Raw genomic sequence first — 81,765 nt, forward strand, 5'->3', positions numbered from 1 at the left:
CGGGGAGCACTGCGGGCTGGTGCCGAGCGTCGACGGCTCGTACGGACCATCCCCGCGTGCGCGGGGAGCACGGTGCAGCTCGAGTCGAAGGCCGAGTGGGACGTCGGACCATCCCCGCGTGCGCGGGGAGCACCACGGGTTGGAACTCGTCACGGTCGGCGCCGCGGGACCATCCCCGCGTGCGCGGGGAGCACGTCGTTGATCTCTGCCGTCCGGTAGGGGTGCGGGGACCATCCCCGCGTGCGCGGGGAGCACGGGGCTTCTCTGTGTCTGGGTCACGCGGTCGGCGGACCATCCCCGCGTGCGCGGGGAGCACGGCGGGCTTCATCGGGCACTCTCCTTCGTCGTGGGACCATCCCCGCGTGCGCGGGGAGCACTGTGTCAGGCCTTCCTACGTGGTGTCGTGGACGGGACCATCCCCGCGTGCGCGGGGAGCACACCCCGACCAGCAGCACGAGCGTGCGCCTGGGCGGACCATCCCCGCGTGCGCGGGGAGCACACTTTCTGATCAGGGGCGATGGAGATCCACTTGGCCGATTTCAATCACTTTCCTTCGGCTGGGGATTGGAGGGCTGAGTGCGGCGGCCGAATCGGCGGCGGCGGGCGGCTTTGCTCCAGCCTGTTGGCAGGGCCGCGTTGAACACCGGGGCGCTGGGGCGGCGCATCAGTGTGATGCCGTCCAGGTCCACCGGTTTCCAGTGGTGGTCGTGGACTTCGAAGGAGAGGTGCTGTTCTCCGGAGGTCTGGAACACCAGCAGCGCGCGGCCTGGGCCTGCCATGTCGATCACGCGGGACCAGAGGCGCCGGCGGATGCGGGTGCTGACGTGGCCGACGTACACGCCGGCGGAGATTTCCAGGAGCCATTGGGTGAGGTGGCCGCGCAGGCCTGGTGGGCAGGCGGTGAGGATGATGACCGTCATCAGAAGTCGACGTCCTCATAGTCCCCGTAGTTTCGGCCGGCGGCCACTTCGAGGCCGTTGTCGTCCCACAGGCCGAGCGAGTCCTCGACGTCGTCGATCGGGGTGGTGGGTTGTGGTTGGAGCAGCAGTGTCCGGATGTCCCGGACGCATCGGGTGAGGATGGCGCCGTCGTGGACGTGGTTGCGGACTGCGCGGCGGGTGTCGGCGGCGATGTCGGTGGAGTCGCTGGCTGCCACGTCGAAGGCGACCGGAATGGTGATTTCGGCCTTGTACAGGTCGGCGACGTCGTAGACGAAGGCGCGTTCGTGTCCGGTGTGGACGAAGCCGAGGCCGGGTGCGGCGCCCAGCGCGACGATGACGGCGTGCACGACGCCGTACAGGCAGGCGTGGGCGGCGGACAGCGCCTGGTTGACGGGGTCGCCGGACGCGAAGTCTTCCCGGTCGTACTGGCGTTGATTCCAGGCGATGCCGGTACGCGCAGCGTGCTCGCGGTACGTGCGGCGGACGCGCGCGCCTTCCTTGCCGCGCAGCTGCTGCATGGTGAGGTTGGTGGTGTCCTCGCCAGGGAGTCGCATCGCGTACATGGTGCGGGCCACGGCGAGCCGGCGGTCGCGGTGGCTGACGGCCGCCGCCTGGGCGGTCAGGAGCCGGCTGGAGGCAGCCAGTGAACGCCCGTGGGCGTAGTAGCGCACGCCCCGCTCGCCGACCCAGACGGCGGTGGCGCCGTGGTCGGCGAGCAGGGCGACGGCTTGGTGGGTGATGCTGGTGCCGGGTCCGAGCAGGAGCACTCCGATGGACGCGGCGGGGATGTGCACGATGCCTTTGTCGTCGGTGGCGGTGATGGCGTTGCTGTCGCGGTGGATGACGCTGCGTTCGAGGTACAGGAAGCTGATCCGGTCCTCGGCCCGGGTGAGGTCAGGCAGTTCGGACGGTGGTACTCCGGGAATCGTCATCTCAGCGGGTCGGGGCGATGGTCAGCAACCCGCACCCGTACGCCTTGCCGTGCCCGATGCCGAGGGACAGCGTGTGGCGGAAGGCGTCGGCGTCGGTGATGTCCAGGAGTCCGTCATAGGTGACCGTGGTGAGGGTGACCGTGCCGGCGCCGCGTCTGAACGTCTGTGTCTGGCGGTGGTGGAGGCCGACGTTGGGTTCGTTGTTCTGCTGGGTGGCGACGGTGAAGCCGCAGCGGGCCGATCGGTCGATCAGCCACTGTGTCTGTTGTTCCGGGCGGAGGTGGCCGAAGCGTTGGGTCTCCTTCGAGTCGGCGGTCTTCCGTCCGCTGTGGGTGGGGTTGGCGGTGAGCCGGAACGCCCACTGCTGGCCCGGTTGCAGCGACGCGAGCAGCCCGCCGTACGCCCGGGTCTGCCACGCCTCGGCGGTGCCACGGCCGGCCTGGGCGACCATGTGCGTGAGGTCCGGCTGCCCTGGGCTGACGATGTACAGGTGCAGAATGCCGACCGCGGCGGTGTCCAGGCGCCACAGGGTGCGGGCATCGGCTCGCTCATAGTCGGCGGGGTCTGCGAATGCGCCGCGGATGGCGGCGTGCATGGCCTGCGGGGAGGCGAGGAGCTTCCGGGCTCCGCGGCGCGCCGGGTCGACGATGAAGCGGGAGAGGTACATGCTCAGCCTCCCAGCAAACTGAACGGGTCGTGGTCGGCGGCGTGGTCGGCGAGGTCGTTGTCGACGTCGACGTGGCCGCGGTGGACGGCCCGCCAGGTGTGCCGGCGGTGTGCCGGGTCGAAGGTCAGCGGTTCGTCCGCGATCGTCTCCAACGACGGTTCGCCCGGCCGGGCGTCGCGGATGATTTCGAGCCGGACGGTGCGCGCTGCCTTGCGGCGGTGCCAGTCGGCGGCGATCCAGGGCCACGAGTGCAGTGCGCCGTCGACGGTGTCGTCGTGGACGCCGAGGCACACCAGGCCGACCGGTGGGCAGGAGCGGCGTCCCAGGTACAGCGGGAAGTGTGGCCGTTTCAACGCCTCGGCGAGCCCGAGCAGCAGCTGGTGCTCGCCGCTGACGGCGGCGAGGAAGGCGGCGTCGGCGAGGTAGAACCGGTAGGTCAGCGGGAAGCTGGCGCGCCCGTCGAGGCTCCGCGCGGTCTGGAAGTCACGCAGGATCTGCCCGGGCTGGTCCAGTCGTACCCCGAACTCAAGGCCAAGCAGGTCGGTGAGTGGTTCGGTGCGGCGGATGCCCTTCGCCGCGGCGAGCAGGCCGATGACGCCGCTCTTGGTCGGGGCGACTTCGGTGCCGCGGTGCGCGAACCGGCTCGAGGCGCCCCACGCCTGGAGCGGTCCGGCCAGTCGCAGCAGCAGCACGCTCATGCCGGCTGGCCGAGCGCCGCGGTGACCTGCTCCCCCACGCCGCTGACGAGTTCGCGGAACGACACGGCCTTGCCGAGGTCGGCCAGCACCGCGGTGCGTTCGCCGACCTGGGTGACCCACGTCGCGATCGGCTGTTCACCGTAGGCGCGTTCCACGTCCAGGGTGTGCCTGGCGAGTGCCTCGGCGGCGAGCCGCACGCGGCCGTCGGCGTTGGTCTCCCGGATCGGGGTTTCGAAGGCGCCGATCATGTTGATGGGCTGGGTGTCGCGGATCTGGACCAGGACCGCGTCGGGCAGGGTGCGGTGCGCGAAGGTGTTCTGCTTGCCGGTCGGGACGCTGCGGGCGAAGGCGGTCAGGAACGCTTCCACGGCGGCCCGGGTGGCGGCGGCGTCGCCGAGGTTGCGCTGCAGGGCGTCGACGTTGAGGGTGGCGTACCGGTAGAGCGTCGAGGAATTGAACTCGACGGTGCCGATCATGCCGGCGCCGGTCTCCGCGACGTCCTGCTTGCGGTCGTCGACGGCGGTGAAGTAGTCGTATTCGTTGTCGACGGCGTGGACGCTGATGGCGTGCGCGACCTGGCAGGCGGCGTCGACGTTGATGTCGGTCATGTCGGCGACCATCCGGCCGAACATGGCGATGTCCACCGAGTGCTCGGTGTTCGCCAGCGCCTTGAACTTCGCCTTGTCCAACGTGGTGCCGGCTCGCGACGCCTCCAGCGCGGCGCCGGCGAGGTTGTCCAGTTGCCGGCGGCTGAGGAACAGCAGGTAGCCGGACTCGACGTCCTTCGCCTCGGTCTTCTTCTTGTCGGCCTTGGCCAGTCCCGACGCGGTGAACGCGCCGGCGGCCAGGGCGGACGCCTCATCGTCGGTCAACGCCGGGTCGAGCGCCTTGATCCGCGCGGCGAGGGACTCCCCGACCCGCTTGGTGCGTTCGCCGAGCTGGGAGCTGTCCAGCAGGTCGGCGAACGCGAGCCGGACCGCACGCTTCCACGCCTGGCTGGACACCCGGGCGCGGCGCACACCACCGTACGTGGCGGTCTTCGGCGACCCGGTGTCGTCCCGGTTGAGGTTGCTCGGCGGCACGGTCTGCAGCACGTGCACGTCGATGAAGATGCGGTTCATTCGGTGCTCTCCTCGGTGGTGTCGATGGTCGCGCCCGGGCTGTTGCGGAAGTACTCCCGTCCCCACGCGCCCTGGATCCGGGCCCGCGACGTCGGGTGCCGCAGCGCGCGGAGGTCGTCGCTGAGCAGGCCGTAGTCCAACGGGATCTGGTGCTCGCGGAGCATGGTGACGAGGCTGCGCAGGTGGTAGATCGCTTCGGCGTACGTGCTGGCGGTGCCGAGCGCGGCGAATCGCCGTCGCACGCCGTCCGGTCCGGTGCTCGCACGGGTCAGGCGTGCCATGGCATGGCCGAGGCCCTGCCCGTTGACGTGCATACGTTCGCGGCGGGACTGCTGGTGCAGCGCGTAGAGGGTGACCGCGTCGTGCACTGCCTGTTCCGTGTCGGCGGCCTCAGCGTCGTCGGCCGGCCGGGCACCGAGCAGGTGATCGGGCACCAGCAGGTACGTCTCGAGGCTGTAGTCGAAGCCGGGGGTGCGGCCGATGCCGCGTCGCAGCCGGGCCAAGGCACTCACCGCCTCTGGTCTCGGCGGGTCCCGCAGCACCTGTGCCTGCAGGCTCGCGACCGTCTGGGCGACGTGGTCGCCGAGCTCGCGACGGCGGCGGGACCCCCACGTCTTGCGGGCCGGCGCGTCCGGCTGTTCGGTTGCGGCGGTCGTCACTGGAGTACCTCCTGGGGTCGGTTCGCGTCGTCGGCCGCCATCGGCAGGGCCCTGGCGAGGCTGCCGCGGAACCATGCCTCGGCCTGGGAGCTGCAGTAGTGCGACTGCTTGCCGTTGCGGTCCTCGAGGATGCGGCCGGCCCAGGCGGCCGGGCTCGCGGCCTCGACGAGCTCGCGGCCGAGCCTGGCGATCTCGGACCGCACCCGCCGCTGCCACGCGGCTCGCGCCGCACCCGGGTCCGTGGCCGGTCCGAGCCGGGCCAGCCAGACCCGGAAGTGCCGGTCCAGCAACGCGTACCCGCGTTCGGCGGCGCGGTCGGCCGCGTCGGTGTCGCTGCCTGAGCCGCCCGCGGCGCGGATCAGGTTCACGGCGAGCGAGCGGAGCGCCTTGACCGCGGCATCCGCGTCGGCGGCGGCGTCGACGGCCGCGGTCCGCAGCGGTGAACCGTCGACCAGCAGGAGCACGTTCATGGTCAGGGCATCGCCGAAGACCGCGTCGACCACCGACTGGTTGCTGCCGTACGTGATGCTCGTGGCTCGCGAACGCACCCGGAAGTCGGGTCCGACGACTCCGGAGACCCGCAACCGGGCCAGCCACTGCAGCACCATCGGCGACAGCCGCTGCGAAGGTTCTCCGCCCGACGGGGCCGGCGGCAGCAGCGTCTGCAGTCCGCGCCAGAGCACCCGATCGTGTGGATGCGGCCGAGGCAGGTAGACCGGGACCCGTTTGAGTTTCTGTTCGCGTGGTCCGCTCCGGCCCCAGACGCTCATCGGCTCCAGCAGGTGCCGGTCCTGCCAGTCCAGGATGTCGCCGTACGCGATGACGGCGCCGGTGATGGCGTCCCGGTCGCCGAACAGCCGGATGCGACGCGACTGCCACGTGTACAGGCCGAGGACGCCGTACGGGCCCCGGGTGGCCGATGGTTCCTCGACGGAGGTGTGCGGCTCCCGCTCCCATACCGGCAGGTCCTGGTCGTTCGCGGATCGCCAGCCGGGCGCGATCGGGACCAGGTTGAGCAGGAGCGTCTCCCGCAGCGTGGCGCCTTCGAGGTACACCCCTCCGAGCGCGCCGACGGAGGCGACACCCAAGGGATACCCCTTGCCGCCCTTCACCCGCGGGTCGCCGAGCGCGCCGGTCTTGATGCCTGAGGGGTCGAACGCCTGACAGTGCACGAGCCACCGGGCGGCGTCGGCCGGCGTCATCGACTGCATGGCCGGCCCGGTCCGCGCGGTCAGGTACGGTTCGCCGTTGGGGACGTCGGCGATCAGCCGCTCCAGCCCGAACGCCTTGTCGCTCCCGGCGCGCAGGTCCGCGACCTGGTAGAACGGGTGCGTCGGGTGGAGCAGGTCGAACCGGTCGCGGAACGCCTCGAGATAGTCGGTGATGTCGGCCAGCGGCAACTGCGGCTCCTGCCACAGCACCCGCCAGGCCGTCTCTCCCGGTGGACCGTTCGTCGCGCGGTGCAGGACCGCCAGCGCCAGCCGCAGCAGCGCGAAGTTCTGCGTCGGCAGTTCACAGGCGATCATCTGGATGTCGGCGGCCTGCTCGAACAGGCCGAGCAGCGACACGTCGCGCCGCCGTCCGGCGGTGTCGAGGACCGGAATCCACGCCTCGTCCAGCAACGAGAACCCCGCCGTCGGGGTTGGGGTGGTCACGGGTCTACCTCCTTGGTGCTCGTTGGCCTTCATGCGGTGCGGGTGACCTGCAGTCCCTCGTGCTGGTCGTAGTGCACGTCGAAGCCGGCCACCGTCGCGTTGCCGTCGCGGTCGATGTCCAGGACGAGTTCTCCTGCCAGCCAGTGGTTCGTCTGCCAGGCGCTCACGTCGATCCGGCGCTCCAGGTCGGCGATGACCTCGTCGATGACGTCGGGATCGGTCATCGTTCGGGGCAGCGGCAGCGTGCATCGGGCGATCTGCCGGGGCAGCGGCCAACGTGGTTCACTCGCGGTCGGCACCGCCGTTCCGCCGCCGTCGATCCAGGGCGGGATCACGAGCCCTTCCGGTGTCCGGACCAGGAGCAGGACCTCCAGGGACTCGCCGTCGGTGTCGCGCACGTAGCCCTGCGCGGTGCGGTCGTCGGCGTTGCCGACGCCGCCGGACAACCAGTTGATGAGTGACGTCCCTGGCTCGCCCATGGCGGCGAGCCGGAATCCGTTCGCCTTCTGTTCCTTGTCGGCGGTCTCGTCCTTGTGCCGGGCCTCGGCTTCCGCCATCGCTGGTTGCCACTGCGGCGGGCCGAGGGGCGTGTCGCCGTAGGCGGTCTGGGTGAGCGGTGCGATGTCTGCCGGCAGTCGCAGCGGCTGGCCGTCCAGGTGCGGCAGGAGCACCGCGGCGGCCCGCAGCAGGGTGGACGTCTGGTACACCCTGCGTGACCCCGGCACCGGCTGTGGCGGTTCCTCGTCCCAGTCGGCGCCGCTGATCCAGCAGGCGGGTGATGCGACCCTGGCCGGCCGGTCCTGGCGCGGGTGCCGGTGCAGCCGGCCGATGCGCTGCAGCACGAGGTCGACCGGAGCCAGGTCCGTGACGAGCAGGTCGAAGTCGATGTCGAGGGACTGCTCGGCGACCTGGCTGGCCACGACGACGTGCCTGGCGGGGCGGTTAGCGCCGGACGGTCCGAACGTGTCCCGCAGCCAGCGGTCCTTCGCCGCCCGGTCGACCGCCATGAACCGGGAGTGCGCCACCGACACCGGCGTGTCCGGGCCGAGCGACGCCCGGAGCGCGACGGCCGTTTCCTGGACGCGTCGCACGGTGTTGCGGACGACGAGCGCGCAGCCGCCCTCGGCGAGCCGGTCGCGGAGCAGTTCGGCGAGCGCCGGCAGGTCGTCATCGAGGCGGTGCAGGGTGACCGTGACGCCGCGGCCCGAGTCGACGCAACTGGTCGCGGTGGCGCCGCGCGTCTCGCCGGAAACGGTGACGAGCGGGTAGCGCAGATCGGTGCGGATGTCCGCGTACGGGTCGACCTTCGGTTTGCCGCGGTCACGCCAGGTGGGTTTCGGTGGTGGGCCGAGACGGCCGTTGTCGTAGGCGGCCATCAGCTCGGCCCGGCGCCGCGCCGGCAGCGTCGCGGACAGCACGACGACGGGGACGCCGTAGCCACCGAGCCACTCCAGCGCACGGTCCAGGAATTGGCCCATGAAGACGTCGTAGGCGTGCGCCTCGTCGACGACCACGACCTTCCCGGCCAGCCCGAGGTGGCGCAGCACGAGATGTTTGCTGCGCAGCGCGGCGAAGAGCAGCTGGTCGACGGTACCGACGACGAAGCTGGACAACAGAGTGCGCTTCGGACCGGCGAGCCAGGCATGGACGCCGATGTCGGCGCCGCCGGCGTCCATGGCGATGCCGCTGGGAAGCGGCGTGGATCGCAGCCGGTCGTATTCGGGGTTGAGCGCTGCCTTGCCGTGCGCGAGCCGCACGTCGCGGGCGCCACGGCCGGGTTCGGCGTCGGGAAGCCTGCGCAGCCACGACAGCATCCGGCCGAACATGGCGTCGCTGGTGGCGCGGGTGGGCAGCGCCAGGTAGCACCCGGATGCGCCGGTCCGGCCGGCGAGGATCTCGACGGCGGCGAGCGCCGCCTCGGTCTTGCCTTCGCCCATCGCCGCCTCGACGATGATCATTCCGGGTGCCGGCATGGTGGTGGCGAGGTCCGCGACGGTGCGCTGGACGGGCCGGGGCGTGGCGCCTGCGGGCAGTTCGAACCGGGTGGTGAACAGCGCGTCGACATCGGCCGGTGCCGGGGCCGGCGTCCAGGGTTCCGGGAGGTCGAGGCGTTCCCAGCCGGTGTGCAACCGGACGCTGTCCGAGCTGTCGAGGATGTACGGAAAGTACGTCTCGTTGCTGGCAACCCAGTCCGCGACGATGACGAGGCCGGTGAGCGCGGCCTGAGCCGGCTGGGACAGCGGCGTGCCGCACCATGCGGTGAGCCGGTCACCGGCGCCGGACCGCTCCGTCATCCAGGTCAGCAGCTCCTGCTGGATCTCCTGCCATGCCTGGTCGCCGAGCAGGTGCCGGCGCGCGTCCACACCGGCGATGAGCTCGTCGGTGGGCGGGACGCCGTGGTGGCCGCCGACGACGACTGCGTACGGGTGCGGGTCGTCCCAGCCCTGTCCGTTCAGCCAGTCGGCGAGGATGACGTGACCGGCGACGGCGTGCGGTGCGAGGTGCCGGTCCGCCTTGATCTGCGCGGGCTGGAAGCCGAGACCCCGGTCGCGCATCCGCTCGGCGAGTGCCGGCGCCTGGATCGCGAACGCGGGCGTTGCCTTACCGATGTCGTGTGTTCCGGCAAGCCAGACCGCGAGCGTTCGTCCGTCGGCGGGGCCGGCGGGCAGCTGGTCGGCGATCAGGTCGCGGACGGTGGGGCTGAGCCAGTGGTCCCAGAGCCGTCCGGCGACGTCGGCGGAGTCGGCGAGGTGCCGCCACAACGGCAGCCAGCCGACCGGTGACGTGCCGGTGCGGTCGGTCTTGCCCCAGGCGGCGCGGGCGCCTTCGCCCAGTCGCGGCCCGCCGGCCGCCGTCACGGTGCTCATCCGGTGACCGCCGCCCGCGCAGCGACCACGGCACCTGCGGCCGGCAGCAGTGTTGTCGGGGTTCCGGTGTGCGACAGGTAGAGCACGTCGCGGGCCCGGGTCAGCGCGACGAACAGCAGGCATCGTTCGCGCTGCAGGTCCTGGCGGTGAGCGTGCGGATCGTCGGCCTCGGGCGTCACCGCGTTCCTCGCCGGCAGCAGACCCGCGTCGAGTCCGACGACGGCGAGGCACCGGAACTCGAGCCCTTTCAGGCCGTGCATCGTGGCGACCCGGACACCGTCGACACCGCGACGGTCGTCGGCGACGTCGATGTGGGCGTCGGTCAAGGTGCGGGTGATGGCTTTGACGAGGCTGCCGGTACGGGCGGCGACACCGATCGCGTGTGGTTCGACGCCCTGCTCGAGCCAGGTGCCGACCCGCTCGATCAGCGTGTCCAGTTCGCCGTCGCGGTCGGTGTGGGCGGTCAGGACCGGCTCCGCGCCGTGCGTGACGGATCGGTATCCGCGCAGAGTGTCGCCGTCGCCGTCGAGCCCGACGACGGGATCGCCGCTGAGCACCCGCACCGACAGGTTCAGGATCTCGTGAGTGGTGCGGTAGTTGACGGTCAGCCGCCGGGTGCGCCCGCGGACCTGGATGCCGAGCTTTGCCAGGGACGCCTGGTTGTCGTAGATGCGCTGGTACGGGTCGGCCAGCAGAAACAGGTCGTTGGGGCCGGGCGCGACGAGTGCCCGCAGGAGCCGCCACTGCGCCGGGTGCAGGTCCTGCCCCTCATCCACCACCACGTGGCGGTACGGTGCCGGTCGTTGTTGGATGAGCGCGGTGGCCTCGTCAGCGAGCTGGGTGTGGGTGTGCGACCGCCGCTTCGCCAGCTGCTGCACGACGTGCTGCATCGCGGCCCAGACCTCGTCGCGCTGCCCGGCACGCAGTCCCTCTCCGCGGCCCGCGCGGACGGCGTCGCGGTACGCCTCGACGCTGGTCAGCTGCTGGGCCAGGACGACCTGCTCCCACTCGCGCCGCAGGAACGCGGCGGAGAACCTCGTCATCCGGCCGGCCCGGTTGTGGTACGTCGGCCCGGCCGCGGCTGCCTCGTCCCACAATGGGCCAAGGACGGTTTCGTCGGCGACGGTGACCTTCCGGTGGCGGGAGACGATCTCGTGGGCGAGCTTGTCGATGCTGACCACGTCGATGCGGGCGCGGACCGCCGGGTCGCCGGCGAGCCGGTGCAGCTGCCGGGCGAGCGCTTCGGCGAGCGCGCGGGTGAACGTCGTGAGCAGCACCTTCGAACCGTCGTCGGGGAGCCGACCGGCGAGGAACACGGCACGGTGCAGGCCGGTGACCGTCTTGCCGGTGCCGGCGCTGCCGGCGACCAGCGCCGGGCCGCTGTACTCCTCGCGGTAGGCGACATCTCGCTGGGTCGGATGCAGGAACGTCCGCCACAGGTCGAACGGGTGCTCCAGGATCGCCGCGAGCTCCACCGGCCCGGACACGAACGTGATCCGGTCGGGCATGCGACGGGCGGCCGCCTCCAGGTTCCGGGTGTCCACCTCGCCGGGCTCGTGTCCGGCGAGGATCTGTTCGGACAGCTCGTCCCAGACGTCGGCGACGGACATTCCCGATGCCAGTCCACTCAGGACGGTGCCTTGGACCTGCGGCAGCAGGCCGCAGAGGCTGTCCAGCTGGCGGTCGGAATTGATCCGGCGTAGCAGCGGGATGAGGTCCGGGCTCAATCCGAACCGCTCCAGGTCGGCGTTGGACGCCTGCTCGAACAGTCCAGCGGCGGCCGGCTCGGCCGGCAGGGTGCGTTCGAAGTCCTCGATGCCGCCCTGGTCCCGGACCTCGAGGATGCCGAGCACCTGGTTGACCGAGAAGATGTGCCGCACGGCGTAGGCGTTGGCGTCGTCGTGCGGCATGACGTCCTTCAACAGGAACCTGGCGCCGCCGAGCGCCACCACGATCCCTCGCCAGAAGTTGTCGATCCTGATCGTCCGCACGTTCGGGTCCCTGGCGCCGGTCAGCTTCTCCAGGTGCAGCCCGGCGTGGACGTGCTGGGCGAACTTCTGGATCGCGCTGTGAACGGCTCGCTGGGTCGGCCGCGGCAGGGTGCCGAAGCGCAGCAGGAACTCCCGATCGATCGCCAGCTCGGCCACGCCGCTCCTCCGCATCGTCGGTCTGGCGCACACGCTGCCGCGTGACGCCCATCGGTCGACATGACTCTATTGTGAACAGTAGCTACAAGCAAATTCATTATGGCTGCCATTCACGACCGAGCGACCGAAGGGTGGTCAGCCGATCGGCTCACCCGCCGGAACCACGGCACCCTTCGATAGGCTGACGGACGTGATGGCGGACGCGTGCCTGAAAGACCGCTACGAGGTGGACCGCCTGCCCGTGGCGCACAGCGGGCTCGGCGAGATCTGGGGAGCATGGGACCGGCTCCTGGACCGCAAGGTGATCATCAAGGTCATCAACCCGGCGAAGTTGAGCGTCGACCTGCTCCAACGGTTCCTCAAGGAAGCGCGGCTGACCGCACGGCTGGAGCACCCCGGCGTACCGGCCGTCTTCGATCTCGGTGACCACGAGGGCCGCCCGTACCTGGTGCTCCAGCGCGTCAACGGGATCACGCTGGCGGACCTGACCGTCGAGCAGGACACGGTGCCGATCCCCTGGATCTGCGCCATCGGGGCACAGATCAGCAGCGTGCTGATCGCTGCGCAGCAGATCAGCCTCATCCACCGCGACCTCAAACCGAGCAACGTCATGCTGGAGCCGAGCGGCGCGGTGAAGGTCCTCGACTTCGGGCTGGCCCTGATCCACGACGACGGCCGCTACTCCCGGATCACGCGGACCGGCGAGAGTGTCGGCACCGTCGGATACATGGCACCCGAGCAGATCCTCAACGAGCAGACCGATCACCGCACGGACCTGTACGGGCTGGGAGCGACGCTGTTCCACCTGATCACCGGGCAGCCGCCGTTCGACGACGACACGACCACGACCATCGCACGACGCCAGCTGCACGACCCGCCACCGCGCCCGGCTGGGCTCCGCCCCGACACGCCGGAGGTGCTCGACGAACTCGTGCACGCGCTGCTCGCCGAGCACCCTCACGACCGGCCGGACAGCGCGGTCGACGTCTACAACATGCTGGCGCCGCTCAGCTCGCCGCTGCCGCCCATGCCGGGGTTCATCAACGACGACATCGACGCCGTACGGTCCTACGCCGCCATCGTCGGGCAGCTGCCGGCGCAGCACACGACCACGCCGGCAGCCCGGACCAAGCGCCCCGGCCTCGACCCCGACCAGGCCGACGCCGAGGCCCAACGCCTGCACGCGGCAGGACAGTTCCGGGCCGCCGCACGGCTCTGGCGGCAACTCGCCGACCAGCTGGCGGATCAGCACGGCGAGCGCCACCCGATGGTGTTCGACTGTCGGGTCCGCGCGGCCCGCGCCCATGTCCCGCTCGGCGAACACGACCGTGCGCTGCGCCTGCTCGACACCCTGCTGCGGCAGCGGATCCGGCTGGACGGCGCCGAACACCCGGCGGTGACGGACCTGCGGCAGGAGATCGCCCGGCTCCGCGCCGACTACCCGACCACCGGGTAGGGGTCGTCAGGTCCCGGCGCCGGCCAACGCCGGACGAGGATCGCTGAACCGCCGCGCGAGCAGCACCGCCTTCTGCTCCGGGAACCGGCTGCCACCGAAGTGGAAGACCTGCGCGCAGGTCTGCCCGCGGATCTCCGTGGTCAGGGCACGACGCGCCAGCGGTGTGTACATCGCGCCGTGCTTCAACCAAGCAGCCTCCTCACCGTGCACGTCGAAGCCCCGGCCGCTCGCCGCATGACCGAACGCGTCGTGCACCGCACGGAACATGTCGTTCTCGCCGTCACTCAGGTACGGGTGCGGGTTGTTGCTCGCGGCGCTGGCGAACACGCGCAGCCGCCGCCGGCGCACGTCCTCGACCATCGCGAGCGCGTCCGGATACGGGTCGTCGTCGACGACACGAACCGTCACGCCGAGGCCGCCGAACTCCACCCGGCCGACCAGGAAGTGGTACTGGCGCACCGTCTGCTCGGCGAACGCCGCGTATGCGGCGAAGGCCCGTTCGTCGCGGATCGGCGCCGCCATGTAGGCGTCCGCGATCGCGCTGCCCAGGTCCGGGTCGATGCGGACCCTCGCGTAGTCGGGCGCGACCCGAGCCGGGCTATCGAGGCGCCGCGCTCCATGCATGAGGTACTCGACCGGCGCGAACGTCGGCGATGCGGCCGTTGACGGGGTGGGTGTGAACAATCGTGTTCATGGTCCTCCTTCAATCGTTGGGGTGGGCGGCGTCAACACGGTCGGCTCGCGCGTCGAGGCCCGAGGTCCGGCCGGTCGCCACCGACTGCTCGTGACGCAGCAGCTCGCCGAGCATCCGGATCTCCGAGACCCGTCGGTCCTGGTAGAGCTTCGCGAACTTGCCGATCGTCGTACTACGCCCTCGCCGCGCCATGACGCCTCCCGTGATTCGTGAACGATCCGACCGTAGCACGCACGTCTTGTGAACACCAGTAACAATAATCTGCGATATGCTACTGTTCACGGGTGACAGGCGAGCGGAACACGGCCATCGGCGATGCCACCCTCACCGCCAGCGGCATCGCCCAGCTGGCGAATGTCGGGCGGGCCGCGGTGAGCAACTGGCGACGCCGGCACGCGGACTTTCCCGCCCCCGTCGGCGGCACCCCCACCAGCCCGTCCTTCAACGCGCGAGAGGTCGAGGACTGGCTGCGCCGCCAGGGCAAATTGCACCAGGCCGGCACCGAACAGTGGGTCTGGCGCCACATCGAAAGCTTCCAGCCGGCGGCGCGCATCGGCGACGTGCTGGGCATCGCCGGGGCATACCTGCTCACCCGAGCCGCCCAACCCGACGACGCCACCGCCCCGCCGACCCCGAAGCAGCTACTCACCCAACTGCGCAGGATCGACCGCGAACTGGCCGACCTCGTCGCCACCGTGCTGCCCGACCGCTGGGACGCCCAACTCACCACGGTGCTGCGCACCGTGCACCAGCTGAGCCAGGAACAGGACCCGGAGACCGCCTTCGAATACCTGCACCACCGGTACACCACCTCGGCGCAGTCCATGTCGGGCCTGGCGAGCACCCCCGACCCGGTCGCAGCAGCCATGCTGACCATCGCCGGCCCCAGCGAACGACTGCTCGACTTCACCTGCGGCACCGGATCGATCGTCCGCATGGCCACCGACCGAGCGACACAGGCCGGCACGACAATCGAATGCTTCGCCCAGGAGATCAAGCCGCAGTACGTGCTCATCGCCCTGCTGCGGCTGTGGTTCGTCCAGCTGCGCGCCCAAGCCGCCGGCCGCCCCAACCCGCCGCCGAAGCTGCACATCGGCGACAGCATGCTCGCCGACGCGTTCCCCGACGTGCAGGCCGGCATCGTCGTGGCCAACTTCCCGTTCGGCATCCACGACTGGGGACACGACCGCCTCACGTACGACCCGCGGTGGGTGTACGGCATGCCCCCGCGCACAGAACCGGAACTCGCCTGGGTCCAGCACGCCCTCGCACACCTCTCCCCCGGCGGCATCAGCGTCGTCCTCATGCCACCGGCAGCGGCACTACGCCCAGCCGGCCGCCGCATCCGGGCCGAACTGGTCCGGCGAGGCGCGCTTCGCGCGGTCATCGCCCTGCCGGCCGGGCTCATGCCACCGATCGGCATCGGCCTGCACATCTGGGTCCTCGCCCAACCCGACGAGCACCAACCACCCAGAGACCGTCTCCTGTTCGTCGACGCCACCGCGGGCAACGGCCCACTCGCCGAACTCGCCGGCACCGCCTGGCACGACTTCCAACATGGCCGGCACACCGACGTTCCCGGCGTACGCCGCACAGTCCCCGCCATCGACGTCCTCGACGACCAGGTGGACCTGACGCCGCAACGCTACTTACCACCGGCGAACCAGCAGGCCACCGATCCAGCCGCAACCATCGCCACCATCGACGAACTCGACCGATTACTCGCCGACGTCCGAGACCGGCTCCCCAGGGTCCGGCCCGCAACGGCGACGGCGCTGCACTCTGCACCCCAAGCAAGCCTCGCCGACCTGATCCGCTCAGGCAGCATGTCGATCCTGCGCGCCACCCGCACCCGGCAAACCGACGTCACCGAACCGTCGTCCCCCAGCGTGGGCACTCGCGCTGCCGAGGACGACGAACCGCCCCGCGTACAGGCCGACGACCTCCTCATCCCCGTCATCGGCCGGCAGATCAGCGTCCACGTCGCCACCCCTGACCAGGCCGGCACCGACCTCGAACCAGGCACGCAACTCCTGCGCATCGACCCCGACCAGTTCGACGCCTGGTTCGTCGCCGGCGCCCTCTCCCGCACCGACAACCTCCGCGTCGCCGGCCGCGCAACCAGCGCCAGCAGCGGCACCTTGCGCATCGACCTGAAACGCCTCACCATCCCGGTCCTGACCCTGCGCGACCAGCAGGAGTACGGCCGAGCCTTCCGCAAACTGGCCAAGCTCCGCACCGACCTCGACCAGGCCGCCGCAACCGCCACCACCCTCACCCAAGACATCAGCGACGGCCTCACCTCAGGCACCCTCACCGTCCACTTCAACCACGGCGACCCAACCTGAGCACCGCGTCACCGCCCCTGACGCCACCCCACGAACCACCACCGCAACCCTGACCACACAGCCCCGACGCCGGCCTCGTCGAAGATGCGAACCCGCTGCCATCCACCCAGTCACAACCCTCAACCTGACCCAAGATGCAACAATGAGAGCGCACTGCCACCGAACACCATCCATTGCACGCGATCCGCATCTCGGCACACCGCGAACAAAGCGAACGAAATCCCAATAGTTGATCTTCAAACCCACAGGTCAAGAAGTGTGCTCCCCGCGCACGCGGGGGTGGTCCGAGAAACGTCAATGAAGGCAGAAGTCTCGATCCGTGCTCCCCGCGCACGCGGGGGTGGTCCCCGGGGAAGAGATCACGGTTCGGCGGTCAGTTCGTGCTCCCCGCGCACGCGGGGGTGGTCCGCGCGGAGATGATGCCGGTCTTCTTGAGCTGGAGTGCTCCCCGCGCACGCGGGGGTGGTCCGTCCGGCGGGGCTCCGTCTGCCTGGGCGAACTGGTGCTCCCCGCGCACGCGGGGGTGGTCCCGTGGGCGCGGCCCGCAGGCGTGCGGCCAACTCGTGCTCCCCGCGCACGCGGGGGTGGTCCGGTATCGGCGAAGTCGCCGTTGCGTTTCGGATAGTGCTCCCCGCGCACGCGGGGGTGGTCCGTGCTGCGGCTGCGACCAGGCGTGGCCCCTCGCGTGCTCCCCGCGCACGCGGGGGTGGTCCCAGCAACCAGAACACGCTCGTCCAGGTGACGAAGTGCTCCCCGCGCACGCGGGGGTGGTCCCGGGTCATCCAGGTCCGCGCCCACCGGCTCGGCGTGCTCCCCGCGCACGCGGGGGTGGTCCGAACCGCTGCCCGAGGTAGTAGGCGTAGCCGCCGTGCTCCCCGCGCACGCGGGGGTGGTCCCTGGTCTCCCTGGACTGTCTACACGCGAGGGACGTGCTCCCCGCGCACGCGGGGGTGGTCCGGTGAACGGGTCCGGGAAGTCGGTCTCACCGACGTGCTCCCCGCGCACGCGGGGGTGGTCCCTGCTGGCTGATGTTCTGAATGCCGGAGTTGATGTGCTCCCCGCGCACGCGGGGGTGGTCCCTCCTTCTGATCCACGTACATGTCGGGCCGCTGGTGCTCCCCGCGCACGCGGGGGTGGTCCTCCGCGCCACGGAAGCGCCGGCTCACCCGCCTTGTGCTCCCCGCGCACGCGGGGGTGGTCCCTCGACCTCGTGGTTGCCGGTCGTTGAGTCGAGGTGCTCCCCGCGCACGCGGGGGTGGTCCGTACCACTGGATGGCGACGCCGCTGGAGTTCGGGTGCTCCCCGCGCACGCGGGGGTGGTCCCGTGAAGCGGTCGCCGTTGGGGTACTCCGCCGTGTGCTCCCCGCGCACGCGGGGGTGGTCCGAGCCAGGGGCCGGACCTGGTGAACGCGTTCACGTGCTCCCCGCGCACGCGGGGGTGGTCCAGAAGCGTCAGTGGCCGGGGGCCGGCAAGTGGGGTACTCCCCGCGCACGCGGGGGTGGTCCGGAACGGAACAACATGCAGCGCTTCACCAGTGAGTGCTCCCCGCGCACGCGGGGGTGGTCCTTCCACGAGGAAATTCGCCAGGATTGCGGTTCCGTGCTCCCCGCGCACGCGGGGGTGGTCCGGCTCGCGCCTCGCTCAAGGCCGCTAGCACGCGGTGCTCCCCGCGCACGCGGGGGTGGTCCCCACGTCTCGGCATCCATGAGCGCGGCGAACTGGTGCTCCCCGCGCACGCGGGGGTGGTCCGGAGCTGCTCGACGTCGCGCTCACCGCGCTCAAGTGCTCCCCGCGCACGCGGGGGTGGTCCCAGCTTGCCGAGGAGATCCGGACGAAGATCCGGGTGCTCCCCGCGCACGCGGGGTGGTCCCGTCTCTGTCGGTGTCGTGGACGAGGGGTCGGTGTGCTCCCCGCGCACGCGGGGGTGGTCCGTCCAGCGGAGTTGCGTCGCGGTCATCTCCGCAGTGCTCCTCGCGCACGCGGGGGTGGTCCGTCGTCCATGGCCGCGCCGCAGATGTCGCATTCGTGCTCCCCGCGCACGCGGGGGTGGTCCCTGGTTGCGGGTCGCGTCAAGGCCGGAGATCGTGTGCTCCCCGCGCACGCGGGGGTGGTCCGGCGCCGGCGACCTGTGAGACGCCGCCGGCGAAGTGCTCCCCCGCACACGCGGGGGTGGTCCCCGCTTGCCGCCGACACCGTCGACGATCTCCGCGTGCTCCCCGCGCACGCGGGGGTGGTCCGCGCGGTGGAGAGCGGCCAGAGCAAAGCAAGTGGTGCTCCCCGCGCACGCGGGGGTGGTCCCACCGCGGCGATCCCCGACGACCCGAGACGTCCGTGCTCCCCGCGCACGCGGGGGTGGTCCCCCGGCGACGCACAGCCAGATCGTCGCGGACACGTGCTCCCCGCGCACGCGGGGGTCGTCCCCGGCGGGTGCTCATGCACCTTCCGCTGCCCGAGTGCTCCCCGCGCACGCGGGGGTGGTCCGGAGTACAACGCCGCCGTCAAGGAGCACGGCAAGTGCTCCCCGCGCACGCGGGGGTGGTCCCTGGCCCAGCACTTCGTCGACCGCAATGGCCCGGTGCTCCCCGCGCACGCGGGGTGGTCCGCGTTCCAGCGCCCGCACGGCGTTGTTCTCCCAGGTGCTCCCCGCGCACGCGGGGGTGGTCCGCCGCGGGCCCGTGCAGCGAAACGTAAGGATCCGTGGCTCCCCGCGCACGCGGGGGTGGTCCCGCGCCACCCATCACCGCGAGCGTGGTGGAGTAGTGCTCCCCGCGCACGCGGGGGTGGTCCGACCCGGCCGCCGACGCCAAGCTGGTTGAACGAGTGCTCCCCGCGCACGCGGGGGTGGTCCCGCGCGGATCAGCGCCCGGAACACGATCCGGGCGTGCTCCCCGCGCACGCGGGGCGTGGTCCTGCCCACGTCGGCGATGGATGCCGTGAGGAAGTGTGCTCCCCGCGCACGCGGGGTGGTCTGTTCGTCCTGACCGTTGACAGCCGAAGCTGCCCTCGACGATGCAGTGCTCGCCGCGCACGCGGCGGTAGTCCCATGAAGTACGGCGTCCACGAACTCAGCCGCGAGTGCTCCCTGCGCCTGCGGGGAGTGGTCCCGTCGGCGACGTCGGGAGAGAACTGACGCAGCCCGTGTTCCCCGCGCACGCGGGAGTTCCTGCCGCTCGATCTGCTGATCAGGCACATTGGGTGTTCCCCGCGCACGCAGGGGGCGGTCCTGACAATGGCCTGTACGTCGAGACGCACAACCAGCATCCCCGCGCATGCGGGGTCCCTCAGTTCGTAATGGACTCACGGATCGCGCCGCCACGCCCCTGCGCACGCGGAGTGGTCCCGAGACCGTCCAGGATCGGCACGTTCTTGCGCTCCCCGCGCACCCGGAAACGATTCCCGGCCCGGCTCGACACCGTGCTTTGCACCGGGGCGCAATGCGGAACGCTGCCTCCGCCGGCCAGTCGCAGAGACGCAGTCGAGGGCCTGGTCGACAACGGTCGACAGTGGCTCTGACGCCGACGTCGGAATGTGCGCCGGCCGCGGCGTCGCGCATCGGACCGGGCCGCGCTGCGCTGACGTTTCCGTCGGCTATGCCCGTACGGTGTTGGCAGCGCGGGGTGGCTTCGGCGATGGCCGAAACGGTGATCCGGAACTCGGCCGCCTGGTACTGGAGATTTATGTCCGACTATGGTATGATTAAGTGCCTTTGTGTCTACGGTGGGTGCACGCCTTCGAAAGGACACACATGGCGACTTCTGCCAATGTCGAACCGAACGTCCACGCGTTCCTGGCCGCGCTCGGCGGTGCGGGCAGTGTGGAGCTGTTCGCGGACCCGTTCCTGTTCGCCGACGCGGGTGGCGCCCGGCCGGTTTCCCGGGCGGACTTCCTCGCGATACTTCCTCGCAGGGCCCAGATGTTCGCCGCCGCCGGCTACGGGCCCGCTCAGCTCACCCGCACCGAACAGCAGCGCCTCGACGAGCACTACCTGCTAGTCCGCACCGACTGGTCCGCGCCTAGCATCACCGGGGGCGAGCCGGCTGAGTTGTCCTCGTCGTACCTGCTGCATGAGGACGGAACGTCGGTGTCCGTTGTTGCCTACGTCAACCACAAGACCGTGCCCGGCATGTAACCGAATCCCGGCGGGCGGGGCGTCGAGCACCGTGGCGGCCCGCCCGGCGCGATCACGATTGCGGGCGTAGCCCGTCGAGGATGATCTGGGCGATGTGTGCCGAGCGTTCGGGGCTGGTCTCGGCGCCGGCGTGACGGATCGCACTGAAGGCGCCGGCGACGAGCGCCATCACGTCGTCGACCGTGACGTCCGGGCGCACGGCACCGGCGGCGTGGGCGCGGTCGAGCAGGTCTGCGACATGGCGGGTGAGGTCTGCCGCGACCTTCGGGGCGGCGGTGCGCAGGTCGAGCTCGGCGGCTTCGAGTGCGCTCTTGACGGTGACGTTCTCGGCGCCCGTGGCGATCATCCGGGACAGCTGCGTGAACAGGGCCGCGGGGTCGTCGGTGGTTGCGAGTTCCTCCGCCTCCGCCACGAGTTGTTCGAACTCGTCGGTCGCGACGGCGAGGTACAACGCCTCTTTGCTGGGAAAGTGCCGGTGGACGGTGCCGGGGCCGACGCCCGCGCGGCGGGCGATCTCGTCGAGCGAGACGCCGAGGCCTTCCGTCGCGAACAGCCGCTGCGCCGTGCGCAGGACCTGCTCGCGATTGCGACGCGCGTCGGCTCGCAGCGTCCGGTCACCGCTGGGAGCGGCCGGCGACTCCGCTGAGGCCCGTTTGGGCGGTTGGCTGTTCATGGCACGCCTAGCTTAACCGGGGCGGCGCACCGTATGCTGGCGACAATAAACGGGGCGGCGCACCGCTTACAAGAAGCCAACCACGAGGGAGACCATGCGATGAACACGCGCGACGATGCCAGCGCACTGGTCCTGCGGATGCAGGAGTGCTTCAACACACGGCAGTTCGACGAGGCAGAGGGCCTGTTCACCCCGGACTATTACAGCCATGCGCTCGGCACCATCGGCTTCGAGGCGGGCAAGAACGTCTGGCGTCAGGTCGTGACACAGTTCCCTGACATGCGCGTCGTCGCCGAGGACGTGCTGGTGGACGGCGACAAGGTCGCCATCCGCTCGTCCGTCCAGGGGATCACGACCCCGGACGGCGCCGCGCAGCCGACGCTGATCGAGATCTTCCGTATCGAAGACGGCCGGCTCGCGGAGACCTGGGGGATCACCGAAGGCCCGGATCCTCGCGTGCGCTGACCGAGCGGGAGGGGCGCCGACACCCCTCCCGTGCGGGCCGGGAGATCAGGCGTACACCTCCATCTCGTACAGCGAGTAGCCCCACTGCCCGGACTTGGCGGTGCCCAGCATGCGGACGTATCTGGCCGGGCCGGTCACCGCCAGCCGCTCCGTGCCGCCGGGTGAGTTGGCCTGGACGTAGGCGTCGCGCCAGGTGGTGCCGTCGGTGGAGGCCTGCAGCCGGTAGGACCTGGCGTAGGAGGCCTCCCAGCGCAGGACGACCTCGCGCAGGTTGTACGTGGTGCCGAGGTCGACCCGCAGCCAGTTGTCCACGGCCTCGCTGGCGGCCCAGCGGGAGGACTGGTCGCCGTCGAAGGCCTTGGCGGCGGCCTGTTGCGCGTTGGACTCCGACGACGCCGTGGCGGGCTTGCCCTCGGCGAGGTTGGTGGCCGCAGCGCTGAGGGTCAGGTCGAGCGTGACGGTCCGGCCCTTCTGCAGCGGCACGACGCGGGCGATGCCGCCGAGCGGCGAGCTCTGGACCGTGCCGCCGGTGACGGCCGTGATGCCGGAGCGCTGGATCAGGGTCAGGTTCTGGTCGATGCTCGAGGTCAGGGTCACCTGGACCTTGCGGGCGTCGGTGTCCCAGACGAGGTTGTCGATTTCGAACTGTCCCTTGCCGAGCATGCCGGCAACGGCGCCCTTCTTCAGGCTCTTGGGCAGGGCCGGCAGCAGCTCCAGGGTGCCCGGCCGGGTCGCGGCGAGCATCTCCATCATGATGGTGGGCACGGAGTTGACGACGTCGGTGGCGAACACGCTGTGGTTGTTGTAGTGCGACGTGGCCATGCTGCTGTAGTAGTAGTCGTCCTTGGCGAACCGCAGCAGCTTGGCATTGACGGAGTCGGCGTTGTTGAGGTCGGCGGCGATCAGCGCGCCGTGCAGGAGGCCGTGGCCGGCGTTCTCGTAGCTGCCGGTGTCCTTCTTCTGCAGGAACACCTTGGCCGCGTTGTACTGTGCGAGGTTCGTCTCCGGGGTGATCTCGCGGTACGGCCAGACGGGCATCAGGCCGCTGGAGTGCCGGTGCTGGTACTGGTTCTGGTTGGCCAGGCCGGGCCACGCCCATTCGGCCAGCGCGCCGTCGTTGTTGATGAGGTACGGCGGCAGGTGGTCGAGCTTCTCCTGCCAGACCGGGATCTTGTCGGCGTCGCGGCCGAGGGTCCGGCTCGTCTGGATGAGCGTCGACAGGGCGAAGCGGGCGCCGGAGATGTCGTACACCGAGTTGTTCGCCAGGGGCACGCCACCGGCCGGCCGGTTCTCCGGTGAGATCGATCCGGCGAGGATGTACCGGCCGTTGGCGTCCTTCTTGACGAGGAAGTCCTCGTAGAAGTCGCCCATGTCGCGGATCAGCGGGTAGTACTTGTCGGCGAGGAACGTCGTGTCGCCGGTGACCTGGTAGTACTCCCAGAACGGTTGCAGGAGCCAGGATTCGCCGCCGGTGACGTACTGGTACGGGTAGTCGAAGTTGATGTTGGAGATGAGCCCTTCCTCGTTGGGGGTGTTGCCGCCGGTGAGCATGCCCCGGGTGCCCAGCAGTTTGCGGGCGTTGGTGCGGAAGTCGTTCTGCCACTGCTGGTTGAGGTAGAAGTACCCGGCCATGGCCTCGGGCATGTTGCCGACGTTGCCGCCGGAGATCTGCAGGTTGAGGTTCGCGTCGAGGTGGTAGTAGCCGTCCCAGCCGACGTTGCTGTCGCCGGTCCAGTTGCCCAGCAGGTCCGGTGCCGCCGTCTCGTTGCTGGAGGCCAGCAGGTGGTAGCGGCCGGCGTAGAACATCCGCTCGTACAGCGCCGGGACCGGGTTGCCGGATGCCTTCTGCTCGGCGAGCAGCTGCTCGGTGGGCTTGGCGCGGTCGGCCGCGCTCGCGCCGAGGTCGAGCGACACCCGGCCGAAGATCTCCCGGTGCTTGCTCGTGTGCCGGTTCAGCAGCGCCTGGTAGGAGTCGGTGATCGCTGACAGCCTCGACTGCAGCAGCTGCCGGTTCCATTCGGTCTCGGCGGTGACGCCGCCGTTGTAGGTGCCGTTGTACCGCTGGGTGAGCGACAGCAGCGTGACGTAGGTGGCGTTGGTGACGGCCACGTTGGTGCCGGACATGATCTTCGTGCCGTCGGTGACGATGCGGGTGACGCCCTCGTATCCGGCGTTGTAGGTGCCGTTGGGGTACTTCACGCGCAGGTTGAGGAAGTTCGTGTTGGAGGCGTTGGTGACGGTGACGCCCTTGTTGGTCAGGTTCATGCCCGGGTCGATCGACAGGCCGAGCGTCACGTTCAGCCGCTGCCCGCTCGGCGCCGGCAGCTGCTGCACGGTGACGCCGTCGGTCCTGGACACGAACGAGTCGCGTTGCCAGCTGCCCTTGTCGTCGGTCCACTTCACCGACACGACGCCTGAGGCGTAGTCGGTCGAGCGCACGTAGTTGCGCACGGTGCCGGCGTCGGGCATCTGCATGGTCATCTTGAAGCCGGGGTGTTTGCTGCCCTCGCCGCCGCCCTGGTACCCCTGGACGTCGGCGGCGAGCTGGTTCGCCTGCTGGTACTGCCCGGCGATGGAAAGGTCCCGGATCCGGTTGATGTTGTCGGCGCTGACGGTGTTGAAGGTACGGTGCGGCCGGGCCTCGGAGCGGGCCATGAAGAACCGCTTGTCGTTGAAGACGACGGTCTCGTTGCGCGGGTTGCCGAAGACGATGATGCCCTGCTTGCCGTTGCCGGCGAGCAGCCCGTTGGCCCAGTCGCCGTAGGTCTGCGGGTAGGTGTTCGACGGCGCGACGGTCGCCGTGCCGGTGCCGCCGCCGGTCGGGCCGGTGCCGTACACCTCGAACTCCCACAGCGAGTAGCCCCACTGCGTGTTCGGCGTGACGCCTTGCATCCGCACATACCTGGTGGTGCGGCCGATCGTCACGGTGTCCGAGCCGCCGTCGCCGGTGGTCGTGGAGTACACGTCCGTCCACTGTGCACCGTTGTCGGAGACCTGCACCTTGTACGCCTTGGCGTACGCCGCCTCCCACGACAGCACCGCCGTCGTCACCGGGTACGCCGCACCGAGATCCACGGTGATCCAGGCGTTGTTGTCGTTGCTGTGGTCACTGGACCACCGCGTCGCACCGTTGCCGTCGATCGCGTTCGCCGCCGTCAACGCACCGTCCTGATAGGACGCCGTGGCGCGGGCGGCGGGGTCGCGGGCGAGGTTGACGGGGGTGTCGGCCGCGGCCGACGGCAGCCGCACAGCGGCGGTGACGAGGATGAGTGCGGCGAGGGCGCCGCCGAGCAGTCTGCCGCGTTTCGAGATCGGTCTCACGGGGTTCCTTTCCGGGCGATGCGCAGCGAGGAGATGGCGTCGTTGCTGCCCGTGCGGGCGAGGTCGGGGGTGTCGGCGGTGAAGGTCCATGCGGCGCCGGTGAAGCCGGCCTCGGCGTAGGCGGTGACCGTGTAGCCGGCCGGCACCCGGATCGAGGAGACGGCGTCGTTGCCGATGCCGGCCGCGGGCAGCCGCGGCAGGTCGTAGCTGCCGGGACCGCGGGTGGCCGCGGTGCCGCCGTAGCCGGTGGCGGTGTAGAACGTCGGTCCGGCGGGATCGTGGTCCGGCCACAGCCACACCGCTGCCGCGACGACGACCGGGACGGCCAGGACGGCGCCGGCGAGCCGGTTCATCGGGTGGTGACGCGCAGCGAGGAGATGGCGTCGTTGTTGCCGGTCGGCACGAGGTTCGGGGTGTCGGCGGTGAACGTCCACGCGGTGCCGGCGAAGCCCGCGTCGGCGTAGGCGGTGACCGAGTAGCCGGCCGGCACCCGGATCGAGGAGATCGTGTCGTTGGCGATCCCGGCCGCCTGCAGCTGCGGCAGGTCGTAGCTGCCCACGCCGAGGGTCGCCGACGCGCCGCTGTAGTCGGCGGCGGCGTAGAACGTCGGGCCACCGGGAGGGGCGCTGGCTCCGCCGTACACCTCGAACTCCCACAGCGAGTAGCCCCACTGCGTGTTCGGCGTGACGCCTTGCATCCGCACATACCTGGTGGTCCGGCCGACCGTCACCGTGTCCGAGCCGCCGTCGCCGGTGGTCGTGGAGTACACGTCGGTCCACTGTGCACCGTTGTCGGACACCTGCACCTTGTACGCCTTCGCGTACGCCGCCTCCCACGACAGCACCGCCGTCGTCACCGGGTACGCCGCACCCAGATCCACCGTGATCCAGGCATTGTTGTCGTTGCTGTGGTCACTGGACCACCGCGTCGCACCGTTGCCGTCGATCGCGTTCGCCGCCGTCAACGCACCGTCCTGATAGGACGCCGTGGCACGGGCGCCGGAGTTGCGGGCGAGGTTCACGGGTCCCGCCGGGTACGCCGGCGGCTTCGGCACGCTCTGCCCGGCCGGCGGCCACAGCGTGAAGGTGTTCGCGCCGTTCTTCGCGGCGGCGAACGGGCCGGCCATGACGTTGCCGGTGTTGACCGCGGCGCCGAAGAAGTCGGTGGTCACGTCGGCGGCGATGCTCTCGTTGGCGCGCGGGATGGTGCCGACGCGGGCCTTCGTCACCGGGGTCAGGCCGCTGATGCCGGTGGCGTTGAGGGTGAAGCTCAGCTGCATCGCCGTGTTGGTGGCGGTGTACTGCACGTTGGACACGACGCCGGTGAAGTTGCCTTCCTTGACGTGTGTCTTGCCGGTCGCGTTGTCCGGCAGTGTCGAGCCCTGGACGAGGTTGTTGAACCAGAAGTCCTTCTGCGGCGAGGTGAGCGCCGTCGACTCGTTCATCGTGCCGGGCTGGAAGTAGTAGGCGTCGCGGCCGCCGCCGTCGATGGCGAAGCGCCCATTGTCGATGAACAGGTTGTTGGCGAAGACGATGCCGGTGGCGTCCAGCGTGCGGATGTCGCTGTTGCCGATGAAGACGTTGTTGTCGACCAGGATCGGGCCGTGCACGGCCTCGGCGTAGTAGCCCCACGGGCTGTTCATGACGATGTTGCCGGTGACGCGGACGTTCTGGTTGCCCCAGTCGGTCCAGATGCCGGCGGAGTTGCCGCCGCGGGAGTTCTTGATGTAGTTGCCCTTGATGAGGCCCTCGTTCATGTAGTGCACCTTGATCGGGGCCGTCTCCGCGCCGCTGAACTCGTTGCGGTAGTTGGTGTCCTCGATCATGTTGTAGAGGATGTCGGAGTTCCAGGAGAAGACGCCGGCGATGCCGGACTGCCCGGACCTGCCGATGTAGTTGTTGCGCACGACGTGCGAGCCGTACTTGCTCGTGTCGCGGAAGTTGGTGCGGGTCGTGCCGGGCCGGTTGCCCGCCCATTCGTCGTTGCCGAGGCCGATGTCGATGCCGATGGTGCGGGCGTTGAGCACGACGTTGTTCTGGATGATCCACCGCAGGCCGCCGTTGACGCTGATGGCGCCGGCCTGGCGCCGCGTCGGGCTGTCCGGGAAGTCGGAGTACGTGTTGGCCGCGTGTTTCACCGTGAACCCGTCGACGGTGATGTAGCCGAGGCCCCACGCGTCCGGCGCGAAGACCTGCCGGCGGACGTTGATCTCGCCCAGCCTGGCGTTGGGGTCGGCGCCGCCGAAGTTCGCCGAGATCGTCGTGCTCGACGCGCCCACCTGCGAGTACCAGGTGCCGGCCGCGGCCTGGACGTCGCTCAGCGCCGGCTTCTCCAGGTACGCCTGCTCGTCGAGGTAGACGTCGCCGGCGTTGTAGCCGGGGAACACGCCGCCTCCCCCGCCCTGCGGGTGTCCGGTCGCGTAGGGGTTGTAGGCGCCGAAGAACGTGTTGGGCAGCGTGACGCTCCAGACGTTGCCGGTGCCGCGGGTCCAGGTGTTGACCTCCTCGGAGCCCTTGATCACCACGTCGCCGTCGCCGGCCCTGGTGTAGGTGATGCGGTTCGTGTCGCCGGTGCCGCCGCGGGCCGGCTTGACCGTCTCGCGGTACAGCCCGGCGTGCACGTAGACGGTGTCGCCGGGCTGCGCGTCCTGTGCGGCGCGGTTGATGGTCAGGTAGGGCGCGGCGGCGGTGCCGGCGTTGGCGTCGTTGCCGTTCTTGGCGACGTGGATGGCGCGCACCGCTTGGACCGCGGTCTGCGCCGCGATCGAGGGCACCGCGATCCAGACGAGCGCGAGGGCGGTGCCGGCGGCGCCGAGCGCTTTGAGGTGATTGATGCGGGGGTACTTCATGTGGGGGTCCTTCACGAAGGCGGATTCGTGCGACGTGATCGCCGTTCGCAGGGCGCGTGGCGGTGCCGCCTGGCGAGGACTCAGGCGGTTGGCGGTTGCGAACGGGCGCCCGGCCGTGGCGGATGCGGCCGGGCAGCGAGGCGTCTCGGGCCGCCGATGACCCAGAGTGCCCTACTAAGTTAGATTAATAATCTATGCGTGCTGATGCGGGACGTCAACCTGGCGGTCGTTGATCCGTGCACGGTACCCGGGCCCGGCGGGCGGCGCTAGACCCGAGCTGCGAGCTCGGGGCCGTGGCCGGGCGCGACCGAACCCTGCAGGACCAGGGCCGCGCCGCCGATCGCGGCGGAGTCGCGCGGGTTGCTCGACAGGTCGACCCGCACGTCGTGCACGTCGCGGGCGAAGGCCCGCTCCGCCAGCCGGCGGCGGATCTCGGTGACGTAGATCGAACCGGCTACGGCGAAGCCGGGCCCGGCGAGCACGAGCGTGTCGATGTCCCACATGTTCGCCAGCAGCACGGCGCCCTCGGCGAGCATCGCCGCGGACTCGTCCAGCAGCGCGCGCGCCTGCTCGTCGCCGTAGATGGCGGCGCGGGCGAGCACGTCGAAGGCCCGCGCGTCGTCGTCCTCCGTGCGGATGCGCAGGCGGCGGGTCAGCCCCCGGACGGCGCGGGCCCGGGCGACGAGCACGCGCGGCGCGGCGTACTGCTCCAGGCATCCGCGGCTGCCGCAGTGGCACGGCTCGCCGTCGCGGACGATCGGGACGTGGCCGAGCTTGCCCGCGTTGGAGCTCGCGCCGCGGTGCAGGGCGCCGTCCAGCACCACGCCGGAGCCGATGCCGGAGTTCATGTACAGGCAGCCGAAGGTGCGCTCCCGCGAGACCTGCCGCCCCCAGAACTCCCCGACGGTGGCCGCCGCGGCGTCGCTGTCGACGAGGACCGGCACGCCGAGCCGGCCGGTGAGGGCGTGGGTGAGGTCGAGCCCGGCTCCTCGCGTCACCGAGCCCTCCCGGCCCGGCAGCGCGAGGAACCGGCCCCGCGTCACGTCGACCGGGCCCGGCCCGACGACGGCCATCCCGGCCACGCTCTGCGGCGGCAGGCCCAGACCGTGGGTGACCTCGTGGTACAGGGTGGCTAGCCGGGCCGCGACGCTCTCGGGCCGGCCGTCCGCGGGGGCGGCGACGAGCTGCCGGCCGACGGTGCCGCCGCGGGTGTCGGTCACCACGCACGTCAGCGTGTCCGCGCCGACGTGGATGCCCACCCCGTAGGCGGCGCGCGAGTTGATGACCAGCATGGCGCGCGGCTTGCCGCGGGTCGCGACGGTGTCGCCGGTCTCCCGCACGACGCCGTCGTCGATGAGTCGGCGCACGATGTTGGAGATGGTCGGCTGGGTCAGGCCGGTCGCGTTGACCAGCTCGACCCGGCTGATCGGCCCGGAGGAGCGGATCAGGTCCACGATGAGCGCACGGCTACCGGGGCCCGCGGCCGCAGACTCCCGTCGCGCCACGCTGAACCGCCTCTCGTCTCGCCGTACGCTGTCGCACGACTACATTACGGGGACGAGGCTAGACCACTGCGTCGGCGAGGAGGAGCGCATGCCCGCGGTACCCACCGCATCCGCGTCCGGGCCGCGGCTGGACACGCCGGTCGGCCTCGCCCTCGTGCGCGACGCGGAGGTGCTGGGCGCCGAGCCGTTCTTCCACGAGTTCATCGCCGGCATCGAGCGGGTGCTGGTCCTGCAGGGCGTGCCGGTGCTGCTGCAGGTCGTGGCCACGGTGCCGCAGGCGGTGGAGCGGATGCGGGCCTGGGCCCGGTACGGGCAGGTGCAGGGCGTCATCCTGATCGACCTGCTGCCCGGTGACGAGCGGGTGGCGCTGGTCAAGGGGCTGGGGCTGCCGTGCGTCGTCATCGGCGACCCGGTCACGGCCGACGGGCTGCCGACGGTGTGGACGCAGGACGAGGTGGCCATGCGCGACGTCGTCGGCGAGCTGGTCGCGGCCGGCCACACGCACCTCGGCCACGTCGGCGGCCCGGCGCAGATGGCGCACACGATCATCCGGCGCCGCACGTTCGAGACCGTCGCGGCGGAGCACGGCGTCCGCACGACGTCGTTCGACGGCGACTACTCCGAGGCGGCCGGCGTCCGCGCCGTCACCGCCCTCGCGGCGCTCGACGAGCGGCCGACCGCGCTGGTCTTCGACAACGACGTCATGGCGCTCGGCGCCCTGCACGAGGCGGCCCGCCTCGGCCTGGCGGTGCCGGCCGAGCTGTCCCTCGTCGCGTGGGACGACTCGGCGCTGTGCCAGCTGGCGGTGCCGTCGCTGAGTGCGGTCAGTCACGACGTGCAGGAGCTGGGTGAGCTCGTCGGATCAGTCCTGGCCGACGCCCTGTCGGGGGCGCCGCCGCGCACCGTCACCGTGGCACCGGCGCGCCTGACCGTCCGCCAGTCCAGCCGCTGACCTGCCACCGCACCGCCCGTACTGGCTCTCACCGCACCGCCCGTACCCACGCCGGCCCACTCGGGGCCATGGCCGGGCATGGGTGGATCATGCCCGGCTGTGGCCCGGAGTGGGCGACCTGAGATCAGGTTGTGTGGCGGATGATCGAGTCGGCGATCCGCTCGGTGAGGCCCGGCGAGAAGAACGGGTGGTGACCCATGCCCGGCACGATCTCCAGGCGCGCCGCCGGGATCTGTGCCGCGAGCGCCTCGCCGTGAGCCTGGGGCAACAGCGGGTCATCGCTGCCGTGCAGGACCAGGGCCGGTGCGGTGATGGCCGACAAGGAGGCCCGCTGGTCGTCGTCCCAGCGCCGTCCGGCGAGATCGTGATTCGAGGCGGCAGCGATGTTGCCGGCCCGGGCATGGCAGTGTTCGACGAACCGGCGCGCGGCAGGCTCGTCGAAGGGCAGGACATCGCCGTTGAGCACCCGCCAGGTCTGCACGTCGGCGTCCATGCGTTGCTGCGGTGTCGTTCGGGGCGCCTTCACCGAGGCCATCAGGTGGTCGAGGAACCGTGCGGTCGGGGGCGGCAGCTCGCCGGCCGTAGCCGGTCGGCCCGCCATCGCCCGGGCCCACGCAGGTCCGGGGTTGTTGCCCATCGGAGACGACGCCATCGTGGTCAGCGTGTGGACCAGGGCCGCCTGGTGCACGGCAAGCCATTGTCCGATCGCCGCGCCCAGCGAGGTTCCGACGATGTGCGCGGCCGGGACGCCGTAACCGTCCAGGACGGCGGCCGTGTCAGCTGCCATGTCGGCGAGCGCGTACGGATGCGTTGCGAAGTCGACGGAATCGGACCGGCCGGTGTCGCGGTGATCGAACCGGATCACCTGCCGGCCGCTGTTCACGAGCGCTTCCACCAGCTCTTCGGGCCAGCCGATGCCCTGCGTCGAGGTGCCCATGACCAGGAGAACGGTGGGATCGGCAGGGCGGCCGAAACGCTGAGTCCACAGCCGTAGCTGCCGGGAGCGAACGAACTTCTCGTCACCAGTAAGCATGCCGGGCACCGTAGCGGTCACCCAACTCACCAGAACCAACTACCGGTTGTAGTCGAAATTTACGTTCATGAGATAATGAACTTGCGGGCGAGGCCACTGAGACGCCTCCTGCGCCGTCGATCTCCTCGGCCGACTTCGCCGCATCATGACCATCGGTCACCACCCCTGCCGCCGGCTGCTCCGCCACGTTCGATCCCGCGTCGCAAGTTCATAGATTAAAAATCTTTGTTATTGACTTCGCCCGGGACGTCGGCGACGCTGTGTCGAGCACAGCCCGGGACACCCCTTCCCACGCGGCGAGCAGCGCCGGTCGTCACGTCGACGCGCTGCCGCCTTCCCCTGCCCAGAGACGCGTAAAGGAAGCCCTTATGGACCACCGCACCAGGCCGCGGGCCGTGCGCGCCGTGGCCGCACTCGTCGCCCTCGCCCTCACCCCTGCCCTCGCGGCCTGCGGCGACGACGCCGCCGCCCCGGACTCCATCGACGTCGTCACCCGCTGGTCGGCCGGCAACTCCGCCGCCGCCGCACAGAACCGCGTGTTCCAGGCGTTCACCGCCGAGACCGGCATCAAGGTGAACGTCACCGAAGGCCTCGAAACCATCGACGACCAGGTCGAGAACGCGGTGGCCGCGGGCAAGTCGCCCGACGTGGTCATCGTCAACCTGTTCGACAAGACGCTCGGCTGGCTCGACGCCGGCGTCACCGTGCCGGTCGACCAGTACGTCAAGGACTGGGGTCTCGCCGACAAGATCAAGCCCGCGGCGCTGGACGAGTGGCGCGCCGGCGGGAAGCTGCAGGGGCTGCCGTTCTCCGGGTTCAGCTGGCCGCTGTGGTACAACACCGAGTTGCTGAAGCAGGCCGGCGTCGACAAGATCCCGGCCACCACGGACGAGCTCATCGCCGCCGCCGCGAAGCTGCGCGCCAAGGGTGTCGCGCCGCTCGCCGTCGGCGGCAACGACTGGACCGGCCAGAAGTTCTTCTACCAGGTCGCGCAGTCCTACACCGACGCCGCGACGATGCAGAAGGTCATGCAGCAGGGCGGCTACTGCGCGACACCGTCGGTCCTGGACGGCATCAAGCTGTTCACGCAGCTGCGCGACGCCGGCGTGTTCGTCGACAACGCCGCCGGGCTCATCGCCGACGGCATGTACGCGGCGTACTACTCCGGCAAGGCCGCGATCATGCCGGCCGGCTCGTGGGCCTACACCGAGTCGACGGCCGCCGGCACCGGCATCGACAAGCGCACGACCCTCGGCGGGTTCCCGGTGCCCAGCGGCGCCACGTTCAAGAAGCCGACGGCGTACCGCGGCTTCACCGGTGTCGGGTTCATGATCACGAAGCGGGGCGCTGAGCCCGGCCGGATCGACAACCTGCGCAAGTTCATCACCAGGTTCTACGCCGACGCGTCCGTGGGCGACTTCGTCAAGGACTCCGGCATCCTGCCCCCGACCACCGGCGACTTCGCCGCCTACGCCACCAACCCGCTGCTGACGCAGTCACTGGGCCTGGACGCCACGGTGGACTACGCGGTGCTGCCCGACGTCTGGATCGGCTCCGCGTCCGACCGCATCATCCAGGTCCTGACCGGCGCCTACGGCAAGTCGACGCCGCAGCAGATCTGCGCCGGACTCGACACGGCCACCAAGGGCTGACCCCCGCAAGCCGGGCGGGGACGGCGCGCACCGCCGCCCCCACCCGCAGCGACGAAGGAACGCATGATGTCATCCACCAGCACCCTGGTCCGCACCCGCGCGCGGCCACCGGCCGCCCCGGCCGGCCGGCGACGCGGCGGCGGCCTGCACTCGCCCCGCATCCTCTGGCTGACGGTCCCGTCCCTGCTCTGGTTCGCCGTCTTCGCCGTGGGCCCGCTCGCCGCGATGTTCGTCATCGCGACGCTGCGGTGGAAGGGACTGCTGTACGAGCCCACCTACGCCGGCACGGAGAACATCGGCAAGGTCCTCGCCGACCCGGCGTTCTACGCCGCGGTGCGCAACAGCGCCGTCCAGGTCGCCGTCGTGATCCCGCTGATGATCCCGCTGTCGTTCATGCTCGGCTACCACCTCAACACCAAACCGCGCGGCTACCGGGTGCTCTCGGTGCTGTACTTCTCCCCCGGCCTCATCTCCATCTCCATCACCGGCATGGTCTTCTACGGCGTGCTGTCCCCCGACGGCGGCGTCAACGGCCTGCTGCGCGGCGTGGGTCTGGACACGTGGGCCACCGCGTGGCTCGCCGACCCCGACACCGCCCTGGCCAGCCTCATCGTCATCGACCTGTGGCGCGGCATCGGCTGGACGGCCGTGCTGTTCGCCGCCCGGCTGGCGAGCCTGCCGGCCGACGTCCTGGAGGCCGCGCGCATCGACGGCGCGGGACGGTTCCGCACGATGTGGCAGATCGCGTTCCCGATGGTCAAGGACTACGTCCGCACGCTCACGATGCTGCAGTACCTCTGGACGCTGTTCACCTCCGCCGCCCTGATCCTCCTGCTCACCAAGGGCGGGCCGGGCACCTCCTCCACCACCCTGTCGTACCTGGTCTACGCGAAGGCGTTCGCGCAGCGGGACCTCGGCTACAGCCAGGTGGTCGGGGTCGTGCTCCTGCTCCTCGGCATCGCCGGGATGGCCCTGATCCACGTCCTGCTGCGCAGCCCACGGGAGAACCCTCGATGAACCCCCGCACGACCCGACGCACGGCGGGCCGCACCGCGACCGTGCTGTCCTGGCTGTACGCGCTGCTGCTCGCCGCGCCGCTGTACTACCTCGCGGTGAGCGCACTGAAGACGAACGTCGAGATCTTCACGCAGCCGTTCGCGTTGCCGTCGCGGTGGCTGTGGGGGAACTTCGCCACCGCCTGGCGCACCGCCGGCCTGGGGCAGGCGCTGTTCAACTCGCTGCTCATCTCGGTCGTCGCGATCGCGCTGACCCTGACGCTGGCGGTGCCCGCGGCGTACGCCCTGGCCCGCCAGGACAACAGGCTCTCCCGGTGGATCACCGGCGCGTTCTCCGCGGGCTTCCTCATCCCACCGTTCGCCGCGCTGATCCCCACCGTCATCCTGGCGATCAAGCTGGGGCTGTTCTACACCCGAGAGTTCCAGATGCTGTTCCTGCCGGCCAGCGCCCTGCCGCTGTCGGTGCTGCTGCTGACCCAGTTCATGCGGACCGTGCCGCCGGCCCTCGTGGAGTCCGCCGCGCTCGACGGCGCCGGTCACCGGCGGCTGCTGACCAGCGTGTTCATCCCCATCGCCATGCCGGGCATCGTCAGCGTCACGATCCTGCAGCTGCTCACGTTCTGGAACGAATACCTGTTCTCGCTCACCGTCACCGGCACCGCCCCGAACGTACGGACGGTCCAGGTGGCACTGCCCACCCTCATCTCCGACGCCACCAACGTCGGAGTGCTCACCGCGGGCACCGTGCTCACCCTGCTGCCGGTCTACATCACCTACGCACTCGCCAGCCGTCGCATGCAGGAAGCACTCACCGCAGGGGCAGTAAAGGGATGACACTCACCACGCAAGCGACGACCGCCGCTGCCAGCCGTCTCGACCTCGGCGGCACCTGGGAGCTGACCTGGGAGGCGGGCCCCGACACCGTCCCGGAGTCCGTGCGGGCGGCGCGGATCGCCGCGCAGGTGCCCGGTGAGGTGCACACCGCGCTGCTCGCGGCCGGGCTCCTGGACGATCCCGACGTCGGCTGGGGCGAGCTCGCGCAGGAGTGGGTCGGGCGCTCCCGCTGGACGTACCGCCGCCGCGTCCAGTGGGCGCCCACCCCCGGCGCCCGCACCAACCTCGTCGCCGACGGCCTGGACACGATCGCCGAGGTCTACGTCAACGGCCGGCACGTCGGCGCGGCCCGCGACCAGCACCTGACCTACCGGTGGGCCGTCGACGACGCGCTGCGGCCCGGCGACAACCTCCTCGAGGTGCGCTTCGCCTCCGCGTGGGACGCCGCGCTCGCGCACGAACGCGCGCACGGGCCGCTGCCCAGCCCGTACGACGAGCCGTACGCGCATGTGCGCAAGGCCGCGGCGAACTTCGGCTGGGACTGGGGTCCGCACCACGTCACCGCCGGCATCTGGCGCGGCATCCGCCTGGAGTCGTACACCGGCCGGATCGAACACGTCAGGCCGCTCGTGACGCTGGAGCCGGCCCCTGACACCGCGCACGTCACCGCGCACGTCCGGTGTGACGCGCCGGAAGGTGCGCTGGTGCGGGTCGAGCTGACGGATCCTGCCGGACGCCCCGCCGGAGCCGCGACCGGCACCTTGACCGGGGACGAGGTGGCGCTCACCGTGCCCGTCGAGGACCCCGAGCTGTGGTGGCCGATCGGGCTCGGCGCGCAGCCGCTGTACGGCGTGCAGGTGCGGCTCGAACACGCCGGCTCCGTGCTGGACACCGCGGCCACCCGCGTCGGCCTGCGCACCGTGACCGTCGACGAGTCCCCGGACGCGCTCGGCACCCGCTGGGCGATCGTCGTCAACGGCCACCGGGTCCGCGTCCGCGGGTACAACTGGATCCCCGACGACACGTTCGCCGGACGTGCCACGCCGCAGCGCGTGACCGCCCGCATCGAGCAGGCCGTCGCCGGCAACGCCAACCTCCTGCGGGTCTGGGGCGGCGGCCACTTCGCGACCGACGAGTTCCTGGACGCCTGCGACGAACGTGGCCTGCTCGTCTGGCACGACTTCCTGTTCGCGTGCGCCGCCTACTGCGAGGACGACGACATGCTCGGCCTCGTCACCGCCGAAGCCGAGCAGGCCGTCGCCCGCATGTCGGCGCACCCCAGTCTCGTGCTGTGGTGCGGCGGCAACGAGAACGTCGTCGGCTGGCACCACTGGGGCTGGGCCGACCAGCTCGGCACCCGCGGCTGGGGCGCCGCCTACTACCTCGACGTGCTGCCCCGGGTGCTCGCCCGCCTCGACCCGACCCGGCCGTACCTGCCGAACTCCCCGTGGTCGGGCACGGTCGACCGCGACCCGGCCGCCGACACGCACGGCCCGAGCCACCTGTGGCACCCGTGGAACGAGGCCGACTACGCGCACTACCGCGACCACGACCCGGCGTTCGTCGCGGAGATGGGCTGGTGCGGACCGGCCGCCTGGAGCACCCTCGAACGCGTCGTGGACGGCCAGAAACCCGGGCCCGGCTCGACGCTGACCCGCCACCACCTGCGCGCGATCGACGGCATGCACAAGCTCACCCGCGGCCTCCAGCCGCACGTGCCGGCGCCCGCCGACGGCGCCGACTGGCACTTCGCGACCCAGGTCGTGCAGGCCCGCGCCGTCGCCACCGGGGTCGAGTGGCTGCGGTCCCGCGACCGCTGCGGCGGTGTCGTCGTGTGGCAGCTCAACGACTGCTGGCCGGCCATCAGCTGGTCCGCGGTCGACCACGCGGGCATCGAGAAGCCGCTGTGGCACGCGCTGCGCCGCTCGTTCGCGCCGCGGCTGGCCACCGTCCAGCCCGTGCGTCCGGGGCCGACGCACGACCCGACCGGCGACGCGGGGCTCCTGCTCGCGCTCGTCAACGACACCGGCACCGCCTGGCACGCCGACGTCCTCATCCGGCGGATCGGGCTGGACGGCACGGAACACGCCCGCGCCCGGCTGCGGGCCGGATGTCCCGCCGGTGGGCTCGTCTGCCTGCCCGTCGACGCCGGCGTCGGCCGCCCCGCGGACCCGCACGCCGAGCTGCTCGTCGTGGACGCCGCCGGCGTACGGACCACGTGGAGCTACCGGCCCGAGCGGGAGCTGACCGCGCCCCGCCCCGAGCACCGCGCCGACGTGCGCGTCGTGGACGGCGCGCTGCACGTCACGGTCACCGCCGTGACGCTGCTGCGGGACGTGTGCGTGTTCGCCGACCGGCTCGCCGGGCCGCTCGGCGTCGCGGCGCACGAGCTGGTCGTCGACGACGCCCTGGTCACCCTCCTGCCGGGCGAGCGCCACACGTTCCGTGTCGCCCGCCGCGACGGCGGCGCCGTCGCGTTCGGCGGGCGGCTGCCCGACCTCGTGGTGCGGTCGTTCGGTGAGGTCGCCCGCTGACACCACCGATGTCTGCACGGTTTACGTTTGCCTTTGGTGCGGTTCAAAACTGTCTTGGGCAGCCATTCATCCGATGTACACATTGACAGCTCGCCATGCTCTTGACACAGTCGTCAACGGCGGTGATCCCTCCCCTCCCTCACGGGAGGTCCCGTCCCAGCAGGTGCGTCGGCGCGCTCCTCCCCGCGTTCCCTCTGGAAGGAACCTCCCATGAGCCTGTCCCGCCGCCAGGTCCTGTCCACCGGGCTGGCCGTCGCCGGTCTCGGCGCGACCGCCTACGTCGCCGGCACCGCCGACGCGGCCAGCGTCCCCGGCGACGTCGTCGGCAAGATCTCCGTCGGCTACCAGGGCTGGTTCGCCTGCCGCGGCGACGGGTCACCGATCAACGCCTGGTGGCACTACAGCGCGAACAACAGCCAGCCGCCGTCGCCGAGCAACACCACCCTCGTGTCGTGGCCCGACATGCGCGAGTACACGAAGACGTACGCCACGGCGTACGCGAACCTCGGCAACGGGCAGCCCGCCACGCTGTTCTCGTCCTACGACCAGCAGACGGTCGACACCCACTTCAAGTGGATGCGCGACTACGGCTGCGACACGGCCGCGTTGCAGCGCTTCAACCCGTTCGGTGGCGAAGGACCCATCCGCGACGCCATGACCGTCAAGGTCCGCAGCGCCGCCGAGGCCTACGGCCGCAAGTTCTACATCATGTACGACGTCACCAGCTGGACCGACATGCAGTCGCAGATCAAGACCGACTGGACGACGAAGATGTCGGCGTACACGGCGTCACCGGCGTACGCGCGGCAGAACGGCAAGCCGGTCGTGTGCATCTGGGGCTTCGGCTTCAACGACTCGGGCCGCCCGTTCGCGCCGGGCCCGTGCCTGGACGTCGTCAACTGGTTCAAGGCCCAGGGCTGCTACGTCATCGGCGGCGTGCCGACCTGGTGGCGCACCGGCGTCAACGACTCCCGCCCCGGCTTCCTCGACGTGTACCACGCCTTCAACATGATCTCGCCGTGGATGGTCGGCCGCACCGGCGACATCGCCGGGCTCGACTCGTACTACAACAACGTCAACGTCGGCGACCAGGCCGACTGCAACGCCCGGGGCATCGACTACCAGCCCTGCGTCATGCCCGGCGACCTGTCCGCCGGCGCCCGCGCACACGGCGACTTCTACTGGCGGCACATCTACAACATGACCCGGCTCGGCGCGCAGGGCCTGTACGTGTCGATGTTCGACGAGTTCAACGAGGGCAACCAGATCGCGAAGACGGCGGAGAACGCCTCGATGCAGCCGACGAACTTCGGCCGTCCCGCGCTGGACGCCGACGGGGTGGCCTGCTCCTCCGACTACTACCTGCGCATCACCGCCGACGGCGGCCGGATGTTCAAGCGGCAGACGCCGCTGACCGCCACCCGCCCCACCCAGCCGATCGCCGGCGGCCCGTCGACGCCGCCGCCGTCGACCGCGGTCGCGCTGCGCTCCCGGGCGAACAACCGGTACGTCTCCGCGCAGAACAACGGCGCCGCGCCCCTGCTCGCCGCCGCCACCGCCGTCGGCGCCGCGGAGCGGTTCGAGCTCGTCGACCTCGGCGGCGGGAACGTCGCGCTGCGCGCCCAGGTCAACGGCAGGCTCGTCTGCGCCGAGAACGCGGGTGCCGCGGCGCTGATCGCGAACCGTACGGCGGCCGGCCCGTGGGAGACGTTCCGGCTGATCCGCAACGGCAACGGCACGGTGAGCCTGCTCGCGACGGTGAACAACCGCTATGTCTGCGCGGAGAACGCGGGCGCCGCGGCGCTGATCGCCAACCGCACCGCGATCGGCGCCTGGGAGCAGTTCGACCAGGTGCCCGCGTAACGGGCCCCGTCATGCGGCCGGTGCCCGGCTACAGGGCCCCGGCCGCGGGCGTCGGGGCGGGACGGCAGAGGTGCGGTGGCACGCCCGTCCTGGCCAGGGACGCGTCGAGCAGCGCGGTCCACTGTGGACGCCACCGCTCGGTGCGGGCGGCCGTCTCCTCGCGGAGCAGCGGCAGGCCGGCGGTGGGGTGCGGTGCCCGCCACCAGCCGGGGGCGTGGTCGTAGGCCCGTCGCACCGTCGCGTCGGGTCCGGTGACGTCGACGCGCAGGTAGAGCCAGCGCCCCGAGCCGGGGTCGGCGTCGGCCTCGTGGAGCGCCGTCACGAGGTCGGTGAGCGCGCCGGTGACCTGCTGGCCGGACTCGGCGCTGAACGCCGTGCGGTGCCGCGGGCCCCACTGCACGGTCAGGACGGCGGTGCCCTCGGCGCGCAGGTGTGCCGCGAGGTCCCGCAGCGCGCCGCCGTCGGCGGTCGCCGGCCGTGGCTGCTCCGGCGCGTCGCGCATGACCCGCTCGACGAGGGCGGCCTGCTGGTCGGGGCCGCTGAACGGCACCGTGCGCCCGGCCGGTTCACCGTCGCCGGCGGGGTGTTCGGGCCAGCTGCTGCCCGGTGTCAGCCCGGCCCGGGTCGCCGCCGCGAGGGCGGTGGCCGGGTCGATCGCCGGTTCGTACGCCGATGTACGGGCGTGCTCCACCGCGGCGAACAGGGCCAGGTCGGCGGTGCGGTCCCGGGCCGCGTCGCGCAGGCGGTCCAGCAGCCGCTGCCGGTCGGTGGCGTCGTCGGTGAGCTGCTCGACCGCCCCGGCGAGCGCCGTGGAGGCCTCCTCGAGCAGGATCCGGCAGCCGTCCTCGCGCAGGTCCGCCGGGTACCGGGCCCGGCTCCACGCGGTGCCGTCCCACCAGTACACGAAGCCGACCACCTCGCCCGCGAGCAACGCCTGGAGGAAGGACCACGGCAGCCACGCCGGACCGCCCGCGAGCAGGTCGACGGGCTCCCGGCACATCTCGATCTCACTGTTGTCCAGGTCGAGCCCGAAGAGCACCGCCCGGCCGCCGGCCACGGGCAGCAGCGCCCACCAGCCGTTGCCGACGTCGCGCATCCGCAGCCCGTCGGCGGTGACGGCGTAGCCCGGCATGATGCTGGGCGCCCGGCCGGCGGCCAGGGCGGACAGCAGGGCCGGCTCGGCCCACAGGTCGTGCGGCGGCGGCAGGTCCGGCACGCGCACTGTCATCGTCGATCCCCCGTCTGGTCCGGTGCGTGACCGCCGCGAGTGTACGGCGCCCGGCCAAACGCTCAGGACCGCGCGGCGGGGTCGTTCTGCCACAAACGACATCGTCGATCTTCGCACCCGTATGCGGGCAGTCCGGGCAGGTGGGAGCGGCCGATGTGGAAACGCTCTCACCTTTCACCATTCCCTTACCGATCGTGATCACGTAGCTTCGTGAGGTGGCATCGGTGGAAAATGATGGATGCCCGGGCACAAAGGGGCGAATGACTTGCAGGCGAGCACCCCTCAACAGCGACTGGCACCGCACCATGAGCTGCCGCGGGACGCGGCCACCGTCGCCGCCTACCGCACACCGGTCAGGTTCGCCCGCGACCCGCTCGCCGAGCTCGAGGCGATCTCCGGCCGGGCCGCAGGCGCGGTCGTGCGGCTCAACCTCGGCTTCCTGCGGCCCTACCTGATCACCCGGCCCGACGACGTGCAGCACGTCCTGAGCGGCCACGCCGACCGGTACGTGCGCGAAGGCATGATGTGGCAGCCGGTGCGCCGGTTGACCGGCAACGGCATCTCCGGCGACGGCCCGCAGTGGAAGGCCAGCCGCGAGGTGCTGCGCCCCATGTTCGCCGCCCGGCACGTCGCCGCGCTGACCGACCTGCTCGCCGTCACCGTCAACGAGGCCGTCGACGCCCTCGACGAGCACGCGAAGACCGGCCGGCCGTTCGACGTGGCCGAGGCGATGACCCGCGTCGCCGACCTCGCGCTGGGCCGGGCCTTCTTCGGCGGCGGCATCGCGGCGGCCGACGGCGACCGGCTCGGTCAGGCCGTCGCCACCGCGTTCACCTCCCTGACCGCCCGGATACTGCTGCCGTTCGCGCCGCGGTGGCTGCCGCTGCCCGGCGACCGCGCGTTCCGGCGGGCGGTGCGCACCGTCGACGAGGTCATGTACCCGCTGGTCGCACAGCGGCGTCGGCAACCCGACGCCGACGACGTCGTGGCGCTGCTCTGCCAGACCCGCGACGGCGACGGGCAGCCGCTGGACGACCGGCGCATCCGTGACGACGTCGTCGGCATGTACGTCGCCGGCACCGAGACGACCGCGATGGCCCTCACCTGGCTGTGGGTGGCGCTGGACGCCAACCCCGCCGTCGCGGAGCGGCTGCGGGCCGAGGTCGAGGACGTGGTCGGCGACGAGCGCCCGGGTGCCGCGCACCTGCCACGGCTGCGGTACACCCGCATGGTCGTGCAGGAGGTGCTGCGACTGTACCCGTCCGGCTGGTTCCTGCCGCGCACCGCACTGGCCTCCGACGTGGTCGGCGGGGTGCGGATCCCGGCCGGCAGCACCGTGGTGATGAGCCCGTACCTGACCCATCGCATGCCGTCGCTGTGGGAGCGGCCGGACGTGTTCGACCCCGAACGGTTCGGGCCCGAGCGGACCGGCCGGCACCGGTTCGCGTACCTGCCGTTCGCGGGCGGCCCGCACCAGTGCCTCGGCAGCCAGCTGTTCATGGTCGAGGCACAGCTGGTGGTGGCGGCGATGCTCAGCCGGTTCCGGCCGCGGCTGCGCGACGACGGACCGGTCCATCCGAGGGCCGCGGTGACCCTGCGGCCCAGCCGGCGGCTGGCGATGACGATCACCCGGCGGGAGCGGTGAGCGGCGTGGCCGGCGCCGCGCCGGACCCTGGCTCGGCGCCGGCCGGAGCCGCCCTCCAGGCCGCCGCGGCCGACCTCGTGGACGAGGTCGCCGCCACGCGGTGGGGGCGCATCTCCCCGTCGGTGTACGAGACCGGCCGGCTGGTGTCGATCGCGCCGTGGCTGGTCGACCACGCCGCCCGGGTCGCGTTCCTGCGCGCCACCCAGCGCCCCGACGGCGGCTGGGGCCAGCCGGGCGGGTACGCCCTCGCGCCGACCCTCAGCGCGACCGAGGCGCTGCTGGCCACCGCCCGCGACGGCGACCCGTCGGCCGCGGAGCCCGCCGGGCAGGGCCTCGACCGGCTCATCGGCTGGCTGGCCGGCCCGGCGCCGCTGCGCGTCGCGGACGTACCGGACACGCCGGCGGTCGAGCTGATCGTGCCGGCCCTGGTCGACCTCGTGAACGCGCATCTCGACGCCCTCGCCGACCGGCCGGTGCCGGGCCTGGACAGGTTCGCCGGCGTCCGGCTGGCGGCACCGGCCGGCGTGGACGACCGGCCGCTGCGGGGTATCCGCGCGATGCTGGACGCGGGCGCGCCGGTGCCGGACAAGCTCATGCACTCCCTCGAGGTCGTCGGCCCGCTCACCGCGAACCAGCCGGTGCGGCCCGCGCCGATCGGCGGGGTCGGCGCGTCGCCCGCCGCCACCGCCGCGTGGCTGGCCGGGCATCCGGCCGGCCCGACCTCGGCGACGTTGCGCTACCTGGAGGCGGTCACCCGCCGGCACGGCGGGCCGGTGCCCAGCGTCGTCCCGATCGCGCCGTTCGAGCGGGCCTGGGTGCTCAGCCTGCTGATCGGCGCCGGGTTCCCGGTCGGGCGTCCCGACCGGGTCGCCGCCGCCCTGGCCGCGCCGCTCGGCCCGGGCGGGCTCGCCGGCGGTGAGGGCCTGCCGCTGGACGCCGACACCACCTCGGTCACCTTGCTGACGCTGGCGCAGCTCGGCGCGGCGCAGCCCGTCGACTGCCTGTGGCCGTTCGAGGTCGACACCCACTTCAGCACCTGGCTCGGCGAGCGGACCCCGTCGACGACCACGAACGCGCACGTACTGGAGCTGTTCGGCCACCACGTCGCCGCGCACACCTGGGCGGGCGCGCGGGACCGCGCGGTCGTCGCCAAGCTCACCGCGTGGCTGTGCGCGCAGCAACTGCCCGACGGCAGCTGGATGGACAAGTGGCACGCGTCGCCGTACTACGCGACGTTCTGTGTCGTGACGGCGCTGCACCGCCACGGCCGCCTGGGCGGCGGCGAGCCGGCCGCCACGATCCGCAGGGCGGTGCGCTGGATCGTCGCGACCCAGGCGGCCGACCGGTCCTGGGGGCGCTGGCACGGCACCGCGGAGGAGACGGCGTACGCGGTGCAGACCCTGCTGCTCACCGCCGCGCTGGACGAGCCCGGGGCGCACGCCGCCGCGGCCGACGGGCTGGCCTACCTCGCCGCGACGTCCGGGCAGCAGCCGGACCCGCCGCTGTGGCACGACAAGGATCTCTACGTGCCGCCGCGCATTGTCCGGGCCGCGGTTCTCGCGGCATTCCGGCTGGCCGGATCGGACAATGCAATGCGTTACGGAATTTCGTCGCCGGCCGCCACGGATTAGTGCCGGCGCCGAAGTCCGCACACCGGTCACCAGGCAACTTGAGTGGCCGATCGCACGCTGCTACGGTGCCCGTTGTCGAATGACGGTGACCACACCACTGCATGTCCAACATCAACAGCGCATCGCGTGATCGGGGTTTATCCCAGGTCAATCCGTTGGGCGCGTGGGCTTTCGGGAGACAATGTCAATGAGATCCGGCAGCTCACACGTGCGGGTGAAGATCGTCGCCCTGCTGGCGTCGCTCGTCGCGCTCTGGGGGTTCGCCGCGTTCGTGACGCTGCGGGAAGGCCTCAACCTGCTCACGGTCACGACGCTCGACGAGACCGTCGGCCGACCCTCGGAGTCCCTTGTGGAGGCGCTGCAGCAGGAGCGGCGGCTCACGGTCGTCTACGTCGCCAACCCCACCGCCGAGCGCCGGCAGGCACTCGCCGACCAGCGGACCCGCACCGACTCGGCACGCCAGGACTTCGAGCGGCTCGCGCGCGGCGGGGATGCCAGGGACGCCGGCAGCGACACGCTCGACCGGCGTATTGAGAATGTCGCCGGAAAGCTCGGCAAGCTCGGTGAAACACGCGCCGGTGTTGACGCCCGCACGGCGGACCGGACCCAGACCGCCGCATTTTTCAGTGACATTGTTTCCGACACGTTACTGGTATTCGGTGCGCTGTCGTCACTCGACGACCCGGCAATCATCAACGACGGCCGGACACTCGTCGAGGCCAGCTATGCCCGTGAAATCCTGTCCCAGGAGGACGCGTTGCTCGCCGGTGTCCTGGCCGCGGGCAGGTTCACCGTCGCCGAGCACACCCAGTTCGTCAAACTGGTCGGGGCGCAGCGGGTCCGGTACGCGGAGGTCGCCGCCGCACTGCCCGAGGCGGACCGGGCCGCGTACGACGAGCTGGTCAACGGCGACGCGTTCAACAAGCTGCGCGCGACCGAGGACATGGTCGTCGAGCGGGGCCGGGTGAACGGGCCGCCGCCGACGGACCTGGCGACCTGGCAGGCCACCGTGGAGCCGGTCTTCGCCCAGCTGCGGGAGCTGGTGCTGCGCGCCGCCGACCACCTCATCGACCGCGCCGGCTCCGCCGCGATCGGCGTCATCGTGCGGATCTCGCTCGCCGGCGGCCTCGGCCTGCTCGCCGTCATCGCCTCGATCATCATCTCGATCACCACCGCACGGTCGCTGCTGCGCCAGCTGGAGCGGCTGCGTAACGCGGCGTTCACACTCGCCAACGAGCGGCTGCCCGGGGTGGTCGACCGGATCCGCCGCGGCGAGACGGTCGACGTCGCGACCGAGGCTCCGCCCCTGGCGTTCGGCCGCGACGAGGTCGGGCAGCTGGGCACCGCGTTCAACCTGGTGCAGGAGACCGCGATCCGCACCGCCGTCGAGCAGGCGGAGATGCGCCGCAGCGTCCGCGACGTGTACCTGAGCCTGGCCCGCCGCACCCAGGGGCTGGTGCACCGGCAGCTGACGCTGCTGGACGACATGGAGCGCCGGGAGAACGACCCGGACAACCTCGACGGCCTGTTCCGGCTCGACCACCTCGCGACCCGCATGCGCCGCAACGCCGAGAACCTGATCGTGCTGGCCGGCGCCACCGCCGGGCGGACCTGGCGCCGGCCGGTGCCGGTCATCGACGTCATCCGCGCCGCCGTCGCCGAGGTCGAGGACTACACCCGGGTCACCGTCGCGCCGCCGAACCCGGCCGGTGTCGCCGGTGTCGCCGCCGGTGATGCCGCCCACCTGCTCGCCGAGCTGATCGAGAACGCGACCGCCTTCTCCCCGCCGCACACCCAGGTGCAGGTGAGCGGCCAGCTGGTCACCAACGGCTACGTGGTGGAGGTGGAGGACCGCGGGCTCGGGATGAACGAGGAGGACCTCGCCGCCGCCAACGCCGAGCTGAAGGCACCGGCGGAGTTCGTGCTGTCCAGCACGGTCCGGTTGGGTCTGTTCGTCATCGGCCGGCTCGCGGTCCGGCACGGCATCCGGGTCGAGCTGCGCAGCTCGCCGTACGGTGGGACGACCGCCATCGTGCTGATCCCGGCATCGCTCATCGTGGCCACCGACCAGGTGGGGCCGTCCCAGGCGGCGCCCGCGGAGGCGGCGCAACCCGAGCTCACGGCGGGCGACGAGGGCGCTCAGGTCACGGCGATGCACGCGACCGCGCGCACCGGCGGCCTCCTGGTCGCCGCTCCCCCGGCGCGGTCCGCCCCGCCCGCCGCACGCCCCCCGGCGGCGGTCCCCGTGCGGGCCTCGTTGCCGGCCTCACCGCCGGCCGCCGTGGAGCAGGCCGCGCCGCCCGCGGCCGCCGTGCCCACCGTGCCTGCCGGGCCCTCCGTGTCTTCCGTGTCTTCCGTGCCCGCTGGGCCTTCCGTTCCATCGGCGCCGTCTGCACCGGCCGCGCTGCCGCCGACGCCGAACGGCCTGCCCCGCCGGGTCCGCCAGGCCGCCGCGAACGGCACGGCGCAGGACAACACCAACGGGGCGGCAGGCGAGCCCCTGAGCCCCGACGAGACCCGCCGCCGCTGGGCCAGCTACCAGCAGCAGACGGTCCGCGGCCGCGAACAGGCCGAGCAGGTTGGACAGGCGTCCGACGGCACCGGTGACCCGGGGCCGGGGGCCGACGACGAGAACCGGACCCGGTAAGTGCGGCGGGACCTGGTAGAAGGAGACAGTTCGGTGCAGCAGAAACATCCGGTCGCTGAGTTGCAGTGGTTGCTCAACGACCTCGTCAAACGCGTCGGGCACCTGCAGCAGGCCGTGGTGCTGTCGGCCGACGGGCTGCTGCTCGCGGCGTCCGACGGCCTCACCAAGGACGACGCGGACCACTTCGCCGCGATCGCGTCCGGCCTGCAGAGCATCGCCCGCGGCGCCGGGCGCCGCTTCGGCACCGGCGCGGTGCGGCAGACCATCGTCGAGATGGAGTCCGGGTTCATGCTGGTGACGGCCGCCGGACACGGCGCCTTCCTGGCGGTCCTGACCGGCTCCGACGCCGACATCGGCCTCATCACCTACGAGATGGCCATGCTGGTCGCCCGGGTCGGCAAGTACCTGGCCACCGCCGAGCGCACCCCCGCGGACCCGGTTGACGCGAAGTGAGCGGGCAGACCGACGGCCCCGGCTGGGCTGACGACGAGGCCGGACCGTTCGTCCGGCCGTACGCGATGACACAGGGTCGCACCCGGCCGTCGGAAGGCGAGTTCGACCTCATCGCGGTGGTCGTGTCCACGCAGCCGGCCGCCTCGATCCGCGGCGACCTGCCGCCGGAGCAGGCCGCGATCCTGAACCTGTGCCAGCGGCCGCTGTCCGTGGCCGAGGTGTCGGCGCACCTGCACCTGCCGCTCGGCACCGTGCGGGTGCTGCTCGGCGACCTGCTCGGCGCCGGGCTGATCCTGACCAGCGGCCCCAGGCCGGCCGCGCAGCCGCAACGTCACCACCTACTCAAGGCGGTCATCAATGGTCTCAACGCTCTCTGAACCGGCCGGCGGGGTGCTGCCCTCCACGGTGAAGATCCTGATCGCCGGCGGGTTCGGTGCCGGCAAGACCACGTACGTCGGCGCGGTCAGCGAGATCGAGCCGCTGACGACCGAGGAGCGGCTGACCGAGGTCGGGGTCGGCATCGACGACACGTCCGGCGTCGATGCGAAGACCACCACCACCGTGGCCATGGACTTCGGCCGGATCACCATCACGGCCGACCTGGTGCTGTACCTGTTCGGCACCCCGGGCCAGGACCGGTTCTCGTACCTGTGGGACGAGCTGGCGCTGGGCGCGATCGGCGCGGTCGTGCTCGCCGACACCCGGCGGCTGGCCGACTGCTTCCCCTCGGTCGACTACTTCGAACGCCACGGCACGCCGTTCATCGTGGCCGTCAACTGCTTCGACGGCGCTCCCGTGTACGACGCGGAGGAGGTGCGGATGGCGCTCGACCTGGACCCGCAGGTCCCGCTGGTCCTGTGCGACGCGCGGAACCGCAAGAGCGCCAAGCAGGGGCTGATCAGCCTGGTGCAGCACGTGATCGCCTCGGAGGAGCCGGCGCCGGTCGGCTGACCGTATGATCATGCGGTGACCGCGATCGCTGATCTCCTCGCGCCGAGGGAGGCCGGCGCGGTCTGCGCCGTCGCCAGCCACGTCCAGCGGGACCTGATCGCCTGCGCCGGGGCGTATCCGGAGCTGTTCCCCGCCAAGCCGTTCGACGGCCCGTTCTTCAGTACGATCGCCCTGGCGAACACGTTCTGCGCGCCGTGGCTCGACGCCGGCCAGCTCCGCCCCGCCAACCGGATCACGATGTGGATCTTCGCGGTCGACCGGTTGATGGACCTCCTCGCCACCTCCCGGGCCGAGATCGACGAGATCGTGGCCCGCTGCCTCGCCGTCGTCGACGGCGGCCCGGCCCCCGCGGGCGACGAGCTGGCCGGTCTCCTCGCCGACATCCGCGCCGAGCTCGCCACCTCACCGGCGTTCCCCGGCCTCGCCGAGATCTGGCAGGACGACGTCCGCAGGATGCTCGAGTCGATGACCCGCGACTGGCAGTGGAAGGCCGACCCCGCCGCGGCACTGCCCACATTGGACGAATACCTCGCCGGCGCCGAGTTCGGCTACTCCCTGGTGTTCCTGTCGCACTGGATCGCCACGACCGACACGCCCGTCACCGACACCGGCGCGCTGGTCTCCGCCGGCCGGCTGGTCCAGCAGATCATCCGGATCCTCAACGACTACGGCACCTACCAACGGGACGTGACGTGGGGCGACGTCAACGCGTTGCTGCTCGGCGTCGACAGGGAGGTGGTCGACGCCAGGCTGGCCGCGCTCATCGAGGAGGCCGACGAACGGCTCGCGCCGCTGATGGAGACGGACCGGCCGCTGGCGGTGTTCCTCGCCCGGCACATCACGTTCAACCAGGGCTTCTACGGCCTCGCCGACTACTGGGGCAGCCGCTGACCCACCGGCGCCCGTCGCCCGCGGTGCGGCAGCACCACCCCCGTGGCCGGTGCTGCCGCACCGGTCGTCAGCTCCGGGTGCTGTCGCGTTCGTTTCGTGCGGCGAGGCGGTGGACCTGCCCGTTGTGCACGTCGCTGACCCACTCCCAGCCCGGCTTGGCCGACGGGCCGATCCGCGGGTCGTCGGGGACCCGGCCCTCGCGCAGGGCGAGCACGTACGCCCGGTCCAGCTCGATCCGTGCGCGCACCTGACCGGCGCCGCCGACCGACCCGTGGCCGGGGACGACGACGTCGGCGTCGCCCGCCACGTCCTCCAGCAGCCGCAGCGCGGCCAGGTAGTCCTCAACCGGGTCGGCGGCGGCGCCGTGCAGGTCGAGCATCGGGATCAGGACGTCGGAGAGCATGTCACCGGCGACGAGCACCCCGCGCTCCTCGATGAGCAGCGCCGCGTGGCCCGGGGCGTGCGCCTGATGCTCGATGATCCGGACCTGCGGGCCGTCCCACGGAATCCTTGCCGTCTCTGCGGGCAGGGCGGTGACGAGGCCGTACAGGTCCAGCGGGACCTGGCCGGCGATTTCCGTCTCGGCCAGGTGGGCGGTGATGTTGACCTTCGCGTCCGGGTCGGACAGCTCCTCCCGGACGCTGTCCGCGCAGCTGGCCGTGCAGTACCGCGGGGGCGCGCCGAGCTGGGCGTGCCACAACAGGTGGTCCCAGTGCGGATGGGTCGAGAAGCCGGCCACGACGGTCTGGCCCGAGGTGGCCAGGTCGGCCGCGAGGCAGGCCATCTCGTGGTCCTGCACCCCGGGGTCGATGAGCAGCACTCCGGCGCGGCCCTGCACGGCGATGGCGTTGCTCTTCAGGAACTCGCTCTCGTGGACCAGCACACCGTCCGCGACCCGCGTCAGCACGAGCCCGCCTCCTTCGCGTCCCGCACCGAGTAGCGATGCATCGTGACGCCGTGCTCGAACGATCCCTGCTCCAGCAGGTCGAGATCGATGGGCAGGTCGTAGTCGTCGAACAGCGGCCGGCCGAAGCCGAGGATCGTGGGATGGGTGAAGAGCAGCAGCTCGTCGAGGAGCCCCGCCCGGAGCAGCTGCGTGGCGAGCGTCGCGCCGCCCACCCCGATGGCGCCGTCGGTCTCGGCCCGGAGTGCGGCGAGCTGCTCGATCGCGTCGTCGCCGCCGATGACCCGGGTGTTGTGACCGGCGGTGTGCCGGGTGCGGGAGACGAGCACCTTGGGCGCGGTGGTCCAGATCTCGCCGTACTCACGCATGACGTCCGGCAGCGACGCGTCCTCGCGGGCCCGTGGCCAGTACTCCTCCATCGTCTCGTAGACGACGCGCCCCTGGACCATGAGCGCGAGCGCTCGCGCCCGCGCGTTGAACTCGCGGTGCAGCTCCTCGTCGATGCGCAGCCACTCGCCGGCACCGTTGTCCCCGGGAACCTGCTCGATCCGCAGGTCGAGGGACACGTTCATCCAGTAGACGAAGCGGCCCATCCTCACCCTCACCCCGTAGTGGTTGCGTTCTGCAACCACTATATTGGTGGCGAATCACCTGTCAAGGAGGAGTCGTGGAACCACGGTCCGGGTGTCCGATCAACGCCGCCGTCGAGGTCCTCGGGGACCGCTGGTCGATGCTCGTGCTGCGTGACGTCATCTTCGGCGACCGCCGCTACTTCCGGGCGCTGCTCACCGGGTCGATCGAGGGCATCGCCTCGAACATCCTCGCCGACCGCCTCGTGCGGCTCGTCGAGGCTGGCATCCTCACCCGCGGCACCGCGTTCCGGGGGCAGCGCGCCCGCTACAGCCTCACCGAGGCCGGCATCCAGACACTGCCGATCATCTACGCCCTCGGCAACTGGGGCCTCGACTGGCGCCAGGGCAGCGACGAGCTGCGGATCCGGCAGCAGCTCATGCGCGACGAGGGTCCGGCGTTCATCGAGGAGCTCATGGACGAGCTCCGGGAGCGCCACCTGGACGCCCCGCCGAAGCCGCGCCACGGCCCGGGTCCCCTCGAGCGTCTGGACGCCGCCTATGCCGCCAATGCCGCTGAGCAGGAACGCCTCGGACGCGAGGGTGCCGCAGGCCGACAGCCCTGACAAGAAGGACCGTTCGAACACTTTACAAAGCCCACATCCGCCGGTGTTACTGAGTGAGGACTTTCGCCGTTAGGGTCGGACTCGGGTTCCTCACTGGTGAGGGAGAGCGCGGTGGCTCTGTCGTTCGAGGTGCAAAATGAGGCCGCTGGGCGGGTGCTCATCGTGCTGCACGGCATGCTCGACAGCCACGGGGTGGCGGTGTTCCACCGGGCCCTCGCCGCGGCGCTGGAGTGGTATCCGACGCTGGTGGGCGTCGACCTGACCGAGGTCACGTGGATCGACTCCGCCGGCGTGGGCGCGCTCGCGGCCGCGTTGCGCGTCGGCGGGCAGGTGGGATACCGGCTGGTCGTCGCCGCCGTCAGCGCGACCGCGGATGAACGCCTGCGGCGCAGCGGCCTGGCCGACTCCCTCAACGTCGCCGGGCGGGAGCGTCCCAGGCGCCCGGCGGGCTGACGTCGCTTCTTACTATCCGACGTGGACGTGCGGCCGGTGGATGCGGTCGGGCTCCTGCCGGCGCAGTACCTCGCGGGTGACCGGTGCGACCTCGCCCTGCCCGAAGATCAGGAAGCGGAGGAAGTTGACGGCCGGGTTGCCCTCCGTCCACTCGAAGTAGATGTGCGGGCGCCGGCCCGTGCGGTCCCGGATGCCGAGCAGCAGCGCCGCGATCGCACTCGCGACGGCCGGGTTCTGCAGGGCGAGCACGCGGTACCGGCCGTGCATGACCTCGCCACGCACGACGACGGCGGACGCGAAGTCGGAGGCGTCGGTGATGGACACCTCGACGAAGATCACGTCGGCGGCATCGGGGATGTCGTTGTCGGCCTGGATCTGCTGGAGCTTCTCCCGGTAGTCGAGGGCCGTGCGACGCGCGGGCTCCTTGGCGACGAGCCGGATCGTACGCCGGGCGCATTCGTGGATGAAGGTGCTGGCGGTCGCGTCGAACTGCAGGTCGGTCACCCGCAGCTCGAACGACCGGTCGATCCGGGACAGCACCGACACCAGCACGATGCCGACGATGAAACACCCGGCGATCTTCACCCCGTCCGGGCGTTCGACGACGTTGGCGATCGTGGTGTACGTGAGGACGGCGGCAATGACCACGAACGAGACGAACTTGCGGTGCTCGCGGTGCCGGTGGGCGGACAGCGCGGCAGCGACCGCCGCCGAGGTGATCAGCACGAGAACGCCGGTGGCGTAGGCGCCGCCCTGGGCGTTGACGTCGGCACGGAAGTAGACGGTGATCACGACCGCGATCACGAGGAACACCAGGACCAGCGGCCGCACCGCCCCGGCCCAGTCAGGTGCCATGCCGTAGCGGGGCAGGTACCGGGGCACCAGGTTCAGCAGGCCGGCCATCGCCGACGCGCCGGCGAACCAGAGGATGGCGATGGTGGACAGGTCGTACACCGTGCCGAAGACCGGACCGAGGTGCTCATGTGCCAGGTAGGCCAACGCCCGGCCGTCGGCCTTCCCGCCCGCCTTGAACTCCGCCGGCGGAATCAGGACCGTGGTGACGACGCTGGTGGTGAGCAGGAACCCGCTCATGATCAGCGCGGCCGTGGTGAGCAGCTTCCTGGTGTCACGGATCCGCCCGGCCGGGGCTTCCTCGCTGTCGGCCGGGTCACCGCGCACGTGCGGCATCACCGCCACACCGGTCTCGAACCCGGACAGGCCCAGCGCCAGCTTCGGGAACACGACCAACGCGATCGCCACGACCAGCAGCGGATTGCCGTGCTGGGCCGTCAACGCCGCCGACCAGTCGGTGACCGTCGACGGGCGGGTCACGATCAGCCACAGGCCCTCGACGACCACGACCAGGTTCAGCGTCAGGTACAGCCCGACGATCGCGACCGCGATGCCGACCGCTTCGGTGAACCCGACGAGGAACACCGCGCCGAGCAGCACCAGCAGGACCAGCGTCACCAGGACCTCGTGGTCGCGCAGCGCCGCCGGCCAGAACGGGTTCTCGTCCAGGTGCGCGGTCGCGTCCGCCGCGGACAGCGTCATCGTGATGACGAAGTCGGTGGCGGCGAACCCCAGCAGGACCAGCACGAACAGCTTCCCCTGCCAGAACGGCAGCAACCGCACCAGCATCGCGATGGACCCTTCACCGTGCGGGCTCTCCTGCGCCACCCGCCGGTACACCGGCAACGCCCCGAACAACGTGACCAGCACCAGCACCACCGTCGCCACCGGCGACAGCAGCCCCGCGGCGAGCGCGGCGATCCCCGGCTGGTAGCCCAGCGTGGAGAAGTAGTCCACCCCGGTCAGGCACATCACCTTCCACCACGAGTGCCGACGGTCCGCAGCCGGTTTGGCACCCGGACCCGCGTGCTGCAACGACCGGTCGTTGATCCCCGACAGCAGCCAAGCCCGGAACCCGGCCGTCACCGGGCCCGACATACCTGTCCACCGAGACCACCTCGCGAAGCGTCGGACATGTCCTGCACGGCGAGCCCCTACCCGACGGGCCCGGAAGTAGTAACCGACAACGGATGACTACTCAGCGGTGTCGTCGGGCGGCTCGGGCGGGGCTGACTCCGCCAGGGCGGCGGCGCGGTAGCCGGTCACGGCGTGGTAGACGAAGGCGCACGTCGGCACCGCGACGACGGCGCCCGCGATGCCGGCGAGGAGGGTGCCCACGCCGATGGCGAGCAGGGTCACCACCGGGTGCAGCCGGACGGCCCGGCGCATCACCAGGGGGTGCAGGAGGTGGCCTTCGGTCTGCTGGACGAGGAGCACCGCTGCCAGGACGAGCAGGGCGGTGGTCGGGCCGCGGGTCACGAAGGCCACCGCCACGGCGATCACACCGGCGACGGTCGCGCCGACGATCGGCACGAACGCGGCGATGAAGGTCAGCAGGATCAGCGCCAGGGCGAGCGGGACGCGCAGCACGATCAGGGCGATGCCGATACCGATCGCGTCCACCGAGGCGATCACGACGATGCCGCGCACGTACAAGGTGACGGAGCGCCAGCCTGCCGCCGCCGCGGCGGTCACCCTGGCCCGCCGGGACGGCGGCACGAGCGTGGTGGCCCGCTGCCACGCCGTCGGTCCGTCCCGCAGCATGAAGAACAGCAGCAGCAGGGTCAGTACGCTCGCGGTGAGGATCTCGGCGGCGCTCACCGCTGCCGCCGGGCCGGGGATCGCGCTACGGAGCGCCCGCTCCGCCGCGTTCGTCAGCTCCGTGATCTGCTGGGCGTCGAGGTGCAGCGGTCCTGACACCAGCAGCTCGTGCACCCGGCCTGCGCCGGCGGTCAGCTGCCGCCGCAGGTCGCCGAACTGGCTCACGACCCGCACGCCGATCAGCACCAGGCTACCGAGCAGGACGAGCAGGAGCAGGAGCACAGTGAGCAGCGAGGCCAGCCAGGCGGGCAGTCGCAGTGTTTGCAGCAGCCGGGTCAGCGGCCCGAGGAGCGCGCTGAGCAGCAGCGCCGCCACGACCGCCAGCACGACGGGAGCGATCACCACGAGGACGCGGATGAGCGCGTAGACGCCGGCGCCCAGGACGAGCAGGCATCCGGTCACCGCGGCGGCGGTCAGCAGCCATCCGGGCACGCGCGCGGCCAGCCGCACCGAGTCCGGTCGCATCCGGCCGCCGTACCCCGTCCAGGATCTCCAAACCCACCAGCGCGACCCGCCCGATCTCCGAACCACACCCGCGCGGGCCGCCGTTTCGAGGCCACGCCACCGGGTAGCCGCCCCGGCCACAGGGCGAGCGTGGAGGTGTCGCATGCGCAGACGGCTGCTGGCGGCGGGTGTGGCCGCGGCCGTCGTGGCGCTGCACGCCGGGCCCGCGGTGACGGCTCTGCCCCTGGTCCGCCGGCGCCTGCGGACGTTGAGCGGCGCCGGCCGCCCGGGCACCGTCGCGCTCACCCTGGACGACGGCCCCGACCCCGCGTCCACGCCGGCCTTCCTGGGATCGCTGGCGCGGCTGCGCGTCCCCGCGACCTTCTTCGTGCTCGGCGCCATGGCGGCGAAGGCACCCGGCCTGCTGCGCCGGATCCAGGAGGACGGGCACGAGATCGGGGTCCACGGCTGGACCCACCGCGATCACCTCCGGATGACGCCGGGCCAGGTCTACGACGAGCTCGCCCGGACCGCCGAGCTGATCGCCGGGACCTGCGGGGTCCGGCCCGCCTGGTTCCGGCCGCCGTACGGCATCCTCTCCGCGGGGAGCCTGCTCGCGGCGGCCCGGCTCGGCCTGCGTCCGGTGCTGTGGAGCGCCTGGGGCCGCGACTGGGAGGCCGGCGCCACCCCCGGCACGGTGCTCGCCCACCTCCGGTCCGGCGGCATCCGCGGCGGCGCCACCCTGCTGCTGCACGACAGCGACTGCGCGGCGGCTCCGGGCGCCTGGCGGTCGGCCCTCGGCGCGCTGGCCGCGGTCGCCGGCGAGTGCGAGCGGCAGGGCCTGCGACTCGCCCGGATGAGCCAGCACGTCCCGTGACGGACCAGCAGCCGTCGCGCCGGGCGGCGGTGCCGGTTACGGGCGCGTGATTGCGGGTAGCGCGCCGCCATGTGCGGCACGGATCTCTTCGCGGCGTCACGGGCCACCTCCTGCGCCGGGGCGGGCGCCTGACATGAGCAGTGCGACGAGAGCGCCGGCGGCACCCGTCCCGCTGGAGGCGCGGGCCCGGGCGGAGAACTTCCCGGTGGCGCTGCGGATCCTGCCCAGGGCCACCCGCGGGCACCTGTTCGCGCTGTACCGCTACGCCCGGTTCGTCGACGACCTGGGTGACGAGCCGGTCGTGGGGGTGACCGCGGCCGACCGGACGGCGATGCTCGACGTGTTCGAGGCGGAGGTCCGGCGGCTGTACGACGGGCGGCCGGTGCAGCACCCGGTGGTGTGCGCGCTCGCCCCCACGGTGGACGCGTGCCGGCTGCCCGCCGGGCCGCTGCTGCGGCTGATCGAGGCGAACCGCGTCGATCAGGTCGTCACCCGCTACGCCACCGTCGAGGAGCTCGTGCGGTACTGCTCGCTGTCCGCCGACCCCGTCGGCGAGCTGGTCCTGCACGTGTTCGACCAGGCCGGCACGGCACAAGTACAGCTGTCGAACCGCATCTGCACCGCGCTGCAGGTCGTCGAGCACCTGCAGGACATCGCGGAGGACCACCGGCGCGGCCGCGTCTACCTGCCCGCGGCCGACCTCGACCGGTTCGGCGTGCCCGAGACCGACCTGGCCGCGGCCACGGCGAGCGGCGCGCTGCGGGCGGCCGTCCGGTTCGAGGCCGACCGCGCGAAGGCGTGGCTGGACGCCGGCGCACCGCTGCTCGCGACCCTGCACGGCTGGGCCCGGGTGGCGGTCGGCGGCTATCTCGCCGGCGGGTACGCGACGCTGCGGGCGCTGGAGCGCTGCGGATACGACCCGCTGCCCGGACCGCCACGCCCGCGCCGGCGCGACATCGCGGCGTCCTGGCTGGCCGCGATGGCCAGGAGCATCGGGTGAGTGCGGCCGAGGACGTCGACGAGGCGTACCGGCGGTGTGAGGAGATCACCGGCCGGGAGGCCCGCAACTTCTCCTACGGCATCCGCCTGCTGCCGAGGCACAAGCGACGCGCGCTGTCCGCGGTGTACGCCACCGCCCGCCGCATCGACGACATCGGCGACGGCGACCTGCCCGCGGACGAGAAGCTGGCCCGGCTCGACCGGGTCCGCGAGTCGCTGCACCGCCTGCCGGAGGCGGCGGTGCAGCAACTCGTGGACGACCCGGTGCTGCTGGCCCTGCACGACGCCGCGCGCCGGCTGCCCATCCCGCTGGACGCCTTCGACGAGCTGATCGACGGCTGCGCGGCCGACGTCCGCGGCACCACGTACGCCACCATCGACGACCTCCTGTGGTACTGCCGGTGCGTGGCCGGCTCCGTCGGCCGCCTGTCCCTGGGCGTGTTCGACACGGGCGCATCCGGACGGGCCGCCGAGCTGGCCGACGCGCTCGGCATCGCCCTGCAGCTGACCAACATCCTGCGCGACCTGCGGGAGGACCGCCACAACGGCCGCGTGTACCTGCCCAAGGACGACCTCGACCGGTTCGGCTGCAACCTGGAGCCTGACGGTGACGGCTTCGCCGACCCGCCCGACCGGTTCAGCGCCCTTGTGCGCTTCGAGGCCGAGCGGGCCGAGCGCTGGTACGAGACCGGCCTGCGGCTGCTGCCGATGCTCGACGCGCGCAGCGCCGCCTGCACCGCCGCCATGGCCGGCATCTACCACCGGCTGCTGGCCCGCATCGTGAGCGACCCGATGGCCGTCACCCGGACGCGGCTGTCGCTGCCGTCCCGGGCTAAGGCCACGGTCGCCGTCCGCGCGCTCGTCAGGCGGACGGCATGACGCCGGGCCCGCCGGCGGCGGACGCGGGCCGCGAGGTGTGCGTCGTCGGCGGCGGGCTCGCCGGCATCACCGCCGCCGTCCGCCTCGCCGACGCCGGGCACCGGGTGACGCTGCTGGAACGGCGCGGCGAGCTGGGCGGGGCGACGTACTCGTTCGACCACGGCGGTCTCGTCGTGGACACCGGGCAGCACGTGTTCCTGCGCTGCTACGAGCGGTACCGGGATCTCCTGGACCGCCTCGGCAGCACCGGCCTGACCCGGCTGCAGCCGCGGTTCTCCGTCCCGGTCCTGGCGCCCGGGCGGGCGCCGCACGTGCTGGCCCGCGCCCGTGGCCTGCCCGCCCCGGCCCACCTGCTCCCGCCCCTGGCCGGGTACTCCCTGCTAAACGTCCGGGAGCGGTGGCGCGCGATCACGGCGGCCAACGCGTTGCGCGCCGTGGATCCCGACGATCCGGGCAACGACCGGATCAGCTTCGGCGGCTGGCTCGCGGACCACGGCCAGGGTTCCCGCGCGGTGCGCCGGCTGTGGGACCTGATCACCGTCGCGGCGCTCAACACCCCCGCGGAGCAGGCGTCGCTGGCCCTCGCCGCACGGGTGTTCCGGACCGGGCTGCTGGAGCGGGCCGACGCCGGTGACATCGGGCGCCCGATCGCACCGCTGTCCAGCCTGCACGGCCGTCCCGCGCTGCGGCTCCTGACCCGGCTCGGCGTGCGGGTGGACACCGGGCGGCGGGTGGAGCGGGTCGAGCCGGACACCACCGGGTTCCGGGTCGCGATCGGCGGCGCCGCCGGTCGCGCGGGCCGGGACGAGCTCGCCACCGACGCGGTCGTCCTGGCCGTGCCGCACACCGCGGCCGCGCGGCTGGTGCCGGCCGCGGCCTGCGACGACCGGGCCGGCTGGCAGGGTCTGGGCAGCGCCCCGATCGTGAACGTCCACCTGCGCTACGACTCGGTCGTCACCCGCCTGCCCTTCGCCGCGGCGGTGGAGTCCCCGGTCCAGTGGGTGTTCGACCGTACGCCGCCGTCGATGCCCGACGGTCAGTACCTCGTGGTCTCGATCTCCGCCGCGGACGACACCATCACGGTGCCCGCCGGGCCGCTCGCCGCCACCTACGCCGCCGCCGTCGCCGGGCTCTTCCCGGCGGCGCGGTCGGCGCGGGTGCTGGAAACGTTCGTCACCCGCGAGCCGCACGCCACGTTCCGGCAGGCTCCCGGCACCCGCGCGCTGCGTCCCGGCGCGGCGACCCGCCTGCCCGGCCTCGTCCTGGCCGGCGCGTGGACCGACACGGGGTGGCCGGACACGATGGAGGGCGCGGTCCGCAGCGGTCACCGCGCCGCCGACGTCGTGCTCGCCCACCTCATGTGTTCGAACCGAAACCTGGAGGGCACCCGTTGACCATCGCATCCGTTGCCTGCCTCGATCAGGTACCCGCCCTGGTCGAGCCCCGGATCAGGGACCTCCTCGGTCGCCTCGATCCCCGCAACCAGCGCGTCGGCGCCTACCAGCTGGGCTACTGCGACGCCGGCGGGGCACCCACCGCCGCCGGCGGCAAGGGCATCCGCCCGGCGCTGGCCCTGCTGTCGGCCCGCGCCGCCGGTCACCCGCCCGAGCAGGGCGCGGCCGCGGCCGCCGCCGTCGAGCTCGCCCACAACTTCTCGTTGCTGCACGACGACGTCATGGACCAGGACACGATGCGCCGCCACCGCCCCACCGCCTGGGCGGTCTTCGGCACCGCCGCGGCGATCCTCGCCGGCGACGCCCTGATGGTCCTCGCGCACGACGCGCTCGCCGGCGACGGCCGGCCGGGCAGCGCGCAGGCGGCCCGGCGGCTGGACGCTGACGTGCAGCGGCTGATCGCCGGGCAGGCCGCCGACCTGGAGTTCGAGCGCCGCGACGACGTCAGCCTCGACGAGGCCCTCGCGATGTCCGCCGACAAGACCGCGGCGCTGATGTCGTGCGCCTGCACGCTGGGGGCGCTGCTGTGCGGCGCGCCCGCGGCGCTGACCCAGGGCCTGTCCCGCTTCGGCACGCACCTCGGGATGAGCTTCCAGCTCGTCGACGACCAGCTCGGCATCTGGGGCGAGCCCGCGCGCACCGGCAAACCGGTGGGGTCCGATCTGCGGGCGCGCAAGAAGTCGGTGCCGATCGTGCACGCGCTCACCTCCGGTACCGCCGCCGGCGACGACTTCCGGTCGCTGTTCGCGTCCACGGAGGAGCTGCAGGAGGCCGACCTCATGACCGCCGGCCGGCTCCTGGAGGAGTCCGGGTCCCGGGACTGGGTCCAGGACGAGGCCGACCGGCACCTGGCCCGCGCGCTGGACCAGCTCGCCGCGCTCGAGCTGCCCGCGGACGTGCACGACGACCTGGTGGACCTCGCCCGCCTGGTGACGGGACGGGACCACTGATGACCCAGGTGCTGACGCAGGTCCCCGCCGTCGACGAGCTCTACGACCGGGCCCGGGCCGGCCTGGACCGGGCGGCGGCACACCTGCTCGGCCTGCAGGACGCGGCCGGCTGGTGGAAGGGCGAGCTGGAGACCAACGTGACGATGGAGGCCGAGGACCTGCTGCTGCGCCGGTTCCTCGGCATCTGCGACGAGCAGCTGACCGCGCAGACGGCCCGCTGGATCCGCTCCCGGCAGCTCGACGACGGCGCCTGGGCGACTTTTCACGGCGGGCCGGGCGACCTGTCCACCACCATCGAGGCGTACGCGGCGCTGCGGCTGGCCGGCGACGCGCCCGACGCGCCGCACATGGCGGCGGCGTCCGCGTTCGTCCGGGACCACGGCGGCGTCGAACGCAGCCGCGTGTTCACCCGCATCTGGCTGGCGCTGTTCGGCGAGTGGCCCTGGCACCAGGTGCCCGCCATCCCGCCGGAGCTCGTCCTGCTGCCCGCGTGGATGCCGTTCAACGTGTACGACTTCGCGTGCTGGGCCAGGCAGACCATCGTGCCGCTGGCGGTCGTGCGGGCCACCCGGCCCGTCCGGTCGCTGGGCTTCTCGCTGCCCGAGCTGCGCACCGGGCTGCGGCCGCCGCCACCGCCGCCGCTGTCCCGCCGGGCCGGCTGGCTGCACCGCCTCGACCTGGCCGTGCGCGGCTACGAGCGGGTCGCCGCCCGCTCGGTGCGCCGCCACGCGCTGCGCCGCGCCGCCGAATGGATCGTGGCCCGGCAGGAGGCCGACGGTTCCTGGGGCGGCATCCAGCCGCCGTGGGTGTACTCGCTCATCGCCCTGCACCTGCTCGGGTATCCGCTCACGCATCCGGTGCTGCGGGCCGGGATCGAGGGGCTTGAGCGCTTCACCGTCCGGGAGCGGACGCCCGACGGGACCATCCGCCGGCTGGAGGCGTGCCAGTCGCCGGTGTGGGACACGGCGCTCGCGGTCACGGCGCTCGCCGACGCGGGGGTCCCGGACGACCATCCCGCCCTCGCCCGTGCCGGGAGCTGGCTGGTCGGGGAGGAGATCACCACCCGTGGCGACTGGGCCGTGCGCCGCGCGGGCGTCCCGCCGAGCGGGTGGGCGTTCGAGTTCGACAACGACGGATACCCCGACACGGACGACACCGCCGAGGTGATCCTGGCGCTGCGACGCACCCCGCTGCGGGACCACGCCGTGCTGGACCGGGCCACCCGCTGGCTGGCCGGCATGCAGTCACGCGACGGCGGGTGGGGCGCCTTCGACGCCGACAACGACCGCGCGCTCGTCGCCGAGCTGCCGTTCTGCGACTTCGGCGAGGTCATCGACCCGCCCAGCGCCGACGTCACCGCCCACATCGTGGAGGCGCTGTGCGCCCAGGGCCTGGCCGGCTCGGCCGTCACCCGCGGCGGCGTGCGATGGCTGGTGCGGGCCCAGGAGCCCGACGGTTCCTGGTTCGGCCGGTGGGGCGCCAACCACGTGTACGGCGTCGGCTGCGTCGTCCCCGCCCTGGTCGCCGCCGGCATCCGGCCGCAGCACCCGACGATCCGGCGCGCCCTGGACTGGCTGCTGCTGCACCAGAACGGCGACGGCGGGTGGGGTGAGGACCTGCGCTCCTACGACACCGAGGCCATGCGCGGGCGCGGGGCGTCGACCGCGTCGCAGACCGCCTGGGCCCTGCTGGCGCTGCACGCCGCCGGCCAGCACCGCGCGCCCGCCGCGCGCCGGGCGGTCGCGTGGCTGCTGCGCACCCAACGCCCCGACGGCACCTGGGACGAGCCGCAGTACACCGGCACCGGCTTCCCGGGCGACTTCTACATCAACTACCACCTGTACCGGCTCGTGTTCCCGATCAGCGCCCTCGGCCGCGTGCTGCGCGACGCCCCGCAGGAGGACCGATGAACGCGCCGGCACGGCAGCGGGCGGACGGTGACTGGGTGCTCTGCGCACCGATGCGGATGGAGGCGGCGCAGCTGCGCCGCGCCCTGCCCGGCTCGGCCGGCACCGTCCTGCACACCGGTGTCGGGCGCCGCCGGTCCGAGCGGGCCACCCGCTCGGCCGCCATGACCGGCGCCGGGGCGCTCGCCGTGGCCGGTGTCGGCGGTGGGCTGGACCCGGCGCTGAAGCCCGGCGACGTCGTTGTGGCCACCGAGGTACGGACCGCCCCGTGGGTCACCTGCCCGCCGGCGACGACCGTGCTCCCAGCGGCCGGCCTGCTCGCGGGCGCGCTGCGCCGACGCGGGCTCACCGTCCGGACCGGCCCGGTGGTCAGCACGGAGTGGCCGGTCGGGGGGACGACGCGGGACCGGCTCGCCGGCACCGGTGCGCTGGCGGTGGACCTGGAGTCGACCTGGCTGCTCGCCGGGCCCACGGACCGGCCCACGGACTGGCCGGTGGACCGGCCCGCGGCCTGCGTGCGGGTCGTCGCCGACACCGGTGCGCTGGTCCGGCCGGGCACCCTGAGGCAGCTGCGCACGGCGCTGGCGGCCCTGCCGGCCGTGGCCGCCGGGCTGGACGAGTGGGCGGCGGCCACCACGCTCCGCCGGGTCGTGCTCGCCGCGCCCCGATCGTTCTGCGCCGGGGTCGAGCGCGCCATCCTCGTCGTGGAGCGCGCCCTCGAGCTGCACGGGCCGCCGGTGTACGTCCGCAAGCAGATCGTGCACAACACGTACGTGGTCGCCGACCTCGCCGCGCGGGGCGCCGTCTTCGTCGACGACGTCGACGACGTCCCGGAGGGAGCCGTGACCGTGTTCTCCGCGCACGGCATCTCGCCCGCGGTCCGGTCGGCCGCCGCCGATCGGCGGCTGGACGCCATCGACGCCACCTGCCCGCTCGTCACGAAGGTGCACAGCGAGGCCCGCCGGTTCGCCGACCACGGCGACACCGTCCTGCTCATCGGGCACGCCGGTCACGAGGAGACCGACGGCGTGCTCGGCGAGGCACCCGACCGGATCCGCCTCGTCCAGGACGTCCGGGACGCCGAGCAGGTGCGGGTCGACGACCCGCGACGGGTGTCGTACCTGGTGCAGACGACCCTCGCGGTCGACGACGTCGCCGACGTCGTCGCGGTGCTGCGGGACCGGTTCCCGGACCTGGCCGCACCGCCGTCCGACGACATCTGCTACGCCACGACCAACCGGCAGCTCGCGGTGTCCGAGGTCGCGGCGGCCTGCGGAGCGATGATCATCATCGGATCCGGCAACTCGTCCAACTCCCGCCGCCTGGTCGAGGTCGCCGAACGCGCCGGGACGCCCGCACACCTGGTGGACGGCGCGGCCGGCATCGACCTGCGGTGGCTCGCCGGGGTCCACACCGTCGGCGTGTCCGCCGGCGCCTCGGCACCACCTGTCCTCGTCGACGAGGTCGTCGGCGCCTTGTCCGGGCTCGGCGCCCGGGCCGCCCACGAGCACACCGCGGCGAGCGAGGACGTCGAGTTCATGTTGCCCAAGGAGGTACGGCGATGAGCATTCCACTGCGGCAGCGACTGCGGATCGGCCGGTACCTGGTCGCGCAGAAGCTGCGGCGCCGCGAGAAGTTTCCCCTGCTGGTCGAGCTGGAGCCGCTGTTCGCCTGCAATCTCAAATGCGCCGGCTGCGGCAAGATCGAGCACCCGGCCGACGTCCTCAAGCGCCGCATGCCGGTCGAGCAGGCGCTCGCCGCGATCGACGAGTGCGGCGCGCCGATGGTGTCCATCGCCGGCGGCGAGCCGCTCATGCACCCGCAGATCGACACCATCGCCGCCGAGCTCGTCAAGCGCAAGAAGTACGTGTTCCTGTGCACCAACGCGGTCCTATTGCCGAAGAAGATCGACAAGTTCCGGCCGTCGCGGTACTTCGCGTTCACCGTCCACATCGACGGCCTCCGGGACCGCCACGACGCCTCGGTGTGCAAGGACGGCGTGTTCGACGAGGCCGTGGCCGCCGTACGGGAGGCGCAGCGGCGCGGGTTCCGGGTCACGACCAACACGACGTTCTTCAACACCGACACCCCGCAGACCGTCGTCGACGTGCTCGACCATCTCAACGACGAGCTGCGGGTCGACGAGATGATGATCTCCCCGGCGTACGCCTACGAGAAGGCCCCGGACCAGGAGCACTTCCTCGGCGTGGAGCAGACGCGCGAGCTGTTCCGCGAGGCGTTCGCCAACGGCCGGCGGCGGCGCTGGCGCCTCAGCCACTCGCCGCTGTTCCTCGACTTCCTCGAGGGCCGGGTCGACTTCCCGTGTACCGCCTGGGCGGTGCCGTCGTATTCGCTGTTCGGCTGGCAGCGACCCTGCTACCTGATGGCCGACGGATACGCCGCCACCTACCGGGAGCTGGTGGAGACGACCGAATGGGAGCGCTACGGCCGGGGCCGCGACGCGCGCTGCGCCAACTGCATGGCCCACTGCGGCTACGAGCCGACGGCCGTGCTGGCGACGATGTCGTCGCTCAAGCAGTCGCTGCGGGCGTTGCGCACCGGATAGGACGGCGTCAGCCGAACCGGGCGGCCAGCCGCCGGTACAGGCCGGGGGCCGCCCCGCGGACCGCGACCGGCAGCCGCAACCAGCCGGGCGCGTAGCGTTCGGCGCTGCCGGTCGCGATCGCCCGGACCAGCAGGTCCGCGACCCGGTCCACGGGCAGCGGCCGGGGTCTGCTGCGCTCGTAGGGCCGGCCGCGGCGCCGGAAGAACTCGGTCTGCACGACGCCCGGCACGAGCACGCCGACCCCGACGCCCGAGCCCCGCGTCTCCAGCCGCAGGCTCTCGGCGAACGTGTCGAGGCCGGCCTTCGTCGCCGCGTAGACCGCCTCGCCGGCCACGCCCGTCCGGCCGGCGATCGACGTCACGAACATCACGCACCCGTCCCCGCGGGCGCACATCGCCGGCAGCAACGCCCGGGTGAGCCGCACCGGCGCGACCAGGTTGACCGTGACCAGCCGGTCGATGTCCGGCGGCGTCATCTCGCCGAACGGCCCGGCCCAGCCCACGCCGGCGTTGTTGACGAGGATGTCCACCCCGCCGGCGAGCCGCCGCGCCTCCGCGGCCAGCCGGTCCGCCTCCTGCGGGTCGGCGAGGTCGCCCTGCACCGGCAGCCCGCCCGTGCGCCCGGCCAGCGCCGACAACCGCCGCCGGTCCCGGCCGTGCAGGACGAGCCGCGCACCCGCGTCGGCGAGCCGGAGCGCCGCCGCCCAGCCGAGACCCGAGGAGGCGCCGGTGACGAGCGCGACCCGGCCCGCGATCCGCATCGGATCTCCCGTTCCGCGAGCTTCCGGCGACGCCCGGCGGTTAGAACCGCACGGTTTCGCGGTAGATCGCCTGTCGTGTCAATCACCGAGTCTGGTCCGGTCCACGCAGACCCGCACCGCCGCATCGTGGTGATCTCTGCCAGCGTCGGCGCCGGGCACGACGGCACCACCCGCGAGCTGGCGGCCCGGCTGCGCGATCACGGCTTCCAGGTCGACTGCCTGGATTTGACCGACGTGTTCCCGTGGCGGCTCGGGCGGCTGCTGCGTGGCACGTACCACGGCCTGCTGCTGCGGCTCCCGTGGATCTACGACGGCCTGTTCGCGATCGCCTGCCGGTTCCGGGGTGCCGGGCCGGTCATCCGCGCCCTGCTGCGCCCGGTGCGTTCCCGGATGCTGCGGGCGCTGCCCGCCGGCGCCGCCGCGGTCGTGTCGACCTACCCGATCGCCAGCCAGCTGCTCGGGCCGCTGCGCCGCGACGGGCGGCTCACCGTGCCGGTGATCACCTACCTGACCGACTTCGCCGCGCATCCGATCTGGTTCTCTCCCGGCGTCGACGCCCACTTCGTGGCGCACGAGACCGGCCGGCTCCTGGCGCTCGCCCACGGAGCGGGCGACGTCCGGGTGGCCGGCCGGGTGGTGTCCCAGCGGTGCCGCCCGGCGTCCGCCGCGGCGAAGCTGCGGGCCCGGCAGCGGTTCGGCCTGCCGCCGGACGGCCGGCTCGCGCTGCTCGTCGCCGGCGCCTGGGGGGTCGGCGAGGTCGCGCCGGCGGCCGCCGAGATCGCGGCCACGGGCGCGGCGATCCCGGTCACGGTCTGCGGGCACAACACGGCGCTGCGGCGCCGGATGACACGGGCCGGCACCGGACACGTCCTCGGCTGGGTGGACGACATGCCGGAGCTGCTGCGCGCCGCCGACGTGCTCGTGGAGAACGGCGGCGGGCTCACCGCGCTGGAGGCCATGGCCAGCGGGCTGCCCGTGCTCACGTACCGGCCGCTTCCCGGCCACGGCAAGGCGAGCGCGGCCACCATGGCCGAGGCCGGGGTGAGCACGCTCGTGCGCGGCCGGGACGAGCTCGGGCGGGCGCTGGCCGAGGCCGCCGGTGGCGAGCGGGGCCGGCGGTCCCGCGACGCCGGGATGGCGCTGTTCGCCACGGATCCGGCGATCGGCATCGCCGGCATCGCCGCACGCGGACGGCCGACGCTCGCGGGTGCCGATGCCCGCGGATGACACCCGCGGTCGGGCGTCATGAGCGCTGTCGCGGTTGTCGCGGCGCTGGGTTCGGCGGCGGCCTTCGCCGTCGGTGCCGCGCTCGAGCAGAGTGAGGCCAAGAAGGAGGAGCGAGCGCCGCCGCTCGATCCCCGGCTGCTCCTGCGGCTGGTGCAGCGGCCCAGATGGCTGCTGGCCTGGGTGCCGGAGGGCATCGGCACCGCACTGCAGGCCGTCGCGCTCACCTTCGGGCCGCTCATCCTCGTCGAGCCGCTGCTGATCACCGGCCTGTTCCTGGCCATTCCGCTGTCCGCGGCCCTCAACCGGCGACCCGTCCACACGCGCGACTACGCCGTGGTGGCGCTCGGCGGCGCCAGCCTGGCCGCGTTCCTCATCGCCGCCGATCCCCGCCCCGGCATCACCGAGCCGTCGGTGAAGGACTGGCTCGGGGTCGCACTGTGGGCCGGGCCGATGCTCGGGGTGTGCCTGGCCGGCACGTTGTTCGCCCACAACGGGCTGCGGGCCGTGCTGCTCGGCGTCGCCAGCGGCCTGCTCTACGGCATCGCCGCGTCGTTGCTCAAGGCGTTGACCGAGCAGCTGTCCGTGGAGCCGATCGCCGTCCTCACCCGCGGGCAGACCTATGCGCTCATCGTCGTCGGGCTCGCCGCGGTGATCCTCAACCAGAACGCCTTCCAGAGCTCGCGGATCGCCGTGCCGCTCATGGCGATCACCATCGTCGACCCCGCCGTCGGCGTCGCGATCGGGGTCACCGCGTTCCACGAGCAGATCGCCACCGACGGGCCGCGGCTCGCGATCCAGGTGGTCGCCGGGCTCGCCATGATCGGCGGCATCTGGCTGGCCAGCACCACCCGGTCGGACATCCACCAGCAACAGATGGCGAACGGGCACGCCGGCCCGGCGCCGCGGCGCGGACCGGAGACGAGCTGACGCTCACACAGAAAGGACGATGCCCAGTGATCGACTCCGGAGACGTGGTCGACCCGCGCTGGGTGCGCCCGGTCAACCCGGCGCTGGCCGACCTGGCCCGCGCGCACCGCCTGGTGGTCACCGTCGAGGACGGCATCCGTGCGGGTGGGGTGGGCGCGGCGCTCGCGCAGTACCTGTCCCGGCGCGGCGTGAGCACGCCGGCGCGCACACTCGGGCTGCCGACCAGGTTCGTGCCGCACGGCGGCCGCGATGAACTGCTCGGCCGCTACGGACTCGACCCGGAAGGGATCGCCGCCGCCGTCCTCGACGGCCTGGCGGACACGCACGGGGCGGACGCGGGCCCGCTCCGCGGGCACCCCGCTCAGCGGTGATGACCGATCCCGACGCGCAGATGGGGCGCGTGGAACCGGTGCTGGTGGTGCGCCTCGACCAGCCGCGAAGCGGCCACCGCGTAGACGCCGCCGATCATCACCGCGAGCGCGGCCACCTGCGCGACGATCAGCAGCGGCCCGACCTGCAACGCGCCGCCGAGCACGCTGACACCGATGGCGATCCCGGCGAGCGGCTCCGCGGCGGTCACGGCCGGATAGGACACCGACAGCGGCGCCAGCTTGTACGCGCTCTGGGCCAGCAGGATGCCGACGGCGGCGACCGCCACGACCGCGTACGGCGTCCAGGACGTCAGCACCGCAGGCAGCCCGGCGTCGAACAGCCGGTGCGCGGCGGTGCTGGTCAGCGCCGCCTGGAGCCCGAACAGCATGCCGGCGCCGACGCCGAGCACCGACGCCTCGTGCTGCGGCCGCATCCGCCGGGCCACGTGGACCAGCCCCCAGGTGACCGACCCGATCGCCCCGGCGGCGAGCCCCCACTGCCACAGCGGGGCGTCCGCCCGTTGACCCGGCTCCGGCTGGCCGGCCACCAGGAAGGCGGCCAGGCCGAGGACGACGGCGAGCGCGCCGATCCACTCGCGGGGGCCGAGCCTGTACCGGCTCCAGATCGCCGCGACCGGCAGCGCGAACAGCAGCGACGTGACCGTCAGCGGCTCCACCAGCGTGACGGTGCCGAGACCCAGCGACGCCCCGGTCATGATGTTGCCGGCCACGGCGATCGCGAGACCGGCCAGCCACAGCCGCTGCCGGAGCAGGTACGCCAGCAGCCGCCAGTGCAGTGCGCTGCCGGCCGGTGCGCGCACCGCCGCGCGCTGCTGGATGGCGTTGCCGACACCGCTCAGCGCCGCGGCGCACACCGCGAGGACGTAGATCATCGCCGCGAGCTATCCGACGGCGCGGTGCCGGGCATCCGGGGCCGCTGTCATACCCGTCGTTCCTCCTCGCGTCGTCGAACCGGGACGCCATGCGTCACGCGGGCCGCGGGATCGCGTCAGGGTGCCCGGGATGTGGAGGTGGCGCCCGAACCGCAACGAGCGCCACCGACTGTCACCACGCCTCACGCTACTCGCGGCACGGACCGGGCCGTCGCCACCGCTGGGTGATTGGCGGCCCGGGTTCCGCGCTCATCCGACGCTCACCGCGGGCCCTCGGACCCTGTCGTTCTGCCGCCCGTCCGGGTCCCGGTCCGGCCCGTCGTGAACAGGATCCCCACCGCCGCCAGGCCGAGCAGCAGCGTCAGCCCGCCGGTCACCGCATTGGTCCAGATGATGCCGGCGTTCCACTGCCGGGTCACGAACGGCGCGATGATGACCCAGCCGCCGATCGCCGCCATCGCCCAGCTCAGCCGGTACATCCGCGCCGGCGCCCAGGTCAGGCCGAGCGCGATCACACTCACCATGACCCCCAGGATCAGGTTGTTGATCGTCACGCTGGGCGCGGACATGTTGAAGTGCACGATCCACGGGGAGATCGCCAGCCACGCGCCCGCCAGCAGCACGAGGCCGTCGATGACGATCGCCTGGCCGCTGGCGGTGATTCGCTCATAGCGCTCACGCATCTCGGCGACGTCCGGATGCTCCGAGATCGTCCGGTAGCTCGATGCCTCGGACATGACGCACCTCCAAAAACTCATCTGCGTCGTCCTTACAAATTCAGCTACCCCTCCCGCCGCCGGAATGCACGTCGACCCGCCCGTCAGCCGGGCGATAAACCGGGTGATTCCTGCACCCTGCGCCCTGGTGCCGCCGCACGTCGGCCGGCCACCTCGCACCCGGACATGGGTCGTCGGCGGAGGCCGACGCGTGGGGCCGGCGCCTCAGAGTCGCGGGGTATGGTCCGCGGGACGCGGCACGGCTGTGCGAATCGTGCCGGGGTGGAGGGTCGGATGTTTCTGTGGGTGCATTACGCCGACATGGTGACCGCGTTGGTGCAGTTGCCGGTCGCGGTGGTGACGTGGTGGGCCGCGACGGGAAGGCGAGCCACGGCGGAGAGGCCCTCCCGGACGTCGGCGGTGGCGTTCGCGGTGCTGCTCGGCTCGGCCGTGCTGCGGCTCGCGGCAGGGCTGGTGCTGCTGCGCTGGGGGTGGGAGTTCGCCGGGCCGCGGCTGGTGTGGGTGGCGCCGGCGCTGCTGGTGGCGGCGACGGCGTACCTCGGGTGGCTGCGTCCAACCGGGCGACGGCCGGGTGGGGCGGGCGCGGTGGCAAGCGCCGCGGGCATCGTGTCAGTGGCGGCGCTGGCGCAGCTGGCCGGGGTGGGCGCCGCGGCGGTCACCGGCGTCGCGATCGTCGCGGCTTCGGCGATGGGCTACGCGTACCGGAGGCTGCCGCGCCGTCCTGTGCCGGAGCGGGCCGGGCGGTGGCGGGCAGCGGTGCGGGCGGCCGTCGGTGTCGTGGCGGTGGCCGCGGCGACGGTGGGCCTGTCCATGGCCAGCGCGCTGCCGGCACGTAGCAGCATGAGCGGTGGCGCCGTGGACGACGGCGGCGGCGCCGTGGCGGGGCACCAGCACTCCGGCGGGATCAGCGTGACCGAGCTGACCGGCGCGGACGGTGGCGAAGCGGCGGTGCGCCGGTTCACGCTGACGGCGCAGGAGGCCACGGTACGGCTGGACTCCGGCGCACAGGTGGCGGCGTGGACGTTCAACGGCGTCGCGCCGGGGCCGCAGCTGGTGGTGCGGCAGGGCGACCTGGTGGAGGTGACGCTGGTCAACCGGCTGCCAGGGGCCGGGGTGACCGTGCACTGGCACGGCGTCGACGTGCCGAACGCCATGGACGGGGTCGCCGGGGTGACACAGGACGCGGTCGCGCCGGGGGCCACCTTCGTCTACCGCTTCCGGGCATCGCGGACCGGCACGTACTGGTACCACTCCCACGAGATGGCTTCCGTGCAGGTGCGGCGCGGCCTGTTCGGCGCCCTGGTCGTGCTGCCCCGGGACGCGCCGGCACGGCAGGACGCGGTCGACGAGACGGTGCTGCGGCACACGTGGGGCGACGAGGACGGGGTGGCGACGCTCGGCCTGGCCGCCGGCGCGCAACGGCAGTCGGTGCCGGTCGGCCGGCCGGTGCGGCTGCGGCTGGTCAACTCCGACGGCAAGCCCGCCACGTTCACCGTGACCGGCGCACCGGTGCGTGTCGTGGCGATCGACGGCACCGACGTGCACGAGCCGGGCGTGCTGCCCGGGGTCCGGATCCTCGTAGGCGGCGGCGCCCGCTACGACGTGGAGTTCACGATGCCCGACGCCCCGGTGACGCTGCGCGCGGACGGGCCGGGCATCGTCTACAGCCCGAGCGGCGACGCGGGCCCGGACCGTGCGGCGAAGGAGCCTGCGCTGCTGGACCCGGCCCGCTACGGCACCCCGGCCGCGACCCCGTTCGCGGCGGGCAGCCACTTCGACCGGCGGTTCGTCCTGCGCATCGACGAGCGGCTCGGCTTCTACGACGGCCGCCCGGCGGTGCGGTACACCCTGAACGACGCCTCGTTCCCGGACGTGCCGATGCTCATGGTCGCCGGCGGCGACCTGGTCGAGGTGACCTACGTCAACCGCAGCGGCCAGCACCATCCGATGCATCTGCACGGCCACCACATGCTGGTGCTGTCCCGCGACGGCCGGGCCACCACCGGCAGCCCGTGGTGGGTGGACACCCTCGACGTCGGACCGGGCGAGACGTTCCGGGTGGCGTTCCGCGCCGACAACCCCGGCCTGTGGATGGACCACTGCCACGACCTCGAACACGCCGCGAACGGCATGATCCTCCACCTCGGCTACACCGGGGTCACCAGCCCGTTCCTGACCGGCTCCGGCACCGCGAACCATCCGGAATGAGCCGGTCGGCGCCGCGGTGCCTCACCCGCGGCGATCCCGATCCTGGACCTGCTGCACTGCGACCCGACCCGCTTCGTCACCCGGTCGGTGGCCAACCACATCAACCCAGCCGTTCTGGATCATCTGATCGCCGCGTCATTCGCGCAGGGTCTGGCTGGGCAGTTCGCCGTAGGTGGCGTGGTAGTGCTGGCTGAAGCGGCTGACGGTGAAGCCCCACCGGGCGGCGATCGCGGTCACGGTGCGCCCGTCGCCGGCGGTTGCGGCCAGGAGGTCCCCGCGAGCCCGGCTCAGGCGGACGCCGCGCAGGAACGCCATGGGGGTGGTGTCCAGGTGGCGGCGGAAGGCGAGTTGCAGCGGTGGCGCCCACCGGGCCGCTGAACGCACGGCGGCACCGCCGTCAGCGGCGGGTCCGCTCGACGAGCGCGGCGACGAACCCGGCCAGACCTTCGGCGCCGCGCGGGTCGGACGCCGGCCAGCGGGTCATCAGCAGCGGCGCGGCGCGGTCCAGCACGACGCCTTCGCGGGCGAGCACGAAGTACAGCGCGAGCGCCGCCGACCGCCCGTTGCCGTCGGCGAACGGGTGGAAGAACAGCACGTCGAGGTACACCCGCGCGGCCCGCGACGGCAGCGGCACGGCCGGGTCGGTGGCCTCGGCGAGGCACGCGTCGAACGCCGCCGGCAGCTCGTCGTGGTACGCGTACCGTTCCCTGCCGGCCCTCGCCCAGGCGGACGTCGTGCGGAACGGTGCCGTGGCCACGGCGAGCACCTCCCGTTGCCATGTCTCCAGGCGCGCGAACGTGAGCGGGCCGCCCTCGGCCGCGTCAGCGCGCACCAGCTGCAGCGCGACGAGGGCGCGGCCGGCGCCGTACTTCCGCTTCGCGAGGTGCTCGGCGATGCCGTCGCGTGCCGTGCGCGCCGGCCCGGCGACGTGCCCGGCGGCGTGCTCCCACCGGGCCGCCCGCCGGACCTGCCGCCAGGCCGCGAGGGTGTCGGGCACCACCGGTGGCTCTGCCCGCCGCGGCGCCCGCGCAGCGGCGGGCAGCTCGGTGCTGCGCAGGCTCGGCCAGTCCTGCGGCCAGGTGTCGGGCCACGCGTCGTCCGCTGGCGGCGTGACGCCGGTGAGCGCCGCCGCCAGGGACTCCGCCGCGTCGCCCACCTCCGCACCCAGCGGGGAGACGTAGCTCCAGAACCGCCCGCCGATCGCGGCGTCGACGAGCGCGTCGTGCCCGTCGCCCGGCACCTCGGCGACGGCGAGGAACCACTTCAGGGCCAAGGTGCACATGGGAAACCAGTGCTCGTCCGCGCCGGACCGCGCCGCCACCGTCGCGACCAGGCCGGCGGCCGTGGCCTCCCAGGCGACGAACGCCGCGCGGGGCTCGGCGGGCAGCGGCAGGTGCCGCGCGAAGAGCCCGGCCAGGTCCTCGAGGAACACCCGCCAGTCCAGCAGCGCCCCGGCGACGGCCGCGAGCGTCTCCTCCGGCGTCGTGATCGAGTCCCGGGCGCCGCTCCACCGCAGGATCAGCGCACCGTCGGCCGTGCGACCACCCATCTGGGCGGTCCAGCCGCAGGCCCAGGAGCCGTAGCGCTCAACGAGGGCGAGGGTCATCGCCCGCTGCCAGTCCCAGCGCGCCTCGTCCGCCGCGCGACCGAAGCCGCGGCCGGGTTCGTACTGCAACGGCGCCGGCACGCCACCCGCCGGAGCCACCGCGCGCACGACGTCGAGCACGGAGTCCGGGTCGAACGGGTGCCGGGAGGGGTCGACGTCCGCCCAGGTGAGGTTGTCGATCCGCGGCAGTGGGTCGTCACGCTCGATCGTCATCGCCGGCCATCATGCCACGGTGCCGGCAGGGACGGTGGCCCGCTTCACCGGCGCCGTCAGCACATTGTGGTAATGCCGCGTGGTCGACGGCAGTCAATTCCCGCGCATTGCATGCCACACAGTCGGATATGCGTCCGGATTCCGGCAACCGGGCCCGGTACCGGCTGGTCAAAGATAGCGCGGGGGCAATGCGACGCCAATGGCGAAGCCGTGCACGCATTGACGCACATGCATGGAAGGGGAGGCGTGGCCGAAACGACGACGGAGACGACCGGAGACTTCGATCCAGCCCGGATCGCCGCCGTGGACACCCTCGCAGGGCTGGCGCGCCTGCTGCGCGAGCTGCGCCGCCGGGAGGCGCGGCGGCAGGGTGAGCGCGAACTGACCTACCGGGAGCTGGCCGCCGCCACCGGCTGGTCCAGCTCGGTCATCGGGGCGTACCTCACCGGCGAGACGCTGCCGCCGACGAACCGGTTCGACGCGCTGATCCAGGCGCTCGGCGCCGGCCCGGCCGAGCAGCGGCTGCTCGCCACGGCGCGGGACCGGGTCGAGGAGCGGCCGCGCGGCAGCGGGAAGGGCACCGTGCGCCTCGGCGGGCCCGCGCTCGTCGGGCGGTCCGCGGAGCTGGCGGTGCTGCGGGCGGCCGTCGACGCCACGGTGCGCGGGGGCGGCGGCGCGGTGTTCCTGGTCGGCGACGCGGGCATCGGCAAGACGCGGCTGGCCACCGAGGCCGCGCGGTGCGCGGAGGCCGCCGGGCTGCGGGTGCTCAAGGGACGGGCGGTCTCGCCGGCGATGCAGTTCCGGCCGCTGCGTGAGGCGGTGCTGCCGGTGCTGCGCCACGACGGGCCGCCGGACGATCCGATGCTGGTGCCGTACCACGCCGCGCTGTCCCGGCTCGTGCCCGAGTGGCGCACCGACCGGCCCGACGGCGCCGACGGCTCGCTCGTCGTCCTGGCCGAGGCGGTGCTGCGCCTGGCCGTGACGATCGGCCGGCCGCGCGGCTGCCTGTTGCTGCTGGAGGACCTGCACGAGGCCGACCCGGAGACCCTCGCCGTCGTGGACTACCTCGTCGACAACATCGCGGCGGAGCACCTGCTGATCCTCGGAACCACCCGGCCCGCGCCGGGCAGCGCGGTCGAGCTGTTCCGGGCCGCGCGCCAGCGGCGGTCGGCGGACCTGGTCGCGCTCGGGCGGCTCGACGAGGAGGCGGTCCGCCGGCTGGCCGGTGCCTGCCTGGACGCCCCGGACGAGGAGGTGCCGGCGGCGGTGCTCGCCCGGCTCGCGACGATCGCCGACGGCGTGCCGCTGCACGTCGAGGAGCTGCTGGCCGGCATGGTCGGCGACGGCGTGCTGGTGCACGACGACGGCGGCTGGACGCTGTCCGGCCCGGTCGACGCGACCCTGCCGGCCACGCTCGCCACCACGCTCGCCGGCCGCGTCGAGCGGCTCAGCGGACCGGCGCGCGCGATGCTGCACGCGGCCGCACTGCTGGGCCGGCGGTTCCGCGCCGAGACCGCGGGCGCGATCGCCGACGTCGCGGGGCTCGCGCTGGTGGCCTGCCTGCGCGAGGCGGTCGGGGCGCAACTGCTGGTCCCTGACGAGGACGACCCCGCGCAGTACCACTTCCGCCACATGCTCACCGCCGAGGTGCTGCGCGCCCAGCTGCTGCCGGTCGAGCGCGCGCTGCTGTCGGGCCGCGCGGCCGCCGCGGTCGAGGCCGCCGCCCCCGACGGCTGGCCGCTGCTCGCCGCCGAGCTGTGGTCGGTGGCCGGCGAGCCGATCAAGGCGGCGACGCGGTTCGCCACCGCCGGCCGCCAGGCCACCGCCGAAGGCGCCCTGAGCACCGGCATCGCCCTGCTGGAACGGGCCCTGAGCCTGACCGGCGCCGACGGGTCCGGGCCGCGGCCGGAGATCGTCGTGGCGCTGGTCGACGGGTACGCCGACGCGGGGCGCATCGAGGACGCCCACGCCGTGGCCGCCCGATTCAGCGGCCATGCCGAGATCCATCTGCGGCTGGCCCGGGTGGCCGCCGCCGCCGGTGACTGGCTGCCGGGCCTGGAGCAGGTGGCCGTGGTGCGTGACCTGCTCGGCCCGGACCCGGATCCGGCCGTCGCCGCCCGCGTCGACGAGGTGGAGGCGCGCCTGGCGTTCGGCAACCCGACCGCGGACCGGCGCGCCAGCGCACGGGAGCTCGCCCAGCGGGCGCTGGACGCGGCCGGCGCGACCGGGCAGCCCGACGTGGCGGTGGGGGCGCTGGAAACGCTGGGCCGGTGCGCCCGGCTGCACGACATGGCCGAGGCGGACGAGCTGTACCGGCGCGGGCTCGCCCTCGCCGACGAGCACGGCCTGGCCGCGCGCAGGATCGGGCTGCTGTACAACATCGGCGCCCACGACGGCATCCGCGACGGCGACGTCGACCGGCTCGTGGAGGCGCTCGCCGTCGCGCGGGACGCGGGCGCGGTCGTCACCGCGCTCGACATCGAGATCGAGCTGTGCATGGCGCGGATCTGCCGCGGCGAGTACACGCAGGTGCAGGTGGCGGCCCAGCGCTGCGAGGAGACCGCGGCGCGGCTGCGGCTCACGCACTCGCGGCTGATCGCGCTCGGCGTGCGGATCATGGCGGCCGCGCACCGCGCGGAGCGACGCGAGGTCGACACGCTGATGGCCCGCTTCCGGGACCTGGGCGGGGAGGAGGACGACTTCTCCGCCGCGGTCCACGGCGTCGGTCTCGCGTTCGGGCATCTGCTGTACGAGGAGCACGACCTCGCCCGCGACGAGCTGGCCCGGTCGGTGGCGCAGGAGTCGCACCAACCGACCTCCTACGTGTCCTTCATCAACGCCCCGCACCTGCTGCTGTCGGTCCGCGACGGCACGGCCGGCCGGGCCGAGTGCGCGGCCTTCGCCGCCTCGCCGCAGGCCGAAGCCGGCTGGAACCGGCAGTTCCTGCACCTCGCCGAGGCCCTGGCGGCGGCCCGGGCCGGTGCGCCGGCGGAGGCGGCGGCGAGCATGGCCACGTTCCTGGCGTCCTCCGAGCGCTTCCCGATGGCGCGGTTCCTCGGGCTGCGCCTGGTCGCCGACGACGCGGTCGAGCGCGGCTGGGGCGAGCCGGTGGCGTGGCTGCGCACCGCCGAGGCGCACTTCCACGACTCCGCCCCGCACGTCGCCCGCGCCTGCCGGGACCTGCTGCGCCGGGCCGGCGCGCCGGTCCCCCAGCACCGGCAGGGCAGCGCGGTCCTGCCGCCGACCGCCCGCGAGCTCGGCATCACGGTGCGCGAGTTCGAGGTGCTGGCGCTCGTCGGCGAGCAGCTGAGCAACGCCGAGATCGGCCGGCGGCTGTTCCTGTCGCCGCGCACCGTCGAGAAGCACGTGGGAAACCTGCTGGCCAAGACCGGGCTGCCGGACCGGGGCCGCCTCGCCGGGTTCGCCGCCGAGGCGGAGACCGGCACAGAACATGGGTAGCCGCCCGCAAGAACCTACGGGCGTTCCCCGCCGCCGGGGGCCCGTCCACCGTTCCAGGATGGCTGCGTACCCGCACAACGAGAGGAATGCTCATGCAAGCCAAACGGTCGATGACCGTCGCGTTCACCGTCGCGGCAGCGCTGCTCGGCGCGCAGCCGGCGCACGCCGGCGCCGGGGTGAAGTGGTCCGCCGCGCCGGCGGTGCCGCTGCGCTTCGGTGTCACCGCCGCCCAGCTCAACGACGTGGCGGTGCTGTCGGCGAACGACGCCTGGGCGGTCGGGGAACAGGCGGACGGCCAGCGCCATCCGATCGCCGCGCACTGGAACGGCACAGGCTGGACGACCCCGAACCTGCCCGTCCCCACCGGCCCGCAGGGGCAGTACGGGCTGAGCACGGTCGACGCCACCGGCCCGAACGACGTGTGGGCGGCCGGCACCGACGCCTCCACCGCCCCGGTGTTCCTGCACGGCACCGCGACCGGCTGGCAGCGCGTGCCGTCGGCCGTGCCGGCCGGCACCGTCGAGGACCTCGACATGCTCTCCCCCTCCGACGGGTGGGCCGTCGGGAAGACCGCCCGGGGCACCGGGCAGCCGCTCGTGCTGCGCTGGCAGGGCGGCTCCTGGACGTCCGTGGCCGCGCCCGAGATCGACGGGAGCCTCACGGCGGTCCACGCGGTGACCGCCGACGACGTGTGGGCGGCCGGCAGCCAGACGGAGCCCGACGGCAGCACCTCCGGGCTGCTGCTGCACTGGAACGGCACCGCGTGGACGGTGGCGGGGCAGCTGCCGCCGCTGCCGGGCGCGGGCGACGTGGCGTTCGACGACGTGAGCGCCGCCGCGCACGGTGACGTCTGGGTGGTCGGCGCCCGCTGTACCGGCGAGGACGACTGCACGCCGCTCGCGCTGCACCTGGGTGCCGGCGGCTGGCAGGTGGTGCCGAGCGACGAGACCGCGACCCGGCTCACCGGCGTCATCGCGTTCGCCGCCGACGACGTCTGGATGACCGGCTACGTCGCCGGCACGCTCGACGCGGAGTCCGTCCACGTCGAACACTGGGACGGTGTCCGCTTCACCACCGACCAGCAGGCCGGGCGGGACCCGTCGTCCCCCAACGACGGCCAGGGACAGCCCGCGTCGGGCCTCACCGCGATCGCCGGCGACCCGGTGAACCGGGACCTGTTCGCCGTCGGCTGGTCCCTCGAGGTGCACGTCACGCCGTACGCGATCCGTCGCTGATCACGTCAGGGGAGCGCCCGTGCCGCCGTGGCACGGGCCTCCCCGCTCCGGCGTGAGCGGTCCTTCGCGGTACACGTCGAGGAACCGCTGCAGGCGCTCGTCGCCGACGTCGTCCAGCCGCAGCTGCCGCCCCCACGCGCTGGCCACGACCGGCGCCGGGAGCCCCGGATAGGGGCTGACGACGGTGTACGGCCGGCGCCCGATCAGCCGCAGCGCATCCACCTGGCCGGCGGGGAGGTCGGGTCGGTACGTCACCCACACCGCGCCGTGCTCCATCGAGTGCACCGCGTTCTCCGGCGGTACGGGCGCCGCGTAGACACCGCAGTTCAACCACACCGGCGCGTGCGGGCCGCCGGCCGGTGGGGTCCGGTCGTAGCGCACCGGATCGGTGGTGTGGAAGCGGTCGTGGATCGCCACCCGCTCGACACCTGGGATCCGCGGCTCCGGCTGCGGCCCGAACCGCCGGTACGCGACCACGTCTGCGGTGAGCACGAGCCCGGCGACAGCGACCGCTACGCCTGTGGCAACGGTGACGACGCCCCGTCGCCGTCGCCGGACCGGCTTGCCGGTCCACGGATCGACGGGCGCCACGGCGGTTTCAGATGCCATCGTCTGTTCCCTTCTCCGGCTCCCACAGCCCGACGAGCTGGCGGTAGCGCGGGCTGCGATCGACGAGCTGGTGGTGCGGTCCGGCCACGACCTTGCCCGCGTCGACGAGCAGCACCCAGTCGGCCCGGCTCGCGCTGCTGATGCGGTGCGCGATGACGATGAGCGTGCCGCCGCGCCGGCGCATCAGCAGCTCCGCGCGCAGCTCGGCGTCGGGGTCGAGGTGCGAGGTGGCCTCGTCGAGGACGACGATCGGGGCCGCCGCGAGGTAGGTGCGGGCCAGCGTCACCAGCTGCCGCTCCCCCGCCGACAGCCCGGCCCCGCCGGCGCTGAGGCGCTCGTCGAGGTCGAGCCGCCCGAGCCCGAACGCGTCGGCGGCGTCGCGCAGGACCTCGTCGGAGGCCGCCGGCGCGAGGTACGCGAGGTTCTCCCGGACGGTGCCGGCGAAGACGTACGGCTCCTGCGGCGCCAGCGCCAGCACGCCGGATCCGGGTGCCGGTGGCGCGCCGCCGACCAGGATCGTGCCACCGGCCGGCTCGCGCACGCCGCAGAGCAGCGCGGCGAGCGTGGACTTCCCGGCGCCGCTGGGCCCGACGACCGCGACGTGCGCGCCGAACGGCACGGTGAACCCGGCGCCGTCGAGCACGGGCGCGGCGTCCTTCGAGTACGCGTAACCGACCGACTCGGCCACCACCACCGGCCGCGCCGCTGAGCCGGAAGGGCTGGACGGCCCGACCTGCCGCGGTTCGCCGGCGGTGGCTACGCCGCTCAGAGGGCCGCCGGCGGCGATGGCGTCGCTCAGGCGGGTCATGAGGCCGAGGAGCTCGGCGAGCCACCCGGCACCGCCGTAGACCAGGAAGCGCAGCGCGGGGCCGAGTGCGAACATCACGTAGTAGACGGCGGCGACGAGCTCGCCGGTGCCGAGGCGGCCGCGGCCGATGAGGACCGGGGCCAGGGCGAGGAGCAGGACCAGACCCAGGTCGACGCCGACACCGACGACACCGTCGTGCATCGCGTCGGCCCGGCCGAGCGCCCGCGCCGCCAGCCGGGCCCGCTCGACCCGCTCCAGCACGGGCCGGGCCGCCGCGTCCTGGGCGGCGAAGGCGGTGACGTCCCGCCGGGCGCCGAGCGTCCTCACCACGTGCTCGGCGAGGTCCTCCTCGGCGAGCAGGGAGCGGCGCTGGCGGCGCAGCACGGCCCGGACCAGCAGCCGGTAGCCCGCCACGGAGGCGACCAGGCAGGGCAGCTCCACGAGCAGGATCGCCGGGTCCAGCAGGGCGAGCCCGATGACGGCCCCGACCGCCACCGAGCCGGTGGCGTGGGCGTTGCGCAGCACCGAGGCGACGAGCATGCGCGCCTGCTCGACCTCGTCGACCGCCTGCCGGACGGCCGCGCCCGGCACCGGCACGTCCTCGCGCACGGCTCGATGCAGCCCCGCGGTGACCATGGCGGTGACGAGCTCGTCGCGCAGCGGCTCGACCACCCGCACCAGCGGCGGGAACAGCAGCCGCCCGGCGACCGCGGCGACCAGCCGCACCTGCACGAGCAGGGCGACCCAGAGCAGCCCGGCCCCGGCCCGGTGGGCGAAGAACCCGTCGTCGAGCGCGTGCGCGACGGCGATCCCGGCGACCGTCGTCGGCGCCGCCAGCACGACCACCAGCCCGCCGACCGCGAGTAACGGCCGCGGCCGCCGACGCAGTACGCCCCACAAGAGCCGCCACCCGTCCCGGACGGATCCGCCGCCCCCCATACCGGGGGTCATGCCGCCACCTCCGCTGCGCTCCGGCGTCGGCCTGAGCCAAACCTGCTACATGGTGAGCGGCCCGAGACGCTTCGCTGGCCGCTCACGCCGCCACCTCCGCTACGCTCCGGCGTCGGCCTGAGCCAAACCTGCTACATGGTGAGCGGCCCGAGACGCTTCGCTGGCCGCTCACGCCGCGCTCCCCTGGGTTACCGGGTCGTGCTCCACCGCGCCGAACAGGGCGCGGTATCCGGGCGCGGACCACAGCGCCCGGTGCGGGGCGTAGCCGCGGACGCGGCCGGCGTCGAGCCACAGCACGAGGTCGGCCGCGGCGGCCGTCGCCGCCCGGTGGGTCACCACGAGCGTGGTGCGGCCGTGCCAGGCGTCCCGCACCGCGTGCGCGACCTCCGCGGCCGTGGCGGTGTCGAGGCTGCTGGTCGCGTCGTCGAGGACGAGGACCCGGGCGGGCTGGGCGAACGCGCGGGCCAGCCCGAGCCGCTGGCGCTCGCCGCCGGACAGCGGCGCGTCGCCCGGCGGGGTGTCGTAGCCGGCCGGCAGGCGCCGCACGAACGCGTCCGCGCGGGCCAGGCGGGCCGCCCGCATCACGTCCTCGTCGCGCAGGTCCGAACCGGCGGCGATGGCCGCGCCGAGCGTGGCGCCGAACAGGTTCGGCTCCTCGAACGCATAGGCCACCGCCGCCCGCACGTCATCCGCCGGCACCGTGCGCAGATCGTGGCCGTCGAGCAGCACCCGCCCGGCGTCGGGGTCGGCGTGCCGCCCCGCGAGCGCGACGAGCCGCGACTTGCCAGACCCGGACGGCCCGACGACGGCCACGTGCGCGCCCGCCGGGATCGTGCACGAGACGTCGCCGCCGCGGCCGTCGAGGCGCACCCGGTCGAACGTCAGCCGGCCCGGCCCGGACGGGAGGCGGGCCGTGCCGCCCGGGTCGGGGGGTGGGGCGGCGAGCAGCTCGGCCAGGCGGCGGGTCCCCGCGAGGGCGCGCACCCCGGCCGCGAGCGAGTCGACCTGCTCCAGCACCATGAGGGTGAGCTGGCTGTACAGCAGCACGGCCAGGACGGAGCCGGGGCCCAGCCTGCCCGCGACCGCGCTCAGGCCGGCGACGGCGAGGACGACCGCGTTCAGCAGCGGGTCGAGCAGGCCCATACGCCAGCCGACGTCGCGCTGGGCGCGCCAGGACAGGCGGCCCGCCGCGCGCAGGTCGGCGAGCGGGGCGAGGACGCGGCGCAGCTCCCGGTCGTGGGTGCCGAGGGCGGCGATGGTCCGGGCGCCGCGGTGGGCGTCGACGAGGAGGTCGGCGAGCGCACCGCGGGCGGCACGGTAGCCGGCCTCGGGTTCGGCGCTGCCGCGCAGGAACGCCCGGACGACGAACCAGGACACGGCGAGCTCGGCGGCGACGACCACGGCGCTGCGCCAGTCGATGGTGCACAGCAGCACGAACGCGACGAGGCCACCCACCGACGTCACGGCCGAGCCCAGGACGATGTTCGCGATCCGTGCCGGGGTCTCGGCGTCGGACGAGCAGCGGGCGAGCAGCTCACCGTCGGGGAAGCCGGCGTCGTACGGTGGCCGACGCAGTGCCGCGGTGAACGCCGCGCCGCGGTGGCGGGCGGTGGTGGCGCTGGCCCGGTCGGCCGACGCGCGGCTGGCCAGCGCCGATCCGGCCAGCGCCCCGGCGAGCACCAGCGCGAGGACGAGCACCGGCCGGGCCGCCGGTCCGCGGCCGGACATGCTGTCGATCACGGTGGCGAGGGCCATCGGGGCGGCGAGCCCGAAGCCGATCGACGCGGCGAGCCCGAGCAGGCCGACCGCGGTGCGGCCGGGGTGGTGGCGCAGCAGGTCCTGGGCGATGAGTCGGTACACATTCGGCACGGATGCTCCACAGTGGACGCGGGTGGCGGTGGGCCCGGCCCCCGGTCGCCTTCGCGGTCTCCTGCGCGAGCTCCTAGACCTCGTTGGCGACGACGGCGAAGCCCTTGCCCGACTCGCCGGCCCGGGCGGCCTCG

General features: G+C 72.8%; 63 protein-coding genes and 2 CRISPR repeat arrays. Of the genes, 33 read left to right on the forward strand and 30 right to left on the reverse strand.

The window, feature by feature from the left end:
- Window positions 1–43 precede the first annotated feature (43 nt).
- A CRISPR array of direct repeats spans window positions 44–499; the repeat unit is 28 nt; unit sequence GGACCATCCCCGCGTGCGCGGGGAGCAC.
- A gap of 40 nt (window positions 500–539) precedes the next feature.
- The 9 genes from cas2e to ABZ321_RS39950 are packed head-to-tail and all read right to left on the reverse strand — an operon-like array spanning window position 540 to window position 11,687.
- Window positions 540–920 carry a type I-E CRISPR-associated endoribonuclease Cas2e gene (gene cas2e, locus ABZ321_RS39910; RefSeq protein ID WP_354900767.1) on the reverse strand — a complete coding sequence of 127 codons (381 nt, stop codon included), beginning with the start codon at window positions 918–920 and terminating at the stop codon, window positions 540–542.
- Complete coding sequence (gene cas1e / locus ABZ321_RS39915) at window positions 920–1,873, reverse strand: type I-E CRISPR-associated endonuclease Cas1e (protein WP_354900769.1); 954 nt, start codon at window positions 1,871–1,873, stop codon at window positions 920–922. Before cas1e ends, cas2e begins: the two co-directional genes overlap by 1 nt.
- A gap of 1 nt (window position 1,874) precedes the next feature.
- Window positions 1,875–2,540 (reverse strand): type I-E CRISPR-associated protein Cas6/Cse3/CasE, encoded by a 666-nt coding sequence (cas6e, locus tag ABZ321_RS39920; RefSeq protein ID WP_354900771.1) that lies wholly within the window; start codon window positions 2,538–2,540, stop codon window positions 1,875–1,877.
- A 2-nt stretch (window positions 2,541–2,542) separates the two neighbouring features.
- On the reverse strand, window positions 2,543–3,238 hold the full coding sequence (cas5e, locus tag ABZ321_RS39925; protein ID WP_354900773.1) for a type I-E CRISPR-associated protein Cas5/CasD: 696 nt from the start codon (window positions 3,236–3,238) through the stop codon (window positions 2,543–2,545).
- Window positions 3,235–4,359, reverse strand: coding sequence for a type I-E CRISPR-associated protein Cas7/Cse4/CasC (gene cas7e / locus ABZ321_RS39930; RefSeq protein ID WP_354900775.1), 1,125 nt, complete (start codon window positions 4,357–4,359; stop codon window positions 3,235–3,237). Before cas7e ends, cas5e begins: the two co-directional genes overlap by 4 nt.
- Window positions 4,356–5,018 (reverse strand): type I-E CRISPR-associated protein Cse2/CasB, encoded by a 663-nt coding sequence (gene casB / locus ABZ321_RS39935; protein WP_354900777.1) that lies wholly within the window; start codon window positions 5,016–5,018, stop codon window positions 4,356–4,358. The genes cas7e and casB overlap by 4 nt, the downstream gene beginning before the upstream one ends.
- Window positions 5,015–6,673 carry a type I-E CRISPR-associated protein Cse1/CasA gene (casA, locus tag ABZ321_RS39940; protein WP_354900779.1) on the reverse strand — a complete coding sequence of 553 codons (1,659 nt, stop codon included), beginning with the start codon at window positions 6,671–6,673 and terminating at the stop codon, window positions 5,015–5,017. The genes casB and casA overlap by 4 nt, the downstream gene beginning before the upstream one ends.
- A gap of 29 nt (window positions 6,674–6,702) precedes the next feature.
- Window positions 6,703–9,540 carry a CRISPR-associated helicase Cas3' gene (gene cas3 / locus ABZ321_RS39945; RefSeq protein WP_354900781.1) on the reverse strand — a complete coding sequence of 946 codons (2,838 nt, stop codon included), beginning with the start codon at window positions 9,538–9,540 and terminating at the stop codon, window positions 6,703–6,705.
- Window positions 9,537–11,687, reverse strand: coding sequence for a UvrD-helicase domain-containing protein (locus ABZ321_RS39950; protein WP_354900783.1), 2,151 nt, complete (start codon window positions 11,685–11,687; stop codon window positions 9,537–9,539). The genes cas3 and ABZ321_RS39950 overlap by 4 nt, the downstream gene beginning before the upstream one ends.
- A gap of 193 nt (window positions 11,688–11,880) precedes the next feature.
- On the opposite strand from ABZ321_RS39950, the gene ABZ321_RS39955 reads away from it, so the two are divergent.
- On the forward strand, window positions 11,881–13,143 hold the full coding sequence (locus ABZ321_RS39955) for a serine/threonine-protein kinase (RefSeq protein ID WP_354900873.1): 1,263 nt from the start codon (window positions 11,881–11,883) through the stop codon (window positions 13,141–13,143).
- Between the two features lie 6 nt (window positions 13,144–13,149).
- Here ABZ321_RS39955 and ABZ321_RS39960 read toward each other — a convergent pair whose 3' ends face one another.
- Window positions 13,150–13,767, reverse strand: a complete 618-nt coding sequence (locus tag ABZ321_RS39960) for a hypothetical protein (protein ID WP_354900785.1) — start codon at window positions 13,765–13,767, stop codon at window positions 13,150–13,152.
- A gap of 79 nt (window positions 13,768–13,846) precedes the next feature.
- Window positions 13,847–14,029 carry a hypothetical protein gene (locus ABZ321_RS39965; protein ID WP_354900787.1) on the reverse strand — a complete coding sequence of 61 codons (183 nt, stop codon included), beginning with the start codon at window positions 14,027–14,029 and terminating at the stop codon, window positions 13,847–13,849.
- A 92-nt stretch (window positions 14,030–14,121) separates the two neighbouring features.
- Between ABZ321_RS39965 and ABZ321_RS39970 the strand changes: the two genes are divergently transcribed.
- Together ABZ321_RS39970 and ABZ321_RS39975 are read left to right on the forward strand one after the other, a co-directional pair.
- Window positions 14,122–16,185: an N-6 DNA methylase gene (locus ABZ321_RS39970; RefSeq protein WP_354900789.1), complete on the forward strand. Its 2,064-nt coding sequence runs from the start codon at window positions 14,122–14,124 to the stop codon at window positions 16,183–16,185.
- Between the two features lie 258 nt (window positions 16,186–16,443).
- A CRISPR array of direct repeats spans window positions 16,444–19,289; the repeat unit is 28 nt; unit sequence GTGCTCCCCGCGCACGCGGGGGTGGTCC.
- 642 nt (window positions 19,290–19,931) lie between these two features.
- Window positions 19,932–20,315 carry a hypothetical protein gene (locus ABZ321_RS39975; RefSeq protein WP_354900791.1) on the forward strand — a complete coding sequence of 128 codons (384 nt, stop codon included), beginning with the start codon at window positions 19,932–19,934 and terminating at the stop codon, window positions 20,313–20,315.
- A gap of 52 nt (window positions 20,316–20,367) precedes the next feature.
- Here the strand turns inward: ABZ321_RS39975 and ABZ321_RS39980 are convergent, their stop codons facing one another.
- Window positions 20,368–20,988, reverse strand: coding sequence for a TetR/AcrR family transcriptional regulator (locus ABZ321_RS39980; RefSeq protein ID WP_354900793.1), 621 nt, complete (start codon window positions 20,986–20,988; stop codon window positions 20,368–20,370).
- 99 nt (window positions 20,989–21,087) lie between these two features.
- Between ABZ321_RS39980 and ABZ321_RS39985 the strand changes: the two genes are divergently transcribed.
- Window positions 21,088–21,453, forward strand: coding sequence for an ester cyclase (locus ABZ321_RS39985; RefSeq protein ID WP_354900795.1), 366 nt, complete (start codon window positions 21,088–21,090; stop codon window positions 21,451–21,453).
- A gap of 45 nt (window positions 21,454–21,498) precedes the next feature.
- Here the strand turns inward: ABZ321_RS39985 and ABZ321_RS39990 are convergent, their stop codons facing one another.
- The 4 genes from ABZ321_RS39990 to ABZ321_RS40005 form a co-directional block, all read right to left on the reverse strand.
- Window positions 21,499–24,774 (reverse strand): discoidin domain-containing protein, encoded by a 3,276-nt coding sequence (locus tag ABZ321_RS39990; protein WP_354900797.1) that lies wholly within the window; start codon window positions 24,772–24,774, stop codon window positions 21,499–21,501.
- The gene (locus tag ABZ321_RS39995) at window positions 24,771–25,127 is read right to left on the reverse strand and encodes a hypothetical protein (protein WP_354900799.1); all 357 of its coding nucleotides are present in this window, start codon (window positions 25,125–25,127) and stop codon (window positions 24,771–24,773) included. The genes ABZ321_RS39990 and ABZ321_RS39995 overlap by 4 nt, the downstream gene beginning before the upstream one ends.
- Entirely contained in the window at window positions 25,124–27,622 is a 2,499-nt protein-coding gene (locus ABZ321_RS40000; protein ID WP_354900801.1) for a discoidin domain-containing protein, read from the reverse strand. The genes ABZ321_RS39995 and ABZ321_RS40000 overlap by 4 nt, the downstream gene beginning before the upstream one ends.
- A gap of 266 nt (window positions 27,623–27,888) precedes the next feature.
- Entirely contained in the window at window positions 27,889–29,127 is a 1,239-nt protein-coding gene (locus ABZ321_RS40005; protein ID WP_354900803.1) for an ROK family transcriptional regulator, read from the reverse strand.
- Between the two features lie 88 nt (window positions 29,128–29,215).
- On the opposite strand from ABZ321_RS40005, the gene ABZ321_RS40010 reads away from it, so the two are divergent.
- On the forward strand, window positions 29,216–30,079 hold the full coding sequence (locus tag ABZ321_RS40010; protein ID WP_354900805.1) for a substrate-binding domain-containing protein: 864 nt from the start codon (window positions 29,216–29,218) through the stop codon (window positions 30,077–30,079).
- Between the two features lie 124 nt (window positions 30,080–30,203).
- Here the strand turns inward: ABZ321_RS40010 and ABZ321_RS40015 are convergent, their stop codons facing one another.
- The gene (locus tag ABZ321_RS40015) at window positions 30,204–31,112 is read right to left on the reverse strand and encodes an alpha/beta hydrolase (RefSeq protein ID WP_354900807.1); all 909 of its coding nucleotides are present in this window, start codon (window positions 31,110–31,112) and stop codon (window positions 30,204–30,206) included.
- Window positions 31,113–31,480: 368 nt separating this feature from the next.
- Here ABZ321_RS40015 and ABZ321_RS40020 point away from each other — a divergent pair, with 368 nt between their 5' ends.
- The 5 genes from ABZ321_RS40020 (at window position 31,481) to ABZ321_RS40040 (ending at window position 39,011) form a co-directional block, all read left to right on the forward strand.
- Complete coding sequence (locus tag ABZ321_RS40020; RefSeq protein WP_344500225.1) at window positions 31,481–32,764, forward strand: extracellular solute-binding protein; 1,284 nt, start codon at window positions 31,481–31,483, stop codon at window positions 32,762–32,764.
- Window positions 32,765–32,830: 66 nt separating this feature from the next.
- Window positions 32,831–33,781 carry a sugar ABC transporter permease gene (locus tag ABZ321_RS40025; protein ID WP_354900810.1) on the forward strand — a complete coding sequence of 317 codons (951 nt, stop codon included), beginning with the start codon at window positions 32,831–32,833 and terminating at the stop codon, window positions 33,779–33,781.
- The gene (locus ABZ321_RS40030; RefSeq protein ID WP_354900812.1) at window positions 33,778–34,614 is read left to right on the forward strand and encodes a carbohydrate ABC transporter permease; all 837 of its coding nucleotides are present in this window, start codon (window positions 33,778–33,780) and stop codon (window positions 34,612–34,614) included. Before ABZ321_RS40025 ends, ABZ321_RS40030 begins: the two co-directional genes overlap by 4 nt.
- On the forward strand, window positions 34,611–37,148 hold the full coding sequence (locus tag ABZ321_RS40035; RefSeq protein WP_354900814.1) for a glycoside hydrolase family 2 TIM barrel-domain containing protein: 2,538 nt from the start codon (window positions 34,611–34,613) through the stop codon (window positions 37,146–37,148). The genes ABZ321_RS40030 and ABZ321_RS40035 overlap by 4 nt, the downstream gene beginning before the upstream one ends.
- Before the next feature lie 210 nt (window positions 37,149–37,358).
- A complete protein-coding gene (locus ABZ321_RS40040; RefSeq protein WP_354900815.1) occupies window positions 37,359–39,011 on the forward strand; it encodes a glycoside hydrolase family 71/99-like protein in 1,653 nt (550 codons plus the stop codon).
- 28 nt (window positions 39,012–39,039) lie between these two features.
- Here the strand turns inward: ABZ321_RS40040 and ABZ321_RS40045 are convergent, their stop codons facing one another.
- Complete coding sequence (locus ABZ321_RS40045) at window positions 39,040–40,239, reverse strand: hypothetical protein (RefSeq protein WP_354900817.1); 1,200 nt, start codon at window positions 40,237–40,239, stop codon at window positions 39,040–39,042.
- Between the two features lie 265 nt (window positions 40,240–40,504).
- On the opposite strand from ABZ321_RS40045, the gene ABZ321_RS40050 reads away from it, so the two are divergent.
- The 7 genes from ABZ321_RS40050 to ABZ321_RS40080 all read left to right on the forward strand — a co-directional run bounded on the left by ABZ321_RS40050 (window position 40,505) and on the right by ABZ321_RS40080 (window position 48,457).
- A complete protein-coding gene (locus ABZ321_RS40050) occupies window positions 40,505–41,884 on the forward strand; it encodes a cytochrome P450 (protein WP_344500213.1) in 1,380 nt (459 codons plus the stop codon).
- Complete coding sequence (locus ABZ321_RS40055; RefSeq protein WP_354900820.1) at window positions 41,881–43,515, forward strand: prenyltransferase/squalene oxidase repeat-containing protein; 1,635 nt, start codon at window positions 41,881–41,883, stop codon at window positions 43,513–43,515. The genes ABZ321_RS40050 and ABZ321_RS40055 overlap by 4 nt, the downstream gene beginning before the upstream one ends.
- A 187-nt stretch (window positions 43,516–43,702) precedes the next feature.
- A complete protein-coding gene (locus ABZ321_RS40060; RefSeq protein WP_354900822.1) occupies window positions 43,703–46,162 on the forward strand; it encodes a nitrate- and nitrite sensing domain-containing protein in 2,460 nt (819 codons plus the stop codon).
- A gap of 33 nt (window positions 46,163–46,195) precedes the next feature.
- Window positions 46,196–46,615 carry a roadblock/LC7 domain-containing protein gene (locus ABZ321_RS40065; protein WP_354900824.1) on the forward strand — a complete coding sequence of 140 codons (420 nt, stop codon included), beginning with the start codon at window positions 46,196–46,198 and terminating at the stop codon, window positions 46,613–46,615.
- 65 nt (window positions 46,616–46,680) lie between these two features.
- Entirely contained in the window at window positions 46,681–46,992 is a 312-nt protein-coding gene (locus ABZ321_RS40070; RefSeq protein WP_354900875.1) for a DUF742 domain-containing protein, read from the forward strand.
- Complete coding sequence (locus ABZ321_RS40075; protein ID WP_354900825.1) at window positions 46,973–47,566, forward strand: ATP/GTP-binding protein; 594 nt, start codon at window positions 46,973–46,975, stop codon at window positions 47,564–47,566. Before ABZ321_RS40070 ends, ABZ321_RS40075 begins: the two co-directional genes overlap by 20 nt.
- Window positions 47,567–47,581: 15 nt before the next feature.
- Window positions 47,582–48,457: a terpene synthase family protein gene (locus ABZ321_RS40080; protein ID WP_354900827.1), complete on the forward strand. Its 876-nt coding sequence runs from the start codon at window positions 47,582–47,584 to the stop codon at window positions 48,455–48,457.
- Window positions 48,458–48,524: 67 nt separating this feature from the next.
- Here ABZ321_RS40080 and ABZ321_RS40085 read toward each other — a convergent pair whose 3' ends face one another.
- Both ABZ321_RS40085 and ABZ321_RS40090 read right to left on the reverse strand, forming a co-directional pair.
- Complete coding sequence (locus ABZ321_RS40085; RefSeq protein WP_354900829.1) at window positions 48,525–49,364, reverse strand: MBL fold metallo-hydrolase; 840 nt, start codon at window positions 49,362–49,364, stop codon at window positions 48,525–48,527.
- Complete coding sequence (locus tag ABZ321_RS40090) at window positions 49,358–49,954, reverse strand: dihydrofolate reductase family protein (protein WP_354900831.1); 597 nt, start codon at window positions 49,952–49,954, stop codon at window positions 49,358–49,360. Before ABZ321_RS40090 ends, ABZ321_RS40085 begins: the two co-directional genes overlap by 7 nt.
- 74 nt (window positions 49,955–50,028) lie before the next feature.
- Between ABZ321_RS40090 and ABZ321_RS40095 the strand changes: the two genes are divergently transcribed.
- Together ABZ321_RS40095 and ABZ321_RS40100 are read left to right on the forward strand one after the other, a co-directional pair.
- Window positions 50,029–50,556 carry a helix-turn-helix domain-containing protein gene (locus ABZ321_RS40095; protein WP_344500198.1) on the forward strand — a complete coding sequence of 176 codons (528 nt, stop codon included), beginning with the start codon at window positions 50,029–50,031 and terminating at the stop codon, window positions 50,554–50,556.
- A gap of 111 nt (window positions 50,557–50,667) precedes the next feature.
- A complete protein-coding gene (locus ABZ321_RS40100) occupies window positions 50,668–51,009 on the forward strand; it encodes an STAS domain-containing protein (protein WP_344500196.1) in 342 nt (113 codons plus the stop codon).
- 12 nt (window positions 51,010–51,021) lie between these two features.
- Here ABZ321_RS40100 and ABZ321_RS40105 read toward each other — a convergent pair whose 3' ends face one another.
- On the reverse strand, window positions 51,022–52,833 hold the full coding sequence (locus ABZ321_RS40105) for an amino acid transporter (protein ID WP_354900833.1): 1,812 nt from the start codon (window positions 52,831–52,833) through the stop codon (window positions 51,022–51,024).
- Between the two features lie 222 nt (window positions 52,834–53,055).
- Window positions 53,056–54,147 carry an AI-2E family transporter gene (locus ABZ321_RS40110; RefSeq protein WP_344500192.1) on the reverse strand — a complete coding sequence of 364 codons (1,092 nt, stop codon included), beginning with the start codon at window positions 54,145–54,147 and terminating at the stop codon, window positions 53,056–53,058.
- Window positions 54,148–54,289: 142 nt separating this feature from the next.
- Between ABZ321_RS40110 and ABZ321_RS40115 the strand changes: the two genes are divergently transcribed.
- The 8 genes from ABZ321_RS40115 (at window position 54,290) to hpnH (ending at window position 63,758) form a co-directional block, all read left to right on the forward strand.
- Entirely contained in the window at window positions 54,290–55,003 is a 714-nt protein-coding gene (locus ABZ321_RS40115; protein WP_354900835.1) for a polysaccharide deacetylase family protein, read from the forward strand.
- A 133-nt stretch (window positions 55,004–55,136) separates the two neighbouring features.
- Window positions 55,137–56,003, forward strand: coding sequence for a squalene synthase HpnC (hpnC, locus tag ABZ321_RS40120; protein WP_354900837.1), 867 nt, complete (start codon window positions 55,137–55,139; stop codon window positions 56,001–56,003).
- Window positions 56,000–56,881 (forward strand): presqualene diphosphate synthase HpnD, encoded by an 882-nt coding sequence (gene hpnD / locus ABZ321_RS40125; protein ID WP_344500186.1) that lies wholly within the window; start codon window positions 56,000–56,002, stop codon window positions 56,879–56,881. The genes hpnC and hpnD overlap by 4 nt, the downstream gene beginning before the upstream one ends.
- Complete coding sequence (hpnE, locus tag ABZ321_RS40130) at window positions 56,878–58,275, forward strand: hydroxysqualene dehydroxylase HpnE (protein WP_354900839.1); 1,398 nt, start codon at window positions 56,878–56,880, stop codon at window positions 58,273–58,275. The genes hpnD and hpnE overlap by 4 nt, the downstream gene beginning before the upstream one ends.
- Entirely contained in the window at window positions 58,272–59,285 is a 1,014-nt protein-coding gene (locus ABZ321_RS40135) for a polyprenyl synthetase family protein (protein ID WP_344500182.1), read from the forward strand. The genes hpnE and ABZ321_RS40135 overlap by 4 nt, the downstream gene beginning before the upstream one ends.
- Complete coding sequence (gene shc / locus ABZ321_RS40140; protein WP_344500180.1) at window positions 59,285–61,195, forward strand: squalene--hopene cyclase; 1,911 nt, start codon at window positions 59,285–59,287, stop codon at window positions 61,193–61,195. Before ABZ321_RS40135 ends, shc begins: the two co-directional genes overlap by 1 nt.
- Entirely contained in the window at window positions 61,192–62,757 is a 1,566-nt protein-coding gene (ispH, locus tag ABZ321_RS40145; protein WP_354900841.1) for a 4-hydroxy-3-methylbut-2-enyl diphosphate reductase, read from the forward strand. Before shc ends, ispH begins: the two co-directional genes overlap by 4 nt.
- On the forward strand, window positions 62,754–63,758 hold the full coding sequence (gene hpnH, locus ABZ321_RS40150; RefSeq protein ID WP_354900843.1) for an adenosyl-hopene transferase HpnH: 1,005 nt from the start codon (window positions 62,754–62,756) through the stop codon (window positions 63,756–63,758). Before ispH ends, hpnH begins: the two co-directional genes overlap by 4 nt.
- 7 nt (window positions 63,759–63,765) lie before the next feature.
- Here the strand turns inward: hpnH and ABZ321_RS40155 are convergent, their stop codons facing one another.
- Window positions 63,766–64,518 (reverse strand): SDR family oxidoreductase, encoded by a 753-nt coding sequence (locus ABZ321_RS40155; RefSeq protein WP_354900845.1) that lies wholly within the window; start codon window positions 64,516–64,518, stop codon window positions 63,766–63,768.
- Window positions 64,519–64,644: 126 nt separating this feature from the next.
- Here ABZ321_RS40155 and ABZ321_RS40160 point away from each other — a divergent pair, with 126 nt between their 5' ends.
- The 3 genes from ABZ321_RS40160 to ABZ321_RS40170 are packed head-to-tail and all read left to right on the forward strand — an operon-like array spanning window position 64,645 to window position 67,043.
- Window positions 64,645–65,745: a glycosyltransferase gene (locus ABZ321_RS40160; protein ID WP_354900847.1), complete on the forward strand. Its 1,101-nt coding sequence runs from the start codon at window positions 64,645–64,647 to the stop codon at window positions 65,743–65,745.
- Window positions 65,746–65,763: 18 nt separating this feature from the next.
- Window positions 65,764–66,672 (forward strand): DMT family transporter, encoded by a 909-nt coding sequence (locus ABZ321_RS40165; RefSeq protein ID WP_354900849.1) that lies wholly within the window; start codon window positions 65,764–65,766, stop codon window positions 66,670–66,672.
- A gap of 26 nt (window positions 66,673–66,698) precedes the next feature.
- Window positions 66,699–67,043, forward strand: a complete 345-nt coding sequence (locus ABZ321_RS40170) for a transketolase C-terminal domain-containing protein (RefSeq protein ID WP_354900851.1) — start codon at window positions 66,699–66,701, stop codon at window positions 67,041–67,043.
- Here ABZ321_RS40170 and ABZ321_RS40175 read toward each other — a convergent pair.
- Together ABZ321_RS40175 and ABZ321_RS40180 are read right to left on the reverse strand one after the other, a co-directional pair.
- Entirely contained in the window at window positions 67,034–67,936 is a 903-nt protein-coding gene (locus tag ABZ321_RS40175; RefSeq protein ID WP_344500168.1) for a DMT family transporter, read from the reverse strand. The genes ABZ321_RS40170 and ABZ321_RS40175 overlap by 10 nt on opposite strands.
- Window positions 67,937–68,196: 260 nt before the next feature.
- The gene (locus ABZ321_RS40180) at window positions 68,197–68,673 is read right to left on the reverse strand and encodes an SPW repeat protein (RefSeq protein WP_344500166.1); all 477 of its coding nucleotides are present in this window, start codon (window positions 68,671–68,673) and stop codon (window positions 68,197–68,199) included.
- Window positions 68,674–68,946: 273 nt separating this feature from the next.
- Here ABZ321_RS40180 and ABZ321_RS40185 point away from each other — a divergent pair, with 273 nt between their 5' ends.
- Window positions 68,947–70,881, forward strand: a complete 1,935-nt coding sequence (locus tag ABZ321_RS40185; protein WP_354900854.1) for a multicopper oxidase family protein — start codon at window positions 68,947–68,949, stop codon at window positions 70,879–70,881.
- A gap of 135 nt (window positions 70,882–71,016) precedes the next feature.
- Here the strand turns inward: ABZ321_RS40185 and ABZ321_RS40190 are convergent, their stop codons facing one another.
- A complete protein-coding gene (locus ABZ321_RS40190) occupies window positions 71,017–71,265 on the reverse strand; it encodes a helix-turn-helix domain-containing protein (RefSeq protein ID WP_354900856.1) in 249 nt (82 codons plus the stop codon).
- Between the two features lie 13 nt (window positions 71,266–71,278).
- Entirely contained in the window at window positions 71,279–72,700 is a 1,422-nt protein-coding gene (locus tag ABZ321_RS40195) for a Fic family protein (RefSeq protein WP_354900857.1), read from the reverse strand.
- 246 nt (window positions 72,701–72,946) lie between these two features.
- Between ABZ321_RS40195 and ABZ321_RS40200 the strand changes: the two genes are divergently transcribed.
- Both ABZ321_RS40200 and ABZ321_RS40205 read left to right on the forward strand, forming a co-directional pair.
- Entirely contained in the window at window positions 72,947–76,159 is a 3,213-nt protein-coding gene (locus ABZ321_RS40200) for an AAA family ATPase (protein WP_354900859.1), read from the forward strand.
- 92 nt (window positions 76,160–76,251) lie between these two features.
- Entirely contained in the window at window positions 76,252–77,394 is a 1,143-nt protein-coding gene (locus tag ABZ321_RS40205; protein ID WP_354900861.1) for a hypothetical protein, read from the forward strand.
- Here the strand turns inward: ABZ321_RS40205 and ABZ321_RS40210 are convergent, their stop codons facing one another.
- The 3 genes from ABZ321_RS40210 to ABZ321_RS40220 all read right to left on the reverse strand — a co-directional run bounded on the left by ABZ321_RS40210 (window position 77,395) and on the right by ABZ321_RS40220 (window position 81,631).
- Window positions 77,395–78,003 (reverse strand): DUF3105 domain-containing protein, encoded by a 609-nt coding sequence (locus ABZ321_RS40210; RefSeq protein ID WP_354900863.1) that lies wholly within the window; start codon window positions 78,001–78,003, stop codon window positions 77,395–77,397.
- Complete coding sequence (locus tag ABZ321_RS40215; protein WP_354900865.1) at window positions 77,993–79,762, reverse strand: ABC transporter ATP-binding protein; 1,770 nt, start codon at window positions 79,760–79,762, stop codon at window positions 77,993–77,995. The genes ABZ321_RS40210 and ABZ321_RS40215 overlap by 11 nt, the downstream gene beginning before the upstream one ends.
- 168 nt (window positions 79,763–79,930) lie before the next feature.
- Window positions 79,931–81,631 carry an ABC transporter ATP-binding protein gene (locus ABZ321_RS40220; protein WP_354900867.1) on the reverse strand — a complete coding sequence of 567 codons (1,701 nt, stop codon included), beginning with the start codon at window positions 81,629–81,631 and terminating at the stop codon, window positions 79,931–79,933.
- Window positions 81,632–81,765 lie beyond the last annotated feature (134 nt).

Origin of the sequence: Dactylosporangium sp. NPDC006015, assembly GCF_040614215.1 — a bacterium.
In the GTDB taxonomy this organism is placed as follows: Bacteria; Actinomycetota; Actinomycetes; order Mycobacteriales; family Micromonosporaceae; genus Dactylosporangium; species Dactylosporangium maewongense.

Coding starts and splice junctions, on each gene's coding strand:
- cas2e (WP_354900767.1), bottom strand. CDS start 920: ATGACGGTCATCATCCTCACCGCCTGCCCACCAGGCCTGCGCGGCCAC.
- cas1e (WP_354900769.1), bottom strand. CDS start 1,873: ATGACGATTCCCGGAGTACCACCGTCCGAACTGCCTGACCTCACCCGG.
- cas6e (WP_354900771.1), bottom strand. CDS start 2,540: ATGTACCTCTCCCGCTTCATCGTCGACCCGGCGCGCCGCGGAGCCCGG.
- cas5e (WP_354900773.1), bottom strand. CDS start 3,238: ATGAGCGTGCTGCTGCTGCGACTGGCCGGACCGCTCCAGGCGTGGGGC.
- cas7e (WP_354900775.1), bottom strand. CDS start 4,359: ATGAACCGCATCTTCATCGACGTGCACGTGCTGCAGACCGTGCCGCCG.
- cas3 (WP_354900781.1), bottom strand. CDS start 9,540: ATGAGCACCGTGACGGCGGCCGGCGGGCCGCGACTGGGCGAAGGCGCC.
- ABZ321_RS39955 (WP_354900873.1), top strand. CDS start 11,881: ATGGCGGACGCGTGCCTGAAAGACCGCTACGAGGTGGACCGCCTGCCC.
- ABZ321_RS39960 (WP_354900785.1), bottom strand. CDS start 13,767: ATGCATGGAGCGCGGCGCCTCGATAGCCCGGCTCGGGTCGCGCCCGAC.
- ABZ321_RS39965 (WP_354900787.1), bottom strand. CDS start 14,029: ATGGCGCGGCGAGGGCGTAGTACGACGATCGGCAAGTTCGCGAAGCTC.
- ABZ321_RS39975 (WP_354900791.1), top strand. CDS start 19,932: ATGGCGACTTCTGCCAATGTCGAACCGAACGTCCACGCGTTCCTGGCC.
- ABZ321_RS39980 (WP_354900793.1), bottom strand. CDS start 20,988: ATGAACAGCCAACCGCCCAAACGGGCCTCAGCGGAGTCGCCGGCCGCT.
- ABZ321_RS39985 (WP_354900795.1), top strand. CDS start 21,088: ATGAACACGCGCGACGATGCCAGCGCACTGGTCCTGCGGATGCAGGAG.
- ABZ321_RS39995 (WP_354900799.1), bottom strand. CDS start 25,127: ATGAACCGGCTCGCCGGCGCCGTCCTGGCCGTCCCGGTCGTCGTCGCG.
- ABZ321_RS40000 (WP_354900801.1), bottom strand. CDS start 27,622: ATGAAGTACCCCCGCATCAATCACCTCAAAGCGCTCGGCGCCGCCGGC.
- ABZ321_RS40010 (WP_354900805.1), top strand. CDS start 29,216: ATGCCCGCGGTACCCACCGCATCCGCGTCCGGGCCGCGGCTGGACACG.
- ABZ321_RS40015 (WP_354900807.1), bottom strand. CDS start 31,112: ATGCTTACTGGTGACGAGAAGTTCGTTCGCTCCCGGCAGCTACGGCTG.
- ABZ321_RS40020 (WP_344500225.1), top strand. CDS start 31,481: ATGGACCACCGCACCAGGCCGCGGGCCGTGCGCGCCGTGGCCGCACTC.
- ABZ321_RS40025 (WP_354900810.1), top strand. CDS start 32,831: ATGTCATCCACCAGCACCCTGGTCCGCACCCGCGCGCGGCCACCGGCC.
- ABZ321_RS40030 (WP_354900812.1), top strand. CDS start 33,778: ATGAACCCCCGCACGACCCGACGCACGGCGGGCCGCACCGCGACCGTG.
- ABZ321_RS40035 (WP_354900814.1), top strand. CDS start 34,611: ATGACACTCACCACGCAAGCGACGACCGCCGCTGCCAGCCGTCTCGAC.
- ABZ321_RS40040 (WP_354900815.1), top strand. CDS start 37,359: ATGAGCCTGTCCCGCCGCCAGGTCCTGTCCACCGGGCTGGCCGTCGCC.
- ABZ321_RS40045 (WP_354900817.1), bottom strand. CDS start 40,239: ATGACAGTGCGCGTGCCGGACCTGCCGCCGCCGCACGACCTGTGGGCC.
- ABZ321_RS40060 (WP_354900822.1), top strand. CDS start 43,703: ATGAGATCCGGCAGCTCACACGTGCGGGTGAAGATCGTCGCCCTGCTG.
- ABZ321_RS40070 (WP_354900875.1), top strand. CDS start 46,681: ATGACACAGGGTCGCACCCGGCCGTCGGAAGGCGAGTTCGACCTCATC.
- ABZ321_RS40075 (WP_354900825.1), top strand. CDS start 46,973: ATGGTCTCAACGCTCTCTGAACCGGCCGGCGGGGTGCTGCCCTCCACG.
- ABZ321_RS40090 (WP_354900831.1), bottom strand. CDS start 49,954: ATGGGCCGCTTCGTCTACTGGATGAACGTGTCCCTCGACCTGCGGATC.
- ABZ321_RS40105 (WP_354900833.1), bottom strand. CDS start 52,833: ATGTGCCTGACCGGGGTGGACTACTTCTCCACGCTGGGCTACCAGCCG.
- ABZ321_RS40110 (WP_344500192.1), bottom strand. CDS start 54,147: ATGCGACCGGACTCGGTGCGGCTGGCCGCGCGCGTGCCCGGATGGCTG.
- ABZ321_RS40115 (WP_354900835.1), top strand. CDS start 54,290: ATGCGCAGACGGCTGCTGGCGGCGGGTGTGGCCGCGGCCGTCGTGGCG.
- hpnC (WP_354900837.1), top strand. CDS start 55,137: ATGAGCAGTGCGACGAGAGCGCCGGCGGCACCCGTCCCGCTGGAGGCG.
- hpnE (WP_354900839.1), top strand. CDS start 56,878: ATGACGCCGGGCCCGCCGGCGGCGGACGCGGGCCGCGAGGTGTGCGTC.
- shc (WP_344500180.1), top strand. CDS start 59,285: ATGACCCAGGTGCTGACGCAGGTCCCCGCCGTCGACGAGCTCTACGAC.
- ispH (WP_354900841.1), top strand. CDS start 61,192: ATGAACGCGCCGGCACGGCAGCGGGCGGACGGTGACTGGGTGCTCTGC.
- hpnH (WP_354900843.1), top strand. CDS start 62,754: ATGAGCATTCCACTGCGGCAGCGACTGCGGATCGGCCGGTACCTGGTC.
- ABZ321_RS40155 (WP_354900845.1), bottom strand. CDS start 64,518: ATGCGGATCGCGGGCCGGGTCGCGCTCGTCACCGGCGCCTCCTCGGGT.
- ABZ321_RS40165 (WP_354900849.1), top strand. CDS start 65,764: ATGAGCGCTGTCGCGGTTGTCGCGGCGCTGGGTTCGGCGGCGGCCTTC.
- ABZ321_RS40175 (WP_344500168.1), bottom strand. CDS start 67,936: ATGATCTACGTCCTCGCGGTGTGCGCCGCGGCGCTGAGCGGTGTCGGC.
- ABZ321_RS40180 (WP_344500166.1), bottom strand. CDS start 68,673: ATGTCCGAGGCATCGAGCTACCGGACGATCTCGGAGCATCCGGACGTC.
- ABZ321_RS40185 (WP_354900854.1), top strand. CDS start 68,947: ATGTTTCTGTGGGTGCATTACGCCGACATGGTGACCGCGTTGGTGCAG.
- ABZ321_RS40195 (WP_354900857.1), bottom strand. CDS start 72,700: ATGACGATCGAGCGTGACGACCCACTGCCGCGGATCGACAACCTCACC.
- ABZ321_RS40205 (WP_354900861.1), top strand. CDS start 76,252: ATGCAAGCCAAACGGTCGATGACCGTCGCGTTCACCGTCGCGGCAGCG.
- ABZ321_RS40210 (WP_354900863.1), bottom strand. CDS start 78,003: ATGGCATCTGAAACCGCCGTGGCGCCCGTCGATCCGTGGACCGGCAAG.
- ABZ321_RS40215 (WP_354900865.1), bottom strand. CDS start 79,762: ATGACCCCCGGTATGGGGGGCGGCGGATCCGTCCGGGACGGGTGGCGG.